Here is a 115343-nt window from a genome sequence, read left to right as displayed (position 1 = left end):
CTTATCCTATTCATTTTGAAGGTAAAGCATACAGTGAATTATCTAAATTAATAACCAATAATAATTATTCGTCATTATTTGTATTGGTTGATGATAATACGATAGAATATTGTTATCCTCGATTTATACAATTGTTAGAAACAGATAAGAAGATTGAGATTATTCAAATTGCCTCAGGGGAGATACATAAAAACCTAGATACATGTGAAGGGGTTTGGAATGTAATGACCGAATTAGGAGCAGACAGAAAAAGCTTAATGATAACTCTTGGGGGAGGAGTAATTACCGATTTAGGAGGATTTGTAGCTTCTACTTTTAAAAGAGGGATTGATTTTGTAAATATTCCTACTACGTTATTAAGTATGGTAGATGCTTCCGTTGGAGGTAAAACGGGAGTAGATTTAGGAGTATTGAAAAATCAAATTGGAGTTTTCGCAAACCCTGAATTAATTGTATTAGATCCAGAATATTTACATACAGTAACTCCAAGAGAAATTAGATCAGGTTCAGCAGAAATAATCAAGTATGGTATGACACATGATATTCGATTGTTTAATGAAATTAAAGACAATCCGAATGTGAATATTATTGATCTAATTCATCGTTCGATAGAAATAAAAAATGAAGTTGTTTTAGAAGATCCAAAAGAACAAGGAGTTCGTAAAGTATTAAATTGGGGACATACGATGGGGCATGCGGTAGAATCTTATTTCTTGGAAAGCGAACATAAAGAAGCATTAACACATGGTGAAGCAATTGCAATAGGGATGATCTGTGAAGCTTATATTTCTCAAAAAGAATTAGGGTTTTCAGAAGAAAAACTAGCTGATATCAAGAAAAGTTTGCAGCAAATTTTTGGAATCGCTCCAATTATAAAAAGTGATTATGATGCTATATTAGAGTATTTGATTCACGATAAGAAGAATGTTGGAGGAAATATCAATTTTGTCCTTTTAAAAGAATATGAAGATTTTAAATTGAACTGTACTACTACTCAAGAAATTATAATAGAGAGTTTAGATTATTATACGAGTTAATAGTAATGTATATAAAAAATAAAAGTCGGCAAATTTGCCGACTTTTATTTTTTCTGTAAAGGACTTATTATTTCAACATCACTAAAAGCAATGGCTCCTCTTACAACACCATCAATGGTGCTTTTTAGAGCTTCAATAAGTTGCATTTTTAATTGAGATTTATGATAAATTAAGCTTACTTCTCGTGCAGGTGAAGGTGCTTCAAAACTTCTTAGGTGTTTTTTATCATCAGCATTTAAATCTAATGTGTTTAAATAGGGTAATAAGGTCATTCCCAATCCGTCTTTAGATAGTTTAATCAAGGTATCAAAGCTTCCGCTTTCTAATTGGAAATTTTGCTTAGAACTGCCTTTGTTTGTTCTACATAAATTAATGATACTATCTTTAAAACAATGCCCGTCTTCTAAAAGTAAAAGATCGTCTATTTCTAAGTCATCTATTTCTATCTTATTCTTTTGAAAAAGAGGATGCTCTTCAGGAATCAATCCTACAAAAGGTTCATAATATAAAACACGTTCTTTGATAGCTTCGTTTTCTAATGGTGTAGCGGCTAAAGCGGCATCAATATGTCCATCCATTAATTTTCTAACAATCTCTTCAGTTGTTAGCTCTTCAATGATTAGTTTAACTTTTGGATAATTCTTATTAAAAGTTTTTAAAAACATTGGAAGAAGCGTTGGCATGATGGTAGGAATGATTCCTAATTTAAATTCACCTCCTATATATCCTTTTTGTTGATGAACAATATCTGTAATTCTATTACTCTCATCAACAATAACCTTTGCTTGTTCTATGATCTTTTTACCAACTTCTGTTAGTTCAATCGGTTTTTTTGAACGATTAAAAATTTTTGCATCTAATTCTTCTTCAAGCTTTTGTATTTGCATGCTCAATGTAGGCTGCGTAACAAAACAATGTTCTGCTGCAATAGTAAAGTTTTTGTACTCTGCTACCGCTAATGTATACTTAAGTTGAGTAATGGTCATTCTATAATAATTTTCGATAAAGATATTAAAACTATCAATAACGGTTATAGTTTTTTGCCTTTATATTCAATTAATTTTGTTTGTGATAATATTAACAATAACATAGCAATATAAGATGGATACAACAGTTTTAGGATTAGATAAAGATCAGACAGAAAAACTTATTAACGAATTAAATTTGTTATTAGCCAATTTTCAAGTATATTACCAAAATCTAAGAGGTGTACACTGGAATATTAAAGGAAAAAACTTTTTTGAATTACATGTAAAGTTTGAAGAATTATATACAGATGCACAAGAAAAAGTAGATTTAATCGCTGAAAGAATATTAACTTTACAAGGAACTCCTTTACATACGTTTGAAGACTATGTAAATCTATCAAAAGTGAAGGTAGGAAAGAATGTTACCAATGATGAAGAATCGGTAAAGTTAGTGGTAAGTTCGATTAGTGAATTATTAAAAGTAGAACGTGAGATTCTTGAATTGTCAGATGAGGCTAATGACGAAGGAACAAATTCAATGATGAGCGATTTTATTTCTGAACAAGAAAAAACGTTATGGATGATGAACGCTTGGTTAAGCTAAATCACCATGTTTTTAGGGGAATTATGGCAGCGTAGAAATACGCTGCTTTTTTTGTTTGTAACTATTTTTTTATTGAATCGTCCTATAGTTAAATTCAAAAGAACCTAACCAATGAAAAAAATACTATCCTTACTACTCGTCTGTCTTGTTCTTACGAGTACAAGTTTTGCACAGTCTTTAGAAAAAAAAATAGACAATATTTTAAGTCAACAATTTGATAAAATTGAAACTGGAATTTCAGTTTTAGTTGCTAAAAAAGGAAATGTTGTATATCGTAAAGCGTTTGGGAAAGCTAATTTAGAATTAGATGTAGCTATGACTCCTAAAAATGTATTTGAAGTAGGATCAATTACCAAGCAATTTACAGCAGTAGCTATTTTAATGTTAGAAGAAGAAGGAAAACTAAATTTACAAGATGATATAACGAAGTTTTTACCTGATTATCCTACCAAAGGTCAAAAAATAACTGTACATCACTTATTAACTCATACTTCTGGTATTAAGAGTTATACGTCAATGCAAAAATTTGGGGAAGTTGCTACTAAAGATGAAGAACCACTAAAATTTATTGATTTCTTTAAGAATGAACCAATGGATTTTAATCCTGGAGAAAAATATTTATACAATAATTCAGGATACTTTATTTTAGGCTATATAGTAGAGAAGGTGAGTGGTATGAGCTATCCGAAATTTCTAGAAGAGAACATCTTTAAAAAATTAAAAATGGATAATTCTTATTATGGTAGCCATCGAAAACTGATTAAAAATAGAGCGTCTGGATATCAAAAAAGAGGAGAGGATTATTTAAATGCTCAGTACATTAGTTTAACATTACCTTATGCAGCAGGTTCTATAATGTCGAATGTAGATGATATGTTGAGATGGCAAAAGGCCATATCAAATAATTCACTTGTTAAAAAAGAAACCATTCAAAAAGCTTTTACAAATTATACATTAAACAATGGTGAAAAAATTAATTATGGTTATGGATGGAGTTTAAATGAACTAAATGGAGAACCAACGATAGAGCATGGAGGTGCTATTCCGGGGTATTTATCTATGGGAGTTTATGTTCCGAAAGAAGATGTTTATGTAATTGCTTTTTCAAATTGTGGTTGTAAACGACCAACTAATTTGGCTTTAGAAATAGCTGCTTTAATTATGGGGAGACCTATCTTTAAAGAAAGTAATAAAGTAAGTTTATCAAAAGAAGAATTAAACAAATGGGTGGGAACTTATGAGTTTGATAACGGAGCAATACGTTATATCACTTTAGAAGACAATCAACTATATAGTGAGAGAGAAGGAAGCTCTAGGAAATTCAAGATTTTTCCAACATCAGCAAATATATTTTCGTTTGAAGATGGATTAATATCCTATATGTTTTCTGAAGAGAATGGACAAAAAAGAGCTTTCTTTAAAAATAGAATTAACAAGGAAAAAGGAGTTTTTAATACCAAAAAAGCTCCAGCAGTGAAAAAGGAAATGAAAGTTGCTGCAAACATCTTAAAAAAGTACGAAGGAAAGTATGAATTGAGGCCAGGTTTTGTGATAACCATAACTTCAAAAGAGCAACAGCTATTTGCACAAGCAACAGGGCAACCACAGTTTGAATTATTTGCAGAAAGTCCTACGAAGTTTTTCTTAAAAGTAGTAACCGCAAGTGTAGAATTTCATCAAGATGAACAAGGAAATACAAACGCATTAACATTATTTCAAGGAGGAAGAGAAATGAAAGCAAAAAAACAATAACTAATTTAAAAATAGATATTTTATTAATATTCGAATACTTACAAAGGCAATCAATATAGCGGTTGCCTTTTTTAATTGAACGGGAGTAAACAAACGATTACTCAATCTACTTCCAATTTGTCCACCAATAAATACAGTTACAAGTAATATTCCGGTTAAATTCCAATCAATACTGAATTGAGGATTGGTATATTGTCCAAACAAACCACTAATTGAATTTACCAAAATAAAAAAGCTAGCGGTAGCGGCGATTCTTTTGGGCGTATCCCAATTGGTTAAGTGCAATAAAGGAGCTAAAAAAATACCTCCACCAATACCCACCATACCAGAAATGAAGCCTATAATACCACCGTAGGCAATATTCTTTTTAGTATTTACTTCCTTTGAGGTTGTAATTCTTTTTGACACCCACATACTAAATGCAGCAAATAAAAGAGTAACTCCTAATAGAATAAAAAAGAAGGTTTCACTGATTCTTAAAAAGCCACCAACAAAAGCCATGGGAATACTAAAAACGACTAAAGGAACTACTTTTTTCCAATTGTATTGCTTTTGCTGAAGATATAGGAGTACATTTCCAGATACCACTACAATATTGCATAATAATGCAGTAGAGCGTATTTGTGTATAGGCAATTCCTGTTAAAGCTAGTACCGCCAAATAACTAGAGCCTCCTCCAAAACCAACAGAAGAGTAAAGGATTGAAATAATTAAAAATAATGAAATTATAAACCAATGTTGAACGATAGTTTCAAAAAGAAGAAATAGCCCCATATAAATCAAATATAAATATTAATCGGGAATCTTATGTTGTTCGTATAAAAAACATTACTAGTTTGAAAAAAAAGAGTAGTTTAGTCAAAACTAAAATCAAACTATAGCATATATGAGTAATTATCATATTAAAAACTTAGAAGAATACTTTCAAGTATATCGAAGATCAGTAAGAAATCCTAAGTTATTTTGGGAGGAAATTGCAGAAGAACATTTTGTTTGGAGAAAACGATGGGATAATGTGTTGAGTTATGATTTTTCAAAACCTGAAGTAAAATGGTTTGAAGGTGCTCAATTAAATATTACTGAAAATTGTATTGATAGACATTTACAAATCCGAGGAGATAAAACGGCTATTTTATTTGAACCTAATAACCCAGAGGAAGAAGCTCAGCATATAACTTATAAAGAACTGCATGAACGTGTATGTAAGTTTGCTAATGTGTTAAAAGAAAACGGAATTCAAAAAGGAGATCGTGTTTGTATTTACTTACCAATGATTCCAGAATTAGCTGTTTCTGTGTTGGCATGTGCACGAATTGGAGCAATTCATTCAGTTGTGTTTGCAGGATTTTCTTCAACAGCTTTAGCAACTAGAATTAATGATTGTGAAGCTAAAATGGTGATTACTTCAGACGGTTCTTACAGAGGAGCTAAAACAATTGATTTAAAAGGAATTGTAGATGAAGCTTTAGAAAGTTGTGAATGTGTAGAAACGGTTTTAGTAGCGAAAAGAATTAACTCACCTATAACATTAGTAGAAGGAAGAGACCAATGGTTACAACCATCGTTAGATAAGGCTTCTTCAGATTGTCAGCCAGAGATAATGGATGCAGAAGATCCACTATTTATTTTGTATACATCAGGATCAACAGGAAGTCCGAAAGGAATGATGCATACTACAGCTGGTTACATGATATATACGGCTTATACGTTTAAAAATGTATTTAATTATAAAGAAAGTGATGTGTATTGGTGTACCGCAGATATTGGTTGGATTACAGGACATAGCTATATTGTATATGGACCTTTAGCCAACGGAGCTACAACAGTGATGTTCGAAGGAGTACCGAGTTATCCTGATTTTGGACGTTTTTGGGAAATAGTAGAAAAACATAAAGTGAACCAGTTTTATACGGCTCCAACTGCTATTAGAGCCCTAGCCAAAGAAAAGTTAGACTATGTAGATACCTATGATTTATCATCGTTAAAAGTGCTAGGTACCGTAGGAGAACCAATTAATGAAGAAGCATGGCACTGGTACAATGATAATGTAGGAAAAAAGAAATCACCAATAGTAGATACTTGGTGGCAAACAGAAACAGGAGGAATGATGATTTCTCCAATACCATACACGACTCCAACAAAACCAACTTACGCAACATTGCCATTACCAGGAATTCAATTAGCTTTAATGGATGAAAATGGAGTAGAGGTAACAGGAAACCAGGTGGATGGACGTTTATGTGTAAAATATCCTTGGCCCTCAATGGCTAGAACTATTTGGGGAAATCACCAACGCTATAAAGACACCTATTTTTCAACTTTTGAAAACAACTATTTTACAGGAGATGGAGCTTTACGAGATGAAGTTGGATATTATAGAATTACAGGTAGGGTGGATGATGTTATTATTGTATCTGGACATAATTTAGGAACCGCTCCAATTGAAGATGCTATTAATGAGCATCCTGCGGTAGCAGAAAGTGCTATTGTAGGTTTTCCTCATGATATTAAAGGAAATGCATTGTATGGTTATGTAATTTTAAAAGATGTTGGAGAAGGAAGGAACCATGATAACCTAAGAAAAGAAATTAATCAAATAATTACGGAGCATATTGGCCCAATAGCAAAGTTAGACAAGATTCAATTTACAGTAGGACTCCCAAAAACACGTTCAGGTAAAATCATGAGACGTATTTTACGTAAGATTGCTCATAATGAACTAGATAATCTCGGAGATGTGTCGACACTTTTAAATCCGGAAGTAGTACAAAGTATCATTGATAATAGATTGTAATATGAAAATTTTAAAGTTAATTCTGCTATTGATTAGCATCAATGTATTTAGTCAATCTGTACATATAGAGAATATTGATAATTTTGAACTTACTGATGCTGGTACATTAACCGAAAACGATAACCTAAGTTATTATGTGTTTTACACAACAAAGAAAGAAGTAGGAAAGAAAAAAAAGGAAGGAATACTATCTTTTTTCAATAAAAACTTAGAAGAAATAACCAAAATAGATTTTCTATTAGATAGCAAAACAAACCGATTAATTGAAGTAAAAAGTAATGGGACGAATGTGGCAGTTTCTTTATATAACAAGGAAACAAAAATGTTAACTTACAACTTTTACGATTCAAAAGGTAGAAAATTAGATTTTGAATATGTATTACCTTATAAGAAACAAACTTTTGCTATGGGGTATTACAAGGAGATTCAAAAAATGGAAGAATGGATTTTGAATTATCCCATAAAAAATAATGGATTTCTATTTTCAGAAACAATAAAAAAGAAAAAATGGGGCTATCGATTTGGTTATATTAGTAATTCAGGAGAAAAATGGACTTATGACTCTTCTGCAGAAATAAATAATCGTGTACAAGCGTCTCCCATATATGCAGATGAAAACAAAATTGTTATCGTAGAAAAAATATGGGGGAGTAACTTTGATAGACAACCAGAACTAAGAACTTTTGTTTTAGATACAAAAACAGGAAAAGAAGTTTTTTCAATAAAGATAGATTATGAAAAAGCACCTAAATTCTATACCAGAGCTTTGGTTACAAATGAAGGAAAGATTGTATTGTTTGGAGAATACTATAAAAAAGGACATAAATTTCATTCCAATGATTATAACGAAGGATATTTTATGGAAATATATTCGAAAGAAGGAGAGAAGTTATCAAGTCAATTATTAAGCTATAGAAATAATCCAGAATTTAGAAAGCACTTAGAAATTGAAGCTAATGCAAAGCAAAAGAAATTTGGTTCAGTCTATTTTTATGATGTCTTACAAAACAATGATAAATTTTATATCATAGGAGAACGATTCGTAAGAGATGTACAAGGTTTTTCAACAGGAAAAGCTCTTCTTTCTGCTTCTTTTGGGATGTTAGGACAAGAGAACTGGTCTTCAAAATATACTTTAGGAGATCTTGTAGTATTAGAAATAAATAATGATGCTGTACTAACAAATTTCTATAAAATATCAAAAGATAAAGCTCCATCTGGACTAAGTAGTATGAACAAATGGCCCTTGATGAATTTGAGGCATATGCAAAATGAATTTAATGTAGATTATTTAGCTCAGGAACAAGAGAGTGGAGTCTTAAAAATAGTTTCAAAAAATAGAAAAATAAAGAAAGAAGGAAAAGAAGAAAAAATAGACTACGCTATTCATTTTTATGGTTTAGATGCAGGAAACATTCAAAAAGAAAAAGTACTATCTTTTCATGTAGATAAAGAAGAACGTTATCGATTGATAAAAGGAGCAGAGAATACTTTTACAATGTTTAAATACGATTATCAAAAAGGATTAACGATAGAAAATTTAAAGTAAAGAAAAAGGAGAATGTGAAACATTCTCCTTTTTTATAAAAATCCTTTTTCTTTGGCTACTAAAATCAAGTCACGATCAGCAGAATTGTCTACACCAAAAACTCTGGTAATCTGACTTTTCCTTTTTTGAATAGCAGCTAAAGATAATGGTACCTCATTGGGTAAATCTTTCATTTTGGTACCTATTGAAAGTTCGTATAATATTTTTCGATCAACATCATCTAAAAAGTAGTCATGTGATACCTGACTTCTCAACATTTTCATTACCGTTTTACTGTAGTATGGTGGATCTGATAATACTTCTTTAATTGCCATGACCAATTCAGCCGGAGTAATATCGTTTTTAACTAAAAAACCATCAGGATTTACATTTTTCAAAATGCTATGTACTCTATAGTTATCATTGAATGTTGTAGAAATGATAATACGAGCTTCTGGTAGTTTCTCATTAATCAATAAGCCTAAATCTTCACCAGATAAGAGTTTTCCATCTTTAGAAGGAGGAAGACTAATATCTAAGAAAATAATATCTATAGTTTGATTGGTAGTAGAAAATTCTTCGATTATGGCTTGTGCATCATCACAATTATTAGCAACATTAATTTCAAAAGAACATGCTTCTTGTTGGCTTTCAATAAAGGTAAAAGCACTTTTATAAGCTTCTGAAATTAATGGGTGGTCATCTATAATAAGAGCGCAATACTTTTTACTTTCCATCTGTTATTTGCAAAGGTGTTTTAATGGTAAGAGTAGTTCCTTGATTTTCTTTAGATTGAATTTCTAAACGACTACCAATTTTGGCTACTCTTGAATTAATATTTTTGATACCAATTCCCTTTTTCTTCTTTTCAGTATTAAAACCAACTCCGTCATCTTGTAACGAAATGATTAGCTCTTTTTTGTTTATTGAGAGGTCTAAGATAACATTTTTTGCCTTAGCATGCTTAATAATATTCTGTAAAGCTTCTTGTATTATACGATACAGGTTGGCTTTAGTAACTTCATTAATGCTTTTCCAAACAATATTTTTATCAAAGTTGAATTGATACTCAAACCTACCTATAACGCTTTTATCTTTTAATAATTGTTCTATAATATTGGTAAAGTTTACACTAGCATCATCAAAATTATCACTTAACTTATGTGAAACATCTCGAATCTCTTTTTCAATATCTTGTAACTCATCTAAAAAGGCTTGGTGTTTCTCTTGAGTATCTGGTTGCATTCCCATGGCTAAAAAACCTAGATTTACCCGAGTTCCAAATAATTTCCCTAAAATACCATCGTGTAATTCTGCCGAAATACGATTACGCTCATTTACGCGTTCCTCTTCTAATTTTGCTTGTTGCTGAAGTGTTAAGATATATACCTCTTCATTCGCTTTTTGTTGTTCAGCTTCTAAACGGAGCTTTTCATTACGTACTTTTTGTACACGTAAAAAGTATAGTAGACTTAGAATCAATATCCCCCCAATACTGGTTACAATAATCCAAATACGTTGCTGATTTAAACGTTCTGTTTCTGCAATATATTCATCCGTTTCAAATTCAATACGAGTAAACTTATTTTGAGTTCTTCGCTCGGCGCTTACTAAACTATCATTAAACTCAATATAACGGTCTAAATACTTTTTTGCATTTTCGGTATCTAAATTTGCTAATTGGTTTAGGGTAGTCAAATAATTATCGCCATTTTTCAATTCTCTAGCTAATTTATTGGCTACCTGAGCGTACTTTATAGCATTAATTGTATCCTTTATATATTTGTAATAATCAGATATATTAATGTTTGATGTAAGAATTCCTGATTTGTTTTTTAGACTATCTCTAATAAAAAGAGCTTTATAAAAATCTTTTTTTATATCAATAGTATCTCCAATGAAAAGTCTAGCCAAGCACTTATTGTCAATAAGAGTAGCACGGTGTAATGGAATATTTTTTTTTCGTAAGTCTTTATTGTAGGCTTCGATGGCTTTCTTATAAAATCCTTTTTTTCTATAAACATTTCCAATATTATTATAACTAGCCAAATAATATTTTTCTTTATCTTCAACTTTTGAAAAATACTCTAAAGATTTGTTGTAATAAATTAAAGCTTTATCATACTCTTTAATGTCTTCTTGTAAAAGTCCAAGTAGGGTATATGAAGTATAAAGTTCCTCATAATTGTTAATCTCCTTAAAAATTTTTATTGCCTCTATTGTTAGTATTTCACTTCCACTATAATCTCTTAGACGTCCCTTAATGTTAGCCATTCCATATAACATTTTGGCAACTTCAAATTTATATTCGTTTTTCTCTTTAAAAGCCTCATATGCTCTATAAAAGTGTGTGTAAGAATTAGGGAAATCTTGTTTGCGAATGTAGTATGTAGCATAATTCCAATGGGCATCTCCTAAAGCATAATGATCGTCTTGCTTTTTAGATATTTCAATGGTTTGATCATTAATATTTTTAAAAAGGATGGTGTCCTTTAATTTGTAAAATCCATAAGCAATTGAACTTAAGTTAATTGGTTTAATTACTTCTTGACTTAAGGCATACTGATAAGATTTATGGAGTAATTGTTTTCTTTGCTCGATATCGAGATTTTCATTCTTTGATTGCTCAATCCAGGTCTTGATACTATCATTTTGTACAAAAAATCTTAAAGAATTTTTGCCATAACAATTTAATGCAAAAGAAGTTAGAAAATAAAATAGAAGATACTTTTTGATAATGTTGATTTTTATGGATCAAAAGCAAATCTAAAAAAAAAGCCCTTAATATTATATTAAAGGCTTGTAGTTTGGTAAGATTAATTATTAATTATCCCTTACCACCGTCACCGCTTGTTCCACCTCCACCAGTGTCTTGGTTGCCCGTACCGGTTCCGTCTTTGGTGTTTTCATCTTTACCAGTATTAGCTTTGATGTTTATTAACTCTACAGTATCTTCTGTGTTTGGTGCTAAATCTTCGGTTAAATCGGTACAGCTTGTAGCGAATACCATTAACATGCTCATGATTAAAATAGTTTTTAAAGTTCTCATAATTCAATTTTTAAAAGTTTGACAATAATTTCCCATGCCGCATTTTGCAGCATATTCTTGATCATAAATGTTGGTTTGTACTCCTAAACCCTTAGGTTTAGGCAAAGTCCGTCCAGCCCGAGTAAATCAGGTGGTTTGTAGAATTAAATTGATTGCATAATCAATTCATGAAGACTCTTTACTACCAAGGCCTATTGAGTACAGGCTTCAGGAAATTCTACATTGTCTTAAATAGGAAGCGTTTCAATTTTTTTTTTTTGGAAATAACGCTAGTCGATTTTTTTTATTCTAAGCTACGGTTTACTTAGGTAGATTAGAATATAAAATTAGTAAGCGTGTATTTTGAATGAGTAAACGTCCTTTTTCGTTTAGAATGTGCAATTTTAATTTTTTCATCTTTTTTCAATTTTGTTCTATTAATATAAGAAATTTTATGATAATATCCAAATTTTTTTAACTTTTTTTTAACTTTTTAAATTTGGACAAAAAAAAGACATCTTATTAAAATTAAGATGCCTTTTGAATCGTATATTAACAGTTAATGTTGCGCTAACAAATCATTAAAAACTGCTGTATTCTAAAAACATCTTTTCTCACTCTTCCGTTCGACTTAACACCTCTAATTGGTAAGCTTCTCATGCTAGTGTTTTCTAAAGTAAACTTCATAATGGTTGTTTTTATTTATTGTTATTATTTCTTAATTATTGATAGTACAAATATAAGCGTTTTTTTAGAATTTACCAAATATTTTCGAGGTTATTTCATTGGTAATCAATGGGTTATCTTGTTTTTAGGTAATAGGAGGTCTGCCCGAAATTAATCAGGTAATAAGGAGGGAAGTGAACTATTTGTTGTTCAATGTTTTACGCTTTAAACTTCTCAACGTGTTGTATGTTAATTTTAACTAGATATTTTCATTGTAATTCATAAAAAAAGCGTCCAAATGATAATTTGGACGCTTTTGCTGTACTCTATTTTAGTAATTATTCAATTCATAATTAATAAAAACTCACATATAGCGTCCGTTTCCGGCTCGAAGCAGTAATAGCCCCGCGGAACTTGTTAAGAGATACTTCTCTCCAAGATTGTGATTGCATATGTAAATTATCTGTTTTCATTTGTACAACGAATATACGAAAAAAGTTAGAATCCTATGATTTTTCTCATTTTTCAAAAAAATAATGCGAGTGTTTTTTGAAAAAAACGTAAAAAGTACGTGAATCACCTACTAAAAGTAAGTGAAACAACTACCAGTCTTAAAAATTGTGGTTGTATTTTTGACTTGGTTAAAATTTAAAGCCTTAGCAATAAGGTCGAAAAGTTCTTAAAACTCTTCGTCGCTCGGGAAAATCAATATGAAAAGAAAACAAAATGAAGATTTTACTCTAACCAAAGTAAAAGCAAAAAACAAACGTCTGTAGGGGGACGTTTTTTTTATACCAGTTATTTATATGTTAATACAGTTTATACTTTATGTTTTTTATATGTTAATCATACTTATGTTTAGCATTTTCTTTAAAAAGTAAATGTTTTGATTTTTAGAATGATATAAGTTTAGCTATGAAGAAATGAGTTTATATTGGCTTAACCTTCTTAACTATTTAATGAACCCTTTTTAATATTCCAATAAAATTTAGTTAATCTACTAAGTGTTGTTTTGCAAATGTAAAAAAGAACAAAAACTACAAAATCAACACAATGAAACATTTATTAAAAGTAGCAGTTACTACTGTTTGTTTATCGTGCGTATTCATAGGATGTGAATCATCAGAAGAATCTCCTAAAAATAACAATGGACAAAACATAGAACTGAAAGCACATTCTAAAACACCTAACTTCTTAAAATTAGAATCTGGATTTTCTGGAGTAAAGGTATATCCATTATTATCTTCTGAAGATCAGTTAAGCGATGCTCCGAATTTTATATACGGTTCTATGGCCGATGGAGCAGGTTTGTTACGTGAAAATGACGGATCTTTTACTTTAATAAATAATATTGAGGCAGATTATGCGATTGCAAGAATCAAATTAGATAAAACATTTAAACCTGTAGAAGGAGAGTATATAGTAAACGCTTTGGCAACTGCTGCTACTGCACAATGTTCTGGATCTTTAATTACTCCTGAAGAACACGGATTTGGTCCGTTGTATTTATCTGGAGGAGAATGGGGAGGAGCTTCAAAAGGAGTTTTTGTAACGGATCCATATAAAAAAGTAAGTTTTGAAACTGCATCAAAGAGTAACGATATGAAACAATCTGCAAGTACTGCACGAATGTTAACAGCTTTAGGGCAATGGTCTACAGAAAATGCTGTGGCTATTGGTAAAGATGCTTATGCTGGTAAAACAGTGGTATTTATTGGAGATGATCATTCAGATAATGAGGTACCTTCTGGTCAACTAGGAATGTATGTTGGAAATAGAGGAGATTTAGATGGAGGTAAATTATATGGATTAAAGGTTACCGATGCTGGTATTTCTTATGAAATGGACATGGAAGAAGGAAAGACATATAATGCTTCTTTTGTTGAATTAACCGAAAAAAATATTGATTTATTAGATGCTGAAGCTAAGACAAAAGGGGTAATGGGATTCTCTCGTTTAGAAGATATTGATTGGAGAAGAGGTTCAGCTAGCAATAACCGAGAAATCTATTTTTGTGTTACTGGTCGTAAAAAAGATGGTTTAGTAGGTAAAGGAACAATCTACGGACGTATTTATAAGGTAGTATTGAATGAAAATGATCCAACAGGAGGTGCAAAAATTACTTGTGTTTTAGATGGAGATAAATTAGATGGGAAAGCAAAGGCTTTTCATAGTCCAGATAATATATTGGTTACAGAAAACTATGCATACATTCAAGAAGATCCTAATGGATATTTTGATGGAGAGAAGAATCATTATGCAAGTTTATATCAATACAATTTAAATACAGGGGAGTTAAAGAAAGTATTAGAGTGTGATCAAGTAGCAGCTGCTGCTCAAAACTATGGGAGAACTTCTAAAGCATGGGAAATTACTGGTATGATAGATATTTCTGAGACCATTGGTAAAGACAAAACATTTCTTTTAATTACTCAAAACCATGGTTGGGAACCAGCAGATGGAAGTGCGTTTACAGATCCAACAGCAAACATTGTAGATGGTTCAAGAAAAGAAGGAAGTCAATTATATGTTATTCAAGGGTTAGATAGATAATGAAACACCTTTATAATAAAGTAATAAAGGCACATAGCATTATGTGTCTTTTTCTAGTATTTACAATTGGCTGCAATACACATAAAAAAGAGGTATATGTAAAGAAAGAAAGCAACCAAAGACTAGAAGCGTTGCAGGCTTATTATACGAACCATCTAAATAACTGTATTCTTGAGCTAAATAAGCTGTATAGTAGTTATACTCTGGAGGAAAAACAACAGTATTATCTAAACGCTCGTAGAGAATTTAAACTAGTAGAACCTATCTTAGCTTTTGCTGATAAAGAGAATTATAAAAGTTTAAATGCTCCCAATATTTTAAAAGTTGAAGAAGAAGATGCTACGGATATTAAAATACGAAACCCTTTTGGTTTTCAGGTAATTGAAGAAATACTGTTTGGAGAGGAAGATATAGATACAAAAGAGTTAAATGACGTTGTACTAAAAACGAATAATAGGTTAAAATTAGTAACAGTTAACAACAAACTATATCTTAAAGAGTATCATGTTTTATGGTTACTTCGTGATGCTTTAGCGAGAGTAGCTTTATTAGGTGTTACAGGCTTTGATTCACCCATACTTGAGCAATCATTAAAAGAGGCTAAATTAAATTACGAAACGATTCAATTTATTCTAGAACAGTATGATTCGAGCTTTTCGAATAAAGAGTTACTTAAAGATTGGCTTTTAGAAATAAATAAAACTATCAGAATTCTAAAAGGGAGTTTTAATGATTTTAATAGGTACAATTTTATTCAAGAGCATACGCATAAGCAATTGGTTTTATTGAAGGAAACTGCCAATAATTGGAAAGTAAAATTTCCTTTAACGATGGCTTTTAATAACAACATAACTTCATTGTTTTCTAAAGAAACGTTTAACATCGTTTTTTTTTCAGATTATCATCATTTAGAAAAAGAAAATTTTAGTAAGAAAGTAGTATTAGGGAAACGACTGTTTAACGATAAGCGTTTATCGAAAGATACTAAAATGAGCTGCACCACCTGTCATGATCAAAACAAGGCGTTTACAGATGGGAGAATTGCCTTTGAAAATCAAACGAGAAATTCACCAACCTTAACTTATGCTTCATTGCAAAAGTCTTTTTTCCATGATGGAAGAGCAGGGAGTTTAGAAGGCCAAATAGTTGGTGTAGTTACCAATAAAGTTGAGTTTCATAGTAATTTAAAAGAATTGCTTGAAACGGTTAAAAAAGATCCTTTTTATAAAAATGAATTTACTAGCTTGTATGGTAAAGTAACTGATTTTACGATACGAAATGCGATTGCAAATTATATTCGAACGTTGAACATGTTTAACTCTAAATTTGATAGGAATATAAATGGAGTAGAGAAGACATTGACCAGTCAAGAAGTGAACGGATTTAATCTTTTTACAGGAAAAGCGAAATGTGCCACCTGTCATTTTCCTCCTGTATTTAATGGAACAGTGCCTCCAAATTTTTTAGAGAGTGAATTAGAATCTATTGGAGTTCCGAACTTAAAACAAAGCAAATTGGATGATGATTTGGGAAGGTATGAGTTGTTTAAGACGGAAGAACGTAAGCATTTTTTTAAAACCCCTACAGTTAGAAACATAAAAGAAACAGCTCCTTATATGCATAATGGTACCTATCAAACCTTGGAAGAAGTTGTTGATTTTTATAATAAAGGAGGGGGAATAGGTTTAGGTTTTCATCTAGATAATCAAACATTACCACCGGATGAATTGAACTTAACAGATCAAGAAGTATCTGATATTGTTGTTTTTATGAAAAGCTTGAGCGATAACTATTAGTACATACTAATAACTGTGTTAAAAACTCTTTGAATTCGGTTCAAAGAGTTTTTATTTTTAAATGTAATTTTATAGAGTAATTACGACCAAGCTAACTAAACTAATAACAACCATGAAAAAAATAATTTTATTTGTAACTATTGCATTCATTGCTATTGCTTGTAAAAAAGAGGTCAAAAAAGAAACTGTTAAAAAGGAAGAAGTACAAGAAAAATTTCCAGCAGCTTTAGGAGATGTATTTGAGAAGCATGGTGGTATAAAAAATTGGAGAGATGCTAAAACTCTTTCATTTGGAATTAATGAAGAAGAGCATACTGTGGATTTACCATCTAGAAGAGCGGTAATTAATGCGAAAGACTATTCTTTAGGGTTTGATGGAAAGGAGATTTGGGTACATCAACAAGACACCACAGCTTTTAAAGGAAACAAAGAATTTTACTATAACTTATATTTCTATTTTTATGCAATGCCATTTGTATTAGCAGATGATGGTATTATTTATTCGGAAGCAAAACCTTTGGTATTTGAAGGAGTAAGTTATCCTGGATTTAAAATTTCTTATGAAGCAAATATAGGTACTTCACCAGATGATAATTATTACATCTACTATAACCCAGAAACTAAGGAAATGGCTTGGTTAGGATATACAGTAACTTATTTTTCTAAGAAACCATCAGAGAAGTTTAATTTGATTCGTTATAATGATTGGGAAAATGTTAACGGTTTTGTATTACCAAAATCTATAACTTGGTACCAAAAAGATGACAATGGTAATCCGACTGAACCGGCACGTGATCCAATTCAATTTTCACTACCTTTAATTAGTCAAGCGCCATTGGCAGACAGTTTTTTTGAAAAACCAAAACAATAACCCTTAAAATCAACTACCTATGCAGCCTCAAAAGTATATATGGAAAAAAGAATACACCTTGGTGTTACTAGCAAATGTATTGTACATCGCATTCTTTTATATAATAACTAACATATATACGCACTAAACTATGCAAGGATTAGACTGGATTGTATTATCAATAACACTATCGTTTATTGTTTTATACGGAGTTTGGAAGACAAGAGGAAGCAAAAATGTTGAAGAATATATAAAAGGAGGAAATGACTCAAAGTGGTGGACTATTGGTTTGTCGGTAATGGCAACTCAAGCAAGTGCCATCACTTTTTTATCTACACCTGGACAGGCTTTTCATAGTGGAATGGGCTTTGTCCAGTTTTATTTTGGATTGCCAATTGCAATGGTAATCATTTGCTTAGTGTTTATTCCTATTTATCATAAGCTCAAAGTATATACTGCTTATGAATACCTTGAAGGAAGATTTGATAAAAAAACAAGAACACTAACAGCAATTTTATTCTTAATTCAAAGAGGTCTAGCAGCTGGAATTACCATTTTTGCACCAGCAATTATATTGTCTGCAGTATTGGGATGGGATTTAATTACCTTAAACGTTATTATTGGTGTTCTAGTAATTATTTATACAGTTTCTGGAGGTACTAAGGCAGTAAGTGTAACGCAAAAGCAACAAATGGCGGTAATTTTCGCTGGAATGTTTATAGCGTTTTATATTATCTTACAATATTTACCAGATGGAATAACCTTTTCTAAAGCATTGGAAATAGCAGGAGCTTCTGATAAGATGCAAGTATTAGATTTTTCTTGGGATTTAAACAATCGTTATACGGTTTGGACGGGTATTTTAGGAGGTACTTTTTTAATGCTTTCTTATTTTGGAACGGACCAAAGTCAGGTGCAACGTTATTTATCAGGGAAATCTGTTAGAGAAAGTCAATTAGGTTTGATATTTAATGGATTGTTAAAAGTGCCAATGCAATTTTTCATTCTTTTGGTAGGAGTTATGGTGTTTGTGTTTTATCAATTCAATGCATCTCCATTAAACTTTAATCCAAAAGCAGGCGAGGCCATTGCGAATTCAAATCAAGAAACTATTGCTGCTTATGCTGAGTTGGAAAATAGGCATCGTGTTATAGAGGAACGAAAGAAAGCATTGATTTTTGAAGGATTATCTGAAGAAAATGTTACGCAATTGCAACAATATAACGAGGAAGATAAATCGTTAAAAGAGAAAGCAAAAACTATTATTACACAGGCAGATGCTCAAGTTGAAACGAATGATAAGGATTATGTATTTATTCATTTTATCTTGAATAACCTTCCTAAGGGTCTAATAGGATTATTACTCGCTGTAATTTTATCTGCTGCTATGTCTTCAACGGCATCAGAACTAAATGCATTAGCAAGTACTACAGCTATTGATTTGTACAAACGAAATGTAACTAAGGAATATTCAGATGAACATTTTGTAAAGATGTCTAAGTGGTTTACTTTGGGTTGGGGAATATTAGCGATTCTCGTTGCTTGTGTGGCCAATCTATTTGATAATTTGATTCAGTTAGTAAATATTATTGGATCTATTTTCTATGGAAATGTATTAGGTATTTTCTTATTAGCTTTCTTTTTTAAATTTATTAGAGGAAATGCGGTTTTTATTGCTGCAATAATTACTCAGCTAATTATTATTGGGGTATGGTATATCGATTGGTTGCCATACTTATGGCTGAATGCTTTAGGCTGTGGATTGGTAATGCTTATAGCAATGCTAATTCAATTAGCTTTACCAAGCAAAACAATGGATACAGATAGTTAATTCGTTTTTAATGACGAAAATTATATACACACATATAAAAAGCGTACAAGAGCAACTTGTACGCTTTTTATTTTATTAGCATGAAGCATGCTTAAATAAACCCATTAATAGCTATAGCAGCGTTCTTTTGAATCATAGGATTGTCTAAATCTTTCCAAATAGCATTTTGATTCACTACTGGACCTGTCAGTATATTTTCCTTACTAGCATAAAATACACCACTTTCAAACTTTGGGTTGTTAATACCATCTACAAAGCGTTTAGCTCCTTTTTCTACAGAGTGAGACATTCCCATTAAAGGCATAATGAGTTTCATTCCTATATGCTTTAAAAATGTTCTTTTTAATAATGGTAAATCATCCATTCCATTAGTACCTCTAGTACCTCCTGGACTCATACTAATAAATTTAATATTAAGGTGCCTATCAGCCATATTACTCATCCAAAGTGTTCCTCCATACTTAATCCAGCCATAAACTTGGAAGGGATCAAAATCTCCTTTAAATTTTGTTCCGTCAAAAATTGATACAAATTCTTCTACAGAATTGTCACTTAAGTCAGGGCGTTTCATTCCCATTTTCTTAATTCCTCGGGCAGCTTCAGAGCTTGCGAATAAGGCTACTTTATTTAGTTTATTTTCTTTTATTAATTCATTAACTAATACTACATGGCCTAATAAATTACTTGCTGTTAATTCAGTAACACCTTCTTTTGTTAACTTTTCAGGAGTTTTTCCACCCGTTCCACCAGCATTCATAATTAATGCGTCTATAGGGTTTTCTAATTGCGCAACAGCTTTTTTTACTGTTTCTGGTTTAGACACATCTAAGAGTATAATTTTAAATATATCTCGTCCAGTAGCCTCTACAAGTTCCTTTTTTGCAACTTCGGCTTTTTTCAAATTTCTACAAGCTAGGTAAATAACCTTAGTTGTTTTAATCATAGCAAGTTGTCTTGCTGTTTCCTTACCAATTCCAGCATTGGCACCTGTTATCATTATTGATGTATTCATTTTTTTAATTTTAGTAAGATTGTTGTTTGTTGTAAAGTTTAAATAAGATAAGTCCAACTAGTCCTAGAATAATTTCTAGTCCAGTTGCTTTTACCATACCATCAGAAGGCATTCCATCTAAAAAGATACTTAAAAGTCTACCAAGCCCCAGTGCTAGAAATAGAAGAAAAGCTGCAATGTTTGCAGACTTCGTTAAGGAGAGTTTAAAGCTTCCTAAAAACAATAGTATTGCAGTTGCTAATAAAAGAACTCCAAATGAACGAACATCATTTAAAGCACTTGGATTTCCTGCTATATTAATGCCTTCATTAGCTTTAATATTAATTGGATTAAAGCTGGTTAAACTACCTATAGCAGTTAAAATTAACCCCGAAATAGTTAAATAGATTTTTAAAATTTTTGTAGTGTTCATGACCTTGTATTTTTATTTGATACAAAGATCATAAGGATTAAAACCACAAGAAATGCGGTTTAGGTCAAAAACTACTCAATTTAGTTCAAACGATAATCTGATGGAGATTTTCCGAAAAAAGAGGTGAAGTTTCTATTAAATGTAGATACAGAATCAAATCCCACATCATAGGCTATTTCAGAAACACGGTCTTTACTAGATTTTAATAATTCCGCTGCACGTTTTACTTTTTTCTCAGTCAAGTACTTTTTAGGACTTTTATCAAAAACCTCTTTGAACTTTCTTTTAAATGAAGATTCGCTTAAATGAGTTAATAAAGCAAGTTCTTTGATGGTAAGGTTGGCATATACATTTTGCTGAATGACTTTCTTAAACTCCACTTCATTGGGTTTAAACAAGGCAGCTAAAAAATCTAATTGAGAAGGTGCATTTTGTGATTTGACTAATAGTTGGATAAATTCTTTTAATTTCAGTTTCACCATGGTATCGTCTACCAGTTCAGGGTTATCTAGAAGAATATCAATACTTTGTCTAAAATTATCTAACATTAAATCAACTTGTACCTGCTTTACATTGTAATCATTTCTGTGATTGGATATAGAAATATCCAAATCAAATAAATCTTCCACTAATGATGGATACAAGAAAACACCTACTGATTCAATTCCTTCATTACAAATTTCTTTATTTTGACTAGGCTCAAAGAAATAGTTTAAACACTTCGCAATCATTGCTGTGTTTTTGTTAAGTTTTAAATAGTCATCAGGAGTTCTAACACCAACCTCTCCTTTATTTACAAACATAAAACATGCTTCATCCTCAACATAGTGTTTTAATGTTCTATTAAACGAAGGCATGGATAGTTTTATAAAAACTATGCGGTCTTTATAGGTAATGACTTTCTCCTGAAATTCCATTTAGTGAATTGATAATATCAATGATGTTTTACATTGCAATCTATGAAAAGATAGCCAGATTGTTGAAGTATTTTATAAGTAATGTGTTATTGTTTCTCAACGAATTCTTTGAATTGTTGCATCCATTTTTGAGCTGGTTTTTTATAAACACTTGGAAATAGAATTGCCATTAGTTTAGGCATTACCCAGTTTATTCGAGTGTATTCAAACTCGTATTCATATTTGGTTTTATTGGGGTCAATTTCTATGAATGAACATTTCATAGTGTTATCCATGTGCTTATGATGATAGTGAGATTCAAACAAATCTGGTAATTGATTGTTTGTAATCGTTTCAGTTAGTTCCATATCATGTTTACCATGTTTGTAGTACATTTTAGATATGGCTCCATTTTGACCTTGCTCACCATTGATTAATTCCTTTTTAACAAAACCGTCTTGATATTCTCCTAAATAAGAAGGATCTGCAAAATATTTTACTACTTCATCTTTTGGCTTGTTGATTTCAATAAATCCCTTAATTTTCATGACTGCTTGCTTAGTTTATAGTAAGATACATAAAATTGACTAAAATTGAAATATGGAATGGTACAAAAAGAAAAGAAGCTATATGATATAGCTTCTTTAAACGGTTGAAAATAAGTTTCTTATTTTTTGATAAGAGTAGCTGTATAAGTACTTTGATTAGCGTATGTAACTTTTAAAAGATATACGCCATTGCTTCCTTTTAAATACAATGCATTGTATTGTTTATTAGAGATAACTCCTTTTTGTACGATCTGTCCTAGTGTATTGCTAATGATATAATTTCCAGTTAATTTACTGTCATTAATAAATGTAAAACTACCATTATTAGGGTTGGGGAATATATTGGCGCTTAAGATAGCTTTTTCTGTTTGCTGAACATTTGCTCTACTTGCGGTACCATTTACATAAAACGTTTTACTTGTTCCTGTATATGGATTTATACTTCCATTCCATCCATTTTTCCATTTTCCAGAATGTACAATACGATAATATCCGCTTTCGGTATTAGCTTTAATTTTCCATTGCACAGTAACTTTTGAATTTGCAACCCCACTACGTTTCCAAATGAGTTTGGTATTGAAATCACGATCTTCATATTTGGTAACCCATTGATTACCTATTTTCTTTTGAACTTTTAAATAAGTATCATTTGTTTTGGTATCGTTGTTTGGGTGCGCTCCCCAAAAAACAACTTCTGCTGTTTCTCCTGTATTATAAGAGGAGTTCGTATCTGAATGCACACTACCAAAACTTTTGAATAATGGCTTATCATCAAAAAAGATATGTACCGTTCTATCAAGACCGATATAACTTTTTTGTGGTGGAGTAGGCGCAGTTGTTGGCCATGGGTTAGCATTTGGATTTACTAAAACAGAAGCCAGTCTTTCAAATTCCTGTCTGTAAGCGGCTAATGTCCATGGACCGAAATGTGTACTAGCTCCTTCATATTGTTGTGAAGCATATTCTTCTCTGGTAGTAACATAACCTGCATAAGCATCTGAATAACCCGTAAACACTAAATGTTGAATTCCTGTATTTGTGTTTTCAGCAACAGTTGCTTTGGCTCTTCTACCTGCCATCACTGTAAACTCTCCGGGAGCAGCAAGAATGCCAAATTGTCCAATTTTCATAATACTTGTTGGTAGTATTTTTGGGGTTCTTGGGTTGCTATCATTTGCTCCCAAATTGAATAAGATATCAATTGGTTTTTCCATATGACATATATCATTTGACGAACCTGAAGTAGGGTTGGATCGGGTTTCTCCTTCACGACCAATTCCACTTCTTCCGTCCTCTGCACCTGCTCTAAAAGAAATTCCTAAGGCCGCTTTACAAGTGGTTTGGTAGCTTCCATCTGTAAATTTAGGCGCCACGGTAATATTAGAAAAATCACTATATCTGCTAACGGCTTTTACAGAACCAAATAATTGTTCTGAAGCGGAGTTGTATAGACTTAATGCTTTATTGTATTGTCTACTTCCTATAATTTCGGAACTTTCTTCCTCGTTACTTCCTGGTCCAGAAGCATCGGTATGAATATCATTTGGATGTGGCTGATTTAAATTCGGAGACATATCACCAGGGTTTGTGTTTGCAAATGCAGCTACAAATGTATTGTTTCCTTTTCCGTAGCTTGATTGTTTCAAACGTTCAAATTGTAAAGAGGCATAGCCTTTATTGTCACCACTACAATATTTATATTTTTTAGTAAGATTGGTTGGATGCACGCCAAACCAAGAAATCATTCCAACTTCATTATTGGATCCTTGTATAAATTTTAGAATGGTCATTTCCTCATCTATACTTGGATAGTCAGAAGCATCTGTATTTAAATTATAAGCGACTAAAGATCTATTGATACTTGCATTGGTTAATGAACCTTTGTTATAATATATTCTACCAGGAGCTAAATTGTTATGTGCTTGTTGAATAGCTTTAAAGATTCCATCAACTAGTATGTTAAAGTTTACAGAGTAATATCCACCAGTAGCAGTATTGTATAGCTCATAATGAGAGTATCCTCCAGGAGAAACATGGGTATGTGTGGCACTTATAATAACGTTGGTGTCATTGTATAGGTTGCCATAATATTGTTGTAATCTTTCCATTACAGCTAAATTAACTGATTGAAAAGTAGCTCCTTTATCAATGGAAACGAAAACTACAGAATTATCATTGCCGTCTTTTATAACATATGCACGTGCATATTGCCGATCTTTTATACCTGCATTTCTATGAAATGGATCTCCATAGCCAAAGAAATTTGATTCGGCTATTTGTCCTGTTACATCATAAATACCAACGCCAATGTCGTAGTTATTGTTTTGAGAAAAAATAAAGTTTGAACATAAAGTGAAAAGAAGAAAACTGAAAAGGGTTTTCCTTTTGAGGGACTGTAAATAATTCATTGTTTAGTTTATTGATTAGACAATGAATTTAATTTTAAAATACGGTATTCGTAGTTTTTTAATATAAAAACTTCTTATAATTTAATAAGTTAACTTTATTGTTATGAAATAAAAAACCTACACTGTATAGTGTAGGTTAATTGTACAAGGAGTAGGTGTATATTTTATAAAGCTCCCCATTCCTTTAAAGATTCTTTATTCATCTTTACGTAATCAGCATTACCTCTTTTTTCAGCACCAGCTAAAGAAGCTTTTGCTGCTTTGATAGCACCTTTTTTATCTCCAGCTTTAGCTAAGATTAAAGATTGCTTACGTAAATACCAAAAACGAGGTTGATCTTTTGTTAATTCAACTGCTTTGTTCATCCATTTAACAGCTTTTTTAATGTCTTTTCCTTCATCAAAGTAGTAAGATGCAGCAGAGTAATAGTCATTTGCAGATGGTCCGCTCATTACTTTCTCAATACTAGCTTCAACACCTTTGTCAGTAGGAGTAGAGAATTTAACACCCACATATGCGTTTTCCCATAACATTCCTAACATTGCAGAAGAACTGTTTAGGTCATCAATTGAGATTGTGAATGTTTCAATTTTCATAGGCATAGGTTGTACTTTAGCAGTAGTACTTAAAGCTACTTTTGACTCATCCCATTCTCTAGGAGTTCCCCAGTTGTTAGCGTCTGAGTAAAAAATAACATCCCAAGAACCAGCATTAGGCTTTGTATACAATGCATAAGTTCCTTTTTTTAATTCTTTTCCATCAATCATAACATTATCACTAAAAGTTACCTTAGTGTTAGCGTTTGCACCAGTTCTCCAAACTTTTCCGAAAGGAACTAAATCTCCAAAGATTTTTCTTCCTTTAACACCTGGTCTAGAGTATTCAACAGTAACGTCTGTTAAACCTACAGTTTGCTCTAATTTAGCAGCAGGACTAGAAGCTGGAGTTTTTACCTGTGCGTTGATATTTGCAGAGACAGCAACCACAAATAAACTTAACAATAATTTTTTCATGATGATTGGTTTGTTTTAAAATTACCGAATAAAATTACGATGAATATTATCGATTAATGTTAACGAAAACTTAAAATGATGTTTTCTTTTTTAACGGATATTTGCAGGTATGAAAAAATATATTTCTGAATTTATAGGGACTTTTGCGCTAATCTTTTGTGGTACAGGTGCTATGGTGGTCAATGAAGTAACGAATGGAGCGGATTTAACGCATATTGGAGTAGCAATTACTTGGGGATTAATTGTAATGGCAATGATTTATGCTTTTGGTGAAATATCCGGAGCACATTTTAATCCGGCCGTTACGATATCATTTGCATATGCCAAGAAGTTTTCTTGGAAAGAAGTTCCAAAATATATCATTGCGCAATTATTAGGTGCTTTATTAGGAAGTGTTATGTTATGGGTATTGTTTCCAGAAAGTGAATTTTATGGAGCTACTATCCCTTCTATAGTTCCTTGGAGAGCCTTTATATTTGAATTATTATTAACGTTCTTTTTAATGTTGGTAATTATTAACGTATCTACAGGAAGTAAAGAAGTAGGAGTTATGGCTGGAATTGCCATTGGTGGAGTGGTGTTGTTAGAGGCGATGTTTGCGGGACCTATGACAAAAGCCTCAATGAATCCTGCTCGTTCTATTGCACCAGCAATTGTTTCTGGTCATTTAGAGCATTTATGGTTGTATATATTAGCACCTATCTTAGGAGCCTTGTTGGCGGTGATTTCTTGTAAATTAGTAAAAGACGATAATTGTTGTGATGAAGGATGTTAGTATTTTAGGTTGTGGATGGCTAGGTTTTCCTTTAGCCAAACATTTGTTAGAGGAAGGGTTTCAAGTTAAGGGATCAACTACCAGTATTGAAAAAGTAAGTTGGTTAGAGGAGAATGGTATAAAAGCACATGTAATTGATATTTCTTCTGAAGAGACAAATTTTAAAGACTTTTTGAAAGTAGATACATTGGTGGTAGCTATTACTTCTAAAGATATAGATGCTTTTAAAAATTTGGTAAAAGAGATTGAAGGCTCAAGAATAAAGAATGTTTTGTTTATCAGTTCTACTTCCGTATATCCAAGTTTAAATAGAGAAGTATATGAGGAGGACGCCGATGAAAGTACTCCTTTAGGAATGATCGAAAAGGTTTTTCAGAATTCAACAAAGTTTGCAACTACAGTAATTCGTTTTGCGGGTTTATTGGGGTATGATAGGCATCCTGGGAATTGGTTTTCTAATAGAAAGATACCACATCCTAAAGGTTTTGTGAATATGATTCATCAAGATGATTGTATTGCCATTATTACTGGAATAATAAAAAAGAATATCTGGGGAGAAACATTTAATGCTTGTGTAGATCATCACCCAACAAGAGAAGCTTTTTATATAAACGCTCGATTGAGTATAGAAAAAGAACCACCAATTTTTGATGATTCTTTAGCATTGAAATATAAAGTTATTAATTCTGATAAATTGATACAAAAACTAGATTATCAATTTATTCATCGAGATTTATTGACTATTTAGTATACTTTTTCTTTCTAAGATAGTTGAATACAAATCCAAACAGTCCTAAAATTACTAAAGGAACAATAATATTAAAGAATTGCCAGAATCCTTTTTCATTAAAAGCTTGTTGTTTATCTAATAGGTTTAACTGTATTGTTTTGTTTCTCAATTCTATTAAGCCAGTATCATCTAGTAAATAGTCTACTGTATTTATCAAGAATTCTTTATTACCAAACTCCTCACCAGTCCATTTATCTCTAGATAAATCATGAGGTTTTCCCTTTAAAATTTGATTTTTAGCAACATCTCCATCTGCAATTACCACCATTTTGTTTTCAGGTGATGTTTCTTTGAAACCCTTATAATTAAAAGGTTTTATTCTGTTTTTGTATGCAGAAGAAAAAGTACCTTCTAGGAGCACTGCAAATAACTGTGGACCACCTTTGTATTCATTCTCTCTAGGTTCATTTGCAATACTTTGTAATTGTATGATACTAGGCGTTCCTACTTTTTTAGTTAATACAGAACTAAGATATAAAGGAGTTTTCTTAATGTCGTTTTTTAAAGTATCTATTTGCGTTGTAAAACGAAAACGCACTGGAGGAATATTCTTGGTAATAGGATGGTTTGGGTTTCCATTTGCCAATGGATGGTAAAACCAATTTAGATGTTGGAATTGTGCTTGATTTCCAAGATTACCAGTGGCTAAAGGAATTTTAGCTGAGTATAAATCTTGTACCAACTTATTGTTAATACGAACACCATAACTAAACAACAAGTCAGTTAAGTTTAAATCACGAGGAAAAGCTAACATTTTTCCTTGATTATATAAACTATCTGTATCGGCATAATTATTATCAATCATCCATAAACTTTTACCTCCATTGGTAATAAACTGATCTATAGTTAATTTTTCTTCAGAAGTAAAACGTTCAGTTGGTTTTGAAATGATGGCTAAATCGTATTTTCTTAAGTCAGTTGTAGTCTTTTGCGGATTTGTGGCTACACTATCTAAAGTAAACTTAGCTAAACGGTATTTTTTACCAAGTTCTTTTAAGAAACTATATAAATAAATATCATCCAATTCACCATTTCCTGATAATACAGCTATGGTTGGTTTATTTTCTCTAGTAACTTTTTGAATTCCGTTACTAAATGAATACTCAAGTTTTTCAATAGCTTGTTGTAATTGTTGTTCTTGTGTTTTAGCATTGGTATTAGGCAATAATGAAAGAATTTCCGTTTTATTAGCATATTCGATTTCTGCCCAAGGAAAAATAATTGCATTGGAAAGTTTTCCATCTTCTTCAACAGTAAGTTGACTAGGTAACATTCCTTTTTTAATCAAACGTTCACGAATTTTATCTGGATTGATAAATTGAAAACGAATATTTGAATTTTCGGCTTGTAACTCTTCTAAATACTGACGAGTTTCTACTTGTAATCGCTGAAACTCAGAAGGAAATTCTCCTTCTAAATATACATTGATGATTACTAAATCATCTAATTGATCTAATATGTTTAAGGTAGTATTAGATAAGGTATATCGTTGATCTTGGGTTAAATCAAAACGTTGGTATATGTTTTTGGATACAATGTTTAAAACTATGATCCCAACTAAAACCAACATGATATGTTGTATACTTTTATTCATGAGTTAGTTTGGTTTTAGTAATGAATAAAAAGAAAAATGTAACACTTAAAAAGTAAATAATATCTCGTGTGTCAATAACCCCACGAGAAATACTTTTAAAGTGTTCATTGATTCCAAATTGCTTAATGGTATAACCAGAACTTGATAAATTTCCCAATGCGTCAAACCCGTAGAACAAACAAAAGGTGATAAAAATACTTAGTATAAAAGCTACAATCTGATTGTTTGATAGGGTAGAGGTAAATAATCCTACTGAGGTGTAAGTGGCTACCAAGAATAATAAACCAATATAAGAACCCATAGTGCTACCTGCATCAATATTTCCAATAGGATTACCTAACTGGTATACAGTATATACATAAGTTAGGGTAGGTACTATGGCAATGATTACTAATAACAAGGCCGCAAAAAACTTACCTAATACAATTTGCCAGTTGGTAATAGGACTTGTTTTTAAGGTTTCTATGGTTCCACTATTAAACTCATCTGCAAAACTTTTCATGGTTATAGCAGGTATTAAGAACAATAGTAGCCAAGGAGCCAAAAAGAAAAACGAATTCAAATCGGCAAAGCCTGCATTTAAAATATTAAAGTCATCTTTTAACACCCATAGAAAAAGCCCGTTTACGAGTAAAAAGACTCCGATAACCAAATAGGCTATGGGTGAAGCAAAAAATGAGTTAAATTCTTTTTTTAATATTGGGAGCATTATAATTTTTAGTTTTTTTGATTAGAAATATTAATAACAATTGTATTTGCCCAGATATCTCCTAATCTCTGATTTTTTTCAGTATTTTTTATTGTAATGTATCCTATTAAACCAAATAAAAACATATCAATAGGATCTAACAAATGTCTTTTTAAGGATTGTAAAAACGTTATTTTTTCATCTTTTATCAAAGAAATTGGTTTTAACCCTACTAATAAATTACCAATAGTAGCTCCAAATAGTTGCTCCATTCCAACAGTTATAATTCCCCAAAACAAGATAGGAACCAAAGCAAGCACTCCGCTAACGGTATAGCCACCTTCATCATTAGGAGAACCTACATAATATACATACATAAAGAAAAAACCATAAATAAGTATATAGTCTACTAATCCAGCAACGAATCTATTTCCTATATTAGGTTTGGTATTATACATCATAGTTTCTTATTTTAGAGATTGTAACTTATCTACACTCCAAGCTTCTGGTTTATCATTAAAGTATATTTTTGTGTTTGCCCAAATACCTTTGAATAGTTCAGAGTTTCTATAGTTTTCTAAATCTTGTTCAGATTCCCAATAGCTATAGGTAAAAAACACATTGGTATTAGTTTTATCTCTATACAACTCTAATAAACGACACCCAGGAAAGTTTCGTATATGTTGTTTCTGATTTTCAAAATTATTTAAGAAAGTTTCAATTTTTGTAGGATCGAAACTAAGTTTTACAATACGTACAAACATAAAAAATTAGGTTACGGTCGTAAATTCTGGCTTTACAACGTTTTCAAATTCAATAGCTATAGAGTCTCTATATTTAAGACCTAATAGCGTAGAAGCTCCTCCAACAGTATTTAAGTTACTTCTATAAATGGCAATTTCTAAATACCCTGCAGAATTAAACAATGCTAACTTGTTACCATCATACATACGTTGTTCTGTAGGTACGCTAAAGTCAACAATTTCATTATACTGATTTACAATTTTCTTAAATTCATATCTACCAGCTCTAATACTATAGTTTCTGCCTTTTCCAATAGTGCTAAATAGCTTTTTAGTAATGTTGGTAATTACATTTCCATAGTTATCAATATAAATAACTCCTCCAACAATAACGGTTTGGTCCTGGTTTATTTTAGGTTGAATTTCAATAATCTTTTTATAACTCTGAATTTCTTTACCAATAATATTTAAGCTACCTCCTCTGGCAATGTGAGAAGCAACCTGTACAAAAACATCTAACACAGGAAAACTACTATCTACATAATCATGAATATTAATTTCAACAATTTTTGTCGGATTTACTTCCGAAGCAATCATTGAAATGAGCCCATTATCAGGACAAATAAAGTAGTGACCATCTAATTCTAAAGCAATATGTTTGTTTTCACTACTCAATTCAGAGTCTACTCCAATAATGTGAATAGTTCCTTCTGGAAAGCTTTTATAGGCATTTTTTAAGATATATGCCGTTTCTGTAATATTAAAAGGAGATATGAGATGCGTTATGTCAACTATTTTAGCATCAGGTAATTCCGAGTAAATAGCTCCTTTTACTGCGCCCACAAAATGGTCTTTCAAGCCAAAATCAGTAGTTAAAGTAATTAGAGACATTAAAAGTGTTTGTTAATTAATTTGTGAAAAACTGTGCTAAAATTTTAGACAAAGCTACATAATTCAAAGAAAATATTCGTTAATTTAGGCATATTAACCTTAAAATTTTTTATCAATTTGAACGAACGTATTATTGAGTTAACAGAAATTAATCCAAATGATTTCTTTGGAGCACAAAACAGCACAATAACACAATTAAAAAATTACTTCCCAAAAATAAAAATTGTTGCTAGAGGAAATAAATTAAAAGCTTACGGAGAAGCAGAAATTTTAGATGAGTTTGAGAAGCGTTTAGAAATGCTTATCAAATACTTCAATAGATATAATAAACTAGACGAAAATAGTATTGAGCGTATTTTAACATCAACAGGTAAGGAAGAAGAAATGCGTAAAGCAGGAAAAGGGGATGATGTTTTAGTACATGGTATTAACGGTAAATTAATCAAAGCACAAACGGCCAATCAGCGTAAAATGGTTGAGTTAATGAAAACCAATGATATGTTGTTTGCAGTAGGACCAGCAGGAACAGGAAAAACATATACTGCAGTGGCTTTAGCAGTAAGAGCTTTGAAAGAAAAAGAAGTTAAAAGAATTATTTTAACAAGACCAGCCGTAGAGTCTGGAGAAAACCTAGGATTCTTACCTGGAGATTTAAAAGAAAAGTTAGATCCATATATGCAACCTTTGTATGATGGACTTAGAGATATGATTCCGCATGAAAAATTACAAGCCTATTTAGAAAATGGTACCATACAAATTGCTCCACTAGCTTTTATGAGAGGTAGAACATTAGACAATGCATTTGTTATTCTGGATGAAGCACAAAATACAACGCATGCTCAGATGAAAATGTTTTTAACCCGTATGGGAATGCATGCTCGATTTATTATTACTGGTGACCCTGGGCAAATAGATTTACCTCGTAGACAAGTATCAGGATTAAAAGAAGCTTTGTTGGCTTTAAAAGATATTAAAGGAATTGCACAGGTATACTTAGATGATAAAGATGTGATTCGTCATAGATTAGTGAGGCAAATTATTACTGCATATAAGGGTATAGAAACCGAATAGAAAATATGTTTGAAAAGTTAAATTTTCAAGAAGTACTATCATTGGCATATGTGGTATTGGTAGTTGTAGGTATTATAAGTGAGAGTATATTTTATGGGGTTTTAGGAGTACACTATATAGAATACACTTCTATTTTAGATGCATTGATATCTCCATTTAGTTTAATTACAAGTAATTTAAAGGTATTTCTTTTAGTAGTGGCGCTAATGGTGTTTTATTACTTTTATATAGTAAAGTTTTTACCATGGATGTTTAAGAAAACAAATAAAAAAGAAGCCCTAGAAAAAATACAAAATAAAAGAACATTGTATGGTGCAATGCTATTTACAATGTTGATTATTTTTCCAAGTATTCGAATTGGAATGTGTATTAAGTATCATGAGAGATTAGAGAAAGGAACTTTTAAAAATGATTATACAATTATCTTTAAAAGTAACGAAGAGATAAATGTCAAAAAAGTAGGGCAAAACACAAGTTATATCTTTTATGTTCAAGAGGGAGATAAGGTAGTTACAGTAACTCCAATATTAGACAACATAAAGCAAATAAAAAGAATACCAAAAGAAGAATAAAAAACTTACATTTGCGCCAACAACACAACTTTTTATATAATGAATACAATTAACGAAACTAATTTTCAGTTTCCTAAGCAAAAATCTGTTTATAAAGGTAAAGTAAGAGAGGTTTACAATATAAATGATGATTTGCTTGTAATGATTGCTTCTGATCGTCTTTCTGCATTTGATGTCATATTACCACGTCAAATTCCTTTTAAAGGACAAATCTTAAATCAAATAGCTACCAAAATGATGAATGATACAGCTGATATCGTTCCGAATTGGTTGATTGCGAACCCAGATGAGAATGTAGCAGTTGGACATTTATGTGAACCTTTTAAGGTAGAAATGGTAATTCGAGGATATTTATCAGGACATGCTGCGCGTGAGTACAAAGCAGGTAAGCGTATGTTATGTGGAGTTACAATGCCAGAAGGAATGAAAGAGAATGATAAATTTCCTACACCAATTATTACACCATCTACCAAAGCTGATAATGGTGAGCATGATGAAGATATTTCTCGTGAAGATATATTAGCTAAAGGAATTGTTTCTGAAGAAGATTATAAGGTATTAGAAGCATATACACATAGTTTATTTCAAAGAGGTACAGAATTAGCCGCTAAACGTGGATTGATTTTAGTAGATACTAAGTACGAGTTTGGAAAAACTAAGGAAGGTAAGATTGTTTTAATTGATGAAATTCATACACCAGATTCTTCACGTTATTTCTATGCAGATGGATATGAAGAGCGTCAAGAGAAGGGAGAGAAGCAGAAACAACTTTCAAAAGAGTTTGTGCGTCAGTGGTTAATTGAAAATGGATTTCAAGGAAAAGATGGACAACAAATTCCTGAAATGACTGATGAAAAGATTATTGAGATTTCTAATAGGTATATAGAATTATATGAACAGATAACTGGAGAAACATTTATGAAGGCTAATACAGAGAATGTATTAGAACGAATAGATAAAAATGTGACCAGTTTTTTAGACAAAGCATAAGAGAAAGAGAGCTACCAAAGCTCTCTTTTTTGTTTTAAAATTTTCTTAAAACTATCTAAAATAGAAGTTAGCATTTATATTTTTTGTAATTTACAAGGAACAAACAAAAACTATCCAAAAATGCCAACTTACACTTTAAAAATAAATGGATCAACTAAAACAGTTACAGTTGATGCAGATACACCATTGCTTTGGGTTTTAAGAGATGAACTGAATATGGTGGGAACCAAATTTGGTTGTGGTATAGCACAATGTGGTGCATGTACAGTTCATGTTGATGGAACGGCAATGCGAAGTTGCCAATTACAGGTGTCTATGTTAGATAACGAAGCAATAACTACTATTGAAGGTCTTTCAGAAAATGGAGATCACCCTTTGCAACAAGCATGGAAAGAAGTAGATGTTCCTCAATGCGGATATTGTCAGGCAGGTCAAATAATGACCGCTGCGTCTTTCTTAAAAGAAAATCCGAATCCAACTACAGAAGAAATTAGAGAAGCTATGCATGGTAACTTGTGTAGATGTGCTTCTTATAATAGAATAGAAAAAGCAGTAGCAATTGCTGCAGAAAAAATGTCTTAAAAAATTAAATCATGAAAACTCAAGAAAACAGTTTTACATTTAGTAGAAGAAATTTTTTAAGAACTTCTGCTTTAGCTAGTGGTGGATTATTAGTAGGCTTCAATTTATTTACGGCTTGTAAAGCTGAAGCGAAACCACCCGTTGATATTTCAAAATTAAACTTCAATGATTTTAATGCATTTATTAAAATTTCGAATGAAGGGTATGTAACTATTTATTCACCAAATCCGGAGATAGGACAAGGAGTAAAAACTTCTATGCCTATGATTATTGCTGAAGAGTTAGATGTTGCATGGGATAAAGTTAATGTAGCACAAGCACCTTTAGATACTAAGCACTATAAGCGTCAATTGGCAGGAGGTAGTCAGTCTATTCGACATGGATGGGATGCTTTAAGACAAACAGGAGCAACTACCAAACAAATGCTGATAAATGCTGCAGCTGTAAAATGGGGAGTAGATGCCGCTACCTGTAAAGCTTCTAATGGAATTATTACAAATGCCAAAGGAGAGCAATTAGGATATGGAGATGTGGTTAAGGAAGCTGCTCAATTGGAAGTTCCTGAAAACGTTACGCTAAAAAAGCCTTCAGAATATACTATTATAGGTACGGATAGGGTTAATGTTGATTTAGGAAAAATAGTAACAGGAAAACCTTTGTTTGGTATTGATTTTAAAGAAGAGGGTATGTTATACGCTTCTGTATTGCGTCCACCTGCATTTGGTCAAGAGTTAGAATCATTTGATGCAACAGAAGCTAAAAAGGTCAATGGAGTTGTAGATGTTATTACCATAGGTGAAAAAGTAAGAGACTTTTTAGATAAAGGTAAGTTTAATTGGACTTTTATCATGTCTCCAACAGATAAAGTAGTGGTAATTGCCAATAATACTTGGGCAGCGATAAAAGGTAAAAATGCGATCAAAGCTACATGGAAATCAGGAAGTGAATTAGAAAGTACTGATAAACAGAATGAAGTTTTAGATAAGATCTTAGAAGGAAAGGACTTTGCTGTTCGAAGAGAAGATGGAAATGTAACCAAAGCTTTTGCTGAAGCTGATAAGGTAATTGAAAGAACTTATCATTCACCATTTTTACCGCATAACTGTTTAGAACCAATGAATTTCTTTGCAAATGTTACCAATGAGAAAGTTCATTTAATTGGTCCAGTTCAAACACCAGAATATGCAGCATTGGGAGTTGCAGATATGCTTGGTAGAGATTTAAAAGACATTCAAGTTGATATGACAAGAATGGGTGGTGGATTCGGTCGTCGTTTGTATGGTGATTTTGTTTATGAAGCGGCAGAAATATCGAATGCGATTAAAAAGCCTGTAAAAGTTGTTTCTACACGTGAAGATGATATGACAACAGGTATTTATAGACCTGCGATTAAATATAGAATAGCGGCTTCATTAAAAGATGGTAAAATTACAGGATACCATTTGAAAGAAGCAGCGATTAATAGCAATATGTATGGGTTAATACCTCATTTTTTCCCAGCAGGTTGTATTCCTAACTACAAGGTTTCAACTCAAAATTATAAGAGTGATGTAACTACTGGAGCTTGGAGAGCTCCGTATACCAACTTTTTGGCTTTTGCAGAACAAAGTTTCTTTGATGAAATAGCAGAAGAATTAGGTAAAGATGCTGTTCAATTGAGGATTGAGTTGTTGCAAAATGTAAAAGGAACTACCGATGAAAGAATCCAATATTCAGGAGAACGTATGGAAGAAACGATTAAACTGGCCGCTGAAAAAGGAGGTTGGGGTAAGAGTAAAGACGGAGTTTACCAAGGGTTTGCTGCTTATTATAGCCATAATACCCATGTTGCTGAGGTAGCAGAGGTAGAATTAAAAGATGGATACCCAATCATCACAAAGGTAGTGGCGGCAGTTGACTGTGGTATTGTGATAAATCCTACAGGTGGTATAAACCAAATGCAAGGTGGAGTTTTAGATGGAATTGGACATGCTATGTATGGAGATTTAGGTTTTAAAGATGGAATTCCTTCAAATAAAAACTTTGATACCTATCGATTAATTAGAATGAATGAAACGCCGCAAGTTGAAGTTCATTTTGTAAAGAATGAATTATCACCTACTGGACTTGGAGAACCGGGATTACCACCAGCAGGTGGAGCAGTTGCAAACGCTATTCATAAAGCTTTAGGAAAAAGATTGTACAACCAACCGTTTGATAGTGAATTAAAGAAGAGTAAAGTATTGGGATAATACTTTATACTTTTATTATATGTAATAAAAAAAGGTCAGAAGAAAACTTCCGACCTTTTTTGTTTTATTAAAATATGAATTACTTTCTTTCTAAAAGTGCCATATAGAATCCATCAAATCCAGATTCTGAAGCTAATACTTTATTATCTTTTACAAAACTAAAGTCTTTACCAGCATCTGATTCTAAAAAGAACTCTACTTGCTGTTGATTTTCTGAAGGTAATACAGAACAAGTAGCATACACTAACTTTCCTCCAGGTTTTACCATTTTAGAATACTGTTGTAATACTTCCTGTTGTGTAGTACGAATACGATCTAAAAACTCTGGTTCTAATTTCCATTTACTATCCGGATTTCTACGAATAACACCTAAACCAGAACAAGGAGCATCAATCAATACTCTATCTACTTTACCATGTAGTTTTTTAATAACTTTTGTAGAATCTATTACTTTGGTATCAATATTATGAACTCCATTTCTACGAGCACGTACTTTTAACTTTTTCAATTTACTTTCGTAAATATCCATAGCAATAATTTGCCCTTTATTCTCCATTAAAGAAGCTAGGTGTAATGTTTTTCCACCTGCACCAGCACAAGTATCTACAACTTTCATTCCTGGCTGTACATCTAAATATGGAGCTACTAATTGAGAAGAAGCATCTTGTACTTCAAAGAACCCTTTTTTAAATGCTTGTGTTTTAAATACATTAGCCCTTTCAACTAATTTCAAAGCATCGTCATGTCCTTTTACAAACTCAGTTTCTATTCCTTCAGAAGAAAGCACACTTTGAAGCTTTTCTTTTGAAATGTTTAACGTATTTGTTCTTAAGATTACATCTGCTTGCTTGTTTAAAGCAGCAATTTCCTTCGTCCAAGCTTTTTCTCCTAGCTCTTGTAATCCAACTTCATCAATCCAATCTGGAATTGCTTCTCTAAACTTTCTAATTTTAGATAATTCATCAAATTTTCCTTTGATTCTTCGAGTTGGTGTTGGTTCTATTTGATTCCAATCAGGTAATTGAATTCCTTTTAAAACACACCAAACCGCAAACATTCTCCATAAATCAGGTCTAGAATATGGTGCTTTTACATTCGCAATTTCTGCATATAGACGCTTCCAACGTACTATTTCATAAATAGTTTCAGCCACAAACTTTCTGTCTCTTGCTCCCCAACGCTTGTCTCTTCTAAGTGCTTGTTCTACAGCTTTATCTGCATATACCCCTTCATTAAAGATATCACGAATACTATCTATTACTGTATAAACTAAATTTCTATGTAATCTCATTTGATGAATTTAAGAGTGCAAAGATAGTTGAATTTAATGTCTTTTTGTATTTTCGTTATGCATGAATTTAAACCAACCTGTTACATATATCAAAGGAGTAAGTGTAGCGCGTGCCGAATTGCTATATTCTGAATTAGGAATTCGAACGTGTAAAGATTTGTTACACCTTTTTCCGTTTCGATATATCGATAAAACACAGTTTTATACGATTAACCAATTAGAACAAAATTCTTCTGAAGTTCAAATCGTTGGGAAAGTAATAGGCCTAAAGGAAGTGAAACAGAAAAGAGGAAGTAGATTAGTGGCTACTTTTGCTGATGCTACAGGTTCTATGGAGTTGGTTTGGTTTAAAGGTGCTAAATGGATAAAAGATAGCCTAAAGGTTAATGTTCCTTATGTAATTTATGGAAAGCTAAATTGGTATAATGGTACCGCTAGTATGCCACACCCTGAAATGGAGACGGTTGCTGCTTACAAAAGTAAATTACAAATGGCAATGCAACCCGTATATCCATCTACTGAAAAATTGAGTAATAAAGGTATAAGTAATAAGGTAATGCGTAGTATGATTCAAAACTTGCTACAACAAGCCTTTGGAAGTATTGAAGAAACACTTCCTGAATATTTATTAACTGAACATCAATTTATAGGAAAGCAAGATGCTTTTTTGAATATTCATTTTCCAAAAAATCAAGAGCTTTTAGCAAAATCTCAATACCGATTAAAGTTTGAAGAATTGTTTTTCATCCAAATTCAATTATTGCAAAAAAAGCTTATTAGAAAATCTAAACTAAAAGGGTTTGTTTTTGAGCATGTAGGAGAGGAGTTTACCAATTTTTACAATAATCATTTACCGTTTGATTTAACCAATGCTCAAAAGAGGGTTTTAAAGGAAATACGTAAAGATATTGGCTCTGGGGTTCATATGAATCGTTTATTACAAGGTGACGTAGGTTCTGGAAAAACCATTGTGGCTTTACTTACGATGTTATTGGCTATTGACAATGGTTACCAAGCAACGATTATTGCACCAACTGAGATTTTAGCAATTCAACATTTTAATGGTATTTCAGATTTGCTAAAAGAAACTTCTATAAAGGTCGATTTACTTACTGGTTCTACCAAAACTAAAAAACGAAGAGAGATTCATGAAGGTTTAGAAGAAGGAACTTTGCATATTTTAATAGGAACACATGCTATTTTAGAAGATAAAGTACAGTTTGCCAATCTTGGAATAGCCATTATTGATGAGCAACATCGTTTTGGAGTGGCTCAGCGAAGAAAGTTATGGGAGAAGAGCCCATCTTCAAAAAATGAAGGAGAAAGGGCTGTACCTCCACACATTTTAGTGATGAGTGCCACGCCGATTCCTAGAACCTTAGCTATGTCTGTATACGGAGATTTAGATATTTCTGTGATAGATGAATTGCCTCCTGGGCGAAAAGAGATTAAAACCGTACACCGTTATGATAGCAATCGTTTGGGGGTGTTTAAGTTTTTAAAAGATGAGATTGCTAAAGGTAGGCAGGTGTATGTCGTATATCCATTAATTCAAGAGTCTGAAGCAATGGATTATAAAGATTTGATGGATGGGTATGAAAGTATTTCTAGAGAGTTTCCATCTCCAAAGTATCAGATTAGTATTGTGCACGGACAAATGAAACCAGCTGATAAGGATTATGAAATGGAACGTTTTGCAAATGGTGAAACTCAAATCATGGTTGCAACTACGGTAATTGAGGTGGGTGTAAATGTTCCAAATGCTTCGGTAATGGTTATTGAAAGTGCAGAACGATTTGGTTTAAGTCAGTTGCATCAATTACGTGGAAGAGTAGGACGTGGGGCAGAACAGAGTTATTGTATTTTACTCTCTAGTTATAAGTTGTCTTCAGACGGAAAAACTCGTTTACAAACCATGGTTGAAACAACGGATGGTTTTAAGATTGCTGAGGTTGATTTGAAGTTACGTGGTCCTGGAAATATTATGGGAACCCAACAGAGTGGAGTTTTAAATTTAAAAATTGCTGATGTAGTAAAAGATTCTCCTATTTTACATAAAGCAAGACAAGTAGCTATTAATATATTACAAGAAGATTCTGCTTTAGGGAAACCAGAAAATGAAAAACTTCTAAAGACCTATAGCCAATTGCAGAAAAAGGCGGGTATTTGGAGTAACATCAGTTAGGAAGTATAAATATTACCAATATTCAAATATTTTAGAAATTTTACCTTCTTTAAACTCAAATAAGGTCATTTTCGCATCTTTTTCTTCTTTAGTGTCTTTATCTATATAAATTCTTTTAACTACCAAAGCATTTAAACCAGCAATCCGATTAAATATTTTAATACCAGTAATAGTTCCATCATACATACCATTTTTTTTGTTTCTTATATAACCTTTGTATAAATTCTCTCTTGTATATGTACCTCCATATTTAGGGTGTACATAGACGAAGTCATCAGTAAAAAGATTAAAAATACGATCGATATCTTCTACTTTTGAATTCTTTTGAAAAGCTTTTACATTGAGATTATAATACGAATCAACTAAAGTATTATGCAGTTTTTGATTTGATTTTGTAGTCTCTTGAGAATTTATCTTGTCTGTAAGAAAAAACAATGCTATAAACGTTACTAAGGTTGCAAAAGGTTTGGTCATTTCAATGTTACTTTGAGTTGCAATCAAATGTAAAAAGGAAGTTCTAAACCGTATGTTAATGGCGAGTTAATAATAGCTACTAAGTTTGTTTTATTCTTCTGAAAGTTGCTTCACAAAATCTTCAAACTCTTTTTTAAAGTCAATATACTTTTGCCCTGTAGCTGGTCCATTAAAGCCTGTATGTATTTTACGAACTTTTCCTTTTTTATCAATAAAAATAGTAGTTGGGTATGATAGTATGTGATTTAACATGGGAAGTTTCTTAGCAGCTTCCTTTTTGTTTGAACCTCCATATTGAGCTAGTAATATAGGGTAAGTAATGCCTATTTGTTTCTTTAAGCGTTGTAGTTTTTGAAATGCTTTGTCTTGCGTTTTATCTAATTCAAAAGCCAATGCAACAAACGTAACATGTGGATTTGGATTCTTTTTTAAGTACTCCACATAATACCTACTTTCATCTAAACAATTCGGACACCAACTTCCCATAATTTGAACGATAACTACTTTGTCTTTGAATTGTTCATCAGTATATGAAATCTGCTTTCCTGTTTCATCTGGAAAAGAAAAATTGAAAGTATCATAACCATCATTTAATTTGGTCAAACTATCTTCATTAGGTAATTCGTAAGAATTATTAAGTTTAGCTGTAAAAGGTTCTTTCCAATGGTTTCCCGAATAGAAATGTCCGTTCATAGTTGAATTGGTAACTTTTGCCGTAAACAAAAAGGCATGAGCACCATCAAAAGTTGAAAGTTTTAAAGAATCTCCATCAATAATACCTTCTAAGTAACGATAATCTCCAGTGGTAGTTCTAAAAGTTCCCTTTACGTTTGCTCCATTTTGTTTAAAAATTCCTTTCGCAATGTAGGTGTCTTCAGGTTTATTTGGACTGAAAATTGTTTCCCAATTACCATTGATATTGTTTGTTGGAGTCAGGTTGGTAGTAAATCTTGTCTTATTATTAAATTCAGCAGAAAAAGGAACAGTTCTATTTAAAGTAGGTTTTACAAAAGATCCTTGTAGTGAATGGTCGTTTTGCATTTTAGCTACAATATAACCTTCGAATACTGGTGTTTGGATATATACGGAGTCATTTTTATACGTGATTTCATCTACTTTTATAGTTTCTTCAGCATTGTAAATTTCTAAATGTTTATTATCAATAACTTTAAACGTAAATGGTAATTCTTGATGATCTTGTAGTTGTAAGGTAGCTCTATAATTACCTTCTTTCAATACGGTTGGATTTGAGCTGTGATTACAAGATAAAAAAGTAAGTGTTGTTATTAATAAAAGGCTAAAAATTCTCATGATGAAAACATTGTTTTAATGAACAAAAAACGCAACTAAAAATAGTTGCGTTTTATAAGTAGGTTTTTAGTGATTATCCTTTCACTTTATTTTTAAATTTATCAAACTTGCTTTGCTCTTGTTTCGGCCAGCTATTGTTTGAAGTATCAGTATCTGCAGTTTCTAAATCTGGATCTACAACGATACTCTTAATTTCTTTATCAGAAGAGAATACTCTGTATGCTTTAGTTTCGTCTTTTCTCCAAATTTGTGCTGGGAAAGTTTCACGCTTCTTAGTACCGTCTGCATATGTCAATTCAACAATAATAGGCATTACTAACCCACCTGGCTTTTCAAATTCAACTTGATACATGTATTTAGGTAACTTTTTTAAGTTAGCCTTTTTATCAGCAGGTAAACCATTAACATATGTTTCAACATCTTTAGCATTTGCATCTTCTTTATTTGTTGTTAAGAATACTAATTTTCCTAAGCTAGCAAAATAAGAAGGGTATTGCTCTTGTAACTTCTTTGTTCTTTCGTTTGGCTTATCTGTTAAGTATAAAGGTTTTACTTCTTTAATACCAATGTCAGTATAATCAGTAGTGTAGAACCATCCTCTCCAGAACCAATCTAAATCCATACCTGAAGCATCTTCCATTGTTCTAAAGAAATCTGCTGGAGTAGGGTGCTTGAACATCCATCTTTTAGAATAAGTTCTAAATGCATAGTCAAATAACTCTGGTCCCATAATTGTTTGGCGTAACATATATAAACCAGCAGCTGGTTTTGTATAAGCATTCGGTCCGAAGTTATGTACATAATCACCTTGAGACATGATAGGAGATAAATTGCTTTGATCAATACTCATGTATCTAACGATGTCTTTTGGTAAATTACCAGTGTTAAAGTTAGGATCGTAGTCTAATTCAGCTAAAATCTCAACAAAAGAGTTTAAACCTTCATCCATCCAAGTCCACTGACGCTCATCAGAGTTTACAATCATTGGAAAGAAGTTATGTCCAACCTCGTGTGTAATTACTCCAATCATACCATTTTTAACTCTATCTGAATACGTTCCATCAGGATTAGGACGTCCGTAGTTAAAACAAATCATTGGATACTCCATTCCTTGACGCTTAGCATGTACAGAAACAGCTTTTGGATAAGGATAGTCAAAAGTCATTTTAGAATATTCCTCTAAAGTATTTGCAACAACTCTTGTAGAGTGCTCTTCCCATAAAGGGTTACCTTCTTTAGGGTATAATGAAACAGCCATGATGTTTTTACCATTAATTTTAACGGCCATTGCATCCCAAATATATTTTCTTGAAGAAGCAAATGCGAAATCACGTACGTTATTTGCTTTAAAGTGCCAAGTTTTTGTTTTGTTAGTTCCTTCTTTCTCGTTTGCTTCAGCTTCTGCTTGCGTTACGATAAATACAGGGTCTTTATAAGATTTTCTAGCTTTTTCAAAACGCTTACGTTGTTCTTTTGATAAAACATCTTTTTCGTTTTGTAAAGAACCAGTAGCATCTAAAATATGATCTGCAGGTACAGTTATTTTTACGTCATAGTCTCCAAATTCAAGAGCCCATTCACTACGTCCCCAGAATTGCATGTTTTGCCATCCTTCTACATTGTTATATACAGCTAAACGAGGGAAGAATTGAGCAATTGTATATGCTTTTGTTCCGTCTTTAAATAATTCAAAACCAGAACGTCCACCATCTTCAACAGAATTGTTGATTAAGTAGTTCCACTTAATTTTAAATTTAAAAGTACCTCCAGAAGCTAATGGTTGTGGTAAATTAATACGCATCATCGTACGATTAATTGTATATGATAAATCTCTACCATCAGCATATTTTACTGCTTCAATTTTATATCCAAAATCTTTAGCTTTCCCCATGTTATCGTCTACAAATTTAGACGGAGTTTGCCAACCGCTAGCACCTTTAGATTCTGCTAATGGAGTTTTAGAGTCAGGAGCACGCATGTTCTGATCTAATTGAACCCATAAATATTCTAATTGATCTTTTGAATTATTGTGGTAGGTAATTGTTTCATCTCCATATAACTTGTTATTCGCTTCATCTAAACGAATATCCATTATATAATCAACTTTTTGTTGTGTGTATTGATGACCTGGTGCACCCGATGCTGTTCTTTGATCGTTAGGTGTAGGTAGTACGTCTTTTAATTGACGAAACTTATTTTGGTCAGTATGACCTTTTTGTGGTTCTTTTTTTGGTGCTTCCTGTGCAAACATTGACGCGGAAACAAAAAGAGCAGAAAATAATAATGTGCTATACTTTCTCATTTTTGTTTGATGTTGAATTTAAAATATCGGGGAATTTACAGAAATATTATGTGCAGTAATTGAAGATGTTAAAAATTTAACAAACCTTTATCATTTTTTTTATCTAGAAATAAAGTTTTTCTACTGTCGTTAATTTTAGCTTTAACTAAGTTTTGTTGATCTGGAAAATGAGATACTAAAATATCGTTCTGTATTTCAATGCTTTGTATGTTTTTTATGTCAGGTATTTCTAAGTAAAAGTAAATGATATTACCATCATATTCTTTTCCGATATATTTATAGGAAACCTCTTTGTTATTGATTAAAACCTTAAAATGTTGTTTTAAATATTTAGTGAAATATTCATCTACATTCTTTAGTTCTTGTTTAGAGGCTAGTCTCAAGTCTAATTGATAGTCTTTATTAATAGCTAATTCTATATCATCCATAAACACATTCATGATCATTTGAACAGATGCTGTATTTGGATTGTATTCTATTTCAGTTAATGCCAAGTAATATTTATGCACTGAAAATGATAATAGCGGAATAAGTAAGAATAAGATAAAATATTTTTTCATATCAAAAGAGAGTACCAATTACTGAGCCAAATTAATCTTTTTCTATGATTTTAAGGTAATTTATATGTTCATTTCTAAAAATATTAATCACTTTTAATACTTCTCTTTCTTGATAATAGTTTTCAATATTTAAAGGATTACAATATTCTAAAAAATGATAATATCTATCAACGGGTATTTTAAGTTCTGTAAAAAAGAATTCTTCTCCCAATTCACTAAGGAGTTGTGCAGGCATGGTAGCTTTAAATTCTAATTCTTTTTTGAGTTTTTTCAACTCTTGAGATCTTCTTAAAGGAATAACTGTAGTGGTACCCACTCCTTCAAAATCTCTTGTGGGATCTGTTTTTACTAATTTATGGCGAAGTCTGCTATCACCATAATCGTAATTGTTTTTTATATTGATGGTAGCAACGTTCAATCTTTCTTTTGCAAGTTTTTCTCTTGTATTTTGTTTTACCTTTTTTAAATCCTTGCTAATATCTCCAGAAAGTTCATTATTCCTAACTAAAATTTCATCTAGTTCATAAACTTGTTTTTCAAGAGTTATTCTTTTTCTGTAAGTATTAAAGTGTTCTTTTGTTAACTCTACAAAAATTGTTTTGTAACCTATTGAAGTAAAACGTAGAGTATCTGTTGGTTTGGCAAAGATTCTATATTCACCTTTGTCATCGGTAAAAGTTGCTGTGTTGTTCGAAAAATTTACAATATGTGCATTTTCTAAAACACCATTTTTATCATATACAATACCAAATAGTGTTTTTCTCTCCTCTTGAGAAAAGACCATGGTGTAAAATAGAACAAATAAAATAAAAAATCGTGTTTTCATAAGGTAAAAGGCTAAAATTCGGTTACTTATAAATTTACAATTTTTATTCGAATTTTCAAGGGTATGAACCTGGATTTAACTTTTTAAACTCTATAGATTTCTTCTTAAGAAAGTTTATAGTTACTACTTCTCCTTGTTTGAGAAGTAAATTGAAGTCTGGATCTGAAGTACAGAAATAGATAAAACGATAAAGATCTTTTTCTAGAATTTTTAAATCGGTTACGATATAATTTGAAAAAGTAGTTTTAAGATAGGTTACTTTTTCTTCTTCTCGTTCATAGTGAAGTCCTTTTTTTAACTTCTTTATTCGTCCAGATAAAGTGTTTAATATATAATCTACGGAGACAATAGCTCCAAAACCAACTAATACTGGATATTTCCCGCCTTGAGCCGTATATAGTTTTCTTTCAGCCGGAGTAAGTTTTTTTGACCCAGCATAGGGCAAATTCAGTGTCTTTGCATCAATCACTTTCTCTTTTTTGACCAATTTACTATCAGAAGATAAATGTCCGAGCAAGTTATTTTTCTTTATTTCAACTTCATCTAAATCAATAGATGTTTTCAATAATTCTATGTTGGTTTTTTGTATTCCAAAATCACTCTTTTCAACAACGTAGGTTATCGTTGCGTATCCCACAGAAGATATTTTTATACTGTCATTTTCTTTGGCAAGAATGCGAAATTTACCATCTTCATTCGTGTAAGTTCCTTGTTTTGTTTTCAGATTAATAACATGTGCATTAACAACAGGACCAATTTTGTCAGATACTTCAGCATACATAAAAGTTCTGTGTTCCTGTCCATATAAAAAAGAAGTAGATAAAATAATCAATATGAAAATAGCAATTCTATTCATTTTCTTTATGTATAATTTGTAAGTACTTTTTACTTTCATTACGCAAGATATTAATTACTTCCATAGTCTTACTCTCTTTATAAAGTGTTTCTATGTTTAGAGCGTTACAATATTCTATAAAATGGTAGTAATTTTCTTTGGGAATTCTGAGGTCTACAAAGAAAAAATGTTCCCCAAATTCTGATAACAGCATTTTAGGGAATTTTTCTTTGAAATTAATTTCCTTTCGTTGTTTACGACGTTCTAATGCATATTTGTCTAATCCACTAAAAGAAGTTCCAGCTCCAGCAAAAAGAGCCGTAGGATCTGTTAATTTCCTTGAATCTGGAGATTTTTTTCTACTATGATCGTCAATTATCTCTATCGTTGCTTTATCAAAGTCAATATTAGAGAAATCAAGAGCTCCTTTTGATTTTACAACAGCAATGTCTTCTGGTGTTTGTTTCATATCTCTAATGAGTACTCCAAACAAATTGTGTTTTTTTAATGCTACTTCGTCTAAAGTAATTGTAGACTTATTGAGTTTGATAGTGTTTTTTTGAATTCCAAAGTGAAATTTTTCCACAAGCAATGTTTTGGTTTCGTAACCAACATAAGATATGGTTAACGAATCTTTTTCTTTGGCGAAAATTTTAAAATTTCCCTGCTCATTACTAAATGTTCCTTGACCTGTTTTTGTGTTGATGATATGGGCATTACCAATAAGAATTGAATTACTTTTAAGTGTTCCGTAAAAGTATTTCCTTCTTTCTTGCGCTTTTAAAAAGAAAGGAGTTATAAGAAGAATAATTAGGTAATGGTGTTTCATAGCTACTTTTTTATGGTTCTTAAATATGCTATGCTTTGTTCTTCAAAATGTTTTAAAAGCTCTAGTATGTTTTCTTCTGAAATTAACCTTTTAATTTTATGCTCGTTGCAATAGTCTATAAAGTTAAAAACATTTTGCTTAGGAATTTTTAATTCATTTGTAAAATACTCTTTAGATACTTCATTAAAAAGGGTTGCATAAAATTGGTCTCTGCTTTTTATCTTATCTATTTTTTTCTGCTGTATAACCTTTTTCTTTGATGTAAATATTGAGCCGCTAAATAAGGTAGCTCCATTTGAAATAGGGTTAGTTCGCACAATTGGAGCTTTTCCTCTGTCTATATCATCAATTTTTTCAATAACTGGAGTAGAAAAGTCAATGTTTGCAATTCCATCCATTAAACTTGTCATCATTTCACCAATTCTATCCTTAGGCACTCTTTTGATATCTAAGGCTAAAGAACCTGTTAGATTGTGCTTTTTTAAAACTACTTCATCAAGTTCTTCTGTTTCTTTTTTTAATGAAAACTTATTTTCGCTAAGCCCGAAGTTAGTATGTTCTAAAACAACTTTTTTAGTCTTGTAACCTACAAAAGAGAATTGTAAGCTATCATTTTCTTTTGCAAATATTCTAAACTCACCATTGTCATTAGTAAAGGTACCTTGATTTGTTTGTAAATTTATGACATGTACATTGGGTAATTCACCAATAGAATCTGCTACTTTACCATAAAAAATAGGTCTATTATTTTGACCATAGATAATAGTAGCGAGTAGCATAAAAATAAGAAGGCATAGTTTTTTAATCATAGAACTTTTAAGTTATATGACAAATTAACTACTGAAGTGTCTTAAAAATGTTTTAAGAGCTTGGTAATTTTTTGTTAAATAAGCTTTTACTCTTGTAGATGATTTAGTTTTTGAATGATTTTATCATAGACAAAAGCGTAGTAATCGTGGTATTTTGGAAGCAAAACATTTTCTAAATGTTTCGTGTTTAATAATGTTTCTAAAGGAAAAAGTTTCAATTCATCTACTTCTTCTTCTTGAATTACTAAACGATCAATACTTGTGGTTAATTCAGAAATATAAACATGATGAAACTCATTGTCAATGATTCCATTTGGATGATTAACCATATGTTTTCTAGTACCAATTTTATCTAAGTTTTCGAGTTGTATTTCAAAACCTATTTCTTCAGATACTTCTCTTAACGCTGCTAAGGCAATTTCTTCTCCTGCTGCTATATGACCAGCGACCGAAATATCCCAAAGACCAGGAAAAACCTTTTTCGTTAAAGCTCTTTTTTGCAATAGAATTTGTTGGTCTTTTGTATATAACCAAACATGAATAGTAGGGTGGAAGTAGCCATGCTTATGGGCTTCTGATTTTAAGCAGGTTTTACCTGTGTATTTTCCATTTTCATCAACAATGTCTATTAATTCATCCATAAGAAGTAAAAATCCCGCATAAAGCGGGATTGTAATTTTATTTAAAATAAGAGAAGTCTTCTCCGTTTTCTATTTTTAATAAGCTTTCGTATATCATTTTAATTACGTTTTCTACGTCTTCTCTATGCACCATTTCAACAGTGGTATGCATATAACGTAAAGGTAATGATATTAAAGCAGAAGCAACACCACCATTACTGTATGCAAAAGCATCAGTATCTGTTCCAGTAGCTCTTGATAATGCAGAACGCTGGAAAGGTATTTTATTTTCTTCAGCAGCTTCAATGATTAAATCACGTAATTTTTGTTGTACTGCAGGAGCATAAGCTACTACAGGTCCTTTACCTAACTCTAAATGACCTTCTTTTTTCTTATCAATCATTGGAGTAGTAGTATCATGCGTTACATCGGTAACAATGGCTACATTAGGTTTAATAGTTTCTGTAATCATTTCAGCTCCACGTAAACCAATTTCTTCCTGTACAGAATTTGTAATGTATAATCCGAATGGTAATTTTTTACCGTTTTCATGTAATAAACGAGCAACTTCAGCAATCATAAAACCTCCCATACGATTGTCTAATGCACGACAAACAAATTTGTCTTCATTTAAAATATGAAATTCATCTGGGTAAGTAATTACACAACCAACATGTACACCTAGTTTTTCAACTTCTTCTTTTGTAGCACAACCTACGTCAATGAAGATATTATCAGGCTTTGGAGCTTCCTCTTTAGCTCTGTTACGTGTATGTATTGCTGGCCATCCAAAAACTCCTTTTACAATACCGTTTTTGGTGTGAATATTTACTACTTTACTAGGAGCAATTTGATGGTCGCTACCTCCGTTACGAATCACATAAATTAATCCATTGTCAGATATATAATTTACATACCAAGAGATTTCATCTGCATGTCCTTCGATAACCACTTTGTACGGAGCATCAGGATTTATTACTCCTACAGCAGACCCATAGGTATCGGTAATAAACTCATCTACGTATGGTTTAAGATAATCCATCCAAATTTTTTGTCCTTCCCATTCATATCCGGTAGGAGCAGCATTGTTTAAATATTTTTCTAAGAAGTCAATAGACTTTTTATTTAAAATTGATTCTTTAGCCATAAGTTTTTTGAATTATGTTCGTATTAACTCCAAAACTTTCGTTTTTCGTTTAATTCTTCTTGTTCTTTTATTTCTTGCTTGGTTAATACCTTAAGGAATGAAGGGTGCTGTTCAATTGCATATTCAATTTTTTCAACAATCTCATCAATCGATTCATTTTCATAATCAATATCTAAAGGATCTTTGATAACCATTGATTGTAAAACATTACGCTTTTTTATCTGTAAGCCTTTTTTGTCAAATGATCGTCTAAAACCATCAATAACAATAGGTACAACAACAGGTTTGTATGTTTTTATAATATGCGCAGTACCACGACGTATAGGCTTAAAGGCAGTGGTTGTTCCTTGTGGAAAGGTAATTACCCATCCATCATCTAAAGCTTTACCAATATTTGAAATATCTGACAATTTTACTTGTCTATTTACATTTTGTCCAGCACTACGCCAAGTTCTATCGATAGAAACAGAACCTGTATAAGCAAATATTTTAGGTAATAATCCAGAGCGCATCGTTTCTCCGGCTGCAACATAATATACATTTAATTTCGGTTGCCATATGTAACCGATATTTCTAATATTATCAACTCTTCCTTTTAAAGCTGCATTGAATACATGAAACATTGCAGCTACATCAGCAAAGTAAGTTTGATGATTTGAAATGAATAAAACATTTTGGTCGGGTAATTGACGGATAATCTCTGAACCTTCTATTTGAAGTTCATTAAATCTGCGATATCTTCCGTGAGAAATTACTCCCAAAATACGGATTAACCACTTCTTTACCCATAAAATATGTCCGAACGGATTCCTTTTTAATAAAGGCATTATTTATTGGTTTTTATTAGTCGAAACGCTAAATTACAAAAGAAAAGTATAATAGACTTTATTTTAATAAATCTTTAATTTCTGATAACATCATCGCTGTGGCTCCCCAAACAATGTAATTGTTTAGTTTAAAGCATGGTACATCAATATTCTCCATATATGAAGTACTCATGTTTTTTGAGGTTAAGCTTTGGTCATCCAGCAAATCACTTAAAAGTACTTCAATTACAGTTGCAACCTCATTATTAGGAGTAAACGTTGGTTTTGTATTCGAAATACCAATAAAAGGCGCGACTAAAAAATTGCTAGGAGGAATGTATGCGTCTGAGAGCTGTCTAATAATCTGTATGTTTTCAGATTGTACTCCCACTTCTTCAAAAGTTTCTCTTAGCGCAGTTTGTGTTAAATTTTTATCTATCTGATCAAATTTACCTCCAGGAAAGCTTATTTGTGCCGAATGTGTTCCGTTATAACTAGCTCGTTCTGTTAATAAAAATCTTGTTTGTTGATTATCATCAGGGTAGAACAAAGCAAGTACAGCAGCGCTTCTAGGGTTTTTATCTTTAATAATTTTCTCTGAATACTTTAACCGCATTTTAGGGGCCATCTTAAACTGTGAGTTTAAGCCTCCTAAAGGCTTGGTTTGTAGTTGTTCAATATGATTGGCAAAATCAGAAAAAATCATTTGTTTTTTGTATTTTCAACAAACATATCATTTTCAGAATGAATAAGTCAAGGATTTTGGCTTGAAATTTGATTTTAAAAAGTTAAAAACAATCTAACATACATGAATACAGAAAATAAATACCAAAAATTAGCTCTTAGCTTATTATTTGATGCTTTCGGATATGTCTCTTATCTAATCCCTGGTTTAGGAGAGTTATCGGATATTATTTGGGCTCCAGCATCAGCCTATTTAATGACAAAGATGTATAAAGGGAATAAAGGTAAGATAGCAGGAGCAGTTGCGTTTATCGAAGAAGCAATGCCAGGTTTAGATATTATTCCTACGTTCACATTAATGTGGTTATATACTTATGTTTTTTCGTCGTCAAAAGAAAAGAAAAAAACAATAGAGGTGTAAGAATTCTATATAAAAATAGTATAAAGAAAAAGGCTATCGTTTTTACGACAGCCTTTTTTATTTTTAGAATTATAGAGAGAGTTATCTCTTGATAAATTTCTTAGTGAAAGAACGTTGATTATCGTTTATTTCAATAATATACATTCCTGAATTTAAATCACGTACATCTATATTTCTTTCAAACTTACCTTGTTTAACAGTTTGACCAATATAGTTTACGATCTTGTAGTTAACATCTCTGTTATCTCCTAATTTAAAAGTAATGAAGTTCGCTGTTGGGTTTGGATAAACTTCAGCACTAAAGATAGGTTCTTCATTTCCTAATTCTCCTTCAATATCAACTCCAGCTAAGGCATCAACACGAGAAGCAGCACCAATATTTACTGTATAATCTTCAACTTCTCCATAAGAAATGGTTTCACAAGCCGTAGGAGCTGCATTCCACTTCATAGATACACGCATTCTTGTATTTCCAGTTAAAGCACTAGAAGGAACAGTAAAGTTATAAGAAAGGTTTCCTGCACTTGAAGAAGATCCATTAACAACTTGCTCAGAAGATTCAAAAGTACCATTCTGGTTAAAGTCAATCCAAACTCTCCAATATTCAGTATATGATGAACTCGCAAATCCTGCACTTACAACAATTGTATTACTACCTGCAGAAATATTAGCTACTTGAGAAGTAAAGTTTCCGTAACCTCCGTTAGCTCCAGTTGCATTAGATACACCTCCTAAAACAACATTGTCGATGTATTCATAATTTACATTGTTTCCTTTGGAAGCACAGTAAGTAACAGTGTTTGAACTTGTAGTTACACCTACTACATTACTAGCAGCAGAAACGTTTCCAGCGGCATCAATTGCTTTAACAGAGAACGTATAGTTAGTTGCAGCAGTTAATCCAGTTACTCCATAGTTTGTAGCAGTTACGGTAGCTATTTTTGTACTACCTCTAAATACTTCATATCCAGTTACACCTGTGTTATCAGTTGATCCTGTCCAAGCCAGGTTAGCAGTAGTTTGCGTTACATTAGAAACAGCTAAACTAGATGGAGCAGTAGGAGCTTGCGTATCTGGAGCAGCTAAAGTAGTAATGAATACTTTATTACTTAAAGCAGAAATATTTCCAGCAGCATCTAATGCTTTGATAGAATAGTTATATGCAGTTTCAACATCTAATCCTGAAGCCGAGTAACTAGTTGTAGTTACTGTAGCAATTTTAGCATCGTTTTGATATACTTCATATCCAGTTACAGCTACATTATCAGTAGAAGCCGTCCATGCTAAGTTTACAGAAGTCTGAGTGATGTTAGAGCTTACTAAATTAGTAGGAGCAGAAGGAGCTTGTGTATCAGCAGATCCTCCACCATCGATAGTGTGACTTCCTAATCCAGTAAAAGTATTGCTAGCTAAAGCATTCCAGTCAGCTGAAGCGTATGTAGTTTTTGGAGAAGTAATAGAAGATTTTCTTTGTAAAGTTTGATCTTTTCCAAAGTTCGAACTACTACTTGGGTTTCCTACAATATCAATTAAGTTACTTCCTTTAAATAAACCTATAGCATCGTTTCCGTTAAAGTTCATTACAGAACTGTTTGTTAATTGTGCTTTATTCTTAAGCTCTGTAGAAGCACTGTTATGAGCAATTACGTATACTTGCCCGTTAGCTAAAGTACCGCTTAATGCTAAGGTGTTAGACCAAGTTCCTCCACCATTTGTAGCTTTTTTAACTGAGTAATCAGCTAAGTTTACAGAAGCACCTGTAAAGTTTGCAATTTCGATGGCCTTATTATAAGAAGAACCTTCAACATACTCAGAAATTAATAATTCTGTAGCAGTTCCACTTCCTCCAGAACCACCAGAGGTAGTTGTAACATTTACAGCGTTACTAGCTGCCGAAACATTACTAGCAGCATCATATGCCTTTACTGTAAGAGTATATGCTGTTCCTGCTGTTAAGTTAGAAACAGTATAACTAGTACTAGTAGTATTTCCAACTTGAGTACTACCATTAAAAATATTATACCCAGTTACTGCAGTATTATCTGTAGAAGCTGTCCAGTTTAAATCAACAGATGTTTGTTGAATGTTTGAAGCTACTAAAGCAGATGGAGCAGTAGGTGCTTGTGTATCAGATGAACCACCACCATTGTTAAACAAGTTCTCTGCTTGTGGACCACCCCAAATTTGGGTAGCAAATGCTGGGTTGTCTACAAAAGGGTTACGGTTACCTTGCATATTTTCTAATACAGGGTTACGTTGTTTTTCGATATCAGAAACAGGATCTTGCGCATTCCATTGTAAGAAAAGGTCAATCATGTTAGGATCTGTAGCTACAGTATTACCGACTCCAACACCTGTTGGTAAAGATTGGTTACCATAACGTAAGTACATATACATCATCATACGTGCAACATCTCCTTTCCATTCATCTCCAGGATACCAATTTCCTTCTGCTGTAATTCCAGAAGTACCAGAACCAGCAGCAAATTTACGGTTACTACGAGATGAGTTTCTTTGTGCGTCACATGGACGTAAATTGTGTGCATCTGCACCAGGTCCAGTAGTCCCTAAGTTTGGATTTGCCAAAGATTTAGAATATACATGCTCACGGTTCCACACCCCAGAACCACTTCCGTGATTATCTTTCCCACGAGTACGATCGTTTGTGATGTCAGAATCTGAATCGTTCCAACCATATATTAACACAACCTTGGTGTTGTCGGTAGGATCAATATCAGTTTGTTTTAATGCATTCCAAACATCTGGAGTATACGTAAGAATAGTAGTATGTGTACTGATAATTTTAGTTGCCAATTCATCTTTTAAAGCGGAACCAGTAAGGTTCATATTGACATTATTGTAATACGCTGGAATCTCTTGCGCAAATGCAGACCAAGACAATACCAGCATGAAAAAATAGGGTAGTAGGTTTTTCATCTATTTGATATTAAGTTAATTGTAAAAAACGTAGCAAATTAACAGTTTTTTAACAAGTTGTAATGTTACGTAAAGGTTAAGAAATTGTAAACTAATAAAATGTTATTAACAATCTTTAAGTTAAAAAGGTGGTTTTTATTTAAAATAAATAAAAAACCTTATCAATTTGATAAGGTTTTTATAGAATATGTAAAATATGTGTATTCTTTATTTTTTGATAAACTTTTGTGTTAAAGATTTTTGTCCATCATAAATTTTAACTAAGTAGATTCCTGAATCTAAATTACTAATATTAATGTTTGTATCCGCATTTCCAGTTTTTACTACTTGACCAATAACATTTAGTATTTGATAGCTAGCTTTTCTACGATCTTGTAGTTGTATAGCTAAGAAACTAGAAGCTGGGTTAGGGTATATTGCAGCTTTAAATATTGGCTCTTCATTTCCTAATTCGGCATCAGCAATAATAGTACTAGTACCTTTTGAAGAAGTTCCAATATTAACAGTATAATCTTCTACTTCTCCATAAGAGAATGTTTCACAAGCTGTTTGAGCCGCGTTCCACTTCATTGAAACACGCATTCTTGTTTTACCAGTTTTAGCGGTTGTAGGAACAGTAAATGTGTAAGAAAGATTAGAAGCGCTAGAAGATGATCCGCTAGCTACTAATTCATTACTTTCAAAAGTTCCATTTTGATTATAATCGATCCAAACTCTCCAGAATTCAGTATATGATGAACCAGAGAACCCTGCACTTAATACAATATGATTTGTTCCAAAAGGTAAGTTACCAGTTAATGAAGTAAAATCTCCATATCCAGAGTTAGATGCTGTAACATTAGAAATACCTCCAATAGCTACGTTATCAATATATTCATAACTTGAATTATTACCTTTAGAGTTACAATAAGTGATTGTTACTGATTGGGTAGTAACACCTAACGTATTACTTGAAGCTGAAACGTTTCCAGCAGCATCTTTTGCACGTACAGAAAAAGTATAGTTAGTCGCTGCAGTTAATCCAGTAACATTGTAACTGTTCGTTGTAGTCGAAGTAATTTTTGTACTTCCTTGGTATACATCATAACCTGTAACACCAACATTATCAGTTGCTGCAGTCCAACTTAAGCTAGCAGTGGTTTCAGTTACATTAGAAACAGCTAAATTAGTAGGAGCAGATGGAGCTTGCGTATCTGGAGTTCCTCCATTAATAGTATGTGATCCTAACCCTGAGAATGTATCTTTTGATAATACATTCCACTCGCTGCTATTGTAAGTCGTAGTTGGGGCATTAACTGAAGCTTTTCTTTGTAAAGTTTTGTCTTTAGCAAAATTAGAAGAGCTTGTTGGGTTACCAACGGCATCAATTAATGTACTACCTTTAAATAATCCAACGGCGTCATTTCCGTTGAATGACATTACGCTAGAATCTGTTCTTTGAGCTTTATTTTTTACTGTTGAAGAAGCACTTGAGTGTGCTACAACATATACTTGTCCGTTAGCTAATGATCCGCTTAAATTTAAGGTACTCGACCAATTTGCACCATTAGTAGCTTTTCTTAATGAATAACTTCCTAGGTTTACAGTGCTTCCTGTGAAATTAGCAATTTCAATAGCTTTATTATTAGAAGAACCTTCCACATATTCTGAAATTAATAATTCAGAAGCATTTCCACCACCTGAGCTACCTCCTGAAGAAGTAGTTACACTTACAGCGTTACTTGAAGCAGAGGTGTTTCCTGCTGCGTCTTTTGCTTTTACCGTGAATGTATAAGAAGTTGAAGCTGTTAATCCGGTAACTTGATAAGCCGTTGTAGTTACCGTAGCAACTTTAGAACTTCCATTGAATACTTCATATCCAGTAACACCTACATTATCAGTAGAAGCTGACCAAGATAAGTTTACAGCTGAACTAGTTATATTAGAAGAAGCTAAGTTACTTGGAGTAGTAGGTGCTTGTGTATCATTAGATCCTCCACCATTACCAAATAAGTCTTCAGCTTGTGGACCACCCCAAATTTTAGTTGCAAATGCTGGGTTGTCTATAAAAGGATTACGATTCCCTTGTAATCCTTGGATAATAGGGTTACGTTGTTTTTCGAAATCAGAAACTGGGTCTTCAGCATTCCATTGTAATAATAAGTCAATCATATTACTATCAGAAGCATTTGCAGTACCTACAGCTACATTAGAAGGTAAACATTGATTTCCATAACGTAAATATACATACATCATCATACGTGCAACATCTCCTTTCCATTCATCACCAGGATACCATCCTCCAGAAACATCTCCTGCATTTCCTGAACCAGCAGCAAACTTTTTACTACTTCTTTGCGAGTTAAAAGAAATATCTGCAGGCCTTAAATGGTGTACATCGGCACCAGGACCTGAAGTTCCTAAGTTAGGGTTACCTAATGATTTAGGATACACATGTTCTCTGTTCCATTGAGACCCTGCACTACCACCGTTGTTATCTTTTCCTCTAGTTCTATCAGTAACATAGTTTCCATCTGTGTCACTATAACCGTATATTAGAACTACTTTATTATTGTTTGTAGGGTCTAAATCTGTTTGTTTTAAAGCATCCCAAACACCAGGAGTATACGATAGGTTTGTTGTGTGAGTACTTGTAATTTTGGTTGCTAAGGCATCTTTTAAAGCGGTACCTGTTAAGTTCAAATTCACATCATTGTAATACGTAGGAATTTGAGAAAATACTGATAAAGTTGTAATCAGTAAAATGAAGGGTAATAATTTTCTCATATATATTGAGTTATGTTAAAAAATATTTGGGGGCGTGCAAAGGAACAAATATATTCTGCGCTATGTGTTACCAGAAGGTTAACAATGAGTTAAGTATAAAGAAGAAGTTTTGGTCTTATTATTTCCTTTATTTTATGTAAATTTGCGGGCTAAATTCAGAGATTGATTATGAAAGTATCATATAACTGGCTGAAACAGTTTTTACAAATAGATTGGGAAGCAGAGAAAACAGGTGAATTGCTTACCGATTTAGGGCTTGAAGTAGAAGGAATAGAAAAGGTAGAAAGTATTAAAGGTAGTCTACAAGGAGTTGTTGTAGGTGAAGTTTTAACATGTGTAAAACATCCAAATGCAGACAAGTTAAAAGTAACAACTGTAAATTTAGGCGGAGAAGCTCCCGTACAAATTGTATGTGGTGCTCCAAATGTAGCAGCTGGTCAAAAAGTTCCTGTAGCAACTATTGGAACAATGTTATATGATGAAAAAGGAGAAGGCTTCAAAATCAAAAAAGGAAAAATTAGAGGAGAGGAAAGTCATGGAATGATTTGTGCTGAGGATGAATTGGGCTTAGGAAAAGGACATGATGGAATTATGGTTTTGGAAGAGTCTTTAGAACCAGGTAGACCTTGCTCTGAAGTATTTAATATAGAAATTGATTATGTTTTTGAAATAGGATTAACTCCTAACCGTGCAGACGCAATGAGCCATTTTGGTGTAGCACGTGACTTACGTGCTGGATTAATTCAGCAAGGAACAAATTTAGAGTTGATTTCTCCATCGGTTTCTGATTTTCATGTTGATGAGCGTACTCACAAGATTGATATAGAGGTTGATGATAAAGATTTAGTTCCTCGTTATTGTGGTATTACCATTACGGATGTGGAAGTAAAGGAATCTCCAGAATGGATTCAAAACAGGTTAAAAGCAATTGGATTAACTCCTAAAAATAATATCGTAGACATTACAAATTATGTTTTACATGAATTAGGACAACCATTACATGCTTTTGATGCCGCTAAGATTAGGGGAAACAAAGTAGTAGTAAAAACATTAGAAGAAGGAACAAAGTTCACTACATTAGATGAAGTAGAGAGAGAATTATCTGCTGAAGACATTATGATTTGTGATGCTGATGATAACCCGTTATGTATTGGTGGAGTTTTCGGAGGATTAAAATCAGGCGTAACAGAACATACAACAGCTATTTTCTTAGAGAGTGCATATTTTAATCCTGTTTCAGTTCGTAAAACTGCAAAGAGATATGGATTAAATACAGATGCTTCTTTTAGATTTGAGAGAGGGATTGATATTAATTTAACGAAGTATGCTTTAAAGAGAGCAGCTTTATTAATTGAAGAATATGCTGGAGGAAAAATGTCATCTGATATTTTAGATTTTTATCCAGAAAAAGTTGAAGATTTCCAAGTTTTCTTATCGTATGATAACGCATATCGTTTAATTGGTCAGGAAATACCTAAAGAAACAATCAAGAATATTTTAGCTTCGTTAGAAATTAAAATCAATAGCGAAACTGCTGGTGGTTTAGGATTAACTATTCCTTCTTATAGAGTAGATGTTCAAAGAGAAGCAGATATTATCGAAGAAATTTTACGTGTGTATGGATATAATAATATTGAATTTTCACACAAATTAAATACGTCTATTTCTTTTGATAGTGATACAGATGTTAAAGTTGAAAACATTGTTGCAAACCAATTAACATCTCTTGGATTTAATGAAACAATGGCGAATTCTTTAACTAAAGCAGATTATGTTGAGTTATCTGAAAACTTAAAGGAAGAGCACAATGTTGAAATGTTAAATCCTTTAAGTAATGATTTAAAAGTAATGCGTCAGTCTTTATTGTTTAGTGGATTGGAAAGCGTTGCTTACAACATTAATAGAAAGAATAATTCGCTAAAGTTTTATGAGTTCGGAAAGACGTATCATAAATTTGAAAGTGGATATCAAGAAGACAAACATTTAACATTATTTGTTACTGGAAATAGAATTAAAGATAGCTGGAAAGCTGCATCACAAGCATCAGATTTCTTTTATTTAAAAGGAATTATTACTGGAGTTTTAGAGCGTTTAGGAATAGCGAATGTAAAAACCACTCCAGCAAAGTCTGATATGTTTTCAGAAGGAGTTGCGTTGAGTTTAGGAAAAACAAAACTAGTTGAATTTGGAGTAGTAAAAAGAGCTATTTTAAAAGGTTTTTCTATTAAACAAGAAGTATTGTTTGCTGATTTTAACTGGCAAAATATTTTAGGATTAGTAGGAAAAAAGAAGCTAAAAGTAGTTGATTTACCTAAGTTCCCAGCTGTAAAACGTGATTTAGCACTATTGTTAGATGACAAAGTAGAGTTCAAAGAGATTTACAATTTAGCTTTTCAATCTGAAAGAAAATTATTGAAAGATGTAGATTTATTTGATGTGTATGAAGGAGACAAATTACCAGAAGGTAAGAAGTCATATGCTGTAAGTTTTGTATTACAAGATGAGAACAAAACATTGGCAGACAAACAAATTGATAAAATAATGCAAAAATTACAGCAAACGTTCGAAAAGAATTTAGATGCTGTTTTAAGATAATTCAGAAGCTCCAATTGTATTGGGGCTTTTTTTATATTTGATAATTAATTATGTATAAGGTATTTATTCGTCCGATTTTCTTTTTATTTGATCCAGAAAGGATTCACTATTTTACGTTTTCATTAGTTAAGTTTTTATCAAAAGTACCTTTGATGTCTTCTTTGTTTAGAGGAATGTATCAAGTAAATGATAAGCGCTTAGAACGTACATTATTTGGATTGACTTTTAAAAATCCGGTTGGTTTGGCTGCTGGTTTTGATAAAAATGCGGTTTTGTATAATGAGCTTGCAGATTTTGGATTTGGTTTTATTGAAATAGGAACGGTAACGCCAAAAGGACAAGTAGGTAACCCGAAAAAAAGATTATTCCGTTTAAAAGATGATAAAGGAATCATTAATAGAATGGGATTCAATAATGAAGGATTAGAGGCAGCGATTGAACAATTAAAAAAGAATAAAGGAAAGTTAATCATTGGTGGTAATATTGGTAAGAATACGCTAACCAAACCAGAAAATTATACCGAAGATTATGTGACCTGTTTTAAAGGATTACACCCATATGTAGATTATTTCGTACTAAATGTAAGTTGTCCGAATGTGAGTAGCCATGCTAAATTAGAAGATGCAGATTATTTAAAAGAATTAATTACTGAAGTTCAGAAATTGAATAATCAAGAAGAAGAACAAAAGCCAATTTTATTAAAGATAGCTCCAGATTTAAACAATCAGCAATTAGATGAGATTATTGAATTGGTTGCAGCAACTAAAATAGATGGAGTGATAGCTTCAAATACTTCCGTAAATCGTGAAGGTTTAAAAGCTTCAGAAGAAAGGCTGCAAGAAATTGGTAATGGAGGTTTAAGTGGACAACCCGTTAAAGAAAGAAGTACTCGTGTTATAAAATACCTAGCGGATAATTCTAAGAAAGCATTTCCTATAATTGGAGTAGGAGGTATTCATTCAGAAAAAGATGCTTTAGAGAAGCTAAAAGCAGGAGCAGATTTGGTTCAAATTTATACTGGGTTTATTTATGAAGGACCAAGCTTGGTAAAAAGAATCAATAAAGCTATTTTAGCAGAAAACTAAACTATGCTAGAAACCCTTCTTTCTTTCGTATTTGCAACGGCTACTTTGGCTATTTCTCCTGGACCAGATAATATTTTTGTATTAACACAAAGTATTGTCAACGGAAAAAAGTATGGATTGGCTACTGTTGCAGGATTGATGACGGGCTGTATTATCCATACAACACTGGTTGCATTTGGGGTTTCGGAAGTTATCAAACAGAATCCTAGTTTATTCTTTGTAATAAAGTTATTGGGGGCAGGGTATTTATTATACCTGGCATTTCAAGTATATAAAAGTGATGCAAAAATTGCATTTTCCACAGAAGGAGTAGAGAAGAAGTCCACTTTTCAGCTTTTTAAAACCGGTTTTTGGATGAATGTTTTAAATCCAAAGGTTACCATTTTCTTCTTGGCGTTTTTTCCTCAGTTTTTGTTTTCTGATAGTATTTCAAATGTCATTCAATTTTATGTTTTAGGAGGTTTATTTATTCTAAGTTCATTTATTATATTTTCTTCAATAGCCCTATTGGCAGGTTCAATTTCTACCTATATCAAGCAAAATGAACAAGTAGGAGTCTATTTAAAATGGGCACAGATTGTCGTTTTTATAGGTATTGCAGCACTAATTTTAATTTAAAAGAAAAAAAATTATATTTGGACTGCCAAACTCAAACTATGAAACGACTATTACTTTTCTTTTTCCTATTGAATTGTTCTCTTATTTTTTCTCAAAAACTAAAATTACCACAGGGTTGGAGCTTAATTTCTCTTAAAGGAAAGCCTGCTTATATTAATTTAAAAACAGGAAAAGTAACCAGAGAGTTACCAGAAAGTATTAGAGAGAAAATAGAATTCGAGGACGATGAAGACGATGAAATTTTTGATCCTACTTTAACGCATGTAGTAAAACGAGGTGAAACTGTTAGGTCTATTGCGAAAAAGTATGATATAAGTGTTGACGATATTAATATGTTAAACAACGCTAAAGTATTGAAGACACTTGCTGTAGGTAAAGAAATTATTATCGGTTATGCACATAATATGGAAGAAAAAAAGGACTTTTTAAAAGGAGATATTAGTGTATTAAAACACGAACATTAACCTTCTATCCAATTTTTTCTTAACATTAATTGTTCTATGTGTGCGTAATGATGCTGGCAATGCCATGCGTATATACCAATGTTTTCTTTTAAACTAACTTCTTCGTTTCCTTCAGGATGAATAAAAACCTTGACCAAGTCATCTTTAGAAAGTCTTTGTAAGAAATACACCCATTTTGCATGTAATGCAGTTAGGTGATTTAAAGAAAGAATTATGGGAGCTTTATAGTCAATTAATTCTGCCCAGCGATCTTCAAAATAAGCTTTAATAACGGGCTTGTCTTCGGTTAAAGTCCATTTAAAACGAGTATAAGAATTATGATGACTATCTGCACAATGATGTATTACCTGTCTAATAGTCCAGCCATCAGTTCTGTAGGGAGTGTCAAGCTGCTCTTCAGATAATTCTTCAACCAATGTGGTTAACTTTGCAGGAAATTCTTCTATGATCTGAATCCATGTATTGATCAATTCAGTAGATACATCATTTGGAATATTGGGGGTACCAATTGGGTATTTTAAAGTATCCATTATTCTTCTTCTTTTTCAGTTAACCTTCTTAAAGCTCTTTTAGAACTTCTGTTTTCCGGGTTAATAGCAAGGGCTTTTTTATAGTATTCAATAGCTTTAATCGTATCCTTTTTACGCAAATAGGCATCTCCCATACTATCATAGGTATTTGAGCTTTTAGGATATAGAGTTATATTGATATTAAAAACATTGATGGCCTTTTCATATTCATCATTTCGTAAAAACTTATATCCTAATCTATTTAAGGTACGTTCTTTAACAACAGGGTTTAAACTATCTTTTTCTTTAATAGTTTGATAACCTTTTAAAGCCATTTCATAATTATCTTCAGCAAGATATTCACTCGGCGTTTTTTCGCCTTTCATTAATTTATTAAAAACGTACTTTTCACCTTTATGTTCACGTTTCTCTGCAAGTGTAATTAGATTATTCCTAGTGTCAAACAAAAGTTTCTCGTTTAACTCACGAACATAAAAAGCAGTATCGTTTATTTTTAGCGGAGTTATATTTTTATTTCTCCATTTTAATAACAACTCTTTGTTTTCAAAATATACTTCAATAATTTCATCTGCATTAAAGTAGTAACGACCAGAAACTTCATTTATAAAGTCCTCGGAATTTTTCTTAGAAGAACAGCTAGCGAATAATAAAATGGTTAGAAAAGAAAAAAGATAAAATTTAGTTTTCATAGTGTGTTTGTTAGTTTTCTATTTGACGACTCAAAATTAAAATAGTTACAAGATAAATAAAATAAGGTTGGCATAAGAATTGACTTAAAAGAGTAAGAAAACAAAGTGAATGCTATTAAGCCTAGTGTTTATGAGCTATTTATAATTAAAGATATTTTAAAAATAAGAATAAATTGTTTTTAAAATGTCAGTATGACAGATTATTAAGATTATGAGTAAATCAAAAATTATACATTTAGACAACTTGTCGCTTCAAGATGTTTTTAACGAGAATTCTGAGTTAATCCCCTTATTAACTCCAGAAGATGAAGAAAACATGAATAAGGAAGAAATTCCTGACGAGTTACCTATCCTTCCCCTAAGAAATACAGTGTTATTTCCTGGTGTAGTTATTCCAATTACTGCTGGAAGAGATAAATCAATTCAATTAATAAAAGATGCTAATGAAGGAGATAAAGTTGTAGGAGTTGTTGCGCAGAAGAATGGAGATGTTGAAAACCCTACACTTGACGATATTCATAAAACAGGAGTTGTAGCTCAAATTTTAAGAGTTTTAAAAATGCCTGACGGTAATACTACCGTGATTATACAAGGTAAAAAACGTTTTGAAATTGATGAGATTATACAAGAAGAGCCTTATTTAAAAGCGAAAGTACATGAAGCTGTAGATGAAAGAGATATTGATGACCTAAAGGAGTTTGATGCTATTATAGAGTCTATAAAAGATTTAGCTTTAGAAGTTATCAAAGAAAATCCTATGTTGCCTTCAGAGGCTTCTTTTGCGATTAAAAATATTCAGTCTAATTCATTTTTAGTGAATTTTATTTCATCTAATATGGATTTAAGTGTTGCTCAAAAGCAAGTTCTTTTAGAGAAAGATAATCTAAAAGAAAGAGCATTGTTAACGCTTAAGAATTTAGATAAAGAATTGCAAAAGTTACAATTGCGTAACGATATTCAATCCAAAACACGTTCTGATTTAGATAAGCAACAACGTGAATATTATCTGCATCAACAACTAAAAACCATTCAAGAAGAGTTAGGAGGCGTTTCACATGATCAAGAGCTTGATGAAATGCGTTCAAAAGCTAAAACTAAGAAGTGGAATAAGGAAGTTGCAGAGTCATTTGAGAAAGAATTAAATCGTTTAAAACGAATGAATCCTCAAATGGCAGAGTATGGTGTACAGCGTAATTATTTAGAATTAATGCTAGAATTACCTTGGGGAGAATATTCTCAAGATAAATTTGATTTAAAGAAAGCACAAAAGATTCTAGATAGAGACCATTTTGGGTTAGAGAAAGTAAAAGAACGTATCATTGAACACTTAGCGGTTTTAAAGCTTCGTGGAGATATGAAATCGCCTATTATTTGTTTGTATGGACCTCCAGGAGTTGGTAAAACCTCTTTAGGAAAGTCGGTAGCAGAAGCCTTAGGACGTAAGTATGTACGTATGTCTTTGGGAGGATTACGAGATGAAGCAGAGATTAGAGGACATCGTAAAACATATATTGGAGCGATGCCTGGGCGTTTAATTCAAAACATAAAAAAGGCTGGGACATCAAACCCTGTATTTGTATTAGATGAAATAGATAAATTAAGTCAAAGTCATCAGGGAGACCCTTCTTCAGCAATGTTAGAAGTATTAGATCCAGAACAAAATACAGAGTTTTATGATAACTATTTAGAAGTGGGTTACGACCTTTCTAAGGTGTTATTTATTGCTACTGCTAATAACATCAACCAAATTCCATGGGCTCTTCGTGATCGAATGGAAATAATTAATGTTACAGGATATACTATTGAGGAAAAAGTTGAGATAGCTAAGAAGTATTTATTACCTAAGCAATTAAAAGAGCATGGATTAAATGATGAACATTTAAAGCTAGGAAAATCTCAAATTGAAAAAATAGTTGAAGGATATACAAGAGAATCTGGAGTACGTACTTTAGAAAAGCAAGTAGCCAAAGTAGTTCGTTATGCTGCAAAATCTATAGCCATGGAGGAGGAGTATAATATATCTTTAACGAATGATGATATTGAAACTATTTTAGGTCCAGCACGTTTAGAACGAGATAAGTATGAAAATAATGATACAGCAGGTGTTGTAACAGGTTTAGCTTGGACTAGTGTTGGAGGAGATATTTTATTTATCGAGTCTATTTTATCAAAAGGAGAAGGTGTGCTTTCAATTACAGGTAACTTAGGGACTGTAATGAAGGAATCTTCAACTATAGCGATGAAATATATCAAGGCAAATGCCGAAGAGTTTGGAATTGAGCCTGAGGTTTTAAATAAGTACGATGTTCATATTCACGTACCAGAAGGAGCAACTCCTAAAGATGGACCAAGTGCAGGAATAACAATGTTAACCTCTTTAGTATCTGTATTTACGCAAAGAAAAGTTAAAAATAAAATAGCGATGACTGGTGAAATTACTTTGAGAGGTAAAGTATTACCGGTTGGTGGAATTAAAGAGAAAATATTAGCTGCAAAAAGAGCTAATATTAAAGAAATCATTTTATGTATCGATAATAAAAGAGACATAGAAGAAATTAATCAAAGTTATTTAAAAGGATTAACATTCCATTATGTAACTGAAATGAGTGAGGTGATTGATATTGCACTTACTAAGCAAAAAGTTAAGAATGCCAAGAAGTTAGCATAACTAAAAAAGCCTCCAGTTCGGAGGCTTTTTTTTATGTTTTAATTAGAAAAAGAACGGCTGCATTCACGGGTCTAGTTTCTTTACCTCCTTCATTTGAAGTTTCAGAAAATATCGTTCCATTGCGCCAATAGGACCTTTCTCTTCCAATAACATTATTAGGACCGTCATCTTGAGCTCCGTCTGGGTTCCCATTTTTTTGATGTGCATTTTGTGACTGATGCGTATGTTGTTTAAAGACATCATTTTGGTATCCGCCTACAACTGGGCCTACTACGTTACCTTCGATAGATTTTCTAGTTTCTGCATCGGGATCTACACCTGCGCCTAAATCTGCGCCTCTTAAGAATCTCCCTAATAAATTAGGAACGTTAAATTCAGGAGTTCCAGTGCCTCCCCATATGGTTCCAATAACAGAGTATAAGTCTTCATAATCTTCAATAGAATAACTTGATCCATCACAAATTAAGAACCAATTTGAAAGGTTTTCTTCGTAAATTTCTTTTGAACCTGCGAAAGGAATAATGGTTCCTGTAGGTATCTTTTTATACCTAGCGATAATACTATTTCTCATAAATATAATTTTTAGTTAGGTAAAACTAGGTTTATGACAAACTTGTTGGTATACACATCACTAGGTATTCTTAACCTAAGAAACCAGAATACTAAACAATTTACTTAGTATTCTGGTTTTTTAATAAAAAGAGTAACTAATCTTGAACAGGATTTACATGTCAACCGCTTTTGATTTACATACGCAATATCCTAAAGCAGCATTATATACACGTTCTTGTCCTCTTAAGCAAGCTTTTGGGTGTGGCCCCCAGTTTGCTGGATTGTTACACCAAAATGGTGAACTAGGACCTCCTCCATGAATGTTTTTTTGTTCTACTTTGTTTAAAAGAGTTCCAAATTTAGAAATTGATTTTAGCATGGTTAATTGATTTTAAATACCCTTACTCTATTGTATGCTTTTCAGGTTCCGCATTTAATTTGAAATATGAATAATTTTTTGAGTAAAAACATTAAGTGATTCTAAAGTTTGAATCACTGTAGTGAGTTCATAATGGCTAGTAGAATCATGTTATACTAGCCATTATGAGAATAATAAACTTGAAAACTTTTATTACATAGCAAAATCTTTCGGTCTATCATCTATTTCTGCTTCACACCAACACCCTAGCCAATTGCATCTTAATACCATTCCTCTTGGACATTGAATTTGTCCTCCGTTAATTGTTCTTTGATCTTCTCTGTTTAAAACTGATCCTAATTTTGAAATTGAATTTAGCATGATTAATTAAGTTTAAATGTCCTTACTCTATTGTATGCTTTTCAGGTTCCGCATTGTAAAATTTGAGTAACAAAGATTATCTGTTTAAAGAACAAAAAGAAGAATGAAAAGGAGCTATTTATAAAAAAAGGTGGAACTTTTTTAAAAAAGTGGTATGTTTTTTTTGTATGTAAACTCTTGTTTAATAGTAGTTTGGTGTTGTTTGTGCGAGCTTTATAGAGCTTGGTGGCTATATTTAAGAAACTAGCATAAAAAAGTATAACTTTATATAAATTAAATTACAAAACTAAACTTTATGAAACATTTATTTATTGAATCTTTAAGAGAGTTCGAATTAACTCCTAACGAAAAAGTAAAAATATTTGCGAAAAATGGGGAATTAAAACATGACACTGATGGAGATGAGGATTGTTTTATATTGGACCCAACCACAGGGTTAAGGAAAAGGAAAAAGAATACCTTGGCTTGTATGTAAAAACTATAGCTCCTTATCTATTTTTTCAACAAATTGATAGGGAGTTATTCCTGTATATTTTTTAAATATACGCGTAAAAGACTTTGCATTTTTGTATCCGCCTAATTCGCCAATGGCTTGAGTTGTATATGATCTAATTTTCTTATCCTTAGTTAATACATCTACTATATAATTAATACGCAATTCATTGGTGTAATCGCTGAAACTCATTTTTTTGTATTCCTTTACCACTTTCGATAAATAGGTAGTATTTGTTCCAATTTTTTTTGCTGCATTATAAAGGTTAAAATCTTCTTTTAAGTAATAATGGCTTTGCTCAATTTTTAAGAGGCCCTTTATGATTTGTTCATTTTGTGAATCTTTTAAATTGACAAAGTTATTCGTTGTACTAGTACTACTACTTTTTTTATTCAATAGTTCCTCTAGTCGCTTATTAGCTTCCTTTTTTTCTCTTTTATTCTTTACAACGGAAAAACTAATAACAATCAAACTTGTAATTAAAATAAATAGAATACCGTTATAGATATAGGTTTTTCTAGTATTCTTTTTGATTAAACTATTTAACTTTTTATTGAAATCATTTTCTTTATCTAGCTTCAACGTTTCTTTGTATTGTTCTTTTTCTCTTGAAGAAAGTATACCGTGAAGTTTAGAGTATTTATTAAAGTAATAGTTAGCAGAATCTACTTTTTCCTCTTTGAGATAAATTTCCGAAAGACATTCATGGATGTGCAGGTAATCATCGTCAATGATAGTATCTTTTTTAATGTCTAACGCGGCTAAGAATTTTGTTTTGGCATTGTTATAATCATTGGATAAATAATAATTATACCCCGTGTTATAATATCCTTTATACAAGTAAGAATACGATTTACTGTTTTTAAAGGCAATTAAACTCTTTTCTAATAGGGAAGCAGCTTTAGCATACTCCTTTTTTATAGAGTAGGTAGTACCTAAACCGGAGTAGACTTTTCCCTTATAAAAAGGGCTTAGATTATAGTTTTTATTATCAAGTAGAGAATTGTAAAAATACAAGGTAGAATCAGCATATACCTGATTTTTAGGTTGATCCTTTAAGAGACTCGAATAAATTGCTGCTAAGTTAAATATACGTTTACGTTTGGTTACATAATATCGATTATTCAATCTGTCACGATTTTCATCTACCAAACGAAGCGCTTGTTTACCTTTTTTTACGGCTTTAGTAAGCTCTTCCATGTTTTGATAGATTAAGGCTATATTCCCTTTTATTTTAATAGTTCTTTCGATATCCTTAGCAAGATTGGCATAGTTTTCTGCAGTAAGATAATTCTCTAAAGCAGATTTTAGTAGCCCTCGTCTTTTGCTCGTATTTCCAATTAAAATGTGCGTATCAAAAAGTATGGTGTAATTTTCTTTTTTCTTTTGTGTTTTAGATAAATATTTATTGATACTATCATTGTAAAATTTGCTATTGACCTTTTTTTTCTCTCTTGTTTTCAAATATTCAATGGCAGCATAGGCAAATGCTTTGTATTCATTTTTATTTGTTTTTAAGAGCTTATTCATGTAGTAAATAGAACTATCAGCCCCAATCTCATTGTATAAATAAAACTTCTTTTTAATACTTTCTAAGTTGTTATTTACATTTTGAGAATATGCAGAAATACTAAAGAAAAAAGAACAGAACAGATAGAGGAAGTACTTTGGCATTTTGGTTAGTATGATACGTTTTATACAAAGTAACGCAATATATTTTAACCTAATAAATTCAAACAATAAATTATAAGAAATAGTTTCAAATAAAAAAGCCTCTTTTACGTAAAAGAGGCTTTTTTAAGTATATTATAATATAATTATTTCGCTAAGGTAATAGGGAATACAACTTCTACATCAGTTTCTCCACCAGCATTGGTAATATCTCCATCTTTAACACCAGCAGCAGATTTGTTAGGCTCGTGTCTTAAAGTAATAGTATAAGAACCAGTACCAGCTGTACCAGTAACAACAGTAAAGTTGATACCTACAGGGTTTCCATTAGAATCATTTGCTCCTGCATAAGTAAAAGTACTAGTAACTCCTGTTGCACGATAGAAAAATTGGTGCTCATCAGCTTCTTTAGCAACTTCTTCAGTAACATTTTCAGCTGGAGTTTCAGTTTTATTCTCTAATCTAATTACTCCATTATAAGTAACGCCAGCAGCTAAAGTACCTCCTGTAATTACTGGAGCATTTGGCCCATCTCCATCTGAATCTTCACTTGTTAAAGTAACTTTAGTTCCACCTGAAGCAGGAGTTAATTCAACAGTTACAGTAGTAATTACTTCTTCTTCATTTACTGGTGTTGGGTTGTCATCAGAACAAGAAACGATTGTTAATGAAGAAATGAATAATACGGCTAATAATTTAATATATTTCATGATTTTGTTTTTTAATAATTAATTTTTAATTGAATTTTAAAATTTCTCCCTAAGTCATCAGCAAAGAATCGTAATCTATTTAAATAATTTCTATAAGATTTGTTTAATACGTTATCTACAAAAAGGTTTACACTAAATTTTGTTTTAGATACGTTAAACTGAAATCCAGAAGAAAAATTCAATAAATGATATGCCGATGGGGGAGTACTCACATCAACAAGTACCGTGTTATTTAATGTTGGTATAAAAGCATTAAAATTATTGTTTGGGTACTCATTTTGTCGAGCGTTAAATTCGCTTTCTAAAGAAGCGTAAAAGCTGTTCCAGTTTTCTTTTTTGAAAACTATCGCAGAGGTTGTTTTAAAAGGAGGAATATCTATGAGTGCTCTATCTCCAGATAAATCTCTACCTTTTAGCAATGAACTTTTGTTCGTTAATAAAAAATTGTTATTTATTTGATATTGAATATTGGTATCAACACCAAATAATTGAGCATTGACTTGCCTATAAGACCAAACAGGAAAGGCTCCTCTATTTGTGGTTTCTTGTCCGCTTGGTTCTATATAAATAAAATCTTTTATATGGTTATAAAACCCTTCTACAGTTATATTGAACTTGTCATTGTTGAATTTATAGGTTGCAGAAACTCTGTTAGAAGTTTCTGTTTTCATACGTAAATCACCAAGTTCAATTCTTGCTGCTGAATGATGTAATCCATCACTAAATAATTCTGAAGGATTTGGTGCTCTATTTGCTAATCCATAGTTCACAGTAAACGAGTTATTCTCGTCTAAATCATAAGTTGCACCCAGTGATGCCGATATATTATGATATGTGAATTTTGGGTTTGCTAAAAGTTGAGAACCTGAAACATTTGGGTCTATAACAATATGACTAAAATCATTTTGATAATTTAAACTATTCCAACGAGATTGTAAATAGAACTTTTTAGCATCAATGTGCTCTAAATCATACCTAAGTCCACCTGAAACTGTTAAGTCATCAAATTTTAAATTAGCAATGGCATAGGCGCCAAAACTAAATCTATCGTAATCTGGTATTAATCTTCTAACTCTTGTGATAGGATCAGAAAAGTTATTTTGATAAAATGCATTAATTCCAAATTTATAAACGTGCTCTGGGTCTGAATCTAAGTTTAAATCAGCTTTAAAGCTATGAGATTTTAAATCTAAATCTACCGCTTGTAAATTGGCTCTATCACCAATTCTTCGATCAAACTCAAGTCTGTTATTCACTTGAAAATCGTATTGTAATGATAATTTACCAAAAGCCTTAAAACGCTTGTAATAAGTAGCTTTTAAAAGTTGATGGGTAACATCTTGTCTAGGGTTATTAATGTCATAACTAAACTCATCAATAATTGATGGTTGCGGACTATTAATAGCATTTACTAAATCAGAGATGTTTCCAAAGTGAGAAGCTCTTAAAATACCTATTTCATTCGTTAAATAGCTGTAAAACAATTCGAAACCTTTTTCAAATTGTTTATTTCCAGTACTAATCGTAAAAGCTTTTGAATTAATACCACTATTGGTAAGGTTATAGTTTGCTGCTTCAAAGTCTCCAGCTCTTTTAAAAGAAGCTTGTCCATTTATAAACCAACCATTCTTGTAGCTTTTACTTAAACTTGAGGTGACAGAAAATAAACGACCATTACTTTGTTGTGAAATGATACTTTTACCATATAAAGTATCTTTTTCTATACTGTTTTTAGTAGGGTTTATAATTACCACACCTCCAATAGCGTCTCCACCATATTGTAAGGCATTAGCTCCTTTTATAACAGAAATTGATTCGGCAGTATTTATATCAATATTTGGAGCATGTTCAACTCCCCATTCTTGATCTTGTAGTCTTACATTGTTAAAAGAGATGAGAACTCTACTACTATGTAAACCGTTAATCACAGGTTTTACAATACTATTTCCAGTATTGATAGATGAAACTCCCGAAATGTTCTTAATAGCATCACCTAAGGTACCATCGCTAAATTTTTCTAATGTTTCCGATTTTAGTAAAGTTTCTTGAGCAGTTTTAGTTTTTTTTCCTATTGCCCCCTTTACATTAACTTCATTTAGCTCTTCCTCATGATGCTCTAAGTCAATTATTTTATACGTGTTTTTAGAGATATTTAGTTCAAGAACTTGAGGCTCACAAGCAACGTGAGACACTTCTACTATAATTTTACCAGCACATACATTATCAATTGAAAATTTTCCTTCAAAATTTGTGGTAGCATACTTGTTTTGGTTTTTTATAAAAACAGTAGCTCCTACAATTGGTGATTTATCATGAAAATCTTCAACTAAACCAGAAAATGTATGTTTACAATTTTGACTTTTTGCAATGTTGTACCCCAACAAAAACAAAAAAATCAAAATAATACGTTTTGATTTCATTTAAGATTTTATTTGTAATTTATTTAATTTTAAGTATTAACTAAATTACAGGGTGGTGCCCTAGGAAGTCTTTTAACAACATGAGAAACCGAATTAAATTGCGGTTTTAAGTTAAATCGTGATTTGAAATTGTCTAAAGAAACAAGGTCGTAATCAGTAGAAAAAGTGTGATTAAAAACCTTTAGCTGATAATGCATTTCTGCACAGTCTGCATCATCTTGATGAAAATGCTGATCGTACTTGGAAGTACAAACAATATGTTCATGTTCTTCGAAAGCATGCGCAATTTGTATTACTGAAGGTATTAGTAATACAAAGATACTTAGAAGGGCTATATATTTCTTTAAACTAGTAAACATGACTGCTTGTCAACAAAAGTATAAAAAAAAACAAAACCCACAAGAAAAGCGCTTGCAGGTTTTAAAAGTTTATGTCTTAAAAATTTCTTAATCTTTCTTAGAAGAGTTTCCTCGCATTTTCATATTTAGCATTTCTACCACTAGAGAAAAGGTAATAGCAAAGTATAAATATCCTTTTGGAATTGTTCCTACTTCTTCTCCGAATAATTTTGCATGCGATAAGTGTGCTCCTTCAGCAATAAGCATAAATCCAATTAAAATTAAGAAAGATAGCCCTAACATTTGAATGGTTGGATGCTTGTTTACAAATTTACCAACTGGATTAGCAAATAACATCATAATAATCATTGATAATACTACAGAAGCTACCATAATAATCATGGCTCCTTCAACTCCGTTAGTCATTCCTACGGCTGTTAAAATAGAATCAAAAGAAAATACAATATTGATTAATGTAATTTGAATAATAGCTTGAGATAAGGTATAACCTTTTTGAGGTTTACCATCTTCTTCACCTTCTTCCATACCTTCAACTTTATGATGTATTTCCTTTGTACTCTTATATAATAAGAAAATACCTCCAGCGAACAATATTAAAGCCTGTCCTGTAACTCCTGCTTTGAACCAAGATAAATCAATATGGAAAAGAGGAGAGTTCATTGCAATTAATAAAGAAATACCAAAAAGTAAGACGATACGCAATAACATTGCTAGTACTAGCCCTATATTAGTTGCTTTTTTTTGTTGATCTTCTGGTAATTTGTTAGCTGCAATGGATATAAATATGATATTATCTATACCTAAAACAATTTCTAAAAATGTAAGGGTAACTAAAGCTCCCCAAGTGTCTGGTTGTAAAAATATTTCCATAGTTATTTTACTTTATAAACGGTTCCTTTTTGTTTAAAATTAGAATAGCCAATTCTAGCAGTAAAGTTATAAGAGCTATCGGCTACTTTTGTTATTTGCACAAATATAGGATCTTTATCTAAATCAGTTTTTGGACTTTTCATTCGCAACGTATATGCAAAGTTGTTCTTCCATTTTATATAAAGCGTATCTATATGTAGCTCTTCTTTTTCTGTTACGGTACTATCAGTGGAAATACTAACGTTTTTAGTATAGCTTTCAATTTGCAAACTGTCTTTTCTAATAATAACGGTTTTACCATAGTTATCACCAGCTGGTATTTCAAATGTTCCGTACTTAAAACGAGTTGGATCTCCTTTTTTCTCAGCAGTACAACTCAACATAAAAGTGGCTGTGCAAAGCACTAAAAAGCTTTTATAAATTGTTTTTATCATTTTATACATTTTTCCATTCTTCTCTTAAAACTCCATAAGCTAGTGAATCATAGTAGTTACCATTTACAATTCTAGCCTTTCTAAATGTTGCTTCTTTTTGAAAACCTAATTTTTCAGAAAGTTTTATCATTCCAGTATTTCCAGACCATGTTCGTAAGTCTAATCGAACGATTTCCGAAAAAATAGAAAATAAATAATCAACCCATAAAGACAGTGCTTCATAGCCAATACCTTTTCCCCAGTAATGCTCATCAAAAATAGCCAATCCTATAGAAATCCAATTCGTTTCTTCACTTTGCCAATACCAACTTACGGTACCAATAAGAGTGTTGGTTGCTTTATTAGCAATTACAAATCTTTTTTTTGTTTTAGAATTTACTTTTAAGAGTTGAATTTCTTGATCCAACTCTTCTGCTGATTTTAATGGGTAATAGGGGCCATTCAATTTGGTCCATTCAAATTTTGAATCATGCCAATTTTTATACAGAACGAAATCGTCTTGAATCCAATCTCGCAGAATAATTGTATTTCCATTGGCTATCACCATAAATTAAATACCAGTATAGTTAGATGGAGTTATTTGCTTTAATTCTTCTTTTATCTCGTTTGAAACCTCTAAAGTATCAATAAAACTAGCAATAGACTCTTGTGTGATTCTTTCGTTAGTTCTTGTTAAACCTTTTAAAGCTTCATATGGATTTGGGTACGCTTCGCGACGTAAAATCGTTTGAATAGCTTCTGCCGCAACTGCCCAGTTATTTTCTAAGTCTTGTTCAAACTTAGCTTGATTTAATAATAACTTATTCAATCCTTTTAAAGTAGCAGTAAAAGCTATAATTGTATGTCCAAAAGGTACACCAACATTACGTAAAACCGTACTATCTGTTAAATCACGTTGCATACGAGAAACAGGTAATTTAGCCGCTAAATGCTCAAAAATTGCATTTGCAATACCTAAATTTCCTTCAGAGTTTTCAAAATCAATCGGATTTACTTTATGAGGCATTGCAGACGAACCTACTTCTCCGGCTTTAATTTTCTGCTTGAAATAATCCATAGAAATATAGGTCCATACATCTCTATCCAAATCAATTAAAATCGTGTTAATACGCTTTAACCCATCAAACAAAGAAGCCATATGGTCATAATGCTCAATTTGAGTTGTAGGGAAGGAGTGGTGTAACCCTAAGATATCCTCTACAAAATGAGTTCCGAAATTCTTCCAATCAATCGTTGGGTAGGCTACTTTATGTGCATTAAAGTTTCCTGTAGCTCCACCAAACTTAGCTGCATGAGGAGTTTTTTGTAAATATAAAACTTGTTGATTCACACGCTCTACAAAAACGAAAAACTCTTTTCCTAAACGAGTAGGAGAAGCAGGTTGCCCATGTGTACGAGCTAACATTGGAATGTTTCCCCACTCTTCAGATAGTTCTGCTAATTTTGCTGTTAGTGTATCTAAAGTTGGAAAATAAACATCTTCTATAGCATCTTTAATTAATAACGGAATAGAAGTGTTGTTTATATCTTGTGAAGTTAATCCGAAATGGATAAACTCTTTATGTTTATCTAAACCTAAAGCATCAAATTTTTCTTTGATAAAATATTCAACAGCTTTTACATCGTGATTGGTAACGCTTTCAATGTCTTTAATTTTTTGAGCATCTTCTGCAGTAAAATTTTCATAGATCTTACGTAAATCACTGTATAAATCGGTATTAAAATCAGCTAATTGTGGTAGTGGAATTTCACATAAAGCAATAAAATACTCTATTTCTACCTTTACACGGTATTTAATCAATGCTTCTTCTGAAAAGTAATCAGCTAATTTTTCTATTTTACCTCTGTATCTACCATCAATAGGAGAGATGGCGTTTAATTGTGTTAAGTTCATGTTGTGTTGTTGTGTTGAAAGGCACAAAAATAGAAAATACAATCGTTTTTTAATTGATAATTATCGAGTAATTTTAACGATATACCTTTCGTTTGATGATTTTTAATTCTCCTTGTTTTTCTAAACTTTTAATAACTCTTATAACCGTTTCTACGCGTAAGCCAAGGATATCTGCTATTTGTTGCCTTGTATAATCTACTTTAAAGGTAAAATCGCCACTTGTTTTAGCTACGTCATTTTTTAGATAATCAATAAATCGTAATACTCTATGTGCAGGTTCTTGACTAGATATTTCTGATGCAATAATGGCTTTGTAGTAAAGTCTTTTAGCAAGACTTTGTGTAATGTTTAAATGTATTTCTGGATGCTCTTTTAAAAGCTGAAAAAAGGCTTGTCTATCTATTAATAAAATATCGCTTTTTACCAATGTAACTGCACTTGCCGGGTACTTTATATCTATGAATAAAGGAGGCTCACCAAAACTTTGTTGCTTATAAAAAATACCTTGAATAAACTCTTTACCATCTTCGTTGTAATTGTTCATTTTTACAGCGCCACTAACAATTTGATAGTAATATCTAGCTGTTTCGTTTTCTGAAAATAGCGTAGCATCTTTTTCAAAGGTTTTTATGGTAGCGTTATATTTTAGTAATATTTCTTGTGGTATCATTATGATTTAAGTCATAAATTGCAATTGTATAAAGATATACTTTTGCTGTGAGTTATTTAAAATAGAGAAATGAGTACAAAGGAAATAGAAAATAGGGCGGATGTTTATTTATTAGTCTCAACTTTTTATAACAAAATTAAAAAGGATGATTTTATAGGTCCAATTTTTCTGAAAATTATACCGGATAATGAATGGGAATCTCATCTTCAAAAATTAACTGATTTTTGGGAGACAAATTTGTTTTTTGTTAGAAAATTCAAAGGAAACCCAATGAAGGCTCATAAAGACGTAGATGCCCAATTTAATCATAGTATTTCTCAAGAACACTTCGGACGTTGGTTACAGTTATGGTTTAATACCGTAGATGAACTTTTTCATGGAAATAAAGCTACGGAGGCTAAAGAAAGAGCAAGAAACATTGCTTCTATGCTCTTCTTTAGAATGTTTGAAGTTAAACCAAAATTACCAACTACATAAGTTGGTAAACTATTAATAAAATATTCCCAATTATATTAATCATAAATGCCCATACAATGGTTTTAAATGGGCGTTGGCTTATGGCTGTAGCATTGGCTCCCATTGCTGTAATACAAGAAAATAGTAAAGCAAATAAATTTATAGGCCCGTGTATTGCCAACGCTGCAGATATCGAAGCAATCATGGTTCCTACCATGATAAACACCACAGATAAACCTATTGCGTTTTCACTTTCTTCTTCAATCTTTTTATTGATGAGAGCTATTGGATTAAAATTTGCTCTCTCTTTTATAGATGTACTTACCGTTAATTGTTTTGTAATACTCATGCCTTAAATATTTTACTACAAAATTATGAGCAAATAGCTATGAAGTTTATGACCCTAATCATAAACGAAAAATAAGTTTAGGTTTATTTATTTGAGAGATATTTATATCTTCACGTTTTAAAAGAATTTGCGTGCAAACAATCACACTCGTTTATATTTTATTAGCACTGTTACTAGGAATATTCGTAGCTTTTTTTCAATACTTTTTTAAAGTAAAGAGAAAGCCAAAAATCACAGTTATATTATTTACACTAAAGGCGTTAAGTGTTTTCTTATTGCTAATATTGTTGTTAAATCCCAAGATTACAGTTAAATCAATTGTAAATAAGAAACCTGTACTAACGGTACTTTCAGATAATTCTTCTTCTATTTCTTTTTTTAATGAAAGCCAAAACATGAAAGGCTTTAGTGAGAGAGTGGTGAACGATAGTGATTTAAAAAATAAATTTGATATCAAGACCTATTCATTTGGAAACGGATTGGTATTCAACGATTCTTTAAAATTTTCTGAAAAACAAACAAATATTTCCAAGTCATTAAATGAAACCAATGAGCTCTTAAAAGATAATTTAGGAGCTGTAGTATTATTAACAGACGGAAATCAAACAATAGGGAATGATTACGAATTTTTAAATTCTAAACTAAATATATACCCTGTTGTATTTGGAGATACAACGGTGTATCAAGATATTCAAATTTCTCAATTAAATGTAAATCGATATAGCTATTTAAAAAATAAGTTTCCAGTGGAAGCGCTTATCCATTACAAAGGGAAAAAAGAAGTTTCTGTTAGGTATTCAATAGCAACAAAACGAAGAAATGTCTTTACTCAAAATATAAAGTTATCAGCAAAAAATAACACAAAAACAGTTGTTGCTAATTTAGAATCTAATGAAGTTGGAACACATTTTTATACGGCATCCGTTAGTCAGATTGAAGGAGAAAAAAACACAAAAAATAACCGTAAAAGTTTCTCTATTGAGGTCATTGATGAACAGCAAAAAGGCGCCATATTAGCATCTAGTTTGCACCCAGATTTAGGTGCGATTAAAAGGGCTTTAGAAAGTAATAAAAATCGTAGTGTAGATATTTTTGTTAGAGATTTTTCGAAAATAAAAAGTATTGATTATCAATTTTTTATATTGTTCCAACCGAATAGTTACTTTAACACCTTTCTTTCAGATTTAAAATCCAATTTTTTAATTATTACAGGAGAAAGTACCGATTGGAATTATTTGAATTCTAAGAAATTAGGGTTTCAAAAAAATGCGATTAGTCAATCTGAAAATTATGAAGCATCTTTCAATGATAAGTTTTTAACCTTTCAGCAAAAAAATATAGGATTTAATCAGTTTCCTCCATTACAAGATAAGTTTGGAAAACTGTCTTTAAATAAAGAAGCACAAACCTTGTTATTTCAAAAAGTAACCGGAGTAAAATCTGATGAACCTTTATTGGCTACTTTTGAAAATAATGAGATCAAATATGCTGCTTTATTTGGTGAAGGTATATGGAAATGGAGGGTAAATTCATATGTAAGGAATGAATCTTTTGAAGATTTCGATGCTTTTTTAGGTTCTTTAATTCAATATATTTCATCCAACAAAAAAAGAAACAGGTTAGAGGTAACTTATAAGAAATTATATCCTGCCAATACCAGTATCAATATTTCAGCATTTTATTTAGATAATAATTATTTGTTTGATAGTAGAGCTAGTTTGTGGTTATCATTAACTAATAAAGAAACTAAAGAGGAGAGAAAGTACCCATTATCTTTAAAAAGTAATTCATACGTAGCGGTTTTAGAAGATATTTTACCTGGAGAATACGAGTTTAAAGTATCGGTAGATAATCAATCTATAAGTCGAAGAGGTGTTTTTAGAGTAACGGATTATGAAGTTGAGGAGCAATTTACAAATGCGAATGTAAATAAGCTAGAAAAGTTGGCCTTGCGTTCAAAAGGGAGTTTGTTTTTTAATTCTGACTATGAAAGTCTTAAAAACCAGTTGATTAATAATAAAAACTATTATACATCGCAATCTTCAAGCGAAACACAACAAAATTTGATTGATTGGAAATGGATTTTGTTTTTAGCCATTGCTTTATTAACTTTAGAATGGTTTATCAGAAAATACTATGGTAAAATCTAAAAAAGAAATCAAGTTTAATGGGTTTAAAATTGATTTTAACAGACCTTTGTAGTAAATAGATTATATGAGATTTCACACTAGAAAATGGGTTAAACCCGAAGATTTAAATCCAAATGGAACTTTATTTGGAGGACGTTTATTACAATGGATTGATGAAGAAGTAGCATTGTATGCTATTATTCAGTTGGAAATACCAAAAACAGTGACCAAATTCATGTCTGAAATTGATTTTGTAAGTTCTGCAAAACAAGGAGACATTATAGAAATTGGTATAGAGGTTGTAAAATTTGGTAGATCTTCTATTACCTTAAATTGTGAGGTAAGAAATAAGATAACACGTAAAACAATTATTGCCATTGATAAAATAATTATGGTTTCTTTAGATGATAACGGAAAGCCGGTAGCACACGGTAAAACGAAGATTGAATACGTTAAAGATAGATTGAACGAATAATGAATTCATAAAACTTTGTTACTTTTGTAGTATAGAAATAAGCATGAAAAACTTACTTATCATATGGTTAACTTCATTATTGCTAATGCCACCGTTGCATGCGCATAATGATGTGGTGGTATATGATAGTTTAACGGAACATGTTGATATTAATGATGCACATGAAGAAATTCATCATCAAAATGATTCTGAAGAAGATAAAGATACAGAACATCATCATCATTGTACCGTAGTTAGTTTTTCTGCTGAATATATTCCTGTCAATACAGACTTTAAAATCGTTGCTTTGTTTGAATTAAAGCAAGAAATTAACTTTTATCAAAGTCCATATAACTTTTCTTTTCTAAACGGTGTTTTTCAGCCACCAAAAGCTTAATTAATTATATAAGTATCGCTCATTTAGAGCCCTAAATATGCATCTTTTCAAAAGAGAAGATTTCGTATATATATTATAATTAATTTAAGCATATACATGATAAAACATATATTTCTAGTCCTTGCAATAGGGCTATTAGCAACCAGTGTATCTGGACAAAATGCTATACAATTTAAGGTGCTTTCTGATGAAAAAGATCCAATAGTAGGAGCATCAGTATACATTAAAAATACAACCATAGGTTCTCAAACCGATTTAGATGGATTGGCCTCTATCAGTAATATTCCGAATGGAAAACAGACCTTTATTATTTCGTTTATGGGGTTTGAAACTGTAGAGAAAACCTTAGAATTTCCGAATAATAAAAATCTAATTACCATTGAACTACATGAAGACGAAGAAACTTTAGATGCAGTAGTCATACAATCTACCAGAAGTAAGCGTTCTATAGCAGAAATACCCACAAGAATAGAAGTAGTGGGAGCAGAGGAATTAGGTGAAAAGGCGGTAATGAATTCTGCAAATATTGCTATGGTATTAAGAGAAAGTACAGGAATTCAAATGCAACAAACATCTGCAAACTCTGCAAATCAATCCATAAGAATACAGGGACTTGATGGACGATTTACCCAGTTGTTGAAAGACGGATTCCCTTTATTTGGAGGCTTTTCAAGCGGATTAAGCATCATGCAAATTCCACCGTTAGATTTACAGCAAGTAGAAATTGTAAAAGGAAGTTCTTCAACTTTATATGGTGGAGGAGCTATTGCAGGGTTGGTAAACTTAGTTTCTAAACAACCAAAAGAGGAACGAGAGATAAAACTCATGTACGATCAAACCTCTAGAAACGGAAGTACTTTAAATGCGTTTTACAGTGAAAAGTATGGGAAGTTTGGAATGACCTTATATACTTCTGGAAATCTACAAAAGGCAACCGATTTAAATAATGATCATTTTACAGACATTCCCAAGGTAAGAAGCTTTAGTGTGACCCCTTCATTTTTCTATTATCCCAATGAAAATGAAACATGGAGATTCAACTTTAGTACTACCTTAGAAAATAGAATAGGAGGAGATGAAGATGTGATTAACGGTAATCCTAGTCCAGGACATAACTTTTATGAAGAGAATAAAACTGAACGATATGCCACACAATTGAGTTATAATAATCAATTGTCGGATGATAAAAGCTTTAGTTTTAAAAATAGTGTAAGTTATTTCAAGCGTGATTTATTAATGCCAAACATGCAATTCAAAGGAAAGCAATGGGCTACTTTTACAGAAGCAACATACAATACGTATACGGAGAAACTGGATTGGGTTTTTGGAGGAAACATCGTTAATGAAAACTTTAATGAAGATGAAGTGTCTGCTATTGATAGGAGTTATACACAATTTACAACTGGAGTATTTGCACAAAACAATTGGAGAGTATCTGAGGTAATTACATTAGAAAGTGGATTAAGAACCGATTACAATAATAATTATGGGGTATTTGTGCTTCCTAGAGCTTCTGTCCACATAAAATATTGCGAGCATCTATCGAGTAGAATAGGAGGAGGATTAGGATATAAAATACCTACTATTTTTACAGAAGAAGGGGAGCAACGTTCTTATGAAAATGTATTACCAATTAATGCAAATAACTTTGAAGCTGAAACATCTATTGGTTTTAATGGTGATTTAAACTATAAAACCAAAATATTCAATGAGCATGTTTCATTATCATTTAATCAGTTGTTCTTCTATACACAGTTAAAGAACTCACTTGTTTTACAAAACAATGGCACAAACTATGAGTTTATCAATTCAAAAAGTTTGTTGAATAGTTATGGTGCAGAAACCAATTTAAAACTTAAGTATAAAGATTTTATATTATTTGCGAATTATGCTTTTAATAATGTTAAGTTGAACGGAAATCAAAAAGCATTGACTCCAAGACATAGTATTGGAGGAGTTTTAATGTATGAGGTACATGATAAGTGGAGAATAGGATATGAAGCCTATTATAAAAGTTCACAATTAAGAAATGATCTTACAGAAACCCCAGATTTTTGGACAATGGGCTTTATGGCAATGAGAACTTTTGGTAAAATAAGTGTCTATGCAAACTTTGAGAACTTTACAGATACCAAGCAACAAAACTATCAATCTATGGTAACACCGCCTCATAATGATCCTGATTTTACAGACATTTGGGCACCTACTGATGGGTTTATTTTCAATACAGGAATTTTGATAGAATTATAAAGTAAAAGAGGAGCTACAGGCTCCTTTTTTTATTTTATCTTCTATTTAAAGTACCCAACCTTAGAATTTGAACTATTAGGAGACAATTGTGTGCACTCTGATTGCGATTAATTGAGTATTTTTACAAAAAAACTTATATAATGGCAAGAAATCAGATTGAATTGAATTTTCCAAAAACAGGATTGTTAATTCCTATAGCAATTGTTTTAATATTTTTTATTGCAAAATCAACAGAGACTATTGGTCCAGGTGAGGCAGGGGTATTATTTGAGCGTTTTGGAGAAGGTATTAATACAGAAAAGACCTATGGAGAAGGGTTTCATATTGTGGCTCCATGGAATAAAATGATTGTTCAAAAAGTACGTCAGCAATCTATATCAGACCAAATGAATGTATTATCTGTAAACGGATTAGAAGTTAGAGTAGATGGTACAGTATGGTTTAGACCTGAATATGATAAACTAGGTTTTTTGATTAAAACCAAAGGAGAAAATTATATTTCAGAAATATTAGATCCTGCGATTAATGGAGCAGCACGTAGTGTTGTTGGACGTTATACACCTGAGCAATTGTACTCTAGTAAGCGTGATGTAATTGAGCAAGAAATTTTAGCCTCTGCACAAGAAACTTTAAAAGATCAATACATTATTGTAGAAAGAGTTTTAGTAGAAGATGTACAATTACCAAATACAATTCGTGATGCTATTGAGCGTAAATTAAAACAAGAGCAAGAAGCTTTAGAATATCAGTTTAGAATTGAAAAAGCAGAGAAAGAAGCAGAGCGTCAACGAATTGAAGCAAAAGGAAAGGCTGATGCAAACAAAATTCTAAGTGCTTCCTTAACAGATAAGATTTTACAAGATAAAGGAATTGAAGCAACTACTAAGTTGTCGGAATCTCCTAACAGTAAAGTAGTTATCATTGGTTCTGGAAAGAGCGGAATGCCTATTATTTTAGGAAATCAATAGACTTACTTCATAAAAAATGAGAAAAAGGCGACTTTATAGTCGTCTTTTTTACTTTTAAGGATCTATTGAAGACACTTAAGTGTTAAAAATCAGCACTTAAGGTATTTTGTTTAAAAAAAGCTTTTTTATTTTCCAACTTTGAAGTGCTCAAGAAATTGAGTATTTAATTGGGGAATTAAATTATTTATAGGGGTAAGCAGCTCGGGGGAGCTGCTTTTTTATTGTAAAAAGCTAAAGTGTAGCTAAGACTATATATTTTATATTAATAGTTCTTAAAGTATACTAGAATTTTAGAGAAAGTTAAGAACAGGAAAGGTTCTTATAAGAAATAAAAAAGCTTCTAAATGTTTAGAAGCTTTTTTATTTTAGTATTTATCCTTTGTAAAAAGGTAGCTTAACTACCTTAGCAGGAATTTGTTTTTTACGTACCTGAATAAAGATTTCAGAATCTACTTTAGAATTTTCTTTGGTAACATACCCTAATCCAATTCCTTTACTTAAAGATGGACTCATCGTACCTGAAGTTACTCTACCAATAACAGTTCCTTCTGCATCAACGATTTCATAATCTTTACGAGGTATACCACGTTCTGTTAATTCAAAAGCAACTAATTTACGAGTAATTCCTTCTTCCTTTTGTTTCTTTAAAGCTTCAGCATTTACAAAGTCTTTTGTAAACTTAGTAATCCACCCTAAACCAGCTTCAATAGGAGAGGTAGTATCATCGATATCATTTCCATATAAACAATATCCCATTTCTAAACGAAGTGTATCACGAGCAGCCAATCCAATTGGTTTAATACCCCAATCTTTTCCAGCTTCAAAAACGTTCTTCCAAAGTTGTGCAACATCTTCATTTTTAACATATACCTCAAATCCTCCAGAACCTGTGTAACCAGTTGCAGAAACTACTACATTAGGAATTCCAGCAAAATCAGTGATTTCAAAAGTGTAAAATTTAATGGTAGATAAGTCTACTGAAGTTAACGATTGCATTGCTTCAGCAGCTTTAGGACCTTGAATAGCTAATAAAGACCAATCTTCAGAACGATTTTCCATATCAACATTTAAATCGTTATGTTGAGAAATCCAATTCCAGTCTTTTTCAATATTAGAAGCATTCACAACTAGCATATACTCATTCTCGGCAATCATGTAAATAATTAAATCATCTACAATTCCACCATCAGCATTTGGCATACAGCTATATTGCGCTTTACCAGGAACTAGTTTAGAAGCATCATTAGAAGATATTTTTTGAATTAAAGCCAATGCATTTTCACCCTTTAAAAAGAATTCTCCCATATGACTTACATCAAAAACACCAACACCGTTACGTACAGTTTCGTGTTCTGCATTAACGCCTTCATATTGCACAGGCATATTGTAACCCGCAAATGGTACCATTTTTGCACCTAAAGCTTCGTGTATATGTGATAAAGCTGTATTTTTCATTGATAAATTTATTGTTTGTTTAAAGTGTTGCTAAAGTATTGAAAAATTGGCAAACTGAAACCGAAGTTTTGACGAATATATGAGCGTATTTTATCTTAATGTATGTTAATTTTTTCTTATGTAAGCATAAGAAATGGTATTTTTGGAAGTTTTTGATTTTAAATTAATGAGAGAAATGATTAGAAGGTTGTATGTTGTATGTTTTTTAAGCTTGTTAACGTATTCTGTTAATGCACAGATGTCTATGGATTATTTGTCGGCAGATTTTCATAAAGATAGAAGAGAAGTTTTACGAGCTAAAATGCCTAAAAATTCTGTGGCAGTAGTTTTTGCAAATCCAATACGAAATAGAGCAAATGATGTAGATTATGTGTTTCATCAAGATCCGAATTTTTATTACTTAACGGGATATAGAGAGCCCAATGCGGTATTAGTACTGTTTTCGGAAAAGCAAAAAGATAAATCAGGAAAAAGCTTTAATGAAATTTTATATGTGCAAAGGAAAGATCCTTTTAAAGAGTTATGGAACGGAAAGCGACTAGGGGTAGAAGGAGCCAAAAAGGAATTAGGTTTTAAGGAAGCAAAGAATACAGAAGAATTTTTCACTAATGGAATTAACTTTAAAAAGTTTGATAAAATCTTTATTGAAAAGTTTAAAGATGATTATCGAAATTCAGAAGGAAATCTCACTGAAACATACGATTTGGTAACGCATTTTAAAAGCCAATCCGGATATGATCCTATAAAATTTGTTTCTGGGGTAAAAAGAAAAGTATATGAGTTGATAAAGGCTACACCCATTGAAAATAGTGCTAATGTAGCGCAAGCTATTGGGAAAGCTTCGACATATTATCCAGATTTAAAGCAAGATGAATTAATCATGCAGTATAAAGACGCTGGTAACAATGCTTTGAAAAAAGAGCTAAAACAAAAAATAGCCTTACAATTAAAAAGTACTTCTAATATTGATATAGAGTTTTTATCTACACGTATGGCTGAGATGCGAGAGATAAAAACACCTGAAGAATTAAAATTATTAACCAAAGCCATTAGAATATCTGCAATAGGTCAGGTTGAAGTAATGAAGGCTATGAAAACCAATATGTCTGAAATAGAAGTGCAAGGTATTCATGAGTTTGTATATAAAAAATACGGAGCAGAATATGAAGGATACCCGTCTATAGTAGGAGCAGGGAATAACGGATGTATTTTACACTATACAGAAAACAACAAGAAAAAGATAGGAAATGAATTGGTTTTAATGGACTTAGGAGCAGAGTATCGCGGATATACAGCAGATGTTACAAGAACAATTCCTGCCAACGGTAAGTTTTCACCAGAACAAAAAGCGATTTACGAAGTGGTTTTAAAGGCACAAGATGCAGGAATAGCAGCCTGTAAAGAGAAAAATGCTTTTTGGGTACCAAATAATGAGTCAAAAAAGGCAATTAATCAAGGGTTATATGAGTTAGGAATCATTAAAACTATAGAAGAAGAGCATTCATATTTTCCTCATGGAACTTCCCATCATATAGGGTTGGATGTTCACGACCCAGGAACCTATGGTAAGTTAAAAGAAAATATGGTGATTACTGTAGAACCGGGTATTTATATTCCAGAAGGAAGTCCATGTGATAAAAAATGGTGGGGAATAGCTGTACGTATAGAAGATGATATCTTAATAACAAAAGGGCAACCTAAAAATTTATCTAAGGAAGCTCCAAGAACAGTGAAAGCTATCGAAGATATGATGGCAAGAAAAAGTGTTTTAGACGAATTTATTTTACCAAGTTTAGATGATTAAGTTTCTTAAAAAGCATTATTCAAACATACTTTTTTTATTGATTTTAGGATTATTGTTATTTCCACCAACAAGAGTTCACTTTATACGATTAATATCGTTTTCACCTTCAATAGAAGCCAAGGAAGATCAAGTAAAATTAGATACGTATGATTGGAATTTACAAGGCTTAAACACGCAAAGTACCAATTTAAAAGAATTAAAAGGAAAAGTAGTTTTTGTAAGTTTTTGGGCTACTTGGTGTCCACCCTGTGTAGCTGAAATGCCTAGTATTCAAGAGCTGCATAATGATTATAAAGATAAAGTAGCTTTTTTATTAGTAACAAATGAGAATTGGGATGTGGTATCTAAATTTTACAATAAGAATGCATATGACTTTCCAACATATAATTACTTGAATAAGGTTCCAAAACAATTTGAACATACGAGTATTCCTACCACCTTTATTTTAAATAAAGAGGGAAACATAGTAGTTGATAAAAAGGGACCGGCAAACTGGAATTCAGACAAGGTTAGGAAAGTACTAGATGATCTAATATTACAATAAAAAACCCAAGCGATTTATTACTAAATGCTCGGGTTTCTCTTGGCAATAATTAGTGATGAATTACCCCTTTTTAACAGTTATAGGTAATTCGTATACATTACCCTTACGAATATCACTAGAGTTTATTTTTTTATAGTTTAATTTACGCTTGATAAAATATCTTAAGTCTTTGCTTTTAGATTCTACATCAAGTACTACAATTTCTCCTTTACTGTTTAGCATAAAAGAAACATTTGCCGTAACAGTTTTATCTGTTTGAAATGGTGCAGAGCTACCAATGATTGAAGAAATTTCTGAACGTAATAGTTTTTTGGCTTTTAAAATAGGATTTGCGTTCTCATTTGCTTGCGCTGTGAAAGTAGTTAATACACCTAAACAAAGTATAATAACAAAAGATTTAAATGTTTTCATAATTAGAGTTTTATAATGTTATGGTTTTATCTATAAGACTATCCACTATGACATTATGTTTCACTCAAATCAATAGTTTAATAAAAGCTTAACTTGATTTAACAGAGTTTAAGAATTTTAAGAAAAAAAGACACTTAAATATTAACGCTTCTTAACATTAATTTATGAACCGATAATCTTTTGAACCCATTTTTTAGGACTTTCTAGCATTGGAAAATGACCAGAATTTTCTAACCAAATCAATTCATTATTAGGGATTTCTTTGTGTAATTGCTCTGCTATGTCCTTTACTGCAATAGGATCATGAGTAGCCCAAACAATTTTTGTTGGTACTTGAGTTTCTTTTAAACCACCAATCCAACGATTCCAAAAGAAATAACGCTCATTTATATAATTACTTAATAAATGAATAACCTTTCTTCCGTTGTTATGATTTATTTGAAACCACATTTCATCAAGTTCATGTTGACTCACTTTAGAGCTATCAAAATAAATTTTACGAATGTTTCTATTGAAGATAAATTGATTCGCCAATTTACCTACCCATTTTCCAGTAATCTTATTCTTTAATAATTTTTGAATAGTCCTTAGTTTCGCCAATTCAATATGCATACTTCCGTTACAAAGTATCAACTTATCAATATTAATATCTAATAACTGCTTATTATGTCTAGCAATAATCTCTGTGGCAACACTAGTTCCATAATCATGAGCGAGTAGCGTAACATTTTTTAGACCTAATTGTTTCCATAGGAGTAAAGCAGTATCTGCTTGTTCAATTAAAGAATAGGAATAGTGTAAAGGTTTGTCGGAAAAACCAAAACCTAAATGATCATGAATAATAACTCTGTAATGTTTTGTCAGCTCTGGAAGTACTTTGTAATAATCATAAGAGGAGGTAGGATAGCCATGAAGAATAACCATAGTATTATCTGACGTGCCTTCATCAATCACAAAAACTTGCTGATTTTGAACACTTAAGAATTTACCTTTGTTTTTCCATTCTAATGAAGTCATAAATAGCTTGGTTTTTCTGTTTACAATGTAGTGAATTTTATGTAGTTTTGATGTTGTTCAAAATACACTTCTTATTTACTTTATAGACGTCATACTACCTATCCCTTTACAAAAAACGTTTACCTATGCGGTAACCAAGGAGGAAGCATCATTCTTACAAAAAGGAATGCGTGTGGCAGTTTCTTTTGGTAAAAGTAAAATTTATACGGCATTGGTGTTTAATATTCACCAAAATGCTCCAGACTTGTATGAGGCGAAGGATATTCATCAGATTTTAGATGATACCCCCATTGTAAATGCGCAACAATTACAACATTGGCAATGGATAGCGAGTTACTATATGTGTTCTTTAGGAGATGTATATAGAGCGGCACTACCTTCTGCGTTTATGTTAGAAAGTGAAACTATTATTTATAAGAATGAAGCTTTTGTTGAGGAATCTATATTGACAGACGATGAGTTTTTGATTTTTGAAGCTTTACAACATCATTCACAACTAACCATTCATCAGGTTTCTGATATTTTAGGTAAAAAAACAGTATTGCCTATCATCAATGCGCTTATTGAAAAAAGTGCTATTTACATCAAAGAAGAAATTTATGAGACGTACAAACCAAAATTGGTTAAGTATGTACGTTTAAATGCTATATACAATTCTAATGAAGGACTACAAGACTTATTAGAGCAACTTTCTCGGGCAAAAAAGCAACGAGATGCTGTGATGACTTTCTTTCAGTTAAATGCAGCTAAAAAGCCTATAAAAGCAAAAGACTTAGAAGAACAATCCGGAGTTTCTTCCTCTATTTTAAAAGCTTTGGTTGATAAAGAAATTTTTGAGTTTTATCATATCCAAACAGATCGAATTAGTTATCAAGGAGAAACCAATCAAATAAAAGAACTGAATGAGTTTCAGCAAGATGCTTTTGAAGGAATTAAAACTTCTTTTGAAACACAAAATGTTACCTTATTACATGGGGTTACGGGCTCTGGTAAAACAGAGATTTATGTAAAATTAATCAAAGAAGTAATTGCTGAAGGAAGACAGGTATTGTTTTTACTTCCTGAAATTGCCTTAACTACTCAGATTATAACACGCTTGCAGAATTACTTCGGAAATTTTATTTCTGTGTTTCATTCTAAGTACTCTATGAATGAACGTGTAGAGGTATGGAATAATGTACTTGAAAATAAACCAAAAGCGCAAATTATACTAGGAGCAAGGTCTTCGGCATTTTTACCTTTTTCTAATTTAGGCTTGATTGTGATTGATGAAGAGCATGAAACGTCTTATAAACAGTTTGAACCTTCACCACGGTACAATGCTCGTGATGCGGCAGTAGTATTAGGACATTTGCATAAGGCAAAAGTATTGTTAGGTTCTGCTACACCATCATTAGAGAGTTATTATAACGCAGAGCAACAAAAATATGGTTTTGTAGAACTAAAGCGACGTTTTGGAAATATTCAGTTACCCAAAATAGAATTGATAGATATCAAAGAAAAGCAACGTAAAAAACGAATGACCGGACACTTCTCTGATCGTTTGTTGACTATGATGAAAGAAGCTTTGGAAGAAAAGGAACAGATCATTCTATTTCAAAACAGACGTGGATTTTCACCGGTAGTAGAATGTACTACTTGTGGGGTTTCTCCGCAATGTCCGAATTGTGATGTAAGTTTAACCTATCATAAGTTTAGAGGTGAGCTAAAGTGCCATTACTGTCATTACCAACGTGCAATGCCTACCAGTTGTGGTGCCTGTGGAAGTTCTACATTAGATACCAAAGGTTTTGGTACCGAACAGATAGAATTGGAATTAAAAGAGTTATTTCCAAATCATAATATCGGTCGTATGGACTTGGATACCACTCGGGGGAAGTATGGGTATGAAAAGATTATTGGAGCCTTTGAAGCACAAGAAATAGATATCTTGGTAGGAACACAAATGTTATCTAAAGGATTGGATTTTGAAAATGTTTCTTTGGTAGGGATTCTAAATGCAGATTCCATGCTTAATTTTCCTGATTTTAGAGCACATGAACGTGCTTTTCAATTGATGTTACAAGTATCCGGTAGGGCAGGGCGTACTAAGAAACAAGGAAATGTAGCGATACAAACCTTTAATCCGTACCACCAAATACTACAGCAAGTATCTACCAATAGCTATACTGAAATGTATAAAGAACAGTTACAAGACCGTTGGCAGTTTCATTATCCACCATATTATCGACTGATAAAAATTACCTTAAAGCATAAAGATTATACACGCGTAGATACGGGAATTCATTGGTTGGCAAAATCTTTACAGAATGTGTTTGGAGAACATGTATTAGGGCCCTCAGCACCGGCAGTAGCACGTATACGAAATCAGTATATTAAAAACTTGATTGTTAAAATTCCTCCAAAACAGTCTTTGGCAAAAACAAAGGAACAACTTCAAAAAATTAAAAACACCTTCGAGGCTGTGCAAGACTTTAGACCAATACGTTTTATTATAGATATAGATGCGTATTAATAGTGCTTACAAGAAACTAACATAAATCAGAGAACATTAACTATCACCTACTAGGTCAGGTCTACATACAATAATTATGGAATAGTGAATGTTCTCTGAAATCATAATGTTTATTTATTATTATATTCAAGAATGTCTAGAAAATGTTTAGGAAACTATTGAGTTCAAAATTTTGTCAAATACTTAAGTTTCTGGTATTGTTACAACTTAAAAAGGTCATAACCTAAACCAAACCCGAACCAACCACTACCATTGTAGATCCAATTCTCAGAAACTCGGCCAACACCTTTATCTACTCCATAAAAAAGACCTAAGCTTATTTTGTTCCAGCTTTTAACCCAACCAACCCCAAAACTTAAAGTTCCAATTGTACCTTCTCGATCACTTTGCGGTTGATTTAAAGTAATATTAGTATTAGAGCTGTTAAGTTCTACAACGCTAGAACCTAAAAATACTCCGATAGTATTTTTATGGGTTTTTACTCTGTTACCAATTTTTTTTCGATGGGTAAATTTTGTTTTACCCCAACTATACCCACCAAATAGAGCCACATTGAAAGATGTACTAAACTCTTCACTTTTTACCTTTACTTCTTCAACTACATTATTTTGGTTAGTTACTAATGCATCACGAGTAGTTCTAAATCTATATTTTATAGGGATTGTAATAGCATTAACACTAAGTTCTGTAAACCTAAATATAGCCGTATGGTCGTCTGGAATTTCATAAAATAATGGTACTCTTGTTTCTTTATTGACATTCAGATTTTTATCCTCTTTAAAATTTATATTATCAATTTTTTTAGGGTTAGTTTCATTATCACTTACGTTTTTAGTAATCCCTGAATCTCCTTGTTCATTGGAAGCAGTATTTTCTTTAAAAGGCCATAGGTTTACATAAAGTTTATTCTTCTCCATCAGAAGTCCCGCTTTATATACATCATTATTATGTTTATTGCTTCCAAATGTTTTAGCTCTAACGGTCAAAGTTTGTCCTATCAACTTATATATTTCGGGCTTATCAATATTAGATTTGTTTATAATAATTTCATTACCAGAGCAATCATTTAACTTAACTTCAATTAAAACTCCATCCTTAACTAATTGTAGTTTCTTATCTATTGTTGCCTTTTGAGATGAATTTAAAGAGTTATAAATAAAGCACTTCTCTCTTGAAAGAAATTTGACTTTAGATTTTTGATCTTTAGTCAGATTAGCGTAGTCATAGGTGTTTTTACCATCATCTAAGAAATCTATGAAATTTCTGATTTTATAGTTTTTATAAAAAGTTTCTTGACCAAAACTATATAGTGAAAATAGGCTTAGTAAAATAAAGTATAAGTTTCTCATAATCTGTTGTTTTGATATGCAATTTAACAATATTAAGTTATGGGTAGGTACCTATATTTAGGTATTTTTATTAGAAATATTTTATAGGTGGATTTAAAAATCATTAATAATTTTATGTCTCTTAATTTTACAAGGATTCATTGAAGCATAATATGATTATAAAATAACTTTAAAGTAATGTGTTGTTTAGAACTTAAGGATTAGATAGCTTCCCTCAATAAAAAGGTAGTTACCCTCATTACTGGTTTTATTTTTTAGTATAAATATTGAGTTTTACTTAATATTAAAGCCTATACTATGAAAAAACTACTATTCATCAATTTCTTATTAATAAGCCTTGGACTTTATTCTCAAAACACTCCAAAAATCACTTTACAAAATGGTGAGCAACTAAAGTTATCAAGTTTAAAAGTAAAGACAGAAATTACTGGAGATTATGCAACGACCACCTATGACATGGAATTTTATAACGGATTGGATAGGACACTGGAAGGTGAACTCTCATTTCCTTTAGGAGAAGGACAGTCGGTTTATAAGTTTGCCATGGAGCTAAATGGAAATTTAAGAGAAGCTGTGGTGGTTGAAAAAGAACTAGCACGTGTTGCTTATGAAACAACTATTAGACAAAACATTGATCCAGCACTCTTAGAAAAAACTAAGGGAAATAATTATAAAGCAAGAGTGTATCCAATTTTACCTAAAGCGACTAAAAGAGTTGTTTTAACTTATGAAGAAAAGCTTTCAAGCAATAAGAATAAGTTAGTTTATAATCTACCATTAGGATTTAAACAGACAATAGATTTTATATCGATAGATATTTTTGTTTACGGGATCTCCAAATCCGATAAAATAAAAGTAGTAAGTGAATTATCTAAAAACCCAAATTTTATAAGAAAAGGGAATGTTGTAAACGCTTCTATAGTACAAAAGAATGTAAAACCTCAAGAACCAATTAAAGTAATCATAGCAAGTTCTTTCGAGACAGAAAAAACATTAACCTATAGAGATTATTTTTATACTTCTGTAAAGTTTAAGAATCAATTTCGCGATAAGAAAAAGCCTGAAAAGATATGTATACTTTGGGATGCTTCTTTTTCAATGAGAAATAAAATCTTAACAAAAGAACTAGAACTTTTGAGTAAGTATTTTAGTTATTTGAAAAATGTAGAAGTTGAGTTTGTTTCTTTTAATAATGCTATAGTTAACAAGAAAAAATTCAACATATCTGAAGGTAATTGGGATATAGTCAAAAAAGAAATACTAGCTCAAACTTATGATGGTGGAACCAATTTAGAAATACTAAAAACCATACCTCTAGATGCTAAAGAGGTACTTTTATTTTCAGATGGATTAACGAATTTAGGAAGTATAAAAAGGTTAAAGAGTAAAACAATTTACACGATCAACTCATTAATCTCTGCTGATCATTTCTTATTAAATACCATTGCAACTAATCTAGGAGGTGTGTATATAAATTTAGGAAAACTTGATAGCAATGAAGCATTTAAGTTATTAAAGAGAGAAGTATTACAGTTTTTAGGGTATCAAAGTACTTCCAGTTTAGAAGAGGTATATCCAAAAAATAGCGTAAATATTATGAATGATTTTGTGATTTCGGGTAGGTTTAAAAGAAAGTCTACAATCAAATTAATATTTGGGTATCAAGATGAGATAATAAAGGAAATTTCTATTGATTTAGATAGATCTAAGAAATCAAGTCAGGTTAAAAGACTTTGGGCAAAAGAAAAATTAAAATATTTAAGTGTAGATAAGGAAGAAAATAAAAAAGCAATTATTTCTTTAGCTAAACAGTATCAATTAATCACAGATTACACATCAATGCTAATTTTAGATAGAATTCAGGATTATGTAAAATATAAAATAGAACCGCCAAAAGAACTAAGAAGACAATACAAAGCACTGTTAAGAGAAAGAGAAGAAGATCAAATTTCCAAAAGAGAAGACTTTGAATTGAGAAGAGAAGATATCTTTGATCAATATAAAGAAGTTACAGATTGGTATAATGAAACTTATCCTTTAAAAAAGGTAAAGAATAAGAGAATAAGTCAAACTTCTAGTACTAGCAACATTTCTAGGAACCAAACAGTAATAGCTTCTTCAAATAATACAAACACTAGTAATTCTAATGATAATGCCGTTAACAATGATTCTAATGCCGATAATTCAATAGAGAAAACAGATAATGATTCAGAAGAAAATACATTAGTCTCTGATATTGATTATTCTAAAAACGTTGTAAGAGGTATTGTTAAAGATTCTTCAGGTCCTTTACCTGGCGTTAATGTTTGGGTAAAAGGAACAAGAAGAGGAACAGAAACAGATTTTGATGGTAAATACACAATTAATGTTGAAAAAGATGAAGTTTTAGTTTTTTCTTTTGTGGGATGTGTAACTGAAGAGGCTGTTGTTAGCAATAGGAATATATTAGATATAGAATTAGAAGAGGATAACGTATTAGATGAAGTAGTGGTGGTAGCTTATGGTTCAAGACAAGTAAGAAGTTATACTGGTAGTGTTGCTATTAAATCTAATGAAGGATTAACATCAGGTGTTGTTGTTGCTCAAAATAGTTCTGAAAATGAAAATACGGTTGTAAGAGGGAATAATATATATCAAGAGGCAATAATGTATATAGTCAATGGAATTCCTGCAAATAAGAAGGTTATTGAACAACTTAAGCCTAATGAAATAGCTTCTGTTCAAGTTATAAAACCAATTGATGCGGTAAAGCTTTATGGGGAAAAAGCCAGAAATGGAATCATTATTTTTACTACCAAAAAGGGATTAATAACTCATAAAAAAGAAATAGAACGTTTAAATCTGTTAATTGAACAAAGAATAGAATTAAAGGCATGGAATCCTGAAGTTCCCTATTTGGAAGTTCTAGAAAAAGAAACTTCTGTTGTATCTGCCTACGATAGGTATTTAGAAATCAGGGATCATTATTCTAATAGTCCAATGTTTTATATAGATGTAGCTGATTTCTTTGATCAAAGGGGAGCAAAAGAAATGGCTATTAGAGTATTGACAAATTTAATAGAGATAGATTTAGATAATTATGAACTTCTAAAGGCATTAGCGTATAAGTTGGAGTATTTTAAGGAGTATGATTTAGCAAAATACATTTATAAAAGAGTTTTAGAGTTAAGACCTGAAGAACCTCAGTCCTATAGAGATTTAGCTTTAGCTTATGAACTAGCGGGAAATTATCAAGATAGTTTTGATTTGCTTTATAAAATTTATAATGGAGATCTTATAAAAAAAGATGAAGAAGAACGATTTGATGGTATAGAAGCGGTGGTATTTGTAGAGCTAACAAGGTTAGTGTCTAAGTATAGAAGCAAGTTAAGATTAGATAAGCATCAAAAAAAGCTTTTTAAATCCATGCCTGTTGATATACGTATTGTTGTAGATTGGAATCATAATGATACTGATTTGGATTTATGGGTAGTTGATCCAAAAGAGGAAAAAGCCTCTTATAAGAACATAGAAACAGAAATAGGAGGAAGAATGTCATTAGACATGACTGATGGATATGGACCAGAAGAATTTATGCTTAAAAAAGCGATAAAAGGAAGATATAAAGTTATGATTGACTATTATGCTGATAATCTCCAAAAAATATCTGGACCTCCAATTTTGAAAGTTACAATGTTTACCAATTACGGTAGGAAAAAAGAGAAAAGAGAAACGATTATAGTAAAACTTGATAAAAAGGAAGACTATATTGAAATTGGAACTTTACAGTTTTAATGAGGAAGAATTTTGCGTAATAGTAAACAATAACCAAAACAAGCAAGAAGATGGATGTAAATCCATCTTTTTGTTTTTTATAAGATGTATATCAAATAATTCTAATTATTCGAGTTGGTAGGTAAAAGTATTATCTGAAATATTAGATGCTACCCTCTAACATTTTAGAGAGTGGTATATGAAGACAACAGATAGTAGTATATGAAGCCGTAGATAAATAGTATATTAATTTCTACAGTTGCGTAGACAACATACTACAGTACTGTAGACAGAAGACTACAATAGCATAGTACAATTAATACAGGCTTGTAGTTTAACTAAATCTCCCAGATTTCTCAAGAATCCCCAGCTACCGCACGAAATGAATCCATCTTCTTTTTTATAGAAAAATATTTTAGTTCTAACACTAGCCGATTATAACTAGTAATTTAGGATTTTAGTTTAATAACGAACCTTTTATTTTTTGCTTTTCTAACTTCGTTATTGAGTTGTTTTAACTCTGAGTAATTCTCCTTTAAAATGACATTCTTTTTTATCTTATATAAAGATTTAAACTTAAGTTGATTAGCCTTGTTTTTACTAATTTGAAAAACATATTCACCATAATCATTTTTAAACTCTATATTTCCATTTTCAATACCTAAAACTTCAATTTTAGAATCAAAATCTAGATGAAAGATCATATCATCTGAAAAGGTATAGTCTAAGTAGTAGTTTAAATCTGAATTTTCTAAAGGCGTTTCAACTTGATTGTGATTGATTAGTTTATCTAATGATAAACTTACTAAACTATCGTTAATATGGGTAATTGCATTTTTAACCTCTCCACTAGAGTTTATAATAAAAGAGAATGGTTTTTTAGGAGATAATCTTGTATTGATAACAGAATCTATTTCTAGGGCTTTATTATCTCCTTCAAATTCAGATAAAGCATTATAATAGTTGCTAGCTTCTTTATCTTTACTCATCAAACTAAAAAAATCTCTTAATTCTGTAGATAGTCCTCCAGAGATTCTAAGTTGAGATTTAAAAGAGGTCTTTTTATTTGTCTTATTAACCTTACAATAAACCCTTTGACTCACTTTATTATGAGTAGGATTCATACCAGGCAGTACTATTTGTCCTGTTGATACAGAATCTTCTTTGGCCAATTTAAAGTCTCTCGATATAAACTTTTCTTTTTTTGTCTTTTTTAGGTTTGATTTTCGTTTAACTAAAATGGCTTTGGTGTTGTAAATAGATGTAGGAATTTCATCAATTCGATATTTTAAATTTTCACTATGCGGATATAACAGATTTAGATTCCCATTTTCATTTTCCATCGCAAAAAAGATGTGATCAAATTCTCCTTTTCTAATATACGTAGGATCAATATTACCAGCGCGTTTACTTTTGGCAAAAACAGCCCAGTAATTTATTTCTAAGTCTTCTAGAATTTGTCTGTAAAATCTTCTAATACTTAATGGGTCAAATTTCTTTTCCTTTAAAAAATAACCACTTGATTTAATTAATTCACTTGGTACAATAGGGTTTATTTCAAAGTTGTTTAGAACTTCGTTATATAGTAAGTTAAATTTATAATACTTAGAACTGTCTTTAGCTTCTCCTATTACTCTTCTTTTCCAACGTTTGTAATAAGAAGCTCTATGATAGTCAAGATTAAGTGGTTGTGTTAATGTATTAAACTCCTCATTATATACATGTTGCCATGTTCTTAGTTTATTTTCTTTATTTTCTAAGGCGTAATACAAATAAGGTAATTCACAAGAAAAACAACTGTATTTATTCTCTTTGTATCCCTTTAATTTATCCATAGAGAACGATAGGTATAGAATAGAATCATTTGCAATAACTTTGGGTTCTATAAAACCATTATAAGGTTTGTATCTTACTTTTACACTTGGGGGGGCTTGAATAGTATATTGAGAATTTTTACTAGGTAAACTGTTATGTAGACTTACATAGCTTGATAGATTTGTCTTTCTAACGTATTCATAATACACATAAGATACAGCAATGGTATCTCCAGGTTCTACTGCTGGAATAGGGTAATTTATAGCTCCGAATTTCTTCTTTTTACCTTTTTTCTTAAAAACTAAACTCGAATCTAATTTTACCGAAGTACCATCAGCTTTTAAAGTTTTAACATCTATCTGTTTAATATGATTGCTTTCATATTCAGACAAGTTTAAAAAGGCATAATTTTCTACACCACTGGTATTGTTGACCACTAACTTATAGTCTATTGAAATATATTTTTTATACTTGGCCCAGTTTTTTTGATAGGTTACATCTGTATAAGAATGCAAGTAATATGCATCTGCATTTTTACATAAGCTAGAAAAACTATCCTGTATTTCATTTATTCCTATGAAACTAAAAAAAAGTATAGAAACAGATAAAAGAAGAAAACTAAACTTTCTTTTTCTTAAGTAGAATTGGTTCATTGATTATCTTTTTGAATGATTGTAAGATCTTGTTCGTGTTATCTATGTTTTCTTTATTTATAAAGATGTAGTCAAAAATAAAGTCATACTCTAATTGGATTTCTAAATCTGAAATGTAACTGATTTTAAAAAGCAAAGACATTCCTTTTTCTTTGTAAGCAAATTCTTTTGGTTCGAAATTTTCAATTGGTTCATCCAGTTTAATTTGCGCGATAACTTTCTTTTGAAAGGGATATTTTACATTTGTACCATCTAACAAGCTTTCTCTATTTTCGGTTTCAATTAGCTTTGGTAAAAAATCAGGAAATAAATATTTCGTTAGTCCGTCATTAAAAGTTTTACCACTAATTGTAAGGTCTCCTTTAAAACTAAGATTTTCTTGTTTGTTCGATGTAGTTAAATTAGAAATAGATTGATTTCCTAATATTTGTTCAAAATAGGGCTGTATAATACTTTCAAATTTCTTCTTTGATAAAGTTTTCAAAGCTCTTTGTAAGAAATTATCTGAAATACCAGAATACTTTATATCAAATGATCCATTTAACAACATTTTTTCCGAATCTGTGGTTAAGTATAATTGATATATGATGCTGTTTTGTTGAGGAGAGAATTGTTCTACTTCTAACGGCTTTCCACCATTTGAGTTAACGACTAATACGGTACGTCCTTGTAAACTTTGAATAGGTGTTTCTTGTCTATGAATAGGATCAGTTGGGTCTAACAAAATTTCTTTATCATCTATATAAGCAACACATATTACATGATTAGCAGCACTTAATGAGGGGAAATCACAATCGCTAAGATGATCAAAGGTTGCTGCTAAAGCAATATCACTTTTAACGCCTTTATAATTTAAAGCTTCAGATAAAAAATTAGAAAGATCTTTGCAATCTCCTTGCTTATTTGCAAAAACTTCATTTGCATGAGACGGAATAAAGGCACCCATTCCAATTTCAATTGCTACATACTTAAAGTTATTTTGAACGTAGTTATAAAGTATTTTTATAAGTTCTCTTTTATCATCAACACCAGCTGTTAATTCGTCTATTTTAAGTTTAGAAGCATAATTTAAACCTCTTTTTAGCCTAAGGTTTTGATAGTACCAATTATTCATGTACTCCAAAGGCTTTTTGCTGTGTTGACTTGGTACTATTAACGTTTGCATTAATGGAACCTTTAAGTTCTTATAGATACCAAATAATTGTAATGGATTATGAACAACTTTTTTAGGAGTGGTTTTGATATTCCATATAGAACTATTGACATTTTTTATAGAATCTATAGAGAAATAGTCTAAAGAGTCTTTCTCTATAATTTTATAAGCTAAATCAAAGGTATTAGGTATTTTGATTTGATATTTTAAAGAGTCAATGGTTTCATAAGAAAAAAATCTTAGGCTAGATAAATACATTAACTCATTACAACTAATTGAATATCTTAAATATATATCTTCGTTTTCTGGAATCGTAACAATTTTTACGCTTTTACTTGCTATATATTCTAATTCAACATTTTCCTCAATAACTTTTCCAAGATCTAATTCTTTTAATCGGTTTTTCTTCTTTCGATAAAGTTTAATATTAAAAACTTTTTCTAACTCAGTATCAAATAAAATAGGGTATAAGCGAAGTTCTTCGCTTTTAGAGAACTGTATAGTTACTTCTCTTATAAAAGAAGAATCGTTTTTAACTTCAATTTTCTCCGACTTGGAATTAATATGAAAATCTTGTGCATAGACAAAAGCATTACATAAAATAACCAATAAAAGAAATATGACTTTTTTTGAATTTTTCATAGCTAACTTTTCAAGAATAGGCATGTAATATGCTCAATACAATTTTTTAAATATTATTAGAAATTATAGCAGTTCTTTTAAGGAACGAAAATACGGATTTTATTATTTTGTAATAGAAATACTCAAAAAAATAATTTATTACTTTAGGGCTTTAAACTAAATTGCTATTGAATATCTAATCATTAATGTATCTTAATAATTTACCATAAAAATATTAGAGTGTTTTTAATGAGTAGAAAGGTTGAATAATTTATAGAAAAGTCAAATAAATAATGCGAATAAAGAGGAAAAAGATACTAGTATTTATGCTGTTTATATGCTATGGCATATATACATATGTTGAAAAAGGAAGATTTACACTTATAGACGTTTTAGTTAGCCTTTTTATATCGGTTTTGGTGTATGTTATTTTTATATGGGGCTATGAAAATTAAGAATCAATATGTTATACAAAAGTGTGCTGTAGTACTTCTTTTTGCATTAAGTCCGTTGTTTTTTTGTTGTCAAAATGTAAAACCTAAAGAACAGCATGTTTTTAAACAGGAGTTAAATAGGGTGGTAGAGAAGTATATAGAAGATACTCCAATGGATGTAGGTCCATCTTTTTTGTCTCATCCATCATATCATATGTATTTAAGAAAAAAAGATAAGGATACTGTTTTGACATTGATACAATTTCCTCATGTTAATAGTTTTGATATTGATCTGGAAAACGAAAGTGAAAAAGGAGCAACATTTAGGGAAATAAAACCCAATGGCTGGTGTTTATATAAGAACAAATATCCAATTGTTGTTTTTGATAAAATAGACTTTAAAAACAAGTTCATAGATAAAGAAGAACTTATTAAAATCATACCCGATAGTTTGAAGTTAAAAGAACAAGCAAGATGTTATGTAAGAAATCCAAACATGACAAATTACATATTAGCCAATGGTTTTTTTTGTAGAAAATTCTGAAAGGTAGTTTACTAAACATCCATTACACCTTATGAGAATAATGTTCGTTTTTAGAATAATGTTCGTTTTATAACACAAACTCATAGTATAAAAAAAGAGGAACTGATTGAGTCCCTCTTTTTTATATATGTTATTATTTTATGTTCTTACTTTTTAACGCTTAAGAATGAGAAATTATAATTCACTCCAAAGTTGATAAAGGTACTACTTAATCCACCGCCACGAGCTTTTACATACCCTAATCCACCTCTTAGATGTAAGTTGTTGGTGAGTTTATGAGTTATACCAGCGCTTGGCTTTACAATTAGTCCTTGTCCTGTACTAATACCACCACCACCGGCAGCACCTCCTAATACCTGTAAGAAAGCTGAGGTTGTATTGTTAAAGAAACTATTAGTTTGTACTCCTAAACCAACAATTCCTTCAGCATAGGCTCCTGCATCACCAAAATTGGCAAAGGAAGTTTGTCCAGCTCCATAGATGTATTTGTTTAGGAAAAAGTTGACTTGTAGTGATATTTGATGCATGTTTTGTTCAAATCCACCATCTCTTGCTGCGTTTAGATATACATCTTGTTTTATAATAGCTTCAAAACCTTTAAATTTTCCTTGGCTAAAGCTAGTTTTATCATCTAAGATTCCGTCTTTATCAACGTAATACTTTAATCCAATTCCAAAAGTTGATGATTTAAAATGAGAGTCTGGACTCATCATAAACCCTTTATTAATAGAGGCGTATACATTGTCAAATAACTTTTGTTCGATAGATAAATCAGGGTAAATTAAGAAACCTCCTTTGGTATCTACACCACCGCCACCTCCGGCACCTACACCGAATTTAGCAAGTATGTTGGTACGGTTTTTATTCATAGATAAATGATACCCTCCTCCTAAGAAAATATCCATATATCCTGCTCTAATTCCATGATAAGCACCATCTGCTTTCACAAAAAAGAAGAATTCATCAGTTAAATAAGAATTCAGTTCAAAACCAGCCAAACGAATAGTTCTTCCTTCATAAGATCCGTTGGTAACCGATAGGTTGTTTAAATGTACTAACAAAGACAAACGATTGCTTTTGGCTTTCCAAGAAGTTGTTTGTAAATCTTCAATAGCAAATGACTTTTCACGATCCTTAAAACGAGTCGTTTCAAAAGATAACGGAATTTGTACCGCTACATTCAATTGGCTGCTGTTGATTGTTCCTCCATCAAAGAAATTGATATAGCTATATCCTGCTGTAGCAGAGAAATGTTTAAAATCATATCCTAAGTTAAAGTGGGGGAGTATAAATGCACCACCGCCATCTGGAGCTGAGGCACCACCACCTCCTCCGAAGTGAATACCAGTATCAATAAATAAGTTATCGGTAATCTTTTGTTGAATTCCTGCATTGACACCTAGAGTAAAGAATCCACCACGAATTCCTCCTACGGCACCATAAAACCCAACTCCAGCATAACTCCAATCGTTCAGTTTTAAATTGTAATGAAGTCCGGTGAAATCCATATTCGCCTCATTACCTGGCATTTTAATAGATAAAAAATCTACCTGACCAAAGCCTAATTGTGTTTTTCTTTCAGGAACTTCTTGTTGCGCATACAAAAAATGAACACTCATAATTCCGATTATCATGAGTGCTCTTTTTAAATTTGAATATATCATAAATTTTTAGTGATGTATTTTTTGTCTCTTTCCGTTTACATAAGAGGCTACAAAGGCATCTTTAAATCCTATGTTTCTCAATTCTCCACGAAGTTTTCTAGCTTCTGCTAAAGAGGAATATAAACCTAATGAATATTTAAAATAGCTTCCATTTGGTGCTGCAATTCCCGGGGTGTACGAAGATGAAAGTAATGGGTACTTCTTATCAGAAAATACACCTACTTGTACAGAGTATACTGTTTCTCCTTGAGTAGCATTGTCTACATCTCCTTCAAAAGTAGCAGTATCCATAGCGTTATCAGTACTTGTAGAAGCTGTATCATCATTAGTACTACCTCCTTTGTTACTTCTTTTAGCTCTTGCTTGTGCTCTTTGAATACTATCAAGTACACGAGTAGCTTCTTTCTTTTTTATAGATGCGATTTCTGAATCAGAAATAGTTCCACCTCCATTCGTGTAAAAATAGTATGCCAGTGCTGCTGCCAACCCAAATAAAATACCAAATAGAATAGGAGTAATTTTAGATTTCTTTTTAAATGATTTAAAGTCGTCTTGAACTTTAGTTAACTCATCTTCTGCTTCTTCGCGTTTTAATTTAGCATTATCGAAGTCTTCTTGCATTAACTTAAACTTCTCTTCTTCTATAAAAGGCATAATAACGTTATGTTTTGATTAAGTAATAGGTTTACTGGTGACTAAAATACAATTTTTTTTAATTTTAACTTTTTTTAACAGAAATAATTACCGTTTTAGAGGCAGGAGTATGACTTATACGTGCTTTGCTTCTTATTGGTACTAAGACATTTGCCTCAGGGAAATAGGTAGCTGTACATTGCTTAGGAATGCTATAAGGGATGGCTAAAAATCCGTTAGCAAAGCGTTCTTCACCTTCAAAATAACTTGTTAAATCTACTTTGTCTAATTTATTGATACCTAATGATTTCATATCATCAGGGTTCATAAAAACAACTCTTCGCTCGTTTAAAACGCCTCTATAACGATCATCTAACCCATAAATAGTAGTATTGTACTGATCATGGGTACGAATAGTCATCATCATAAATTGATCTTGCTCTAAAGACAAATCAGAAGGTTCATTTACTGTAAAGTTTGCTTTTCCAGTATGAGTAGGAGAGAAGTCATTCGCTCTAGCATTGTTAGGTAGATAAAAACCTCCTTTTTCTCTAACACGTTGGTTGTATTGGTCAAAACCAGCAATAGTTGCTTCAATTTTATCTCTAATAAGGTCGTAGTTGGTTATTAAGTCAGACCACGCAACTTTTGAGTCTTTAAGGGTAGCTTCTGCCATACCTGCAACAATAGCTGGTTCACTTAATAAGGCATCTGAAAGAGGGTTTAAATGTCCGCTAGATTTATGTACTACTCCCATAGAGTTTTCTACAGATACAAATTGCTCTCCCGTTGCTTGCATATCTTTTTCTGAACGCCCTAAGCAAGGTAAAATCAAGGCTTGTTTACCATGAATTAAATGGCTACGATTTAACTTAGTAGAAACATGTACAGTTAAATCACAATTTTGCAAAGCTTCGGCAGTGTATTCAGTATCGGGTGTTGCAGAGATAAAATTACCTCCCATACCAATAAAAACTTTGGCTTGTTTAGCTTTCATTGCTTCAATAGCAGCTACTACATCATATCCGTGCTTACGAGGTGCTTCAAAAGAGAATTCTTTTTCTAAGTTTTTAAGGAAACCTTCTTTAGGTTTTTCCCAAATACCCATGGTTCTATCTCCTTGAACATTAGAGTGCCCTCTTACCGGACAAGTTCCTGCACCTTTTTTACCAATACTTCCTTTTAGCAATAATAAATTTACCACTTCACGAATATTATCTACTGCATTTTTATGTTGGGTAAGTCCCATTGCCCAGCAAATAATAATGTTCTTACTAGTAGCAATAAGCTCCGCAGCTTCTGTGATTTCAGAAAGGCTTAAACCAGTTTGTGGTAACAATTCTTCAATGGTATAGCTATTAATATCTTCAATCAATGCATCAAAACCTTGGGTTTTCTCTTTGATAAATTCCAAATCGAATACAGTACCTGGGTTTTGAGTTTCTTTTTCAATTAAAAGCTTCATGATGATTTTTAGCAAGGCTACATCACCATTAATTTTAACCTGTAAGAAAATATCGGTTAGTTTTTGACCGGGTCCAATCCACTTTAATGGATTTTGTGGATCATTATAGCGTAAAAGTCCAACTTCTGGTAATGGGTTTACAGTAATGATTTTTCCACCGTGCTTTTTAGTATCTCCTAAAGCGGTAAGCATACGCGGGTGATTGGTTCCTGGGTTTTGTCCCATAACAATAACCAAATCAGCATGATTAAAATCATCTAAAGTAACCGAACCTTTTCCGATACCCAAGGTTTCAGATAACCCTGCACCACTAGATTCATGACACATATTTGAACAATCGGGTAGGTTATTAGTACCAAACTGACGTACAAACAATTGATATAAATAAGCTGCTTCATTACTAGTTCTTCCAGAGGTATAAAAAATGGCTTCGTCTGGAGAAGCTAAAGCATTTAGTTCTTTTCCTATTAAGTTGAAAGCATCTTGCCACGAAATTTCTTCGTAGTGTGTTGCTCCTTCTTTTAAAATCATGGGATGTGTAATACGTCCGCTTTTTCCTATCTCGTAATCAGACCATTCCGACATTTCTTGTACGGAGTGGGTGGTAAAAAACATAGGAGAAACTCTATTTTTAGTAGCTTCTTCAGCAATAGCTTTTGCACCATTCTCGCAATATTCTGCTAAAAAAGCACGCTTTTCATCTGGATCTGGCCATGCACAACCAGGACAATCAAATCCTTCTTTTTGATTGATTTTGGCTAATAACCTAATTCCTTTTCCTAATCCAACTTCTTCAGATACATGGGTTAATGCAGATTTTATTGCTTTTACACCTACAGCAGATTTAGGAATTTCAGTTAATTTGATTCCTGTTAATTTTTCTGGTGGTTGGGCGTGTGTTTTTTTATCGCTCATAGTGTATATATTGAGGATTAGCGTATATAGTCATTTTAGTATCTCTACTGAATCCGATTAAACAAATACCGAATTCTTTGGCAAAATCAACTGCTAATGTTGAACAAGCAGATACTGCTACAATAATAGGAATTTTAGCAAAAAAAGCCTTGCTTACAATCTCGTAAGAAACACGTCCGCTTACTAAAAGAACTTGTGTTTCTTTTAAAGCCTTGTTTTGCAATAGATTTCCAATACATTTGTCGACAGCATTGTGTCTTCCAATATCTTCTTTTACAGCCAGTAATTCATTGTTATGATTGAAAACAGCAGCAGCATGGCTTCCACCTGTAACTTTAAAAGTTTCTTGGTGTGAACTTAACTGTGTAAACATTTGCTGTATTTGAGTTTGGGTAACGGTATGTGTATTAATTAAAGAATCTCCAGACATTTGTATGTCATCCAATTCTTTTTTACCACAAATACCACAGGAAGAAACAGAGAGTAGCGTTCTTTTGTTGAGATATCCTTTTCCTAATTGTTCTTTAGGGATTTGTATATTGATAATTCTTGAAAAATCTTTCTTTTCTTCTTCTATTTCGAAACTAAAAGAAGTTTTTCCTTTATAAATATCTTCGGCATACAATAAACCTCTTATCAAGTCAATATCATTCCCAGGAGTACGCATTACTACGGTATAGGGCTGTTTATTAATATTGATTTGCAAAGGTGCTTCAATAACCAAATGATCTGATATTTTATCACTTAGGTTATCTTTAATTTTTATGCTTTCGTATTGATTTGTTTGCATGAATTTTCAATATCTACAAACTTACGAAATAAAGTATACAATAACTTGAAAAGCCTTGGAATTCCAAGGCTTTTCGCAGACGTTTTATTTTTCCCTTAAATTAAAATAAAACACAACAGATATAGGGACTTCTCAGTCTCTGATATAACGTGTTTATTATTGTTTTATTGCTAATGGGATGTATTTTTCACAAATAATTATGATATGTTTATTTTCTAAATTAGTGGTAAAAAAGAGATATAAATTACCTCCTTCTTTTAATTTAGTTTTCTTTCTAATTTCTGCTACGGATATCGGAAAGTTTCTCGTGGTAATATTTGCTTTTAAATTAGGAATCTCTTTTTTCAATTGTTTTTTATCAAAAGGGATTACTTTTTTAATGATAAAGCTTCTTCCAGGAAAATCAATATATTCATTAGAAGTGTATAAATGTGAGTGCTGATGAAGCTTAGCTACTTGGAGTTTTTGGGCTACCTGATGGAAACCTCCAGATTTTAAAATAGCAGTATTCGGCTCATATAAGTAGTGTAAGGGCAGGGAATAGGAAGCGCTGGCTTCTTCTTGAAAATCAAAATCAAATATTTGATCGTCTTCCTTTTGAAGATTGATCGTTTTAATGCGTATCACTCCTTCATATCCCTTTTCTAACAAAAATAACAGCTCTTTAACTTCATTTTTAACTCCTACAATATGGATTTCTTTTACAAAACGAAGTTCATCAATAGTCCCCTTAATGTCTAAAACAGGGGAGTTTTTGATAAGTATGGTGTTTGATTTACTAAATAAAAAATCAATGTTTTCTGGAACATTAGGTAGGCAATCTTTTAATAAAAATACTTTCCCTTTTACATCATCTCTTCTGGAAGGGTCAATATATATGCAATCATATTGCTGTGGGTTCTCATCTAAATATTCCAACCCGTTTTTTGCAACTGTTGTAATATGATGTGCTTTTAGTTGCTCATAGTTATAAGCAACAATGGTAGAAAGTTCTTCATTGATTTCACAATGCGTAACTTCTTTAAATTGTTTAAAAAAATAGTAGGCATCAATACCAAAACCTCCAGTAATATCTATGATAGAATTTCCTGATACCAGTTGAGCTTTATATGCTGCCGTAAGTTCTGAAGAGGTTTGCTCTATACTTAACTTAGGGGGATAGTAAATATGTGATGCCTCAAACCATGTAGGAAGCTTTTTTTCTGACTTTTGCTTGGCTATAATTTGGTTAGCCAACTCTTGAATTGAAATGTTTGCAAAAGGACTTCCCTTAAGAATTAGCTTATTTATATCTGATTTTAAGTTAGAATTGATAAATTCTTGTACTTCTGTATGTAGTATTTCTTTGTTCAATGTTTAATTATATCCTTTTACGGTTCCCATACTTAAACTACCTCCATTTTCAAAAGTATGATTGGTAGGTAATAAAGTGCCACTTTCTGTGGTAATCCAATCTTGCCAAGTTGCTGGTACTCCTTCCATTTTCATGCTAGGTACGTACATTTTATAACTTATAGGGATATTATTTTTGTCTAAAATCCACAAATACGAATCACCTGGAGTGGTTCCTCCAACGGTATACTTCACCAATAACGCTTCTTTATTATCCACCATTTTAATAGATCGAAGAATGCCTGGTTCAAATAGCTTATGAGGAGCAACTAGCCAAAAAGAATCATTGTTAAACAATCTTTCTGCTCTATTTACTAAACTCGTATCTGCTTTTTCTAATGGTTGTTCATGAACAAAAACGGTACTTTTATTTAAATTGTTTGGATGTAAGTTCACACTAATTGAATCCCAAGAAACATCTACAATATGTTTGGTTTTATCCCATTTATAAGAACGTCTTCCTCCAAAGCTCCATTCTAAAAAGCGTGTGTTTTTATACGCCTCATGATTGATGGCTTTTAAAATACGGTTGGCAACAATATCTGCTTTTGTGTTCATTGCTTTTACGTCACCCATGTCTATTGATAAGCCAAACAAGGAAAGCGTATGTTGTGTTGGTAGTTCAATTCCGGCATCTGTTTTGGTCCATTGATCCCATGTAGCTTCTATTCCACCAATAGGAATAATTTGTGTCCACATTTTGTAAGAAACAGGTTTGAAATTATCATCTAGAATCCATAAATAAGAATCTCCAGGAGTTGTACCACCAGAAGTATAAGTGATTAATAAGGCGTCTTTACCATTGTGCTGTACAATTCTTCTTTCTGTACCTGGATCGAACACTTTAAAAGGAGCAACTAACCAAAAAGAATCATTGTTAAAGAAGTCTTGCGCTTTTTTAAATACGTTAGCGTCTGGGTTTTTTACAAGTTGTTTGTCTGTAGTATACAGTTTATTATTATCAGGTTGATTTAAGAATAAATGCACTTCTTTATCATCCCACTTAACAATAACCATATTTTCGCTTTTTACCCATTTATAATGGTGCGTTCCTCTAAAGGACCATTCTAAAACTTCGGTATTTTTATAGTTTTCAAAGTTTAGCGCAGTAAGCATTTTAGTAGCAAGTGCATTTGCTTCAGCTCCCTGTTTTCCTTCAGGTAATTTTTCATTGTTGATAAAATAAACCGCTCCAATTACTATAATTATCAATAGTAATAAGATTCCTAAAAATTTAAATAGTTTTTTCATTTATATCTGAGTCAATTCTTTAATTCCGTGAGCCAATTCATCTGCCGCTTTAGGGTAATTTCTAAACCACAATTCTGGTTCTACCAATTCTAGCTCTGCAAGCGCCAATTGGTTATTGTTGTCTATAAAAGCATCTACACGAGCGTAAATAGGGGACTCAAAGCATGCTTGTACTACTTTTTCGGCAAAGGTTATTTCTTGTTGAGTAGGAGTGTACTCATGAACAGAACCACCAAAATCGTCTTGTACTCTAAAATCACCAGATTTTGCTTTTTTCAATACCGCATGAGTAAATTTACCATTCATAACCATATAAGATACTTCTCCTTTTTCAACAATGTTGTATTGAAAGGGTTGCATAATCATGGCTTCTTGAGAAATTAACTCAGAAAATATAGCTTCATGTGCTGCTATATTTTCTGAATTGATTTTATAGGTATGTCTAGAACCTGCTGAGATGCATGGTTTGACTACAAATTCTTGTAAATTGTATTGAGTAGAAAGTTCTTCAAGGGTTTTTGAGGCTCCTTTTTCAATAAAATAAGATTCACATATATGTACTCCATTTTTTTGTAAATCGAGTAAGTAGTGTTTGTCAAGGTTCCATCGAATAATGGCTTCAGAGTTTAATAAAATGGCTTGTTGACTTACTTTTTCTAACCATTTAGAAAATTCTGAAAAGCGTTCAGAATAATCCCATGTAGTTCTAAATAGTATGAATTTTGTACTGCTCCAATCAAAATTAGTATCGTCCCAAGACAAGCGAATAACTTTTAAGCCTTGTTTTTCTAATGATTGAAGTACATAATTGTCTTCATCTATTACATTCTGAATATAGTTATCACCCTCTTTTATAGTTAAATAACTTTTGCTAGTGAGTATAACAACATCGTATTTTTTCATAGCCCCAATTTACTACAAAAATTATTGATTATTGATTTGCTTGATAGTAATTCATTACATGTGTTGGAATAGCAATATCTTCAGGAAGTTTATCGTCAGAAACAGGGGGTTGTGCTACTTGTTTAAGAGGTACTAAACCTGCCCAAATAGGTAAGTTCTCATCTTCGGGTTCATCATTTACCCCAACATCTCTTATTTTGGCAGAAGCCGATTTAATAGTCATTTCTACTACTAAGGTTCTGTCCAATTCATGTGGATGCATAGGCCTAATTTCGTCCCATCTTCCTTGCATCATATGTTCCATAAAACATTCTAAAGCATCCGATTTTTCCTGATCATTTTCTATTTTCTTTACAGTTCCAAATAGGGTAGCAGAGCGGTAATTAACAGAGTGATGTAATCCTGAACGAGCTAGAACTAGAGCATCTAAATGCATCACGGTCATGCTCATTTCACCTGCATCTAAAAGTGCTAAAAGCATTCTGTTTGCTTGTGAGCTGTGTAAGTATATTTTGTTGTCTTTTCTTCCATAAGCCATAGGCAATGAAATAGCTTTTCCTTCATAGGTATAGCTGACAAAGCCAATAAATCCAGCATCTAAAATAGTATTGATTCTTTCAATATCATATGTAGCTCTATTTTGACCTCTTTTAATTCGGTTTAATTTTGATTTTGAGTATTCTTGCATTGTTTTTTTTATTAAGGTTAGAGTTCCTTTGCGTAAATAAAGTTTTCAAAAGCTTTTCCGTTGACCCAAAAAGTATAATCACCTACTTTTTTGAAATCGAGTTTCTCATAAAACCTCATGGCTTTTTGATTTTTGATATATGTGGTAAGCCATAGCTGGTTAAACTCTAGTTCTTTGGCTTTGTTAAAGATCGTTTCGTATAATTGAAACCCTACTTTTCTTCCTAAAAACTCTTCCAAAACATAGATTCTTTCTAGCCTACATACATTTTGATCGGTAATATGTTCATTAACTTGATTTAAAATCAATTTAGCATAACCAACAGGGAAGTTATTTACATAGGCAATCCAATAAATGTTTTCTTCACTTGCTATTTCCTCATGTGTCTTTTTTATGGAAAAGGCTTCATTGTTATAGTTAAATAAATCTTCGGCATTGTTTATATAATGCCCATGAGATTCTGAATAGGTAATTCTACCTAATAGTGCAAGTGTTTCTGTATGACTTGTAGAGGCTTGTTTTATGGTTATCATGTTATTATCTCGTTTCTGGGGGAATATTTTTAATCCTATTAATTAATTCTCTTTTCTCTTCTAAATTTTTAGGATCGTAGACCCTTTTCGTAGAAGCAGGGTATTTTTGAACATATTGCTGCGGTCTTATAGGCCTTGGAACAAAATTACCTGTACAACTCGGACATACATTTTCAAATACTTCTAAAGCACAGGTTTTGCAATAAGTACATTCAAAAGAGCATATCATTGCTTCGGTTGAAGTATTGGGTAAATCGATACCACAATGTTCGCAATTTGGTCTTAGCGCTAGCATTATAAATAGCGTTCGTTAATAATATTGATATGCCACATACTATGACCTAATAATATATATGCACAAGCTCTTGCTGATACTGCTGCATTACTTGCGGTTCCCATATTTATCAGATGCTCTTCTGGAATGCTGGCAATGAGGTTTAAAGAGTATTGGCGTGTTAATTTAAACTCCGTTAACAGCGCTTCTAATGATTTATTGTTGGCTTCTGAAGGCTCTATATAATCGTTTTGTTCAAAACCCATTAATGGAGACTGATCGTTTCTAGCAATTCTAAAGAAACGGTACATGAAAATACGTTCTGTATCTATAATATGCTGCAAAATTTCTTTGATCGTCCATTTTCCTTCTTGATATCGATGTAATAATTTGTTTTCTGGAACATTCGAAAAGAAGTCAACAACATATTTTTCATCTTTTTCAAATCCAGCAACTAGTTCGGTGTCGGCAGCTACTAGATTGATATAATTTCCATAGTACTCGTTGTATTCGCTCGTTTGTAGGTCTTTTTTGGTCATTTTTAGAAGTTTTATGCTTCAAATGTAGTACTTTTATGGACTATTCTATTCGTCCAGAATTAAAATAATAAATAGTCCAGATGTTTCCGTATAAAACTTCCATATCGTTAGATAAAAAGCTAAAAGAACCTTTGTATTTACAACTATCAAATCAGTTTATCAATTTAATACGAGATGGTAGATTGGCTACAGGAACCAAACTTATTGGTACACGACAATTAGCAGAAGTTTTAGAAATTCATAGAAAAACAGTAGTTGCGAGCTATGAAGAACTTGCTTTGCAGGGATGGGTAGAGAGTGTTCCTAAAAAAGGAACTTTTGTAAATACTGATTTACCTTTGATTCAACAACAAGATTATGTTGATGCAGCTTATGAATCTTCTCAGGTTAGTTCTGGGTTTTCTTTTTATGAGAGTCCTGTTTTAGAACATAAATTAACTCAAAAGAAAGAAGGAGTTATTTATATAAATGATGGAACTTCGGATGGTAGGTTAACTCCATTAGATGAAATTGCAAGGACATATAGAAGAATAACTTCTCGAAAAAGTACTTATCATCACTTAGATTATGGTTCTACTTATGGAAATGATACTTTGAGGGCAGTTTTAGCAAATTATCTCAATCAATCGAGAGGTTTAAAAACAGCAAAGGAGAATATTTTAATTACTCGAGGAAGTCAAATGGGAATGTGGCTTTCTTCTCAATTGTTGTTAAAACCAAAGGATGTGATCGTGGTAGGAGAGACCAATTATGCCTCGGCTGATTTAACCTTTAAGAATACTGGAGCTAGACTTAAGAGAGTTAGAGTAGATCAATGCGGACTGGTTACAGATGATTTAGAACGTATATGTCAAAAAGAAACTATTAGAGCAGTTTATGTAACTTCTCATCATCATCATCCTACAACGGTTACTTTATCCGCTCAAAGACGAATTCATTTATTACAATTGTCAAGAACCTATAATTTCGCCATTATTGAAGATGATTATGACTACGATTTTAATTATAATCATGCACCTATATTGCCTTTAGCAAGTCATGATACTGGTGGTAATGTTATCTATGTAGGATCTGTTTGTAAAACGGTAGCTCCTGTTTTTAGAATAGGCTATTTAATTGCTTCTAAAGATTTTGTTGATGAAGCGGCAAAGCTAAGAGGTTATGTAGATAGGCAAGGAGATGCTTTATTAGAATTGACTTTTGCTGATTTTATTAAGTCTGGTGATTTAGATAGGCATATTAGAAAAGTACTAAAAGTGTATCAACAGCGTCGCGATTTATTTTGTAAGCTTTTAAAAGATGAATTAGGTAACTATTTTAGTTTTGATATTCCTAAAGGAGGAATGGCAATTTGGGTTACTTTAGATAAAAAATATTCTTGGAAGGAGTTACAAGAAGCTGGAGAGCAGTATCAATTAGCCATAGGGAATTACAAGCGCTATGACATGGCAGAAATGCGTCATAATGCTATGCGAATTGGTTTTGCAAGTTATAACGAAGAAGAGATTTATGAATTGATAAAAAGATTAAAGCAAACCATGCTATCTATTACAAACTAGCCTTGATCATACGATCATTTCCAAAGATATCTTTGCGTAGCTCAATATTTGTAAACCCTTTACTTTCTAGCATTGCTACTGTTTCTTTTCCTAAATATTGATTGATTTCAAAGAATAACAATCCATCTTTTGTTAAATACTTTTTAGCTAAATCTGCTATCTTTTTGTAAAAAATTAAGGGATTGTGATCGTCCACAAACAAGGCTAAATGGGGCTCATTCTCCAATACATTGTTTTTAATTTCCTCTTTCTCTAAGTTTCGTACATAGGGCGGATTCGAAACAATGATGTCATAGTATACGTCATTACGAGGAGTTTGCGACGAAGTAATCTTTTCAATATTTAAAGATTGCGTCATTTTATGCGCAATGACATTTAAATTATCGACTTTTAAAATATCATCGTGTAAAAAGTCAATTACTACCTGATTCAGCAATGCATTTTCTTTAGCAGTTTTTAAAGCTTCTTCTGAAACATCAATAGCGCTAACCTTGGCATTTGTTAAGTTTTTGCTGATACTAATAGGAATACAGCCAGTACCTGTGCCTATATCTAAGATATTCAATGTAGTTTCTTGAGAAACTTCGTTTAAAATCCACGCGACCAATTCTTCGGTTTCTGGCCTTGGAATTAAGGTGTTTTTATTGACCTTAAAAGGAAGTCCGTAAAACTCTGTTTTTCCAATGATATATTGAATAGGTTCTTCTTTCAGAAGTCTACTCAAAGCCTGGTTTAAAATGACTTGTTTTTCTGAAGAAATTTCGAAATTAGGTTGCATT

100 protein-coding genes (2 of these 100 cut by a window edge) are annotated in these 115343 nt (G+C 31.8%); 36 read left to right on the top strand and 64 right to left on the bottom strand.

Features of this window, described 5'->3' with window-relative positions:
• Positions 1-1037, top strand: the 3' portion of a protein-coding gene (aroB, locus tag Q0873_RS04840; RefSeq protein ID WP_299104757.1) for a 3-dehydroquinate synthase. The gene continues 22 nt to the left of window position 1, outside the view; the window shows 1037 of its 1059 coding nt (coding positions 23-1059); the start codon falls outside the window, past its left edge; the stop codon is at positions 1035-1037.
• A 44-nt stretch (positions 1038-1081) separates the two neighbouring features.
• Here the strand turns inward: aroB and Q0873_RS04835 are convergent, their stop codons facing one another.
• A complete protein-coding gene (locus Q0873_RS04835) occupies positions 1082-2023 on the bottom strand; it encodes a hydrogen peroxide-inducible genes activator (RefSeq protein WP_299104756.1) in 942 nt (313 codons plus the stop codon).
• A 115-nt stretch (positions 2024-2138) separates the two neighbouring features.
• Between Q0873_RS04835 and Q0873_RS04830 the strand changes: the two genes are divergently transcribed.
• Entirely contained in the window at positions 2139-2609 is a 471-nt protein-coding gene (locus Q0873_RS04830; RefSeq protein WP_299104755.1) for a Dps family protein, read from the top strand.
• 111 nt (positions 2610-2720) lie between these two features.
• Positions 2721-4361: a serine hydrolase gene (locus Q0873_RS04825; RefSeq protein WP_299104754.1), complete on the top strand. Its 1641-nt coding sequence runs from the start codon at positions 2721-2723 to the stop codon at positions 4359-4361.
• Here Q0873_RS04825 and Q0873_RS04820 read toward each other — a convergent pair whose 3' ends face one another.
• A complete protein-coding gene (locus Q0873_RS04820) occupies positions 4362-5135 on the bottom strand; it encodes a sulfite exporter TauE/SafE family protein (protein WP_299104753.1) in 774 nt (257 codons plus the stop codon).
• A 112-nt stretch (positions 5136-5247) separates the two neighbouring features.
• Here Q0873_RS04820 and acs point away from each other — a divergent pair, with 112 nt between their 5' ends.
• Together acs and Q0873_RS04810 are read left to right on the top strand one after the other, a co-directional pair.
• Positions 5248-7155: an acetate--CoA ligase gene (acs, locus tag Q0873_RS04815; protein ID WP_299104752.1), complete on the top strand. Its 1908-nt coding sequence runs from the start codon at positions 5248-5250 to the stop codon at positions 7153-7155.
• Between the two features lies 1 nt (position 7156).
• A complete protein-coding gene (locus Q0873_RS04810; protein ID WP_299104751.1) occupies positions 7157-8704 on the top strand; it encodes a DUF6770 family protein in 1548 nt (515 codons plus the stop codon).
• 32 nt (positions 8705-8736) lie between these two features.
• Here the strand turns inward: Q0873_RS04810 and Q0873_RS04805 are convergent, their stop codons facing one another.
• The 3 genes from Q0873_RS04805 to Q0873_RS04795 all read right to left on the bottom strand — a co-directional run bounded on the left by Q0873_RS04805 (position 8737) and on the right by Q0873_RS04795 (position 11732).
• Entirely contained in the window at positions 8737-9420 is a 684-nt protein-coding gene (locus Q0873_RS04805) for a response regulator (protein WP_299104750.1), read from the bottom strand.
• The gene (locus tag Q0873_RS04800) at positions 9410-10957 is read right to left on the bottom strand and encodes a tetratricopeptide repeat protein (protein WP_363322531.1); all 1548 of its coding nucleotides are present in this window, start codon (positions 10955-10957) and stop codon (positions 9410-9412) included. The genes Q0873_RS04805 and Q0873_RS04800 overlap by 11 nt, the downstream gene beginning before the upstream one ends.
• Before the next feature lie 553 nt (positions 10958-11510).
• Positions 11511-11732, bottom strand: a complete 222-nt coding sequence (locus Q0873_RS04795; RefSeq protein WP_299104745.1) for a hypothetical protein — start codon at positions 11730-11732, stop codon at positions 11511-11513.
• Between the two features lie 1698 nt (positions 11733-13430).
• Between Q0873_RS04795 and Q0873_RS04790 the strand changes: the two genes are divergently transcribed.
• The 4 genes from Q0873_RS04790 (at position 13431) to Q0873_RS04775 (ending at position 19407) form a co-directional block, all read left to right on the top strand.
• Complete coding sequence (locus Q0873_RS04790) at positions 13431-14930, top strand: alkaline phosphatase PhoX (protein ID WP_299104743.1); 1500 nt, start codon at positions 13431-13433, stop codon at positions 14928-14930.
• A complete protein-coding gene (locus tag Q0873_RS04785) occupies positions 14930-16726 on the top strand; it encodes a cytochrome c peroxidase (RefSeq protein ID WP_299104741.1) in 1797 nt (598 codons plus the stop codon). The genes Q0873_RS04790 and Q0873_RS04785 overlap by 1 nt, the downstream gene beginning before the upstream one ends.
• 112 nt (positions 16727-16838) lie before the next feature.
• Complete coding sequence (locus Q0873_RS04780) at positions 16839-17597, top strand: DUF6503 family protein (RefSeq protein ID WP_299104739.1); 759 nt, start codon at positions 16839-16841, stop codon at positions 17595-17597.
• A gap of 130 nt (positions 17598-17727) precedes the next feature.
• Entirely contained in the window at positions 17728-19407 is a 1680-nt protein-coding gene (locus tag Q0873_RS04775; protein WP_299104737.1) for a sodium:solute symporter, read from the top strand.
• Between the two features lie 91 nt (positions 19408-19498).
• Here Q0873_RS04775 and Q0873_RS04770 read toward each other — a convergent pair whose 3' ends face one another.
• The 6 genes from Q0873_RS04770 to Q0873_RS04745 form a co-directional block, all read right to left on the bottom strand.
• Positions 19499-20419: an SDR family NAD(P)-dependent oxidoreductase gene (locus Q0873_RS04770; protein WP_299104736.1), complete on the bottom strand. Its 921-nt coding sequence runs from the start codon at positions 20417-20419 to the stop codon at positions 19499-19501.
• Between the two features lie 10 nt (positions 20420-20429).
• Positions 20430-20831: a DUF4345 domain-containing protein gene (locus Q0873_RS04765; RefSeq protein ID WP_299104734.1), complete on the bottom strand. Its 402-nt coding sequence runs from the start codon at positions 20829-20831 to the stop codon at positions 20430-20432.
• 80 nt (positions 20832-20911) lie between these two features.
• The gene (locus Q0873_RS04760; RefSeq protein WP_299104733.1) at positions 20912-21748 is read right to left on the bottom strand and encodes an AraC family transcriptional regulator; all 837 of its coding nucleotides are present in this window, start codon (positions 21746-21748) and stop codon (positions 20912-20914) included.
• A gap of 86 nt (positions 21749-21834) precedes the next feature.
• The gene (locus tag Q0873_RS04755; protein ID WP_299104731.1) at positions 21835-22275 is read right to left on the bottom strand and encodes an SRPBCC family protein; all 441 of its coding nucleotides are present in this window, start codon (positions 22273-22275) and stop codon (positions 21835-21837) included.
• Between the two features lie 119 nt (positions 22276-22394).
• On the bottom strand, positions 22395-24683 hold the full coding sequence (locus Q0873_RS04750; RefSeq protein WP_299104729.1) for a neutral/alkaline non-lysosomal ceramidase N-terminal domain-containing protein: 2289 nt from the start codon (positions 24681-24683) through the stop codon (positions 22395-22397).
• A 164-nt stretch (positions 24684-24847) separates the two neighbouring features.
• Positions 24848-25696: a DUF2911 domain-containing protein gene (locus tag Q0873_RS04745; protein ID WP_299104728.1), complete on the bottom strand. Its 849-nt coding sequence runs from the start codon at positions 25694-25696 to the stop codon at positions 24848-24850.
• A gap of 109 nt (positions 25697-25805) precedes the next feature.
• Between Q0873_RS04745 and Q0873_RS04740 the strand changes: the two genes are divergently transcribed.
• Both Q0873_RS04740 and Q0873_RS04735 read left to right on the top strand, forming a co-directional pair.
• On the top strand, positions 25806-26471 hold the full coding sequence (locus Q0873_RS04740; protein WP_299104727.1) for an MIP family channel protein: 666 nt from the start codon (positions 25806-25808) through the stop codon (positions 26469-26471).
• Positions 26458-27219 (top strand): NAD(P)-binding domain-containing protein, encoded by a 762-nt coding sequence (locus Q0873_RS04735; RefSeq protein ID WP_299104724.1) that lies wholly within the window; start codon positions 26458-26460, stop codon positions 27217-27219. The genes Q0873_RS04740 and Q0873_RS04735 overlap by 14 nt, the downstream gene beginning before the upstream one ends.
• Here the strand turns inward: Q0873_RS04735 and gldG are convergent.
• From gldG to Q0873_RS04710, 5 genes are read right to left on the bottom strand one after another with little or no spacing between them, the layout of a single operon-like run.
• Positions 27212-28855, bottom strand: a complete 1644-nt coding sequence (gene gldG / locus Q0873_RS04730) for a gliding motility-associated ABC transporter substrate-binding protein GldG (RefSeq protein ID WP_299104721.1) — start codon at positions 28853-28855, stop codon at positions 27212-27214. The two genes, Q0873_RS04735 and gldG, sit on opposite strands and share 8 nt — an antisense overlap.
• Positions 28848-29564, bottom strand: coding sequence for a gliding motility-associated ABC transporter permease subunit GldF (gene gldF / locus Q0873_RS04725; RefSeq protein ID WP_299104719.1), 717 nt, complete (start codon positions 29562-29564; stop codon positions 28848-28850). Before gldF ends, gldG begins: the two co-directional genes overlap by 8 nt.
• An 8-nt stretch (positions 29565-29572) precedes the next feature.
• Positions 29573-30004 (bottom strand): RDD family protein, encoded by a 432-nt coding sequence (locus tag Q0873_RS04720; RefSeq protein ID WP_299104717.1) that lies wholly within the window; start codon positions 30002-30004, stop codon positions 29573-29575.
• A 6-nt stretch (positions 30005-30010) separates the two neighbouring features.
• Entirely contained in the window at positions 30011-30307 is a 297-nt protein-coding gene (locus tag Q0873_RS04715; protein WP_299104715.1) for an antibiotic biosynthesis monooxygenase family protein, read from the bottom strand.
• A 6-nt stretch (positions 30308-30313) separates the two neighbouring features.
• Entirely contained in the window at positions 30314-31177 is an 864-nt protein-coding gene (locus Q0873_RS04710) for an SAM-dependent chlorinase/fluorinase (RefSeq protein WP_299104713.1), read from the bottom strand.
• Positions 31178-31294: 117 nt separating this feature from the next.
• Here Q0873_RS04710 and Q0873_RS04705 point away from each other — a divergent pair, with 117 nt between their 5' ends.
• The 5 genes from Q0873_RS04705 to Q0873_RS04685 all read left to right on the top strand — a co-directional run bounded on the left by Q0873_RS04705 (position 31295) and on the right by Q0873_RS04685 (position 36623).
• Complete coding sequence (locus Q0873_RS04705) at positions 31295-32248, top strand: PhoH family protein (protein ID WP_299104711.1); 954 nt, start codon at positions 31295-31297, stop codon at positions 32246-32248.
• A 5-nt stretch (positions 32249-32253) separates the two neighbouring features.
• Entirely contained in the window at positions 32254-32820 is a 567-nt protein-coding gene (locus Q0873_RS04700; protein ID WP_299104709.1) for a hypothetical protein, read from the top strand.
• 39 nt (positions 32821-32859) lie between these two features.
• Positions 32860-33810, top strand: a complete 951-nt coding sequence (locus Q0873_RS04695) for a phosphoribosylaminoimidazolesuccinocarboxamide synthase (RefSeq protein WP_299104706.1) — start codon at positions 32860-32862, stop codon at positions 33808-33810.
• A 120-nt stretch (positions 33811-33930) separates the two neighbouring features.
• Positions 33931-34392 carry a (2Fe-2S)-binding protein gene (locus Q0873_RS04690; RefSeq protein WP_299104704.1) on the top strand — a complete coding sequence of 154 codons (462 nt, stop codon included), beginning with the start codon at positions 33931-33933 and terminating at the stop codon, positions 34390-34392.
• An 11-nt stretch (positions 34393-34403) separates the two neighbouring features.
• Entirely contained in the window at positions 34404-36623 is a 2220-nt protein-coding gene (locus Q0873_RS04685) for a molybdopterin cofactor-binding domain-containing protein (protein WP_299104702.1), read from the top strand.
• Between the two features lie 79 nt (positions 36624-36702).
• On the opposite strand, the gene Q0873_RS04680 is transcribed toward Q0873_RS04685, so the two are convergent.
• The gene (locus Q0873_RS04680; protein ID WP_299104700.1) at positions 36703-37914 is read right to left on the bottom strand and encodes a methyltransferase domain-containing protein; all 1212 of its coding nucleotides are present in this window, start codon (positions 37912-37914) and stop codon (positions 36703-36705) included.
• A gap of 61 nt (positions 37915-37975) precedes the next feature.
• Between Q0873_RS04680 and recG the strand changes: the two genes are divergently transcribed.
• A complete protein-coding gene (gene recG, locus Q0873_RS04675) occupies positions 37976-40099 on the top strand; it encodes an ATP-dependent DNA helicase RecG (protein ID WP_299104698.1) in 2124 nt (707 codons plus the stop codon).
• 12 nt (positions 40100-40111) lie between these two features.
• Here recG and Q0873_RS04670 read toward each other — a convergent pair whose 3' ends face one another.
• The 12 genes from Q0873_RS04670 to Q0873_RS04615 form a co-directional block, all read right to left on the bottom strand.
• Complete coding sequence (locus Q0873_RS04670; protein ID WP_299104696.1) at positions 40112-40573, bottom strand: nuclear transport factor 2 family protein; 462 nt, start codon at positions 40571-40573, stop codon at positions 40112-40114.
• 90 nt (positions 40574-40663) lie between these two features.
• Complete coding sequence (locus Q0873_RS04665; RefSeq protein ID WP_299104694.1) at positions 40664-41884, bottom strand: TlpA disulfide reductase family protein; 1221 nt, start codon at positions 41882-41884, stop codon at positions 40664-40666.
• A gap of 73 nt (positions 41885-41957) precedes the next feature.
• A complete protein-coding gene (locus Q0873_RS04660) occupies positions 41958-44186 on the bottom strand; it encodes a M1 family metallopeptidase (RefSeq protein ID WP_299104692.1) in 2229 nt (742 codons plus the stop codon).
• Between the two features lie 68 nt (positions 44187-44254).
• Positions 44255-44746 (bottom strand): DUF6702 family protein, encoded by a 492-nt coding sequence (locus Q0873_RS04655; protein ID WP_299104690.1) that lies wholly within the window; start codon positions 44744-44746, stop codon positions 44255-44257.
• Positions 44747-44777: 31 nt separating this feature from the next.
• Positions 44778-45572 carry a carboxypeptidase-like regulatory domain-containing protein gene (locus Q0873_RS04650; RefSeq protein ID WP_299104688.1) on the bottom strand — a complete coding sequence of 265 codons (795 nt, stop codon included), beginning with the start codon at positions 45570-45572 and terminating at the stop codon, positions 44778-44780.
• A 55-nt stretch (positions 45573-45627) separates the two neighbouring features.
• Positions 45628-46428: a carboxypeptidase-like regulatory domain-containing protein gene (locus tag Q0873_RS04645; protein ID WP_299104686.1), complete on the bottom strand. Its 801-nt coding sequence runs from the start codon at positions 46426-46428 to the stop codon at positions 45628-45630.
• Complete coding sequence (locus tag Q0873_RS04640) at positions 46421-47236, bottom strand: carboxypeptidase-like regulatory domain-containing protein (protein WP_299104684.1); 816 nt, start codon at positions 47234-47236, stop codon at positions 46421-46423. Before Q0873_RS04640 ends, Q0873_RS04645 begins: the two co-directional genes overlap by 8 nt.
• A gap of 2 nt (positions 47237-47238) precedes the next feature.
• Complete coding sequence (locus Q0873_RS04635) at positions 47239-48045, bottom strand: carboxypeptidase-like regulatory domain-containing protein (RefSeq protein WP_299104682.1); 807 nt, start codon at positions 48043-48045, stop codon at positions 47239-47241.
• 86 nt (positions 48046-48131) lie between these two features.
• Entirely contained in the window at positions 48132-48686 is a 555-nt protein-coding gene (locus tag Q0873_RS04630) for an NUDIX domain-containing protein (protein WP_299104681.1), read from the bottom strand.
• A 37-nt stretch (positions 48687-48723) separates the two neighbouring features.
• Entirely contained in the window at positions 48724-49812 is a 1089-nt protein-coding gene (locus Q0873_RS04625) for a M42 family metallopeptidase (protein WP_299104680.1), read from the bottom strand.
• Positions 49813-49835: 23 nt separating this feature from the next.
• Entirely contained in the window at positions 49836-50639 is an 804-nt protein-coding gene (locus Q0873_RS04620) for a lysophospholipid acyltransferase family protein (protein ID WP_299104679.1), read from the bottom strand.
• A 58-nt stretch (positions 50640-50697) separates the two neighbouring features.
• Positions 50698-51324 carry a CoA pyrophosphatase gene (locus tag Q0873_RS04615; RefSeq protein ID WP_299104678.1) on the bottom strand — a complete coding sequence of 209 codons (627 nt, stop codon included), beginning with the start codon at positions 51322-51324 and terminating at the stop codon, positions 50698-50700.
• Positions 51325-51426: 102 nt separating this feature from the next.
• Here Q0873_RS04615 and Q0873_RS04610 point away from each other — a divergent pair, with 102 nt between their 5' ends.
• Complete coding sequence (locus Q0873_RS04610) at positions 51427-51723, top strand: hypothetical protein (protein WP_299104677.1); 297 nt, start codon at positions 51427-51429, stop codon at positions 51721-51723.
• 81 nt (positions 51724-51804) lie between these two features.
• On the opposite strand, the gene Q0873_RS04605 is transcribed toward Q0873_RS04610, so the two are convergent.
• Together Q0873_RS04605 and Q0873_RS04600 are read right to left on the bottom strand one after the other, a co-directional pair.
• Entirely contained in the window at positions 51805-54660 is a 2856-nt protein-coding gene (locus Q0873_RS04605) for an endonuclease (RefSeq protein WP_299104676.1), read from the bottom strand.
• Positions 54661-54867: 207 nt separating this feature from the next.
• Positions 54868-57426 (bottom strand): endonuclease, encoded by a 2559-nt coding sequence (locus tag Q0873_RS04600; protein WP_299104674.1) that lies wholly within the window; start codon positions 57424-57426, stop codon positions 54868-54870.
• Positions 57427-57594: 168 nt separating this feature from the next.
• On the opposite strand from Q0873_RS04600, the gene pheT reads away from it, so the two are divergent.
• The 4 genes from pheT to Q0873_RS04580 are packed head-to-tail and all read left to right on the top strand — an operon-like array spanning position 57595 to position 62188.
• Positions 57595-60021: a phenylalanine--tRNA ligase subunit beta gene (gene pheT, locus Q0873_RS04595; RefSeq protein WP_299104672.1), complete on the top strand. Its 2427-nt coding sequence runs from the start codon at positions 57595-57597 to the stop codon at positions 60019-60021.
• Between the two features lie 50 nt (positions 60022-60071).
• Positions 60072-61106 carry a quinone-dependent dihydroorotate dehydrogenase gene (locus Q0873_RS04590; RefSeq protein ID WP_299104670.1) on the top strand — a complete coding sequence of 345 codons (1035 nt, stop codon included), beginning with the start codon at positions 60072-60074 and terminating at the stop codon, positions 61104-61106.
• Between the two features lie 3 nt (positions 61107-61109).
• Complete coding sequence (locus Q0873_RS04585; protein ID WP_299104668.1) at positions 61110-61724, top strand: LysE family translocator; 615 nt, start codon at positions 61110-61112, stop codon at positions 61722-61724.
• Positions 61725-61762: 38 nt separating this feature from the next.
• Positions 61763-62188 (top strand): LysM domain-containing protein, encoded by a 426-nt coding sequence (locus tag Q0873_RS04580; RefSeq protein ID WP_299104666.1) that lies wholly within the window; start codon positions 61763-61765, stop codon positions 62186-62188.
• On the opposite strand, the gene Q0873_RS04575 is transcribed toward Q0873_RS04580, so the two are convergent.
• Entirely contained in the window at positions 62185-62718 is a 534-nt protein-coding gene (locus tag Q0873_RS04575) for a YfiT family bacillithiol transferase (protein ID WP_299104664.1), read from the bottom strand. The two genes, Q0873_RS04580 and Q0873_RS04575, sit on opposite strands and share 4 nt — an antisense overlap.
• Positions 62718-63407, bottom strand: a complete 690-nt coding sequence (locus tag Q0873_RS04570; RefSeq protein WP_299104662.1) for a tetratricopeptide repeat protein — start codon at positions 63405-63407, stop codon at positions 62718-62720. Before Q0873_RS04570 ends, Q0873_RS04575 begins: the two co-directional genes overlap by 1 nt.
• A gap of 211 nt (positions 63408-63618) precedes the next feature.
• Here Q0873_RS04570 and lon point away from each other — a divergent pair, with 211 nt between their 5' ends.
• Positions 63619-66075, top strand: a complete 2457-nt coding sequence (gene lon, locus Q0873_RS04565; RefSeq protein WP_299104659.1) for an endopeptidase La — start codon at positions 63619-63621, stop codon at positions 66073-66075.
• A 31-nt stretch (positions 66076-66106) separates the two neighbouring features.
• Here the strand turns inward: lon and Q0873_RS04560 are convergent, their stop codons facing one another.
• The 3 genes from Q0873_RS04560 to Q0873_RS04550 all read right to left on the bottom strand — a co-directional run bounded on the left by Q0873_RS04560 (position 66107) and on the right by Q0873_RS04550 (position 67366).
• Positions 66107-66646, bottom strand: coding sequence for a phage tail protein (locus Q0873_RS04560; RefSeq protein ID WP_299104657.1), 540 nt, complete (start codon positions 66644-66646; stop codon positions 66107-66109).
• A gap of 153 nt (positions 66647-66799) precedes the next feature.
• Positions 66800-67006: a hypothetical protein gene (locus Q0873_RS04555; RefSeq protein ID WP_299104655.1), complete on the bottom strand. Its 207-nt coding sequence runs from the start codon at positions 67004-67006 to the stop codon at positions 66800-66802.
• Between the two features lie 192 nt (positions 67007-67198).
• Entirely contained in the window at positions 67199-67366 is a 168-nt protein-coding gene (locus Q0873_RS04550) for a hypothetical protein (protein WP_299104653.1), read from the bottom strand.
• A gap of 295 nt (positions 67367-67661) precedes the next feature.
• On the opposite strand from Q0873_RS04550, the gene Q0873_RS04545 reads away from it, so the two are divergent.
• Complete coding sequence (locus Q0873_RS04545; RefSeq protein ID WP_299104652.1) at positions 67662-67841, top strand: hypothetical protein; 180 nt, start codon at positions 67662-67664, stop codon at positions 67839-67841.
• 3 nt (positions 67842-67844) lie between these two features.
• Here the strand turns inward: Q0873_RS04545 and Q0873_RS04540 are convergent, their stop codons facing one another.
• The 9 genes from Q0873_RS04540 to Q0873_RS04500 all read right to left on the bottom strand — a co-directional run bounded on the left by Q0873_RS04540 (position 67845) and on the right by Q0873_RS04500 (position 76887).
• Positions 67845-69533 (bottom strand): helix-turn-helix domain-containing protein, encoded by a 1689-nt coding sequence (locus Q0873_RS04540; RefSeq protein WP_299104650.1) that lies wholly within the window; start codon positions 69531-69533, stop codon positions 67845-67847.
• A gap of 143 nt (positions 69534-69676) precedes the next feature.
• On the bottom strand, positions 69677-70240 hold the full coding sequence (locus tag Q0873_RS04535; RefSeq protein WP_299104648.1) for a type 1 periplasmic binding fold superfamily protein: 564 nt from the start codon (positions 70238-70240) through the stop codon (positions 69677-69679).
• Between the two features lie 11 nt (positions 70241-70251).
• On the bottom strand, positions 70252-72660 hold the full coding sequence (locus Q0873_RS04530) for a TonB-dependent receptor (protein ID WP_299104646.1): 2409 nt from the start codon (positions 72658-72660) through the stop codon (positions 70252-70254).
• A 29-nt stretch (positions 72661-72689) separates the two neighbouring features.
• Positions 72690-73019, bottom strand: coding sequence for a hypothetical protein (locus Q0873_RS04525; protein ID WP_299104644.1), 330 nt, complete (start codon positions 73017-73019; stop codon positions 72690-72692).
• An 87-nt stretch (positions 73020-73106) separates the two neighbouring features.
• On the bottom strand, positions 73107-73889 hold the full coding sequence (locus tag Q0873_RS04520) for a TerC family protein (RefSeq protein WP_299104642.1): 783 nt from the start codon (positions 73887-73889) through the stop codon (positions 73107-73109).
• A 2-nt stretch (positions 73890-73891) separates the two neighbouring features.
• Positions 73892-74323 carry a hypothetical protein gene (locus tag Q0873_RS04515; protein ID WP_299104640.1) on the bottom strand — a complete coding sequence of 144 codons (432 nt, stop codon included), beginning with the start codon at positions 74321-74323 and terminating at the stop codon, positions 73892-73894.
• Position 74324: 1 nt separating this feature from the next.
• Complete coding sequence (locus tag Q0873_RS04510; RefSeq protein WP_299104638.1) at positions 74325-74870, bottom strand: GNAT family protein; 546 nt, start codon at positions 74868-74870, stop codon at positions 74325-74327.
• A 3-nt stretch (positions 74871-74873) separates the two neighbouring features.
• Complete coding sequence (purB, locus tag Q0873_RS04505; RefSeq protein WP_299104637.1) at positions 74874-76217, bottom strand: adenylosuccinate lyase; 1344 nt, start codon at positions 76215-76217, stop codon at positions 74874-74876.
• A gap of 73 nt (positions 76218-76290) precedes the next feature.
• Positions 76291-76887 (bottom strand): Crp/Fnr family transcriptional regulator, encoded by a 597-nt coding sequence (locus tag Q0873_RS04500; RefSeq protein WP_299104636.1) that lies wholly within the window; start codon positions 76885-76887, stop codon positions 76291-76293.
• Between the two features lie 69 nt (positions 76888-76956).
• Between Q0873_RS04500 and Q0873_RS04495 the strand changes: the two genes are divergently transcribed.
• On the top strand, positions 76957-77364 hold the full coding sequence (locus tag Q0873_RS04495) for a group III truncated hemoglobin (protein WP_299104635.1): 408 nt from the start codon (positions 76957-76959) through the stop codon (positions 77362-77364).
• Here the strand turns inward: Q0873_RS04495 and Q0873_RS04490 are convergent.
• On the bottom strand, positions 77357-77692 hold the full coding sequence (locus Q0873_RS04490) for a hypothetical protein (RefSeq protein WP_299104634.1): 336 nt from the start codon (positions 77690-77692) through the stop codon (positions 77357-77359). The genes Q0873_RS04495 and Q0873_RS04490 overlap by 8 nt on opposite strands.
• Before the next feature lie 131 nt (positions 77693-77823).
• Here Q0873_RS04490 and Q0873_RS04485 point away from each other — a divergent pair, with 131 nt between their 5' ends.
• From Q0873_RS04485 to Q0873_RS04465, 5 genes are all read left to right on the top strand, one after another.
• Positions 77824-79842 (top strand): VWA domain-containing protein, encoded by a 2019-nt coding sequence (locus tag Q0873_RS04485; RefSeq protein ID WP_299104633.1) that lies wholly within the window; start codon positions 77824-77826, stop codon positions 79840-79842.
• Between the two features lie 64 nt (positions 79843-79906).
• A complete protein-coding gene (locus tag Q0873_RS04480) occupies positions 79907-80296 on the top strand; it encodes a hotdog domain-containing protein (protein WP_299104632.1) in 390 nt (129 codons plus the stop codon).
• A 43-nt stretch (positions 80297-80339) separates the two neighbouring features.
• Positions 80340-80672 (top strand): hypothetical protein, encoded by a 333-nt coding sequence (locus tag Q0873_RS04475; protein ID WP_299104631.1) that lies wholly within the window; start codon positions 80340-80342, stop codon positions 80670-80672.
• A gap of 96 nt (positions 80673-80768) precedes the next feature.
• Positions 80769-82922 (top strand): TonB-dependent receptor, encoded by a 2154-nt coding sequence (locus tag Q0873_RS04470; RefSeq protein ID WP_299104630.1) that lies wholly within the window; start codon positions 80769-80771, stop codon positions 82920-82922.
• Between the two features lie 140 nt (positions 82923-83062).
• Entirely contained in the window at positions 83063-83890 is an 828-nt protein-coding gene (locus tag Q0873_RS04465) for a prohibitin family protein (RefSeq protein WP_299104629.1), read from the top strand.
• A gap of 372 nt (positions 83891-84262) precedes the next feature.
• Here the strand turns inward: Q0873_RS04465 and gcvT are convergent, their stop codons facing one another.
• Positions 84263-85345 carry a glycine cleavage system aminomethyltransferase GcvT gene (gene gcvT / locus Q0873_RS04460; protein ID WP_299104628.1) on the bottom strand — a complete coding sequence of 361 codons (1083 nt, stop codon included), beginning with the start codon at positions 85343-85345 and terminating at the stop codon, positions 84263-84265.
• A 166-nt stretch (positions 85346-85511) separates the two neighbouring features.
• On the opposite strand from gcvT, the gene Q0873_RS04455 reads away from it, so the two are divergent.
• Complete coding sequence (locus tag Q0873_RS04455) at positions 85512-87149, top strand: aminopeptidase P N-terminal domain-containing protein (protein WP_299104627.1); 1638 nt, start codon at positions 85512-85514, stop codon at positions 87147-87149.
• On the top strand, positions 87142-87693 hold the full coding sequence (locus Q0873_RS04450; RefSeq protein ID WP_299104626.1) for a TlpA disulfide reductase family protein: 552 nt from the start codon (positions 87142-87144) through the stop codon (positions 87691-87693). The genes Q0873_RS04455 and Q0873_RS04450 overlap by 8 nt, the downstream gene beginning before the upstream one ends.
• Before the next feature lie 60 nt (positions 87694-87753).
• Here the strand turns inward: Q0873_RS04450 and Q0873_RS04445 are convergent, their stop codons facing one another.
• Entirely contained in the window at positions 87754-88104 is a 351-nt protein-coding gene (locus Q0873_RS04445; protein WP_299104625.1) for a hypothetical protein, read from the bottom strand.
• A gap of 162 nt (positions 88105-88266) precedes the next feature.
• The gene (locus tag Q0873_RS04440) at positions 88267-89121 is read right to left on the bottom strand and encodes an alpha/beta hydrolase (protein ID WP_299104624.1); all 855 of its coding nucleotides are present in this window, start codon (positions 89119-89121) and stop codon (positions 88267-88269) included.
• A 91-nt stretch (positions 89122-89212) separates the two neighbouring features.
• Between Q0873_RS04440 and priA the strand changes: the two genes are divergently transcribed.
• Entirely contained in the window at positions 89213-91636 is a 2424-nt protein-coding gene (gene priA / locus Q0873_RS04435; RefSeq protein WP_299104978.1) for a primosomal protein N', read from the top strand.
• 200 nt (positions 91637-91836) lie between these two features.
• On the opposite strand, the gene Q0873_RS04430 is transcribed toward priA, so the two are convergent.
• Complete coding sequence (locus Q0873_RS04430; RefSeq protein WP_299104623.1) at positions 91837-92985, bottom strand: hypothetical protein; 1149 nt, start codon at positions 92983-92985, stop codon at positions 91837-91839.
• Between the two features lie 297 nt (positions 92986-93282).
• On the opposite strand from Q0873_RS04430, the gene Q0873_RS04425 reads away from it, so the two are divergent.
• Positions 93283-96759: a VIT domain-containing protein gene (locus tag Q0873_RS04425; protein WP_299104622.1), complete on the top strand. Its 3477-nt coding sequence runs from the start codon at positions 93283-93285 to the stop codon at positions 96757-96759.
• Between the two features lie 428 nt (positions 96760-97187).
• Here Q0873_RS04425 and Q0873_RS04420 read toward each other — a convergent pair whose 3' ends face one another.
• Entirely contained in the window at positions 97188-99206 is a 2019-nt protein-coding gene (locus tag Q0873_RS04420; RefSeq protein ID WP_299104621.1) for a DUF3857 domain-containing protein, read from the bottom strand.
• Positions 99172-101001 (bottom strand): transglutaminase-like domain-containing protein, encoded by a 1830-nt coding sequence (locus Q0873_RS04415; protein ID WP_299104619.1) that lies wholly within the window; start codon positions 100999-101001, stop codon positions 99172-99174. Before Q0873_RS04415 ends, Q0873_RS04420 begins: the two co-directional genes overlap by 35 nt.
• Before the next feature lie 423 nt (positions 101002-101424).
• On the opposite strand from Q0873_RS04415, the gene Q0873_RS04410 reads away from it, so the two are divergent.
• Positions 101425-101958, top strand: coding sequence for a hypothetical protein (locus Q0873_RS04410; RefSeq protein ID WP_299104617.1), 534 nt, complete (start codon positions 101425-101427; stop codon positions 101956-101958).
• Positions 101959-102104: 146 nt separating this feature from the next.
• Here the strand turns inward: Q0873_RS04410 and Q0873_RS04405 are convergent, their stop codons facing one another.
• The 11 genes from Q0873_RS04405 to Q0873_RS04355 all read right to left on the bottom strand — a co-directional run bounded on the left by Q0873_RS04405 (position 102105) and on the right by Q0873_RS04355 (position 113005).
• Entirely contained in the window at positions 102105-103592 is a 1488-nt protein-coding gene (locus Q0873_RS04405) for a hypothetical protein (protein ID WP_299104616.1), read from the bottom strand.
• 36 nt (positions 103593-103628) lie between these two features.
• Complete coding sequence (locus Q0873_RS04400; RefSeq protein ID WP_299104615.1) at positions 103629-104276, bottom strand: SPOR domain-containing protein; 648 nt, start codon at positions 104274-104276, stop codon at positions 103629-103631.
• Positions 104277-104340: 64 nt separating this feature from the next.
• On the bottom strand, positions 104341-106635 hold the full coding sequence (locus tag Q0873_RS04395; RefSeq protein ID WP_299104614.1) for an FdhF/YdeP family oxidoreductase: 2295 nt from the start codon (positions 106633-106635) through the stop codon (positions 104341-104343).
• Positions 106625-107425: a formate dehydrogenase accessory sulfurtransferase FdhD gene (gene fdhD, locus Q0873_RS04390; RefSeq protein WP_299104613.1), complete on the bottom strand. Its 801-nt coding sequence runs from the start codon at positions 107423-107425 to the stop codon at positions 106625-106627. Before fdhD ends, Q0873_RS04395 begins: the two co-directional genes overlap by 11 nt.
• A 156-nt stretch (positions 107426-107581) precedes the next feature.
• Positions 107582-108778: a class I SAM-dependent methyltransferase gene (locus Q0873_RS04385; protein WP_299104612.1), complete on the bottom strand. Its 1197-nt coding sequence runs from the start codon at positions 108776-108778 to the stop codon at positions 107582-107584.
• A 3-nt stretch (positions 108779-108781) separates the two neighbouring features.
• Entirely contained in the window at positions 108782-110068 is a 1287-nt protein-coding gene (locus Q0873_RS04380; RefSeq protein WP_299104611.1) for a hypothetical protein, read from the bottom strand.
• Positions 110069-110971: a hypothetical protein gene (locus tag Q0873_RS04375; RefSeq protein ID WP_299104610.1), complete on the bottom strand. Its 903-nt coding sequence runs from the start codon at positions 110969-110971 to the stop codon at positions 110069-110071.
• A gap of 28 nt (positions 110972-110999) precedes the next feature.
• Positions 111000-111659, bottom strand: coding sequence for a pyridoxamine 5'-phosphate oxidase family protein (locus Q0873_RS04370; RefSeq protein WP_299104609.1), 660 nt, complete (start codon positions 111657-111659; stop codon positions 111000-111002).
• A 17-nt stretch (positions 111660-111676) separates the two neighbouring features.
• Positions 111677-112192 carry a GNAT family N-acetyltransferase gene (locus tag Q0873_RS04365; protein WP_299104608.1) on the bottom strand — a complete coding sequence of 172 codons (516 nt, stop codon included), beginning with the start codon at positions 112190-112192 and terminating at the stop codon, positions 111677-111679.
• 4 nt (positions 112193-112196) lie between these two features.
• Positions 112197-112487: a DUF1272 domain-containing protein gene (locus Q0873_RS04360; RefSeq protein ID WP_299104607.1), complete on the bottom strand. Its 291-nt coding sequence runs from the start codon at positions 112485-112487 to the stop codon at positions 112197-112199.
• A complete protein-coding gene (locus Q0873_RS04355; RefSeq protein ID WP_299104606.1) occupies positions 112487-113005 on the bottom strand; it encodes a DinB family protein in 519 nt (172 codons plus the stop codon). The genes Q0873_RS04360 and Q0873_RS04355 overlap by 1 nt, the downstream gene beginning before the upstream one ends.
• Positions 113006-113085: 80 nt before the next feature.
• On the opposite strand from Q0873_RS04355, the gene Q0873_RS04350 reads away from it, so the two are divergent.
• Entirely contained in the window at positions 113086-114564 is a 1479-nt protein-coding gene (locus Q0873_RS04350; RefSeq protein ID WP_299104605.1) for a PLP-dependent aminotransferase family protein, read from the top strand.
• Here Q0873_RS04350 and prmC read toward each other — a convergent pair.
• Positions 114554-115343 carry the 3' portion of a peptide chain release factor N(5)-glutamine methyltransferase gene (gene prmC / locus Q0873_RS04345; RefSeq protein WP_299104604.1) on the bottom strand. 128 nt of this gene lie beyond the right edge of the window, so the window shows 790 of its 918 coding nt (coding positions 129-918); its start codon lies beyond the right edge, outside the window; its stop codon occupies positions 114554-114556. The two genes, Q0873_RS04350 and prmC, sit on opposite strands and share 11 nt — an antisense overlap.

This window comes from uncultured Tenacibaculum sp., assembly GCF_947498805.1.
Classification (GTDB): domain Bacteria; phylum Bacteroidota; class Bacteroidia; order Flavobacteriales; family Flavobacteriaceae; genus Polaribacter.
This window is presented reverse-complemented; position numbering and strand designations above follow the sequence as displayed.

Coding starts and splice junctions, on each gene's coding strand:
- Q0873_RS04835 (WP_299104756.1), bottom strand. CDS start 2,023: ATGACCATTACTCAACTTAAGTATACATTAGCGGTAGCAGAGTACAAA.
- Q0873_RS04830 (WP_299104755.1), top strand. CDS start 2,139: ATGGATACAACAGTTTTAGGATTAGATAAAGATCAGACAGAAAAACTT.
- Q0873_RS04825 (WP_299104754.1), top strand. CDS start 2,721: ATGAAAAAAATACTATCCTTACTACTCGTCTGTCTTGTTCTTACGAGT.
- Q0873_RS04820 (WP_299104753.1), bottom strand. CDS start 5,135: ATGGGGCTATTTCTTCTTTTTGAAACTATCGTTCAACATTGGTTTATA.
- acs (WP_299104752.1), top strand. CDS start 5,248: ATGAGTAATTATCATATTAAAAACTTAGAAGAATACTTTCAAGTATAT.
- Q0873_RS04810 (WP_299104751.1), top strand. CDS start 7,157: ATGAAAATTTTAAAGTTAATTCTGCTATTGATTAGCATCAATGTATTT.
- Q0873_RS04805 (WP_299104750.1), bottom strand. CDS start 9,420: ATGGAAAGTAAAAAGTATTGCGCTCTTATTATAGATGACCACCCATTA.
- Q0873_RS04800 (WP_363322531.1), bottom strand. CDS start 10,957: ATGGCTAACATTAAGGGACGTCTAAGAGATTATAGTGGAAGTGAAATA.
- Q0873_RS04795 (WP_299104745.1), bottom strand. CDS start 11,732: ATGAGAACTTTAAAAACTATTTTAATCATGAGCATGTTAATGGTATTC.
- Q0873_RS04790 (WP_299104743.1), top strand. CDS start 13,431: ATGAAACATTTATTAAAAGTAGCAGTTACTACTGTTTGTTTATCGTGC.
- Q0873_RS04785 (WP_299104741.1), top strand. CDS start 14,930: ATGAAACACCTTTATAATAAAGTAATAAAGGCACATAGCATTATGTGT.
- Q0873_RS04780 (WP_299104739.1), top strand. CDS start 16,839: ATGAAAAAAATAATTTTATTTGTAACTATTGCATTCATTGCTATTGCT.
- Q0873_RS04775 (WP_299104737.1), top strand. CDS start 17,728: ATGCAAGGATTAGACTGGATTGTATTATCAATAACACTATCGTTTATT.
- Q0873_RS04770 (WP_299104736.1), bottom strand. CDS start 20,419: ATGAATACATCAATAATGATAACAGGTGCCAATGCTGGAATTGGTAAG.
- Q0873_RS04765 (WP_299104734.1), bottom strand. CDS start 20,831: ATGAACACTACAAAAATTTTAAAAATCTATTTAACTATTTCGGGGTTA.
- Q0873_RS04760 (WP_299104733.1), bottom strand. CDS start 21,748: ATGGAATTTCAGGAGAAAGTCATTACCTATAAAGACCGCATAGTTTTT.
- Q0873_RS04755 (WP_299104731.1), bottom strand. CDS start 22,275: ATGAAAATTAAGGGATTTATTGAAATCAACAAGCCAAAAGATGAAGTA.
- Q0873_RS04750 (WP_299104729.1), bottom strand. CDS start 24,683: ATGAATTATTTACAGTCCCTCAAAAGGAAAACCCTTTTCAGTTTTCTT.
- Q0873_RS04745 (WP_299104728.1), bottom strand. CDS start 25,696: ATGAAAAAATTATTGTTAAGTTTATTTGTGGTTGCTGTCTCTGCAAAT.
- Q0873_RS04740 (WP_299104727.1), top strand. CDS start 25,806: ATGAAAAAATATATTTCTGAATTTATAGGGACTTTTGCGCTAATCTTT.
- Q0873_RS04735 (WP_299104724.1), top strand. CDS start 26,458: ATGAAGGATGTTAGTATTTTAGGTTGTGGATGGCTAGGTTTTCCTTTA.
- gldG (WP_299104721.1), bottom strand. CDS start 28,855: ATGAATAAAAGTATACAACATATCATGTTGGTTTTAGTTGGGATCATA.
- gldF (WP_299104719.1), bottom strand. CDS start 29,564: ATGCTCCCAATATTAAAAAAAGAATTTAACTCATTTTTTGCTTCACCC.
- Q0873_RS04720 (WP_299104717.1), bottom strand. CDS start 30,004: ATGATGTATAATACCAAACCTAATATAGGAAATAGATTCGTTGCTGGA.
- Q0873_RS04715 (WP_299104715.1), bottom strand. CDS start 30,307: ATGTTTGTACGTATTGTAAAACTTAGTTTCGATCCTACAAAAATTGAA.
- Q0873_RS04710 (WP_299104713.1), bottom strand. CDS start 31,177: ATGTCTCTAATTACTTTAACTACTGATTTTGGCTTGAAAGACCATTTT.
- Q0873_RS04700 (WP_299104709.1), top strand. CDS start 32,254: ATGTTTGAAAAGTTAAATTTTCAAGAAGTACTATCATTGGCATATGTG.
- Q0873_RS04695 (WP_299104706.1), top strand. CDS start 32,860: ATGAATACAATTAACGAAACTAATTTTCAGTTTCCTAAGCAAAAATCT.
- Q0873_RS04690 (WP_299104704.1), top strand. CDS start 33,931: ATGCCAACTTACACTTTAAAAATAAATGGATCAACTAAAACAGTTACA.
- Q0873_RS04685 (WP_299104702.1), top strand. CDS start 34,404: ATGAAAACTCAAGAAAACAGTTTTACATTTAGTAGAAGAAATTTTTTA.
- Q0873_RS04680 (WP_299104700.1), bottom strand. CDS start 37,914: ATGAGATTACATAGAAATTTAGTTTATACAGTAATAGATAGTATTCGT.
- recG (WP_299104698.1), top strand. CDS start 37,976: ATGAATTTAAACCAACCTGTTACATATATCAAAGGAGTAAGTGTAGCG.
- Q0873_RS04670 (WP_299104696.1), bottom strand. CDS start 40,573: ATGACCAAACCTTTTGCAACCTTAGTAACGTTTATAGCATTGTTTTTT.
- Q0873_RS04665 (WP_299104694.1), bottom strand. CDS start 41,884: ATGAGAATTTTTAGCCTTTTATTAATAACAACACTTACTTTTTTATCT.
- Q0873_RS04660 (WP_299104692.1), bottom strand. CDS start 44,186: ATGAGAAAGTATAGCACATTATTATTTTCTGCTCTTTTTGTTTCCGCG.
- Q0873_RS04655 (WP_299104690.1), bottom strand. CDS start 44,746: ATGAAAAAATATTTTATCTTATTCTTACTTATTCCGCTATTATCATTT.
- Q0873_RS04650 (WP_299104688.1), bottom strand. CDS start 45,572: ATGAAAACACGATTTTTTATTTTATTTGTTCTATTTTACACCATGGTC.
- Q0873_RS04645 (WP_299104686.1), bottom strand. CDS start 46,428: ATGAATAGAATTGCTATTTTCATATTGATTATTTTATCTACTTCTTTT.
- Q0873_RS04640 (WP_299104684.1), bottom strand. CDS start 47,236: ATGAAACACCATTACCTAATTATTCTTCTTATAACTCCTTTCTTTTTA.
- Q0873_RS04635 (WP_299104682.1), bottom strand. CDS start 48,045: ATGATTAAAAAACTATGCCTTCTTATTTTTATGCTACTCGCTACTATT.
- Q0873_RS04630 (WP_299104681.1), bottom strand. CDS start 48,686: ATGGATGAATTAATAGACATTGTTGATGAAAATGGAAAATACACAGGT.
- Q0873_RS04625 (WP_299104680.1), bottom strand. CDS start 49,812: ATGGCTAAAGAATCAATTTTAAATAAAAAGTCTATTGACTTCTTAGAA.
- Q0873_RS04620 (WP_299104679.1), bottom strand. CDS start 50,639: ATGCCTTTATTAAAAAGGAATCCGTTCGGACATATTTTATGGGTAAAG.
- Q0873_RS04615 (WP_299104678.1), bottom strand. CDS start 51,324: ATGATTTTTTCTGATTTTGCCAATCATATTGAACAACTACAAACCAAG.
- Q0873_RS04610 (WP_299104677.1), top strand. CDS start 51,427: ATGAATACAGAAAATAAATACCAAAAATTAGCTCTTAGCTTATTATTT.
- Q0873_RS04605 (WP_299104676.1), bottom strand. CDS start 54,660: ATGAAAAACCTACTACCCTATTTTTTCATGCTGGTATTGTCTTGGTCT.
- Q0873_RS04600 (WP_299104674.1), bottom strand. CDS start 57,426: ATGAGAAAATTATTACCCTTCATTTTACTGATTACAACTTTATCAGTA.
- pheT (WP_299104672.1), top strand. CDS start 57,595: ATGAAAGTATCATATAACTGGCTGAAACAGTTTTTACAAATAGATTGG.
- Q0873_RS04590 (WP_299104670.1), top strand. CDS start 60,072: ATGTATAAGGTATTTATTCGTCCGATTTTCTTTTTATTTGATCCAGAA.
- Q0873_RS04585 (WP_299104668.1), top strand. CDS start 61,110: ATGCTAGAAACCCTTCTTTCTTTCGTATTTGCAACGGCTACTTTGGCT.
- Q0873_RS04580 (WP_299104666.1), top strand. CDS start 61,763: ATGAAACGACTATTACTTTTCTTTTTCCTATTGAATTGTTCTCTTATT.
- Q0873_RS04575 (WP_299104664.1), bottom strand. CDS start 62,718: ATGGATACTTTAAAATACCCAATTGGTACCCCCAATATTCCAAATGAT.
- Q0873_RS04570 (WP_299104662.1), bottom strand. CDS start 63,407: ATGAAAACTAAATTTTATCTTTTTTCTTTTCTAACCATTTTATTATTC.
- lon (WP_299104659.1), top strand. CDS start 63,619: ATGAGTAAATCAAAAATTATACATTTAGACAACTTGTCGCTTCAAGAT.
- Q0873_RS04560 (WP_299104657.1), bottom strand. CDS start 66,646: ATGAGAAATAGTATTATCGCTAGGTATAAAAAGATACCTACAGGAACC.
- Q0873_RS04555 (WP_299104655.1), bottom strand. CDS start 67,006: ATGCTAAAATCAATTTCTAAATTTGGAACTCTTTTAAACAAAGTAGAA.
- Q0873_RS04550 (WP_299104653.1), bottom strand. CDS start 67,366: ATGCTAAATTCAATTTCAAAATTAGGATCAGTTTTAAACAGAGAAGAT.
- Q0873_RS04545 (WP_299104652.1), top strand. CDS start 67,662: ATGAAACATTTATTTATTGAATCTTTAAGAGAGTTCGAATTAACTCCT.
- Q0873_RS04540 (WP_299104650.1), bottom strand. CDS start 69,533: ATGCCAAAGTACTTCCTCTATCTGTTCTGTTCTTTTTTCTTTAGTATT.
- Q0873_RS04535 (WP_299104648.1), bottom strand. CDS start 70,240: ATGAAATATATTAAATTATTAGCCGTATTATTCATTTCTTCATTAACA.
- Q0873_RS04530 (WP_299104646.1), bottom strand. CDS start 72,660: ATGAAATCAAAACGTATTATTTTGATTTTTTTGTTTTTGTTGGGGTAC.
- Q0873_RS04525 (WP_299104644.1), bottom strand. CDS start 73,019: ATGTTTACTAGTTTAAAGAAATATATAGCCCTTCTAAGTATCTTTGTA.
- Q0873_RS04520 (WP_299104642.1), bottom strand. CDS start 73,889: ATGGAAATATTTTTACAACCAGACACTTGGGGAGCTTTAGTTACCCTT.
- Q0873_RS04515 (WP_299104640.1), bottom strand. CDS start 74,323: ATGATAAAAACAATTTATAAAAGCTTTTTAGTGCTTTGCACAGCCACT.
- Q0873_RS04510 (WP_299104638.1), bottom strand. CDS start 74,870: ATGGTGATAGCCAATGGAAATACAATTATTCTGCGAGATTGGATTCAA.
- purB (WP_299104637.1), bottom strand. CDS start 76,217: ATGAACTTAACACAATTAAACGCCATCTCTCCTATTGATGGTAGATAC.
- Q0873_RS04500 (WP_299104636.1), bottom strand. CDS start 76,887: ATGATACCACAAGAAATATTACTAAAATATAACGCTACCATAAAAACC.
- Q0873_RS04495 (WP_299104635.1), top strand. CDS start 76,957: ATGAGTACAAAGGAAATAGAAAATAGGGCGGATGTTTATTTATTAGTC.
- Q0873_RS04490 (WP_299104634.1), bottom strand. CDS start 77,692: ATGAGTATTACAAAACAATTAACGGTAAGTACATCTATAAAAGAGAGA.
- Q0873_RS04480 (WP_299104632.1), top strand. CDS start 79,907: ATGAGATTTCACACTAGAAAATGGGTTAAACCCGAAGATTTAAATCCA.
- Q0873_RS04475 (WP_299104631.1), top strand. CDS start 80,340: ATGAAAAACTTACTTATCATATGGTTAACTTCATTATTGCTAATGCCA.
- Q0873_RS04470 (WP_299104630.1), top strand. CDS start 80,769: ATGATAAAACATATATTTCTAGTCCTTGCAATAGGGCTATTAGCAACC.
- Q0873_RS04465 (WP_299104629.1), top strand. CDS start 83,063: ATGGCAAGAAATCAGATTGAATTGAATTTTCCAAAAACAGGATTGTTA.
- gcvT (WP_299104628.1), bottom strand. CDS start 85,345: ATGAAAAATACAGCTTTATCACATATACACGAAGCTTTAGGTGCAAAA.
- Q0873_RS04455 (WP_299104627.1), top strand. CDS start 85,512: ATGAGAGAAATGATTAGAAGGTTGTATGTTGTATGTTTTTTAAGCTTG.
- Q0873_RS04450 (WP_299104626.1), top strand. CDS start 87,142: ATGATTAAGTTTCTTAAAAAGCATTATTCAAACATACTTTTTTTATTG.
- Q0873_RS04445 (WP_299104625.1), bottom strand. CDS start 88,104: ATGAAAACATTTAAATCTTTTGTTATTATACTTTGTTTAGGTGTATTA.
- Q0873_RS04440 (WP_299104624.1), bottom strand. CDS start 89,121: ATGACTTCATTAGAATGGAAAAACAAAGGTAAATTCTTAAGTGTTCAA.
- Q0873_RS04430 (WP_299104623.1), bottom strand. CDS start 92,985: ATGAGAAACTTATACTTTATTTTACTAAGCCTATTTTCACTATATAGT.
- Q0873_RS04425 (WP_299104622.1), top strand. CDS start 93,283: ATGAAAAAACTACTATTCATCAATTTCTTATTAATAAGCCTTGGACTT.
- Q0873_RS04420 (WP_299104621.1), bottom strand. CDS start 99,206: ATGAACCAATTCTACTTAAGAAAAAGAAAGTTTAGTTTTCTTCTTTTA.
- Q0873_RS04415 (WP_299104619.1), bottom strand. CDS start 101,001: ATGAAAAATTCAAAAAAAGTCATATTTCTTTTATTGGTTATTTTATGT.
- Q0873_RS04410 (WP_299104617.1), top strand. CDS start 101,425: ATGAAAATTAAGAATCAATATGTTATACAAAAGTGTGCTGTAGTACTT.
- Q0873_RS04405 (WP_299104616.1), bottom strand. CDS start 103,592: ATGATAATCGGAATTATGAGTGTTCATTTTTTGTATGCGCAACAAGAA.
- Q0873_RS04400 (WP_299104615.1), bottom strand. CDS start 104,276: ATGCCTTTTATAGAAGAAGAGAAGTTTAAGTTAATGCAAGAAGACTTC.
- Q0873_RS04395 (WP_299104614.1), bottom strand. CDS start 106,635: ATGAGCGATAAAAAAACACACGCCCAACCACCAGAAAAATTAACAGGA.
- fdhD (WP_299104613.1), bottom strand. CDS start 107,425: ATGCAAACAAATCAATACGAAAGCATAAAAATTAAAGATAACCTAAGT.
- Q0873_RS04380 (WP_299104611.1), bottom strand. CDS start 110,068: ATGAAAAAACTATTTAAATTTTTAGGAATCTTATTACTATTGATAATT.
- Q0873_RS04375 (WP_299104610.1), bottom strand. CDS start 110,971: ATGAAAAAATACGATGTTGTTATACTCACTAGCAAAAGTTATTTAACT.
- Q0873_RS04370 (WP_299104609.1), bottom strand. CDS start 111,659: ATGCAAGAATACTCAAAATCAAAATTAAACCGAATTAAAAGAGGTCAA.
- Q0873_RS04365 (WP_299104608.1), bottom strand. CDS start 112,192: ATGATAACCATAAAACAAGCCTCTACAAGTCATACAGAAACACTTGCA.
- Q0873_RS04360 (WP_299104607.1), bottom strand. CDS start 112,487: ATGCTAGCGCTAAGACCAAATTGCGAACATTGTGGTATCGATTTACCC.
- Q0873_RS04355 (WP_299104606.1), bottom strand. CDS start 113,005: ATGACCAAAAAAGACCTACAAACGAGCGAATACAACGAGTACTATGGA.
- Q0873_RS04350 (WP_299104605.1), top strand. CDS start 113,086: ATGTTTCCGTATAAAACTTCCATATCGTTAGATAAAAAGCTAAAAGAA.